This window comes from Bacillus tianshenii (genome assembly GCA_020524525.2).
GTDB lineage: Bacteria > Bacillota > Bacilli > Bacillales > Bacillaceae_N > Bacillus_AV.
In genome coordinates, this window is the sequence record CP129018.1 from 3,420,001 (window position 1) to 3,534,205 (window position 114,205).

Annotated in this window: 119 protein-coding genes, 11 tRNA genes, 7 rRNA genes, 2 pseudogenes and 2 other annotated features (1 of these 141 cut by a window edge); of the genes and pseudogenes, 119 read left to right on the plus strand and 20 right to left on the minus strand. The window is 42.3% G+C overall.

From position 1 onward, the window contains the following. The 73 genes and pseudogenes from LC040_17155 to rpsI all read left to right on the plus strand — a co-directional run. Nucleotides 1-547: ribosomal RNA gene (locus tag LC040_17155) — 23S ribosomal RNA — on the plus strand; it begins 2,387 nt to the left of the window's first position. A gap of 102 nt (nucleotides 548-649) precedes the next feature. Continuing rightward, nucleotides 650-765 (plus strand): 5S ribosomal RNA (rrf, locus tag LC040_17160). 149 nt (nucleotides 766-914) lie between these two features. Next, nucleotides 915-1,625: an MgtC/SapB family protein gene (locus LC040_17165; protein WLR50931.1), complete on the plus strand. Its 711-nt coding sequence runs from the start codon at nucleotides 915-917 to the stop codon at nucleotides 1,623-1,625. 177 nt (nucleotides 1,626-1,802) lie between these two features. Then, complete coding sequence (locus LC040_17170) at nucleotides 1,803-2,267, plus strand: CtsR family transcriptional regulator (GenBank protein ID WLR50932.1); 465 nt, start codon at nucleotides 1,803-1,805, stop codon at nucleotides 2,265-2,267. A 35-nt stretch (nucleotides 2,268-2,302) separates the two neighbouring features. Continuing rightward, the gene (locus tag LC040_17175; protein WLR50933.1) at nucleotides 2,303-2,842 is read left to right on the plus strand and encodes a UvrB/UvrC motif-containing protein; all 540 of its coding nucleotides are present in this window, start codon (nucleotides 2,303-2,305) and stop codon (nucleotides 2,840-2,842) included. 4 nt (nucleotides 2,843-2,846) lie between these two features. After that, the gene (locus LC040_17180; GenBank protein ID WLR50934.1) at nucleotides 2,847-3,935 is read left to right on the plus strand and encodes a protein arginine kinase; all 1,089 of its coding nucleotides are present in this window, start codon (nucleotides 2,847-2,849) and stop codon (nucleotides 3,933-3,935) included. A gap of 3 nt (nucleotides 3,936-3,938) precedes the next feature. Further along, nucleotides 3,939-6,377 (plus strand): ATP-dependent protease ATP-binding subunit ClpC, encoded by a 2,439-nt coding sequence (clpC, locus tag LC040_17185; GenBank protein WLR50935.1) that lies wholly within the window; start codon nucleotides 3,939-3,941, stop codon nucleotides 6,375-6,377. Between the two features lie 160 nt (nucleotides 6,378-6,537). Then, a complete protein-coding gene (gene radA, locus LC040_17190; protein ID WLR50936.1) occupies nucleotides 6,538-7,911 on the plus strand; it encodes a DNA repair protein RadA in 1,374 nt (457 codons plus the stop codon). 2 nt (nucleotides 7,912-7,913) lie between these two features. Beyond that, complete coding sequence (gene disA, locus LC040_17195; protein ID WLR50937.1) at nucleotides 7,914-8,984, plus strand: DNA integrity scanning diadenylate cyclase DisA; 1,071 nt, start codon at nucleotides 7,914-7,916, stop codon at nucleotides 8,982-8,984. A gap of 200 nt (nucleotides 8,985-9,184) precedes the next feature. Beyond that, on the plus strand, nucleotides 9,185-10,279 hold the full coding sequence (locus LC040_17200; GenBank protein ID WLR50938.1) for a PIN/TRAM domain-containing protein: 1,095 nt from the start codon (nucleotides 9,185-9,187) through the stop codon (nucleotides 10,277-10,279). Between the two features lie 38 nt (nucleotides 10,280-10,317). Next, complete coding sequence (gene ispD / locus LC040_17205) at nucleotides 10,318-11,010, plus strand: 2-C-methyl-D-erythritol 4-phosphate cytidylyltransferase (GenBank protein ID WLR50939.1); 693 nt, start codon at nucleotides 10,318-10,320, stop codon at nucleotides 11,008-11,010. A 2-nt stretch (nucleotides 11,011-11,012) separates the two neighbouring features. Next, nucleotides 11,013-11,495, plus strand: a complete 483-nt coding sequence (ispF, locus tag LC040_17210; protein WLR50940.1) for a 2-C-methyl-D-erythritol 2,4-cyclodiphosphate synthase — start codon at nucleotides 11,013-11,015, stop codon at nucleotides 11,493-11,495. 115 nt (nucleotides 11,496-11,610) lie between these two features. Continuing rightward, a complete protein-coding gene (gltX, locus tag LC040_17215; protein ID WLR50941.1) occupies nucleotides 11,611-13,068 on the plus strand; it encodes a glutamate--tRNA ligase in 1,458 nt (485 codons plus the stop codon). Nucleotides 13,069-13,127: 59 nt separating this feature from the next. Further along, nucleotides 13,128-13,351: a binding site (T-box leader), on the plus strand. Between the two features lie 169 nt (nucleotides 13,352-13,520). Further along, entirely contained in the window at nucleotides 13,521-14,156 is a 636-nt protein-coding gene (gene cysE, locus LC040_17220; protein ID WLR53328.1) for a serine O-acetyltransferase, read from the plus strand. Between the two features lie 2 nt (nucleotides 14,157-14,158). Continuing rightward, nucleotides 14,159-14,254, plus strand: a pseudogene (locus tag LC040_17225) (hypothetical protein). Further along, nucleotides 14,255-14,539 (plus strand): annotated as a pseudogene (locus tag LC040_17230) (serine O-acetyltransferase). A 2-nt stretch (nucleotides 14,540-14,541) separates the two neighbouring features. Beyond that, entirely contained in the window at nucleotides 14,542-15,942 is a 1,401-nt protein-coding gene (cysS, locus tag LC040_17235) for a cysteine--tRNA ligase (GenBank protein WLR53329.1), read from the plus strand. Between the two features lie 2 nt (nucleotides 15,943-15,944). Then, nucleotides 15,945-16,343 (plus strand): ribonuclease III domain-containing protein, encoded by a 399-nt coding sequence (locus LC040_17240; GenBank protein ID WLR50942.1) that lies wholly within the window; start codon nucleotides 15,945-15,947, stop codon nucleotides 16,341-16,343. 6 nt (nucleotides 16,344-16,349) lie between these two features. Further along, complete coding sequence (gene rlmB, locus LC040_17245; GenBank protein WLR50943.1) at nucleotides 16,350-17,093, plus strand: 23S rRNA (guanosine(2251)-2'-O)-methyltransferase RlmB; 744 nt, start codon at nucleotides 16,350-16,352, stop codon at nucleotides 17,091-17,093. A 5-nt stretch (nucleotides 17,094-17,098) separates the two neighbouring features. Beyond that, complete coding sequence (locus tag LC040_17250) at nucleotides 17,099-17,608, plus strand: NYN domain-containing protein (protein ID WLR50944.1); 510 nt, start codon at nucleotides 17,099-17,101, stop codon at nucleotides 17,606-17,608. A 79-nt stretch (nucleotides 17,609-17,687) separates the two neighbouring features. Then, a complete protein-coding gene (gene sigH / locus LC040_17255; GenBank protein WLR50945.1) occupies nucleotides 17,688-18,338 on the plus strand; it encodes an RNA polymerase sporulation sigma factor SigH in 651 nt (216 codons plus the stop codon). A gap of 82 nt (nucleotides 18,339-18,420) precedes the next feature. Further along, a complete protein-coding gene (gene rpmG, locus LC040_17260) occupies nucleotides 18,421-18,570 on the plus strand; it encodes a 50S ribosomal protein L33 (GenBank protein WLR50946.1) in 150 nt (49 codons plus the stop codon). A gap of 53 nt (nucleotides 18,571-18,623) precedes the next feature. Continuing rightward, on the plus strand, nucleotides 18,624-18,806 hold the full coding sequence (gene secE, locus LC040_17265; protein WLR50947.1) for a preprotein translocase subunit SecE: 183 nt from the start codon (nucleotides 18,624-18,626) through the stop codon (nucleotides 18,804-18,806). A 223-nt stretch (nucleotides 18,807-19,029) separates the two neighbouring features. Beyond that, nucleotides 19,030-19,563: a transcription termination/antitermination protein NusG gene (gene nusG, locus LC040_17270; GenBank protein WLR53330.1), complete on the plus strand. Its 534-nt coding sequence runs from the start codon at nucleotides 19,030-19,032 to the stop codon at nucleotides 19,561-19,563. Nucleotides 19,564-19,703: 140 nt separating this feature from the next. Continuing rightward, nucleotides 19,704-20,129: a 50S ribosomal protein L11 gene (gene rplK / locus LC040_17275; protein ID WLR50948.1), complete on the plus strand. Its 426-nt coding sequence runs from the start codon at nucleotides 19,704-19,706 to the stop codon at nucleotides 20,127-20,129. 192 nt (nucleotides 20,130-20,321) lie between these two features. Beyond that, complete coding sequence (gene rplA / locus LC040_17280) at nucleotides 20,322-21,023, plus strand: 50S ribosomal protein L1 (GenBank protein ID WLR50949.1); 702 nt, start codon at nucleotides 20,322-20,324, stop codon at nucleotides 21,021-21,023. Between the two features lie 46 nt (nucleotides 21,024-21,069). Beyond that, nucleotides 21,070-21,217: a sequence feature (ribosomal protein L10 leader region), on the plus strand. Nucleotides 21,218-21,257: 40 nt separating this feature from the next. Further along, the gene (gene rplJ, locus LC040_17285) at nucleotides 21,258-21,758 is read left to right on the plus strand and encodes a 50S ribosomal protein L10 (GenBank protein WLR50950.1); all 501 of its coding nucleotides are present in this window, start codon (nucleotides 21,258-21,260) and stop codon (nucleotides 21,756-21,758) included. A gap of 78 nt (nucleotides 21,759-21,836) precedes the next feature. Next, nucleotides 21,837-22,202: a 50S ribosomal protein L7/L12 gene (gene rplL, locus LC040_17290; protein ID WLR50951.1), complete on the plus strand. Its 366-nt coding sequence runs from the start codon at nucleotides 21,837-21,839 to the stop codon at nucleotides 22,200-22,202. Nucleotides 22,203-22,320: 118 nt separating this feature from the next. After that, nucleotides 22,321-22,923, plus strand: a complete 603-nt coding sequence (locus tag LC040_17295) for a class I SAM-dependent methyltransferase (protein ID WLR50952.1) — start codon at nucleotides 22,321-22,323, stop codon at nucleotides 22,921-22,923. A gap of 486 nt (nucleotides 22,924-23,409) precedes the next feature. Then, nucleotides 23,410-26,934, plus strand: coding sequence for a DNA-directed RNA polymerase subunit beta (gene rpoB / locus LC040_17300; protein ID WLR50953.1), 3,525 nt, complete (start codon nucleotides 23,410-23,412; stop codon nucleotides 26,932-26,934). A gap of 36 nt (nucleotides 26,935-26,970) precedes the next feature. Further along, a complete protein-coding gene (gene rpoC / locus LC040_17305; protein WLR50954.1) occupies nucleotides 26,971-30,576 on the plus strand; it encodes a DNA-directed RNA polymerase subunit beta' in 3,606 nt (1,201 codons plus the stop codon). 96 nt (nucleotides 30,577-30,672) lie between these two features. Further along, complete coding sequence (locus LC040_17310; protein ID WLR50955.1) at nucleotides 30,673-30,924, plus strand: 50S ribosomal protein L7ae-like protein; 252 nt, start codon at nucleotides 30,673-30,675, stop codon at nucleotides 30,922-30,924. Nucleotides 30,925-31,034: 110 nt separating this feature from the next. Beyond that, nucleotides 31,035-31,448 carry a 30S ribosomal protein S12 gene (gene rpsL, locus LC040_17315; GenBank protein WLR50956.1) on the plus strand — a complete coding sequence of 138 codons (414 nt, stop codon included), beginning with the start codon at nucleotides 31,035-31,037 and terminating at the stop codon, nucleotides 31,446-31,448. Nucleotides 31,449-31,497: 49 nt separating this feature from the next. Then, nucleotides 31,498-31,968 (plus strand): 30S ribosomal protein S7, encoded by a 471-nt coding sequence (gene rpsG, locus LC040_17320; protein ID WLR50957.1) that lies wholly within the window; start codon nucleotides 31,498-31,500, stop codon nucleotides 31,966-31,968. A gap of 56 nt (nucleotides 31,969-32,024) precedes the next feature. Continuing rightward, entirely contained in the window at nucleotides 32,025-34,097 is a 2,073-nt protein-coding gene (gene fusA / locus LC040_17325; GenBank protein ID WLR50958.1) for an elongation factor G, read from the plus strand. A 122-nt stretch (nucleotides 34,098-34,219) separates the two neighbouring features. Next, nucleotides 34,220-35,410 (plus strand): elongation factor Tu, encoded by a 1,191-nt coding sequence (tuf, locus tag LC040_17330; protein WLR50959.1) that lies wholly within the window; start codon nucleotides 34,220-34,222, stop codon nucleotides 35,408-35,410. A gap of 395 nt (nucleotides 35,411-35,805) precedes the next feature. Beyond that, nucleotides 35,806-36,114: a 30S ribosomal protein S10 gene (gene rpsJ, locus LC040_17335; protein WLR50960.1), complete on the plus strand. Its 309-nt coding sequence runs from the start codon at nucleotides 35,806-35,808 to the stop codon at nucleotides 36,112-36,114. A gap of 30 nt (nucleotides 36,115-36,144) precedes the next feature. Then, on the plus strand, nucleotides 36,145-36,771 hold the full coding sequence (gene rplC / locus LC040_17340) for a 50S ribosomal protein L3 (protein ID WLR50961.1): 627 nt from the start codon (nucleotides 36,145-36,147) through the stop codon (nucleotides 36,769-36,771). A 26-nt stretch (nucleotides 36,772-36,797) separates the two neighbouring features. Next, nucleotides 36,798-37,421, plus strand: coding sequence for a 50S ribosomal protein L4 (gene rplD / locus LC040_17345; GenBank protein ID WLR50962.1), 624 nt, complete (start codon nucleotides 36,798-36,800; stop codon nucleotides 37,419-37,421). Beyond that, nucleotides 37,421-37,711, plus strand: a complete 291-nt coding sequence (rplW, locus tag LC040_17350) for a 50S ribosomal protein L23 (protein WLR50963.1) — start codon at nucleotides 37,421-37,423, stop codon at nucleotides 37,709-37,711. The genes rplD and rplW overlap by 1 nt, the downstream gene beginning before the upstream one ends. 33 nt (nucleotides 37,712-37,744) lie before the next feature. After that, a complete protein-coding gene (gene rplB, locus LC040_17355; GenBank protein WLR50964.1) occupies nucleotides 37,745-38,575 on the plus strand; it encodes a 50S ribosomal protein L2 in 831 nt (276 codons plus the stop codon). A gap of 57 nt (nucleotides 38,576-38,632) precedes the next feature. Then, entirely contained in the window at nucleotides 38,633-38,911 is a 279-nt protein-coding gene (rpsS, locus tag LC040_17360) for a 30S ribosomal protein S19 (protein WLR50965.1), read from the plus strand. A 20-nt stretch (nucleotides 38,912-38,931) separates the two neighbouring features. Next, nucleotides 38,932-39,273 (plus strand): 50S ribosomal protein L22, encoded by a 342-nt coding sequence (gene rplV, locus LC040_17365; GenBank protein ID WLR50966.1) that lies wholly within the window; start codon nucleotides 38,932-38,934, stop codon nucleotides 39,271-39,273. 3 nt (nucleotides 39,274-39,276) lie between these two features. Next, nucleotides 39,277-39,933 (plus strand): 30S ribosomal protein S3, encoded by a 657-nt coding sequence (gene rpsC, locus LC040_17370; GenBank protein ID WLR50967.1) that lies wholly within the window; start codon nucleotides 39,277-39,279, stop codon nucleotides 39,931-39,933. A gap of 2 nt (nucleotides 39,934-39,935) precedes the next feature. Next, entirely contained in the window at nucleotides 39,936-40,370 is a 435-nt protein-coding gene (gene rplP / locus LC040_17375; GenBank protein ID WLR50968.1) for a 50S ribosomal protein L16, read from the plus strand. Next, nucleotides 40,360-40,563, plus strand: coding sequence for a 50S ribosomal protein L29 (gene rpmC / locus LC040_17380; GenBank protein ID WLR50969.1), 204 nt, complete (start codon nucleotides 40,360-40,362; stop codon nucleotides 40,561-40,563). Before rplP ends, rpmC begins: the two co-directional genes overlap by 11 nt. 18 nt (nucleotides 40,564-40,581) lie before the next feature. Beyond that, entirely contained in the window at nucleotides 40,582-40,845 is a 264-nt protein-coding gene (gene rpsQ / locus LC040_17385) for a 30S ribosomal protein S17 (GenBank protein ID WLR50970.1), read from the plus strand. Nucleotides 40,846-40,887: 42 nt separating this feature from the next. Further along, the gene (gene rplN, locus LC040_17390) at nucleotides 40,888-41,256 is read left to right on the plus strand and encodes a 50S ribosomal protein L14 (GenBank protein ID WLR50971.1); all 369 of its coding nucleotides are present in this window, start codon (nucleotides 40,888-40,890) and stop codon (nucleotides 41,254-41,256) included. 34 nt (nucleotides 41,257-41,290) lie between these two features. Then, on the plus strand, nucleotides 41,291-41,602 hold the full coding sequence (gene rplX / locus LC040_17395; GenBank protein ID WLR50972.1) for a 50S ribosomal protein L24: 312 nt from the start codon (nucleotides 41,291-41,293) through the stop codon (nucleotides 41,600-41,602). Nucleotides 41,603-41,628: 26 nt separating this feature from the next. After that, nucleotides 41,629-42,168 carry a 50S ribosomal protein L5 gene (rplE, locus tag LC040_17400; protein ID WLR50973.1) on the plus strand — a complete coding sequence of 180 codons (540 nt, stop codon included), beginning with the start codon at nucleotides 41,629-41,631 and terminating at the stop codon, nucleotides 42,166-42,168. Nucleotides 42,169-42,194: 26 nt separating this feature from the next. Beyond that, nucleotides 42,195-42,380 carry a type Z 30S ribosomal protein S14 gene (locus LC040_17405; protein WLR50974.1) on the plus strand — a complete coding sequence of 62 codons (186 nt, stop codon included), beginning with the start codon at nucleotides 42,195-42,197 and terminating at the stop codon, nucleotides 42,378-42,380. Between the two features lie 29 nt (nucleotides 42,381-42,409). Beyond that, nucleotides 42,410-42,808 (plus strand): 30S ribosomal protein S8, encoded by a 399-nt coding sequence (gene rpsH / locus LC040_17410; protein WLR50975.1) that lies wholly within the window; start codon nucleotides 42,410-42,412, stop codon nucleotides 42,806-42,808. A gap of 29 nt (nucleotides 42,809-42,837) precedes the next feature. After that, entirely contained in the window at nucleotides 42,838-43,377 is a 540-nt protein-coding gene (gene rplF, locus LC040_17415; protein ID WLR50976.1) for a 50S ribosomal protein L6, read from the plus strand. 32 nt (nucleotides 43,378-43,409) lie between these two features. Then, nucleotides 43,410-43,772, plus strand: a complete 363-nt coding sequence (gene rplR, locus LC040_17420) for a 50S ribosomal protein L18 (protein WLR50977.1) — start codon at nucleotides 43,410-43,412, stop codon at nucleotides 43,770-43,772. Between the two features lie 20 nt (nucleotides 43,773-43,792). After that, nucleotides 43,793-44,293 (plus strand): 30S ribosomal protein S5, encoded by a 501-nt coding sequence (gene rpsE, locus LC040_17425; protein ID WLR50978.1) that lies wholly within the window; start codon nucleotides 43,793-43,795, stop codon nucleotides 44,291-44,293. A 13-nt stretch (nucleotides 44,294-44,306) separates the two neighbouring features. Then, nucleotides 44,307-44,489 (plus strand): 50S ribosomal protein L30, encoded by a 183-nt coding sequence (gene rpmD / locus LC040_17430; protein WLR50979.1) that lies wholly within the window; start codon nucleotides 44,307-44,309, stop codon nucleotides 44,487-44,489. A 28-nt stretch (nucleotides 44,490-44,517) separates the two neighbouring features. Continuing rightward, nucleotides 44,518-44,958, plus strand: coding sequence for a 50S ribosomal protein L15 (gene rplO / locus LC040_17435; protein ID WLR50980.1), 441 nt, complete (start codon nucleotides 44,518-44,520; stop codon nucleotides 44,956-44,958). Next, on the plus strand, nucleotides 44,958-46,247 hold the full coding sequence (secY, locus tag LC040_17440; GenBank protein WLR50981.1) for a preprotein translocase subunit SecY: 1,290 nt from the start codon (nucleotides 44,958-44,960) through the stop codon (nucleotides 46,245-46,247). The genes rplO and secY overlap by 1 nt, the downstream gene beginning before the upstream one ends. A gap of 63 nt (nucleotides 46,248-46,310) precedes the next feature. Beyond that, entirely contained in the window at nucleotides 46,311-46,964 is a 654-nt protein-coding gene (locus tag LC040_17445; protein ID WLR50982.1) for an adenylate kinase, read from the plus strand. Further along, nucleotides 46,961-47,707 carry a type I methionyl aminopeptidase gene (gene map, locus LC040_17450; protein ID WLR50983.1) on the plus strand — a complete coding sequence of 249 codons (747 nt, stop codon included), beginning with the start codon at nucleotides 46,961-46,963 and terminating at the stop codon, nucleotides 47,705-47,707. The genes LC040_17445 and map overlap by 4 nt, the downstream gene beginning before the upstream one ends. Nucleotides 47,708-47,723: 16 nt before the next feature. After that, complete coding sequence (locus LC040_17455; GenBank protein ID WLR50984.1) at nucleotides 47,724-48,059, plus strand: KOW domain-containing RNA-binding protein; 336 nt, start codon at nucleotides 47,724-47,726, stop codon at nucleotides 48,057-48,059. Then, nucleotides 48,037-48,255, plus strand: coding sequence for a translation initiation factor IF-1 (infA, locus tag LC040_17460; protein ID WLR50985.1), 219 nt, complete (start codon nucleotides 48,037-48,039; stop codon nucleotides 48,253-48,255). The genes LC040_17455 and infA overlap by 23 nt, the downstream gene beginning before the upstream one ends. 31 nt (nucleotides 48,256-48,286) lie before the next feature. Beyond that, entirely contained in the window at nucleotides 48,287-48,400 is a 114-nt protein-coding gene (gene rpmJ / locus LC040_17465; GenBank protein ID WLR50986.1) for a 50S ribosomal protein L36, read from the plus strand. A gap of 24 nt (nucleotides 48,401-48,424) precedes the next feature. Continuing rightward, nucleotides 48,425-48,790, plus strand: coding sequence for a 30S ribosomal protein S13 (gene rpsM / locus LC040_17470; GenBank protein WLR50987.1), 366 nt, complete (start codon nucleotides 48,425-48,427; stop codon nucleotides 48,788-48,790). Between the two features lie 26 nt (nucleotides 48,791-48,816). Beyond that, nucleotides 48,817-49,209: a 30S ribosomal protein S11 gene (rpsK, locus tag LC040_17475; protein WLR50988.1), complete on the plus strand. Its 393-nt coding sequence runs from the start codon at nucleotides 48,817-48,819 to the stop codon at nucleotides 49,207-49,209. A gap of 170 nt (nucleotides 49,210-49,379) precedes the next feature. After that, a complete protein-coding gene (locus LC040_17480) occupies nucleotides 49,380-50,324 on the plus strand; it encodes a DNA-directed RNA polymerase subunit alpha (protein ID WLR50989.1) in 945 nt (314 codons plus the stop codon). Nucleotides 50,325-50,387: 63 nt separating this feature from the next. Next, complete coding sequence (gene rplQ, locus LC040_17485; protein WLR50990.1) at nucleotides 50,388-50,750, plus strand: 50S ribosomal protein L17; 363 nt, start codon at nucleotides 50,388-50,390, stop codon at nucleotides 50,748-50,750. A gap of 275 nt (nucleotides 50,751-51,025) precedes the next feature. After that, nucleotides 51,026-51,871, plus strand: coding sequence for an energy-coupling factor ABC transporter ATP-binding protein (locus tag LC040_17490; GenBank protein WLR50991.1), 846 nt, complete (start codon nucleotides 51,026-51,028; stop codon nucleotides 51,869-51,871). Continuing rightward, entirely contained in the window at nucleotides 51,847-52,716 is an 870-nt protein-coding gene (locus LC040_17495) for an energy-coupling factor ABC transporter ATP-binding protein (protein ID WLR50992.1), read from the plus strand. The genes LC040_17490 and LC040_17495 overlap by 25 nt, the downstream gene beginning before the upstream one ends. Then, nucleotides 52,713-53,510: an energy-coupling factor transporter transmembrane protein EcfT gene (locus tag LC040_17500; GenBank protein WLR50993.1), complete on the plus strand. Its 798-nt coding sequence runs from the start codon at nucleotides 52,713-52,715 to the stop codon at nucleotides 53,508-53,510. The genes LC040_17495 and LC040_17500 overlap by 4 nt, the downstream gene beginning before the upstream one ends. 12 nt (nucleotides 53,511-53,522) lie before the next feature. Next, nucleotides 53,523-54,266 carry a tRNA pseudouridine(38-40) synthase TruA gene (gene truA / locus LC040_17505; GenBank protein WLR50994.1) on the plus strand — a complete coding sequence of 248 codons (744 nt, stop codon included), beginning with the start codon at nucleotides 53,523-53,525 and terminating at the stop codon, nucleotides 54,264-54,266. A 158-nt stretch (nucleotides 54,267-54,424) separates the two neighbouring features. Next, nucleotides 54,425-54,862 (plus strand): 50S ribosomal protein L13, encoded by a 438-nt coding sequence (gene rplM / locus LC040_17510; protein ID WLR50995.1) that lies wholly within the window; start codon nucleotides 54,425-54,427, stop codon nucleotides 54,860-54,862. Between the two features lie 17 nt (nucleotides 54,863-54,879). Further along, nucleotides 54,880-55,272 (plus strand): 30S ribosomal protein S9, encoded by a 393-nt coding sequence (gene rpsI / locus LC040_17515; protein WLR50996.1) that lies wholly within the window; start codon nucleotides 54,880-54,882, stop codon nucleotides 55,270-55,272. Between the two features lie 143 nt (nucleotides 55,273-55,415). Here rpsI and LC040_17520 read toward each other — a convergent pair whose 3' ends face one another. Continuing rightward, entirely contained in the window at nucleotides 55,416-55,553 is a 138-nt protein-coding gene (locus tag LC040_17520; protein WLR50997.1) for a lmo0937 family membrane protein, read from the minus strand. A 275-nt stretch (nucleotides 55,554-55,828) separates the two neighbouring features. Between LC040_17520 and LC040_17525 the strand changes: the two genes are divergently transcribed. The 3 genes from LC040_17525 (at nucleotide 55,829) to LC040_17535 (ending at nucleotide 58,245) form a co-directional block, all read left to right on the plus strand. Next, nucleotides 55,829-56,275 (plus strand): DUF2521 family protein, encoded by a 447-nt coding sequence (locus tag LC040_17525; GenBank protein ID WLR50998.1) that lies wholly within the window; start codon nucleotides 55,829-55,831, stop codon nucleotides 56,273-56,275. Between the two features lie 62 nt (nucleotides 56,276-56,337). Then, nucleotides 56,338-57,069, plus strand: a complete 732-nt coding sequence (cwlD, locus tag LC040_17530; GenBank protein WLR50999.1) for an N-acetylmuramoyl-L-alanine amidase CwlD — start codon at nucleotides 56,338-56,340, stop codon at nucleotides 57,067-57,069. Between the two features lie 126 nt (nucleotides 57,070-57,195). Then, nucleotides 57,196-58,245: an Mrp/NBP35 family ATP-binding protein gene (locus LC040_17535; protein ID WLR51000.1), complete on the plus strand. Its 1,050-nt coding sequence runs from the start codon at nucleotides 57,196-57,198 to the stop codon at nucleotides 58,243-58,245. Nucleotides 58,246-58,279: 34 nt separating this feature from the next. Here LC040_17535 and gerD read toward each other — a convergent pair whose 3' ends face one another. Continuing rightward, complete coding sequence (gerD, locus tag LC040_17540) at nucleotides 58,280-58,927, minus strand: spore germination lipoprotein GerD (GenBank protein WLR51001.1); 648 nt, start codon at nucleotides 58,925-58,927, stop codon at nucleotides 58,280-58,282. Between the two features lie 152 nt (nucleotides 58,928-59,079). Between gerD and LC040_17545 the strand changes: the two genes are divergently transcribed. Further along, entirely contained in the window at nucleotides 59,080-59,685 is a 606-nt protein-coding gene (locus LC040_17545; GenBank protein ID WLR51002.1) for a KinB-signaling pathway activation protein, read from the plus strand. Between the two features lie 20 nt (nucleotides 59,686-59,705). Here LC040_17545 and pdaB read toward each other — a convergent pair whose 3' ends face one another. Continuing rightward, the gene (gene pdaB / locus LC040_17550) at nucleotides 59,706-60,464 is read right to left on the minus strand and encodes a polysaccharide deacetylase family sporulation protein PdaB (GenBank protein ID WLR51003.1); all 759 of its coding nucleotides are present in this window, start codon (nucleotides 60,462-60,464) and stop codon (nucleotides 59,706-59,708) included. Between the two features lie 371 nt (nucleotides 60,465-60,835). On the opposite strand from pdaB, the gene LC040_17555 reads away from it, so the two are divergent. The 13 genes from LC040_17555 to rocF all read left to right on the plus strand — a co-directional run bounded on the left by LC040_17555 (nucleotide 60,836) and on the right by rocF (nucleotide 67,675). Continuing rightward, nucleotides 60,836-62,381 (plus strand): 16S ribosomal RNA (locus LC040_17555). A 195-nt stretch (nucleotides 62,382-62,576) separates the two neighbouring features. Beyond that, a 23S ribosomal RNA gene (locus tag LC040_17560) occupies nucleotides 62,577-65,505 on the plus strand. A 117-nt stretch (nucleotides 65,506-65,622) separates the two neighbouring features. Then, nucleotides 65,623-65,738: ribosomal RNA gene (gene rrf, locus LC040_17565) — 5S ribosomal RNA — on the plus strand. Together the 16S, 23S and 5S rRNA genes with 9 tRNA genes alongside form the textbook arrangement of a ribosomal RNA operon. A 26-nt stretch (nucleotides 65,739-65,764) precedes the next feature. After that, a tRNA-Asn gene (locus tag LC040_17570) sits at nucleotides 65,765-65,839 on the plus strand. Between the two features lies 1 nt (nucleotide 65,840). Next, nucleotides 65,841-65,916: transfer RNA gene (locus LC040_17575), tRNA-Thr, on the plus strand. Between the two features lie 24 nt (nucleotides 65,917-65,940). Next, nucleotides 65,941-66,012 (plus strand) — tRNA-Glu (locus LC040_17580). A gap of 10 nt (nucleotides 66,013-66,022) precedes the next feature. Continuing rightward, a tRNA-Thr gene (locus LC040_17585) sits at nucleotides 66,023-66,098 on the plus strand. Between the two features lie 41 nt (nucleotides 66,099-66,139). After that, nucleotides 66,140-66,224, plus strand: a tRNA-Tyr gene (locus LC040_17590). A 13-nt stretch (nucleotides 66,225-66,237) separates the two neighbouring features. Next, a tRNA-Gln gene (locus tag LC040_17595) sits at nucleotides 66,238-66,312 on the plus strand. Nucleotides 66,313-66,314: 2 nt separating this feature from the next. Continuing rightward, nucleotides 66,315-66,387: transfer RNA gene (locus LC040_17600), tRNA-Lys, on the plus strand. An 8-nt stretch (nucleotides 66,388-66,395) separates the two neighbouring features. After that, nucleotides 66,396-66,470: transfer RNA gene (locus tag LC040_17605), tRNA-Gly, on the plus strand. 16 nt (nucleotides 66,471-66,486) lie between these two features. Then, nucleotides 66,487-66,562, plus strand: a tRNA-Ala gene (locus tag LC040_17610). 210 nt (nucleotides 66,563-66,772) lie between these two features. Further along, nucleotides 66,773-67,675, plus strand: coding sequence for an arginase (rocF, locus tag LC040_17615; protein WLR51004.1), 903 nt, complete (start codon nucleotides 66,773-66,775; stop codon nucleotides 67,673-67,675). Between the two features lie 50 nt (nucleotides 67,676-67,725). Here the strand turns inward: rocF and LC040_17620 are convergent, their stop codons facing one another. Then, the gene (locus LC040_17620; GenBank protein WLR51005.1) at nucleotides 67,726-67,902 is read right to left on the minus strand and encodes an aspartyl-phosphate phosphatase Spo0E family protein; all 177 of its coding nucleotides are present in this window, start codon (nucleotides 67,900-67,902) and stop codon (nucleotides 67,726-67,728) included. A gap of 195 nt (nucleotides 67,903-68,097) precedes the next feature. On the opposite strand from LC040_17620, the gene sigW reads away from it, so the two are divergent. The 11 genes from sigW (at nucleotide 68,098) to LC040_17675 (ending at nucleotide 79,330) form a co-directional block, all read left to right on the plus strand. Further along, complete coding sequence (sigW, locus tag LC040_17625) at nucleotides 68,098-68,661, plus strand: RNA polymerase sigma factor SigW (protein ID WLR51006.1); 564 nt, start codon at nucleotides 68,098-68,100, stop codon at nucleotides 68,659-68,661. A gap of 74 nt (nucleotides 68,662-68,735) precedes the next feature. Further along, nucleotides 68,736-69,359, plus strand: a complete 624-nt coding sequence (locus tag LC040_17630) for an anti-sigma factor (protein ID WLR53331.1) — start codon at nucleotides 68,736-68,738, stop codon at nucleotides 69,357-69,359. Between the two features lie 225 nt (nucleotides 69,360-69,584). Then, on the plus strand, nucleotides 69,585-70,412 hold the full coding sequence (cdaA, locus tag LC040_17635) for a diadenylate cyclase CdaA (protein WLR51007.1): 828 nt from the start codon (nucleotides 69,585-69,587) through the stop codon (nucleotides 70,410-70,412). Beyond that, a complete protein-coding gene (locus LC040_17640; GenBank protein WLR51008.1) occupies nucleotides 70,399-71,640 on the plus strand; it encodes a CdaR family protein in 1,242 nt (413 codons plus the stop codon). The genes cdaA and LC040_17640 overlap by 14 nt, the downstream gene beginning before the upstream one ends. Nucleotides 71,641-71,677: 37 nt before the next feature. Continuing rightward, on the plus strand, nucleotides 71,678-73,033 hold the full coding sequence (glmM, locus tag LC040_17645) for a phosphoglucosamine mutase (GenBank protein WLR51009.1): 1,356 nt from the start codon (nucleotides 71,678-71,680) through the stop codon (nucleotides 73,031-73,033). Nucleotides 73,034-73,516: 483 nt separating this feature from the next. Next, nucleotides 73,517-75,319: a glutamine--fructose-6-phosphate transaminase (isomerizing) gene (gene glmS / locus LC040_17650; GenBank protein ID WLR51010.1), complete on the plus strand. Its 1,803-nt coding sequence runs from the start codon at nucleotides 73,517-73,519 to the stop codon at nucleotides 75,317-75,319. A gap of 140 nt (nucleotides 75,320-75,459) precedes the next feature. Continuing rightward, nucleotides 75,460-75,744: a GIY-YIG nuclease family protein gene (locus LC040_17655; protein WLR51011.1), complete on the plus strand. Its 285-nt coding sequence runs from the start codon at nucleotides 75,460-75,462 to the stop codon at nucleotides 75,742-75,744. Between the two features lie 72 nt (nucleotides 75,745-75,816). Next, entirely contained in the window at nucleotides 75,817-77,013 is a 1,197-nt protein-coding gene (locus LC040_17660) for a CHAD domain-containing protein (GenBank protein WLR51012.1), read from the plus strand. Between the two features lie 124 nt (nucleotides 77,014-77,137). Then, nucleotides 77,138-77,743, plus strand: coding sequence for a hypothetical protein (locus LC040_17665; protein ID WLR51013.1), 606 nt, complete (start codon nucleotides 77,138-77,140; stop codon nucleotides 77,741-77,743). A gap of 91 nt (nucleotides 77,744-77,834) precedes the next feature. Then, complete coding sequence (locus tag LC040_17670) at nucleotides 77,835-78,746, plus strand: DUF1002 domain-containing protein (GenBank protein ID WLR51014.1); 912 nt, start codon at nucleotides 77,835-77,837, stop codon at nucleotides 78,744-78,746. A 59-nt stretch (nucleotides 78,747-78,805) separates the two neighbouring features. Beyond that, entirely contained in the window at nucleotides 78,806-79,330 is a 525-nt protein-coding gene (locus tag LC040_17675; GenBank protein ID WLR51015.1) for a dihydrofolate reductase family protein, read from the plus strand. 158 nt (nucleotides 79,331-79,488) lie between these two features. Here LC040_17675 and LC040_17680 read toward each other — a convergent pair whose 3' ends face one another. Further along, entirely contained in the window at nucleotides 79,489-80,835 is a 1,347-nt protein-coding gene (locus tag LC040_17680) for an NAD(P)/FAD-dependent oxidoreductase (protein WLR51016.1), read from the minus strand. A 134-nt stretch (nucleotides 80,836-80,969) separates the two neighbouring features. Between LC040_17680 and LC040_17685 the strand changes: the two genes are divergently transcribed. Together LC040_17685 and LC040_17690 are read left to right on the plus strand one after the other, a co-directional pair. Then, nucleotides 80,970-81,851, plus strand: a complete 882-nt coding sequence (locus tag LC040_17685; GenBank protein ID WLR51017.1) for a diacylglycerol kinase family lipid kinase — start codon at nucleotides 80,970-80,972, stop codon at nucleotides 81,849-81,851. A 19-nt stretch (nucleotides 81,852-81,870) separates the two neighbouring features. Beyond that, nucleotides 81,871-82,941 (plus strand): PQQ-dependent sugar dehydrogenase, encoded by a 1,071-nt coding sequence (locus LC040_17690; protein ID WLR51018.1) that lies wholly within the window; start codon nucleotides 81,871-81,873, stop codon nucleotides 82,939-82,941. A gap of 33 nt (nucleotides 82,942-82,974) precedes the next feature. On the opposite strand, the gene LC040_17695 is transcribed toward LC040_17690, so the two are convergent. Next, a complete protein-coding gene (locus tag LC040_17695) occupies nucleotides 82,975-83,256 on the minus strand; it encodes a DUF1232 domain-containing protein (GenBank protein ID WLR51019.1) in 282 nt (93 codons plus the stop codon). Between the two features lie 13 nt (nucleotides 83,257-83,269). Beyond that, nucleotides 83,270-83,428, minus strand: coding sequence for a hypothetical protein (locus tag LC040_17700; protein ID WLR51020.1), 159 nt, complete (start codon nucleotides 83,426-83,428; stop codon nucleotides 83,270-83,272). A gap of 328 nt (nucleotides 83,429-83,756) precedes the next feature. Here LC040_17700 and LC040_17705 point away from each other — a divergent pair, with 328 nt between their 5' ends. Then, nucleotides 83,757-84,116: a DUF488 domain-containing protein gene (locus LC040_17705; GenBank protein WLR51021.1), complete on the plus strand. Its 360-nt coding sequence runs from the start codon at nucleotides 83,757-83,759 to the stop codon at nucleotides 84,114-84,116. 11 nt (nucleotides 84,117-84,127) lie between these two features. After that, nucleotides 84,128-84,253 carry a hypothetical protein gene (locus LC040_17710; GenBank protein WLR51022.1) on the plus strand — a complete coding sequence of 42 codons (126 nt, stop codon included), beginning with the start codon at nucleotides 84,128-84,130 and terminating at the stop codon, nucleotides 84,251-84,253. 16 nt (nucleotides 84,254-84,269) lie between these two features. Here the strand turns inward: LC040_17710 and LC040_17715 are convergent, their stop codons facing one another. Then, nucleotides 84,270-84,734, minus strand: a complete 465-nt coding sequence (locus tag LC040_17715) for a tryptophan-rich sensory protein (GenBank protein ID WLR51023.1) — start codon at nucleotides 84,732-84,734, stop codon at nucleotides 84,270-84,272. Between the two features lie 143 nt (nucleotides 84,735-84,877). On the opposite strand from LC040_17715, the gene LC040_17720 reads away from it, so the two are divergent. Beyond that, nucleotides 84,878-86,461 (plus strand): glycoside hydrolase family 32 protein, encoded by a 1,584-nt coding sequence (locus LC040_17720; GenBank protein ID WLR51024.1) that lies wholly within the window; start codon nucleotides 84,878-84,880, stop codon nucleotides 86,459-86,461. A gap of 35 nt (nucleotides 86,462-86,496) precedes the next feature. On the opposite strand, the gene LC040_17725 is transcribed toward LC040_17720, so the two are convergent. Both LC040_17725 and LC040_17730 read right to left on the minus strand, forming a co-directional pair. Continuing rightward, nucleotides 86,497-86,946: a DinB family protein gene (locus tag LC040_17725; protein ID WLR51025.1), complete on the minus strand. Its 450-nt coding sequence runs from the start codon at nucleotides 86,944-86,946 to the stop codon at nucleotides 86,497-86,499. Nucleotides 86,947-87,024: 78 nt separating this feature from the next. Then, on the minus strand, nucleotides 87,025-87,630 hold the full coding sequence (locus LC040_17730) for a TetR/AcrR family transcriptional regulator (GenBank protein ID WLR51026.1): 606 nt from the start codon (nucleotides 87,628-87,630) through the stop codon (nucleotides 87,025-87,027). Nucleotides 87,631-87,803: 173 nt separating this feature from the next. On the opposite strand from LC040_17730, the gene LC040_17735 reads away from it, so the two are divergent. From LC040_17735 to LC040_17745, 3 genes are all read left to right on the plus strand, one after another. Beyond that, nucleotides 87,804-90,458, plus strand: a complete 2,655-nt coding sequence (locus LC040_17735; GenBank protein WLR51027.1) for a phosphoenolpyruvate synthase — start codon at nucleotides 87,804-87,806, stop codon at nucleotides 90,456-90,458. 87 nt (nucleotides 90,459-90,545) lie between these two features. Further along, a complete protein-coding gene (locus LC040_17740) occupies nucleotides 90,546-91,604 on the plus strand; it encodes a nitronate monooxygenase (protein WLR51028.1) in 1,059 nt (352 codons plus the stop codon). A gap of 116 nt (nucleotides 91,605-91,720) precedes the next feature. Next, nucleotides 91,721-92,368, plus strand: coding sequence for a nitroreductase family protein (locus LC040_17745; GenBank protein ID WLR51029.1), 648 nt, complete (start codon nucleotides 91,721-91,723; stop codon nucleotides 92,366-92,368). A gap of 217 nt (nucleotides 92,369-92,585) precedes the next feature. On the opposite strand, the gene rsgA is transcribed toward LC040_17745, so the two are convergent. Further along, nucleotides 92,586-93,641 (minus strand): ribosome small subunit-dependent GTPase A, encoded by a 1,056-nt coding sequence (gene rsgA, locus LC040_17750; protein ID WLR51030.1) that lies wholly within the window; start codon nucleotides 93,639-93,641, stop codon nucleotides 92,586-92,588. Between the two features lie 244 nt (nucleotides 93,642-93,885). On the opposite strand from rsgA, the gene LC040_17755 reads away from it, so the two are divergent. After that, complete coding sequence (locus LC040_17755) at nucleotides 93,886-94,101, plus strand: hypothetical protein (protein WLR51031.1); 216 nt, start codon at nucleotides 93,886-93,888, stop codon at nucleotides 94,099-94,101. A 25-nt stretch (nucleotides 94,102-94,126) separates the two neighbouring features. Here LC040_17755 and LC040_17760 read toward each other — a convergent pair whose 3' ends face one another. From LC040_17760 to LC040_17785, 6 genes are all read right to left on the minus strand, one after another. After that, a complete protein-coding gene (locus tag LC040_17760) occupies nucleotides 94,127-95,038 on the minus strand; it encodes a DMT family transporter (protein ID WLR51032.1) in 912 nt (303 codons plus the stop codon). A gap of 92 nt (nucleotides 95,039-95,130) precedes the next feature. Further along, nucleotides 95,131-96,336, minus strand: a complete 1,206-nt coding sequence (gene lhgO, locus LC040_17765) for an L-2-hydroxyglutarate oxidase (protein ID WLR51033.1) — start codon at nucleotides 96,334-96,336, stop codon at nucleotides 95,131-95,133. A gap of 12 nt (nucleotides 96,337-96,348) precedes the next feature. Beyond that, nucleotides 96,349-97,281: a glutarate dioxygenase GlaH gene (glaH, locus tag LC040_17770; protein ID WLR51034.1), complete on the minus strand. Its 933-nt coding sequence runs from the start codon at nucleotides 97,279-97,281 to the stop codon at nucleotides 96,349-96,351. A 102-nt stretch (nucleotides 97,282-97,383) separates the two neighbouring features. Continuing rightward, a complete protein-coding gene (locus LC040_17775; protein WLR51035.1) occupies nucleotides 97,384-97,707 on the minus strand; it encodes a DUF4387 domain-containing protein in 324 nt (107 codons plus the stop codon). Nucleotides 97,708-97,720: 13 nt separating this feature from the next. Then, the gene (locus tag LC040_17780) at nucleotides 97,721-99,100 is read right to left on the minus strand and encodes an acyclic terpene utilization AtuA family protein (GenBank protein WLR51036.1); all 1,380 of its coding nucleotides are present in this window, start codon (nucleotides 99,098-99,100) and stop codon (nucleotides 97,721-97,723) included. A 125-nt stretch (nucleotides 99,101-99,225) separates the two neighbouring features. Further along, a complete protein-coding gene (locus tag LC040_17785) occupies nucleotides 99,226-99,972 on the minus strand; it encodes a GntR family transcriptional regulator (GenBank protein WLR51037.1) in 747 nt (248 codons plus the stop codon). A 255-nt stretch (nucleotides 99,973-100,227) separates the two neighbouring features. Between LC040_17785 and LC040_17790 the strand changes: the two genes are divergently transcribed. The 3 genes from LC040_17790 to LC040_17800 are packed head-to-tail and all read left to right on the plus strand — an operon-like array spanning nucleotide 100,228 to nucleotide 102,679. Then, nucleotides 100,228-101,598, plus strand: coding sequence for a TRAP transporter large permease subunit (locus LC040_17790; protein WLR51038.1), 1,371 nt, complete (start codon nucleotides 100,228-100,230; stop codon nucleotides 101,596-101,598). A 15-nt stretch (nucleotides 101,599-101,613) separates the two neighbouring features. Next, nucleotides 101,614-101,928: a hypothetical protein gene (locus LC040_17795; GenBank protein WLR51039.1), complete on the plus strand. Its 315-nt coding sequence runs from the start codon at nucleotides 101,614-101,616 to the stop codon at nucleotides 101,926-101,928. 1 nt (nucleotide 101,929) lies between these two features. Further along, nucleotides 101,930-102,679: a gamma-glutamyl-gamma-aminobutyrate hydrolase family protein gene (locus LC040_17800; protein ID WLR51040.1), complete on the plus strand. Its 750-nt coding sequence runs from the start codon at nucleotides 101,930-101,932 to the stop codon at nucleotides 102,677-102,679. A 38-nt stretch (nucleotides 102,680-102,717) separates the two neighbouring features. Here LC040_17800 and LC040_17805 read toward each other — a convergent pair whose 3' ends face one another. Next, nucleotides 102,718-103,398, minus strand: a complete 681-nt coding sequence (locus LC040_17805; GenBank protein ID WLR51041.1) for a type 1 glutamine amidotransferase domain-containing protein — start codon at nucleotides 103,396-103,398, stop codon at nucleotides 102,718-102,720. 258 nt (nucleotides 103,399-103,656) lie between these two features. Between LC040_17805 and LC040_17810 the strand changes: the two genes are divergently transcribed. Beyond that, nucleotides 103,657-104,982 carry a sodium:alanine symporter family protein gene (locus tag LC040_17810; protein WLR51042.1) on the plus strand — a complete coding sequence of 442 codons (1,326 nt, stop codon included), beginning with the start codon at nucleotides 103,657-103,659 and terminating at the stop codon, nucleotides 104,980-104,982. A 145-nt stretch (nucleotides 104,983-105,127) separates the two neighbouring features. After that, nucleotides 105,128-105,793 carry a haloacid dehalogenase type II gene (locus LC040_17815; GenBank protein WLR51043.1) on the plus strand — a complete coding sequence of 222 codons (666 nt, stop codon included), beginning with the start codon at nucleotides 105,128-105,130 and terminating at the stop codon, nucleotides 105,791-105,793. Nucleotides 105,794-105,948: 155 nt separating this feature from the next. Here the strand turns inward: LC040_17815 and LC040_17820 are convergent, their stop codons facing one another. Then, entirely contained in the window at nucleotides 105,949-106,806 is an 858-nt protein-coding gene (locus LC040_17820) for a HAMP domain-containing sensor histidine kinase (GenBank protein ID WLR51044.1), read from the minus strand. Between the two features lie 714 nt (nucleotides 106,807-107,520). Continuing rightward, nucleotides 107,521-108,693: a beta-aspartyl-peptidase gene (gene iadA, locus LC040_17825; protein ID WLR51045.1), complete on the minus strand. Its 1,173-nt coding sequence runs from the start codon at nucleotides 108,691-108,693 to the stop codon at nucleotides 107,521-107,523. Nucleotides 108,694-109,148: 455 nt separating this feature from the next. On the opposite strand from iadA, the gene LC040_17830 reads away from it, so the two are divergent. From LC040_17830 to LC040_17845, 4 genes are all read left to right on the plus strand, one after another. Further along, a 16S ribosomal RNA gene (locus tag LC040_17830) occupies nucleotides 109,149-110,696 on the plus strand. Between the two features lie 86 nt (nucleotides 110,697-110,782). Further along, nucleotides 110,783-110,859: transfer RNA gene (locus tag LC040_17835), tRNA-Ile, on the plus strand. A 17-nt stretch (nucleotides 110,860-110,876) separates the two neighbouring features. Continuing rightward, nucleotides 110,877-110,952 (plus strand) — tRNA-Ala (locus LC040_17840). 185 nt (nucleotides 110,953-111,137) lie between these two features. Next, nucleotides 111,138-114,075: ribosomal RNA gene (locus tag LC040_17845) — 23S ribosomal RNA — on the plus strand. Nucleotides 114,076-114,205: the final 130 nt, after the last annotated feature.

The following is a 114,205-nucleotide window of genomic DNA, read 5'->3' on the forward strand; positions in this document are numbered from 1 at the left end:
GACCTACAAGTCGAGCAGGGACGAAAGTCGGGCTTAGTGATCCGGTGGTTCCGCATGGAAGGGCCATCGCTCAACGGATAAAAGCTACCCCGGGGATAACAGGCTTATCTCCCCCAAGAGTCCACATCGACGGGGAGGTTTGGCACCTCGATGTCGGCTCATCGCATCCTGGGGCTGTAGTCGGTCCCAAGGGTTGGGCTGTTCGCCCATTAAAGCGGTACGCGAGCTGGGTTCAGAACGTCGTGAGACAGTTCGGTCCCTATCCGTCGTGGGCGCAGGAAATTTGAGAGGAGCTGTCCTTAGTACGAGAGGACCGGGATGGACACACCGCTGGTGTACCAGTTGTTCCGCCAGAGCATCGCTGGGTAGCTACGTGTGGACGGGATAAGTGCTGAAAGCATCTAAGCATGAAGCCCCCCTCAAGATGAGATTTCCCATAGCGTCAAGCTAGTAAGATCCCTCAGAGATGATGAGGTAGATAGGTTCGGGGTGGAAGCGTGGCGACACGTGCAGCTGACGAATACTAATCGATCGAGGACTTAACCAATTTAATTGGAAATGCAAGACAACCAGCGTGCATCACAAGCGCACTGCACACTTCTGTTTCAGGTGTTATCTAGTTTTGAGGGAACAAACCTCAATTAAATAGTCTGGTGGCAACAGCGAAGAGGTCACACCCGTTCCCATACCGAACACGGAAGTTAAGCTCTTCAGCGCCGATGGTAGTTGGGGTTCTTCCCCTGTGAGAGTAGGACGCCGCCAGGCAATTTTAAAGTCGACCGTTTATGGTCGACTTTTTTGATCTTAATTATTATTTCTTTGCATAGAATAAATAGTGTCGATGTTCCTCTAACAGGGAATAATTAGTATTAATATATAATAGAGAAAGAGAAAAAGGGGGGAGATCACCTGCAATGATAAATGAACTGAATGAATTAATAAATCAATATTTAGGTGAATACTTTTTACTTATGTCTTTGAGAATTATTTTGGCAGTCTTTCTTTGTGGCATTATCGGTTTCGAGCGTGAAATTAAGCAACATCCAGCCGGCTTTCGTACTCACTTACTTGTCGGTGTAGGTTCTTGTTTAATGATGTTGCTGTCATTATATGGTTTTGGGCCTTATATGGAAGCTTCGGATAAAATACGGTTTGATCCAGCGAGGATTCCGTCTTATGTTATTAGTGGTATTGGTTTCTTAGGAGCAGGTACCATTATTGTAAGGGGCGCCACGGTACGCGGTCTTACTACTGCTGCTTCTATATGGGTAGTAGCTGGTCTTGGTTTAATTATCGGGGCTGGAATGTATGGGATCGCTGTATTTACCACTATCGTAGTGTTGTTTAGCTTATTATTATTAAATCGTTTTGAAAAACGGTTGGCAAAGGTTCATAAGATCGAAAACATTCATATATTTACAGAAAAGCAAGTGCAGCCTTTGTTAAAAATTGTGGCTGTTTTTGATAAAGAAGAAATTAAAGTTCGTAGCATACAGGTGAAAAAACATCGAACAAAGCCTGTGACAACAGAGTACATTATTGAAGTCGCAAATGTAACGAAAAAACAGAAGATGATATTATTCGAAAAATTAAATACGTTAGAGGGTGTGAATGAAATTTGCTGAATTGAGACTATAATGGTCCATTCAGCTTTTTTTAATTGAAATAATCGTTTGATTTTCTAGGATGTTGGCTATGCTTACAAATAAAAAGGGTAATTAAATATTGAAAAGTAGTTTGTCAAAATTATATAATATAAATAAGGTCAAATATAGTCAAAGTCAATAAAAGGAGGAGGGAGCATGAGGAACATCTCCGATATTATTGAACATTATTTAAAGCAAGTGTTAAAAGTTAGTGATGAGAATATTGTAGAGATTAAGCGTAGTGAAATCGCTGAAAAATTTCAGTGCGTTCCCTCGCAAATTAATTATGTGATTAACACTCGATTTACGATTGAAAAAGGCTATATTGTGGAAAGTAAAAGAGGAGGGGGTGGGTACATCCGTATCACCAAAGTACAAGCGGATGATCACGTCCACCTCATTGAAGAAATTGATAGCCTCATTTCGAATAAAATTCCTCAAGCAACTGCAGAAAATATCATTCTCAGATTATTAGAAGAAGAAGTTATTTCAAAACGTGAAGCTAGAATTATGTTAAGTGCAATTGATCGATCAGTCTTGTATATCGATTTACCCGAACGTGATATTATTCGTGCTCGCGTTTTAAAAGCAATGTTAATCGCTTTGAAATATAAATCATAGAATGAATTGGTGTCTGAAGGAGAGAGGTGATAAAGATGAAATGCGAAGAATGCCAGCAAAACCCTGCCACGTTGCACTTTACAAAAATTATAAACGGCGAGAAAACAGAAATTCATTTATGTGATCAATGTGCAAGAGAAAAAGGGGAAGTTTTTACAGGTGGTAGTGGATTTTCGGTAAATAACTTGCTTTCAGGTTTACTTAACATGGATACTCCATTCAAGGAATCAACAAATCATTCGTTTACAAGTCAGCAGTCCTTACAATGTGAAACATGCGGGATGACCTACGATAAGTTTTCAAAGATCGGGCGTTTTGGGTGTGCTGATTGTTACAAAACTTTCGGAGATAAGCTAGATCCTATTTTAAGACGTGTTCACAGCGGCAATACTGTTCATGCTGGTAAGCTTCCGAAACGAATTGGCGGGGATTTACACGTGAAGAAAGAAATCACCCATTTGAAAGAGGAAATGCAAACATGTATTGCTAATGAAGAGTTTGAGCGAGCTGCTGAACTGCGTGACAAGATTCGTGCTTTAGAGAAGAATCTAATAGGGAAAAGAGAGGGGGATTAAGTTAATGTCGTTGCAACGTTTTATTAATCAGGCAATCAGCCCTTGGATGAATGAAGAAGGGCCTGACAGTGATATCGTCTTAAGCAGTCGGATTCGCTTGGCAAGAAATATGCAGGAGGTTCCTTTTCCGACTGTTGCAAGTACTGAGGCATTAGCGAAGGTCATCTCTCTTTTTCAGGAATACTTTTCTAATCAACACCTTGATGGGGTAGGCAAGCTTGAACTGTTACCGATGAATGAGATGGAACCAATTGAAAAGCGTGTACTAGTTGAAAAGCATTTAATTAGTCCTCACCTTGCCGAAGTCTCAGAAGCAGGTGCTGTTGTTTTATCAGAAAATGAGCAAATCAGTATTATGCTTAACGAAGAGGACCATATTCGGATTCAATGTCTCTATCCAGGCCTTCAATTAACAGAAGCACTGCATGCTGCAACAACTCTTGATGACTGGATTGAATCCAAGGCAGATTATGCATTTGATGAAAAGCGTGGATACTTAACAACATGTCCAACAAATGTTGGTACAGGAATGCGAGCTTCAGTGATGATGCACTTACCCGCACTTGTTTTGACAAATCAAATGAATCGTATTGTACCAGCTATTAATCAACTTGGGCTTGTCGTACGTGGTATCTATGGGGAGGGCAGTGAAGCACAAGGTAATATCTTTCAAATCTCTAACCAAATTACGTTAGGGAAGTCAGAGCAAGACATCGTTGAAGATTTGCAAAGTGTTGTCGCTCAACTTATCGCCCAAGAACGTTCTGCACGTGAGGCATTATTACAATCATCAAGAATTCAGTTGGAAGATCGTGTCTTCCGCTCGTATGGCATCCTTGCCCACAGCCGAATCATTCAATCGAAAGAAGCTTCTCAATGCTTGTCAGATATGCGGTTAGGGATTGATTTAGGATTCATAAAAAACGTTTCTCGGAATATTCTTAATGAATTAATGATTTTAACTCAGCCAGGTTTTTTGCAACAATATGCAGGAAAAGGACTAACACCAAACGAACGTGATATACGTAGGGCTAGTTTAATAAGGGAACGGTTAAAACTCGAATTAGAAGATGGTTCGTTAGGAGGGAAATAAATTATGATGTTTGGACGATTTACAGAGCGAGCTCAAAAAGTATTAGCATTAGCGCAAGAGGAAGCAGTACGCTTAGGGCACAACAATATCGGTACTGAACACATTTTATTAGGACTTGTACGTGAAGGGGAAGGGATTGCAGCGAAAGCGCTGAATGCACTAGGGTTGAGCCCTGAAAAGATTCAAGAAGAAGTAGAATCCTTAATCGGCCGAGGCCAAGAGGTTTCGCAAACGATTCATTACACCCCAAGAGCTAAGAAGGTAATTGAGCTTTCTATGGATGAAGCGCGTAAGCTTGGTCATTCATATGTCGGTACAGAGCATATTCTATTAGGACTTATTCGTGAAGGTGAAGGCGTGGCAGCACGTGTTCTTAACAACTTAGGGGTAAGCTTAAATAAAGCGCGTCAACAAGTGCTTCAATTGCTAGGAAGCAATGAATCATCTTCAGCTAATCAACATAGCAATGCTTCTGCAAACGCAAATACACCAACATTAGACAGCTTAGCACGTGACTTAACAGCTGTGGCACGGGAAGGAAGCTTAGACCCGGTTATCGGACGAAGCAAAGAAATCCAACGTGTAATTGAAGTGTTAAGCCGCCGTACAAAGAATAACCCAGTTTTAATTGGGGAGCCAGGTGTAGGTAAGACAGCAATTGCTGAAGGTTTGGCACAACAAATCATTAACAATGAAGTACCAGAGATTTTACGTAATAAACGTGTGATGACACTTGATATGGGTACAGTTGTTGCAGGTACAAAATATCGTGGTGAATTTGAGGACCGCTTGAAAAAAGTAATGGATGAAATTCGTCAAGCTGGTAATGTTATTCTATTCATTGATGAGTTGCATACACTTATTGGCGCTGGTGGTGCAGAAGGAGCAATTGACGCTTCAAATATCTTAAAACCATCTCTTGCTCGTGGGGAGCTCCAATGTATTGGTGCGACGACAATTGATGAATATCGTAAATATATTGAAAAGGACGCTGCACTTGAGCGCCGCTTCCAGCCGATCCAAGTTAATGAACCGACAGTTGACGAATCGGTACAGATTTTACAAGGGTTGCGCGATCGTTATGAAGCCCATCATCGTGTGACAATTCCAGATGAAAGCATTAAGGAAGCTGTGAAATTGTCTGATCGCTACATATCTGACCGCTTCCTACCGGATAAAGCTATTGATTTGATTGATGAAGCAGGTTCAAAGGTTCGTCTTCGTTCTTACACAGCGCCGCCTAACTTAAAAGAGCTAGAACAGAAGCTTGAAGAAGTGCGCAAAGAAAAAGATGCAGCAGTACAAAGTCAAGAGTTTGAAAAAGCTGCTTCACTTCGCGACAATGAACAACGTTTACGCGAGGAGCTTGAAGGCCTTAAGAAAGAGTGGAAAGAAAAGCAAGGGCAAGAAAATAGCGAAGTCACAACAGAAGATATTGCGATGGTTGTATCCAGTTGGACTGGTATTCCTGTTAACAAACTGGCACAAGAGGAATCAGACCGTCTGTTAAATATGGAAAGCGTCCTGCATAATCGTGTAATTGGTCAAGATGAAGCTGTTAAAGCTGTTTCGAAAGCGATTCGTCGTGCTCGTGCAGGTCTTAAAGATCCAAAGCGCCCGATTGGTTCATTCATCTTCCTTGGTCCTACAGGTGTAGGTAAGACAGAGCTTGCTCGAGCATTAGCCGAGTCTATCTTCGGTGATGAAGAGGCAATGATTCGAATTGATATGTCAGAATATATGGAGAAGCACGCCACATCTCGTCTTGTTGGTTCACCTCCAGGCTATGTAGGCCATGATGAAGGTGGTCAATTAACGGAAAAAGTACGCCGCAAGCCATACTCAGTTGTATTGTTGGATGAAGTTGAGAAGGCGCATCCAGAAGTATTTAATATTCTTCTGCAAGTACTTGAAGACGGCCGCCTAACTGATTCCAAGGGACGTACTGTTGATTTTCGAAATACAATCTTAATCATGACTTCTAATGTTGGTGCAAGTGAATTGAAGCGTAATAAATATGTCGGCTTCAATGTACAGGATGAAAATCAAGATTACAATGATATGAGATCCAAAGTAATGACAGAGCTTAAACGTGCTTTCCGTCCAGAGTTCTTGAACCGTATTGACGAAATCATTGTGTTCCATTCTCTTGAAAAGCGTCATATTCAAGAAATCGTATCACTTATGTCTCAAGAGCTTAGCAAGCGCCTGAAAGAGCAAGATATTGAGCTTACTTTAACGGATAAAGCATTAGAAAAAATTGCAGATGAAGGGTTTGACCCTGAATATGGTGCACGTCCATTGCGCCGCGCTCTTCAAAAGCATATCGAAGACCGCCTATCTGAGGAGCTTCTAAAAGGCAATATTCAAAAAGGACAAAAAATTGTTATTGATATTAAAGACAATGATTTTGTCGTAGAGACAAAAGTATTAACAAAATAGGTAACAGGAAGGCAGCTTAACTTTGCTGCCTTCTGTTTTTTTGAGAAGAAAACGTCCATTTATTTACTAATTAACTTGTTGCAGGAAGAGAAGAGTCGAGCAAGAATTTTATATAGTATTCAATACGGATATTCATACAAATCAAGTTAGGAGTCATAGAATGGCAAAAAAAACGACCAAATTCATTTGTCAAAGCTGTGGATATGAATCAGCAAAATGGATGGGGAAATGTCCTGGCTGTGGTCAGTGGAATACGATGACAGAAGAAATGATGGAAACGAAACGTGGACGAAAACAAACATTTGTCACCTCGTCGCAAACTGTTTCAAAGCCACAGAAAATTAGTTCCATTGAGTCGATTAGTGAACCGCGAGTTCATACTGATATTGGGGAGTTTAATCGTGTACTTGGGGGAGGGATTGTTCCAGGATCGCTCGTTTTAATAGGTGGGGACCCTGGTATTGGAAAGTCAACAATTCTTCTGCAAGTATCAGCTCAATTGGCTAATCGTATGAAGGTACTCTATATCTCAGGCGAAGAATCTGTTAAACAAACAAAGCTTCGCGCAGATCGTCTCGATATTAAAGCTGATCAGCTCTATGTACATGCCGAGACGGATATTGATTATATTTCAAAGGCAATAGATGAGCAAAATCCATCATTTGTCGTCATTGACTCAATACAAACGGTTTATCATCCTGATGTTACCTCAGCACCCGGAAGTGTATCCCAAGTACGAGAATGTACGACTGAGTTCATGCGGATTGCTAAAACGAAAGGAATTGCAATTTTTATCGTAGGGCATGTTACAAAGGAAGGCTCTATTGCAGGCCCTAGATTACTTGAGCACATGGTAGATGCCGTTCTTTATTTTGAAGGGGAACGTCATCATACATACCGTATTTTGCGTGCTGTAAAAAATCGTTTTGGTTCTACAAATGAAATGGGTATTTTTGAGATGAAGGAACGAGGGCTTGAGGAAGTATTAAATCCTTCTGAAATATTTCTTGAAGAACGTTCCCAAGGTGCTTCTGGTTCAGTTGTTGTAGCATCCATGGAAGGAACGCGCCCTGTATTAGTTGAAATTCAAGCGCTTATTTCGCCGACAAGCTTCGGTAATCCGCGTAGAATGGCTACAGGTATTGACCATAACCGAGTCTCATTACTGATGGCAGTGTTAGAGAAGCGGATGGGTATGCTGCTGCAAAATCAAGATGCCTACTTGAAGGTAGCGGGGGGAGTGAAATTAGATGAGCCGGCAATTGACTTAGCGGTAGCTGTTAGTATTGCCTCCAGCTTCCGAGACCGCCCTTCAAAACCAACAGATGTAGTAATTGGAGAGGTAGGGTTAACGGGAGAGATTCGCCGTGTATCTCGTGTTGAACAACGTGTACTTGAAGCACAAAAGCTTGGATTTCAGCGTGTTATTCTGCCAGATAAAAATCTTGGAGGGTGGACCGTTCCTAAAGGAATTGAAGTGATTGGTGTTTCCACAGTTAGTGAAGCATTAGAACATACATTAGGAGGCGGATGATAATGGATGAACAATACTACAGCAAGGTGATTGGTGGAATACTCCAATTCGTCGCTCCCGGGAGTCCTGTACGTGATGGTATTGATAATGTTCTTCGGGCAAAGACAGGTGGTTTGATCGTAGTCGGGTACAATGAAAAAATCAAAGAAATTATCGACGGTGGTTTTTGTATTAATTGTTCCTTTTCACCTGCCCATCTGTATGAGCTAGCTAAGATGGATGGTGCCATTATTTTAAATGATGGCGGTAGTAAGATTTTATATGCAAATACACAACTAATTCCATACTCAACTATTCCATCTTCTGAAACAGGTATGCGTCACAGGACGGCAGAACGTGTCGCAAAACAGACAGGCTGTCTTGTAATTGCGATTTCCCAACGCCGAAATGTTATTACCTTATATAAAGGGAATTTCCGATATGCCCTTAAAGAAATAGGTGTTATTCTTACAAAAGCAAATCAAGCAATCCAAACCTTAGAAAAGTATAAAGTTGTCTTGGACCAATCTATTACTAACTTAGGCGCACTTGAAATGGAGGAGCTTGTTAACTTCCAAGAGGTTATTCAAGTTTTCCATCGAATTGAAATGGTCTTAAGGATCAAAAATGAAATTTTGAATTATGTAAATGAATTAGGTACAGAAGGTCGGTTAATACGCCTGCAAATGACCGAGCTCGTTTCGAATATTGAAGAAGAGGCTGCTTTATTAATTAAAGATTACAGTAAAAAAGAAGAAGTCGAACCATATCATCTATTAAAGAAGCTACAAACGAAATCAAATGCTGAACTTTTAGATGATGTGAGTGTATTAAAGATGTTAGGATATAGTGCCACAGTGAGTGAAGAAGAAGCTGTCGTTCCTCGAGGTTATCGGCTTCTCCATAAAATACCACGTATGCCTGCATTAATAATCAGAAATTTAGTGAATCAATTCAATAACCTCAATCGTATAATAAAGGCAACACCTGAAGAATTAGTAACAGTAGAGGGGGTTGGGGAAGTAAGAGCAAAGAAAATAAAAGATGGAATAAACCGTATTCAAGAACAACTTTTTATTGACCGCCATATGTAATAGGATGATTGACATATTATGTTTAGTATGGTACGATTTATTATTTGATTAAATTGACATAAATTTACTGATGTGCTATGCTGATGGTGTTATTTTCTGTTATTCTCCCTTTTCGAATAACAGGAAGAAGAGAAGGATCATTTACATTTAGAGGTTTTAATTTAAAAAAATTGTAAATAATGATAGGAGGAGGTGAAAGTATGCTGACGCGAATTGTACAGGTGTTTTTTGTAATCGTCGGCGGAATGCTTGGTTTTATATACATTCCTGATTTAATGGATTTGATGAAGGCTGGAGATATTATTTGGTTAGCTTCACCTTATTCAGGGGCAGTATTAGGAGCATTCATATTATATTTTGGTTCATTATGGTGGACAGAACATGTAGTAGGGTTTATCCGTAAGATAGAAGAGCGCTTGGTGAAGGCACCAGTTACGGACTTACTATTTGGAAGCTTAGGCTTAATTGTTGGACTTATTCTTGCTTTTTTAATTGTTATTCCTTTCAAAGATACCGGGATTCAAATTCTAGATTCACTTCTGCCGATTTTTGCAACGTTCCTTCTCGGATATCTTGGGTTTCAAGTAGGGTTTAAGAAGCGTGATGAGCTGATTAACTTATTTTCAGCTTCTGGTCGATTAGGCTCTAAGAAGAAACAGGATGATGAGGAAGACCAATTGTCAGGTGCAAAAGTGAAGATTTTAGATACCAGTGTTATTATTGATGGCCGCATTGCGGACATTTGTCAAACTGGCTTTCTAGAAGGCACAATTGTAATTCCACATTTCGTATTGGAGGAACTTCAGCACATTGCAGACTCTTCAGATGTATTGAAACGAAACCGCGGAAGAAGAGGCTTGGATATTTTAAATAAAATCCGTAAAGAGCTACCTGTAAATGTTGAAATCTATGAAGGGGATTTTGAAGATATTCAAGAAGTAGACAGTAAGCTTGTGAAGCTTGGGAAGCTGCTTTCTGGAATTGTTGTTACAAATGACTTTAACTTAAATAAAGTTTGTGAGCTGCAAAATGTAGCAGTTTTAAATATTAATGACCTTGCCAATGCCGTAAAGCCTGTTGTGCTTCCAGGCGAGGAACTAAATGTTCAAGTTATCAAGGATGGTAAAGAGCAAAATCAAGGTGTTGCATATCTTGATGACGGTACGATGATTGTCGTAGAAGAAGGCCGTGACTATATCGGGAAACGAATTGATGTACTTGTAACAAGTGTTCTGCAAACTTCAGCAGGGCGGATGATTTTTGCCAAGCCAAAGCTACTTGAAAAAGCCTTATGAAAGAACCAAGGTAAGAAGAAGTAAAGGGAGATACGTAGATGATGTATGATGTTGTAATCCCTGCCGCAGGTCAAGGAAAACGAATGCAGGCAGGGCGAAACAAGCAATTAATTGATTTAATGGGGAAACCAATTATTGCTCATACCCTCGAAGTCTTTCAGAATGATGCCTGGTGCCGGGCCATTGTTCTTGTTGTGCAGCCAGATGAACTGGATGCCATGCAGGACATTGTAAGTCGATTTAATATAACGAAAGTGAAGCACATTACGCCTGGGGGAAATGAACGGCAGCAAAGCGTATATGAAGGATTAAAGCTTCTTGAAGGAGAAGATATCGTCCTCATTCATGACGGTGCACGTCCGTTTATTCCTCAGGAAATTATTCGCCAAACGGTACAACGAGCTGAAGAAGTACAAGCTGCCATTGTGGCTGTACCGGTGAAAGATACAATCAAACAAGCGGCTGATGGTATCGTGCAAAATACAGTAGAACGTTCAAGCTTGTGGGCTGTTCAAACACCACAAGCTTTTCGTCTGCCGCTAATTAAGAAGGCACATAGGCTAGCTGAAGAAGAAGGGTACTTGGGTACAGATGATGCAAGCTTAGTTGAGCGTCTCGAACATGAGGTTGCAATTGTGAGCGGTACATATGAAAATATAAAATTAACTACACCAGATGATTTAATGATTGCAAAAGCGATTATTGAAAATGCGAAGATGGGGAGGGAGTAAGTGTGATTCGAGTTGGACAAGGGTTTGATGTTCATCAATTCGCAGAAGGCCGACCATTGATTCTTGGAGGGATCACAATTCCTTATGAAAAAGGGTTGCTAGGTCATTCAGATGCAGATGTGTTGTTACATACGATTGCAGATGCTGCGTTAGGCGCCTTAGGGTTGGGGGACATTGGAAAGCACTTCCCAGATACAGACCCGGCATTTAAGGATGCAGATTCTGCAAAGCTGTTAACACATGTATGGAATTTAATAAAAGAAAAAGGCTATCAGCTTGGGAATATTGATTGTACGATTATAGCTCAAAAACCAAAAATGGCACCGCATATTCCGGCAATGCGAAGCCGAATTGCAGAGTTGCTTGAAGCGGATGAATCACAGATTAATGTGAAAGCGACGACGACTGAGAAGCTAGGGTTTACAGGCCGCGGGGAAGGTATTGCCGCTCAGGCTGTAATTCTAGTCCAAAAGCTTGACCAATAAACACACATTGGTGATAAAATAAGGTAGATATAAGATAGAGTAAATGTAAGTTGCACTAATCCATTTTTCGGTGGATATCAGCATACTTAGACTAACTAATGGAAGGTGTCGAGATATGGCAAACGAAGTACGCGTGCGTTATGCCCCGAGTCCGACAGGGCATTTGCATATTGGAAATGCACGGACAGCATTATTTAATTATTTATTTGCAAGAAGTCAAAATGGTAAATTCATTATTCGTGTCGAGGATACGGACCAGAAGCGTAATATTGAAGGTGGCGAAGAAAGCCAGCTGAAATATTTGAAATGGTTAGGGATTGACTGGGATGAGAGCATTGATATCGGTGGTGAATATGGTCCATACCGTCAATCTGAACGAAATGAAATTTATAAGAAATATTATGATGAATTGCTTGAAAAAGGCCTAGCTTATAAGTGTTATTGTACTGAAGAAGAGCTGGAAGCAGAACGTGAAGAGATGAGAGCAAGTGGACAGATGCCGCGTTACTCAGGCAAATGCCGCCACTTAAGTGCTGAAGACATTAAGCAACGTGAAGCGGAAGGTCGTCAACCGAGCATCCGTTTTGCTGTACCTCAAGATAAAGAATACAAGTTCAATGATATCGTGAAAGAAGAAGTCACGTTCGATTCGAACGGTATCGGTGACTTCGTAATCGTTAAGAAGGACGGTACACCTACTTACAATTTCGCGGTAGCAGTAGATGACCATTTAATGGAGATCTCTCACATTTTACGTGGGGAAGATCATATTTCAAATACACCGAAGCAAATGATGATCTATGAAGCGTTTGGTTGGGAAACACCTGTATTTGGACATATGACGTTAATTGTAAATGAAAATCGTAAGAAACTAAGTAAGCGTGATGAGTCAATTATTCAATTTATTGAGCAGTACGCTGAGCTAGGATATCTTCCTGAAGCCTTGTTTAACTTTATCGCGATGCTTGGCTGGTCTCCAGTTGGGGAAGAAGAAATCTTTACGCGTGATCAATTTATTGAAATCTTCGATGCGAATCGTCTTTCAACTTCACCGGCAGTATTTGATACGAAGAAGCTTGAATGGATGAACAATCAGTATATGAAGAATAAGTCTTTAGACGAGGTTGTAAAGCTTTCTCTGCCACACCTTGTGGCTGCAGGACGTCTACCTGTAAGTATGAGTGAAGAGCAGACACAATGGGCACGTGAGCTTGTCGGCCTCTATCAAGAGCAAATGAGCTATGGTGCTGAAATTGTTCAACTCTCAGAAATGTTCTTTAAAGAAGAATTAACTTATGAAGAAGAAGCAAAGGAAGTCCTTGCTGGCGAAACAGTTCCAGAAGTGCTTCGTGAATTCGCGTCTCAACTTGAACAATTGGAAGTGTATGAGGCTTCCGAAATCAAAAAAGCAATTAAAGCAACACAAAAAGCAACAGGGCAAAAAGGAAAAAATCTTTTCATGCCTATTCGTGTAGCTGTTACAGGTCAAACACATGGCCCTGAGCTTCCTCAAGCCATTCAATTGCTTGGTAAAGAAACTGTCATTGCACGTTTGCAGGACGCTTCAAAATAGTTATTTATTGAACATTTTCTGTAACTTGTTAATATAGTATTTATATCTATGATAATGATAAGAAAGTGTTGACGAGGAGAGTAAAGGTGTAGCTGAGCTTTTTAGAGAGAACCACCATTAGGCTGAAAGTGGTTTAAGCGAAGCCGTCTTGAAATGCACCTCTGAGCCTCTTGCTGAAGTGGAGTAGGCAAGAGCGGCATACATCTGCCGTTACCCGATAAAAGCTGGGCTGTTTCATTACAGCCAAGCAGAGTGGAACCGCGCTGTCCAAAGCGTCTCTGTGTATGTCAACACAGGGGCGCTTTTTTGTGGTTTTTAAGAAGAGGCTCACCGCCCGCCCCGCGGATAGCGTGTGCCTGCAGCGGAAATCAACCACAACGTTTAACAGAGCATAAGAGAAAGATTTACTACATGTGAAAACACAAGCAGGGGGTTGGAGTGAGTTGCTTAAAATGATGAAGGAAGATATTGATGTTGTATTTGACCAAGACCCGGCAGCAAGAAGTTATTTGGAGGTAATTTTAACTTACTCTGGACTACATGCCATTTGGTCGCACCGTTTTGCACATGCTTTATATAAACGAAAATTCTTCTTCCTAGCACGGATTATTTCGCAAGTTAGCCGCTTCTTTACAGGAGTTGAAATTCATCCAGGTGCAACGATTGGTCGTCGTTTCTTTATTGATCACGGCATGGGTGTGGTCATTGGGGAGACATGTGAAATTGGCGACAATGTTACGATTTATCAAGGCGTCACATTAGGCGGTACAGGAAAAGAGAAGGGGAAACGTCACCCTACATTACAAGACAATACACTCGTTGCGACAGGGGCAAAGATCCTCGGTTCGATTACAATTGGCGAAAATTCAAAAGTAGGGGGCGGTTCGGTGGTCCTGCATGATGTTCCGCCTAATTCGACGGTAGTCGGTATACCGGGCAAAGTCGTCATTCGAGATGGCGTGAAAGTACGCCGTGACTTAAATCATCAAGACCTACCAGACCCAGTAGCAGATAAACTAAAAGAAATGGAAAACGAAATTAAATCATTACAAGAAGCAATACAGCATTTAACAAAGGAGCGTGATTGATGATGGCAATTAAGATGTATAATACATTAACTCGTCAAAAAGAGTTATTTGAACCGATGGAAGAAGGAAAAGTAAAGATGTATGTGTGTGGTCCTACTCAAGACAATACACTCGTTGCGACAGGGGCAAAGATCCTCGGTTCGATTACAATTGGCGAAAATTCAAAAGTAGGGGGCGGTTCGGTGGTCCTGCATGATGTTCCGCCTAATTCGACGGTAGTCGGTATACCGGGCAAAGTCGTCATTCGAGATGGCGTGAAAGTACGCCGTGACTTAAATCATCAAGACCTACCAGACCCAGTAGCAGATAAACTAAAAGAAATGGAAAACGAAATTAAATCATTACAAGAAGCAATACAGCATTTAACAAAGGAGCGTGATTGATGATGGCAATTAAGATGTATAATACATTAACTCGTCAAAAAGAGTTATTTGAACCGATGGAAGAAGGAAAAGTAAAGATGTATGTGTGTGGTCCTACTGTTTATAACTACATTCATATTGGTAATGCTCGTCCTGCAATCGTCTTTGATACAGTGCGTCGTTATTTAGAGTATCGCGGTTACGATGTTCGTTTTGTTTCGAACTTTACTGATGTAGACGACAAGCTTATTAAAGCGTCGAAAGAATTAGGAGAAGATGTTCCAACAATTGCTGAACGTTTTATCCAAGCGTATCACGAAGATGTAGGCGCTTTGGGTGTGAAGAAAGCTGATGAACATCCGCGTGTTATGGATAATATGAATGAGATTATTTCTTTTATCCAAGGGCTAATCGACAAAGGTTATGCGTATGAAGCAGGTGGAGATGTCTACTTCCGAACACGGTCATTTGATGACTATGGTAAGTTATCTCATCAGTCAGTTGACGAGCTTCGTGTGGGTGCACGCATTGATGTTGGGGAGAAGAAGGAAGACCCGCTTGACTTTACGCTTTGGAAGGCAGCTAAAGAAGGTGAAATCTCCTGGGAAAGTCCGTGGGGAGAAGGTCGCCCTGGCTGGCATATTGAATGCTCTGCGATGTGCCGCAAATATTTAGGAGAAACAATCGATATCCATGCCGGTGGTCAAGATCTCGCATTTCCACATCATGAAAATGAAATTGCTCAATCAGAAAGCTTAACTGGAAAGTCTTTTGCGAATTATTGGCTTCATAATGGCTATATCCAAATTAACAATGAAAAAATGTCAAAGTCATTAGGGAACTTTGTACTTGTACATGACATTATTAAACAACATGATCCGCAAGTGATTCGTTTCTTCATGCTTTCTGTGCACTATCGTCATCCAATTAATTTTAGCGAAGAGTTACTACAAAGTGCGAAGAGCGGCTTAGATAGAATTCGTACGGCGTATGATAATGTCCAGCATCGTATGCAGGAGAGCAGCGGCATAACAGATAACGACAAACAGTGGTTAGCTCAGCTGTCTGAAATGAAAGAGACATTTATGAATGAAATGGACGATGATTTCAATACAGCTAATGCTATTTCAACTTTATTTGAGCTTGCGAAACAAGCCAATATTTATCTACAAGAAAAGCATACATCAAAAGACGTGCTCCAAGCTTTTGTTGTACAATTTGATGATTTTGCTAGTGTTCTTGGCTTAACATTGCAAGAAGAGGAAGAACTGCTTGATGAGGAGATCGATAAGCTGATTGCTCAACGTATTCAAGCACGCAAAGATCGTGATTTTGCTTTGGCAGATAAAATTCGTGACGAATTGAAAGAGCGGAATATCATTCTAGAAGATACACCGCAAGGGACAAGATGGAAAAGAGGGTAACGATGGTTGACGCAAAACAATTAAATGCATTGGCGCTTGCTTATATGGGTGATGCGGTATACGAGCAATTCATTCGTTATCAGTTGTTGCAATCAGGTCAAGTGAGACCAAATCAGCTTCATCGCGAAGCAACGAAATTTGTTTCAGCAAAGGCGCAGGCGGCGATTATTCACCGCCTGCTTGAAGATAATCAATTATCAGAAGAAGAGACAGCGGTTGTCCGTAGAGGGAGAAACGCTAAATCTGGCACAATTCCTAAGAATACAGATGTGCAAACATATCGGTACAGTACAGCTTTTGAATCGTTAATTGGATTTCACTACTTGTCTGAACATGAGGAACGGTTAGAAGAGCTGCTGAGACTAGCTTATGAAATTGCGAAGGAAAGACAGAAGGGGTGAGTGTAGATGGATAAAGAATGGATTGCTGGAAAGAACCCTGTCTTAGAAGCGCTGCGGGCAGGACGGGATATCAATAAGGTTTGGATTGCTGAAGGGATACAACGTTCAGCGGCTCAACAAATTCAAAAGCTCGCTAAAGAATCCAACACAATTGTTCAGCAAGTGCCGAAGAAAAAACTCGACCAAGTTGTCGGTGGAAATCATCAAGGCGTTGCGGCGTCAGTAGCTGCTTATCAATATGCTGAGGTCGAGGATATGTTTCAATTGGCAGCTGAGCGAAACGAAGTTCCGTTTATTCTATTGTTGGACGAGATTGAAGACCCGCATAACCTTGGTTCCATTCTTCGTACTGCAGATGCGGTGGGCGTACACGGGGTAATTATTCCAAAGCGCCGGGCAGTAGGCTTAACAGGTGTTGTAGCAAAAGTATCAACAGGGGCTATTGAGCATATTCCAGTCGCTCGTGTTACGAATATGGCCCGCACAATTGATGAACTAAAAGAAAAAGGTTTCTGGATAGCAGGAACAGACGCATCTGCTAAAGAGGACTTTCGTCAAATGAGTGTGGACATGCCGCTCGGAGTTGTAATTGGGAGTGAAGGTAAAGGGATGAATCGCTTAGTTCGAGATAAATGCGATTTTCTCTTATCAATCCCAATGGCTGGAAAGGTGACTTCGCTAAACGCATCTGTCTCAGCAGGGTTGCTTATGTATGAGGTTTATCGTAAACGCCATCCACTCGGAGAGTAAAAGCTATGAATGTATTAATCGTTGATGGCTATAACATCATCGGTGCTTGGCCAGCGCTTAGAAAGTTAAAGCAATATGACTTGGCGGCAGCTCGGGATAAGTTAATCGAGGAATTAGTGGAGTACCAAGCTTTTACCGGAGAGAGAGTTATCGTAATTTTTGACGCACACCTTGTTCCTGGGATCGAAAAGAAATTGCGTACCGGAAAAGTTGAAGTAGTCTATACTCGAGAAAAAGAAACAGCTGATGAACGGATTGAAAAGCTTTCACACAAGCTTCAGAAAGATATACGTTTAAATGTTTATGTAGCCACGTCTGATTATACAGAGCAGCGAGTTACTTTTGGGCAAGGTGCCTTGCGTATACCAGCAATGGAATTACTACGAGAGGTAGAAAGTTCTAAGAAAAATATTAATGAGCGAGTTCGTGAGCAAAATGAACGTAAGCCGTCAGGAAAGGTATTATTTGATGCAGAAACGTTGGCGAAACTTGACAAATGGCGAAGAAGGAAATAATGTATAGTTGACTAGGTAGAAACTTTCACTGTATAATATTTCTATATTTATCGCAAGTGTGGTCGGGGGGATTGCAAAAGTGAGCGTACGCCTCGAGGAGGATCTTCAAAAACGTTTTGAAAGACTAGAGGATGAAGTCATTGTTGAAAAGGTCCATGAAGGAGAGCCAGACGCGCTAGAATACTTGATTAACAAGTATAAGAATTTTGTGCGCGCCAAAGCCCGTTCGTATTTCTTGATTGGAGCGGATCGTGAAGACATCGTTCAAGAAGGAATGATTGGACTTTATAAAGCGATTCGTGACTTTAAAGAGGACAAGCTGTCTTCCTTTAAAGCGTTTGCAGAACTATGTATAACTCGTCAAATGATTACGGCTATTAAGACAGCAACACGTCAGAAGCATATTCCGCTAAATTCTTATGTTTCTTTGGACAAGCCTATTTACGATGAAGAGTCAGATCGGACATTGCTTGATGTTATTTCGGGCGCCAAAGTATTAGACCCTGAGGAAGTTATCATTAATCAAGAGAAGTTTGATGACATCGAATTGAAGATGGCTGAATTATTGAGTGACCTTGAACGTAAAGTGCTGGCACTGTATTTGGATGGGCGTTCGTACCAAGAAATTTCAGCTCAACTAAACCGTCACGTCAAGTCAATTGATAATGCGTTGCAGCGTGTAAAGAGAAAGCTAGAGCGCTACTTAGAGCTAAGAGAAATTACTTTCTAAGCTCTAAGTTGCGTTGACATGCTGTTTTTAGCTATGATACATTGTTCTAAGTGAGGATTTATATTTACAGGATGGTGCGTCCATGCGTAAAAAAGTAACGTTAGCTTGTGGTGTTTGCCACAATCGTAACTACTCAACTATGAAGAATTCAACACAAACCGCAGAACGTCTTATGATGAAGAAGTTTTGCAAACACTGTAATGCTCATACCGACCACCGTGAAACGAAATAAATGCACGTATTAGGGTGAAGGGGTTCATCCACTTGCTTTTGGAGGTAACGTCGATGCAACGGATTACACAATTTTTACGAGACGTTGGCCGAGAGATGAAGAAGGTTAGTTGGCCGAAGAAGAAAGAATTGACACGCTATACCATTACGGTTGTTACAACAGTGGCATTTGTAGCGGTCTACTTTGCGGTTGTTGACCTTGGAATTTCAGAGTTAATTCGATTGATTCTTGAATAATCATCTCAGTTTTTGGCATAATAGAAAAATATATTTCAGGAATAGTTTGGTAAAAAGCCTGTGAGATGGCTTTTTTTACTGTGGGTTTCTTTACTTATGAAATGACGGACGAACTAGACACATAGCAGAACATTGAAAGCGCGAGAATGATGGTTTCTGTTTAGCAATAAATATTCCTGATGATACACCGTTGAGGAGGGAAGGGACGCGATTGTCCTATGTTATGGAAAAGAATTGGTATGTAGTTCATACGTATTCCGGTTACGAAAACAAAGTAAAGGCCAATCTTGAAAAACGTGTCGAATCAATGGGGATGCAGGATAAGATTTTCCGCATTGTTGTGCCGGAAGAAGAAGAAACAGAAGTGAAAAACGGTAAACGCAAGGTTGTTAAACGTAAAGTGTTTCCGGGCTATGTGCTAGCTGAATTAGTCATGACGGACGATTCTTGGTATGTAGTTCGTAATACACCAGGGGTAACAGGATTCGTTGGCTCAACTGGATCTGGGTCAAAACCGATTCCGCTTCAACCAGATGAGGTTGATGTTATTCTTAAGCGCATGGGTATGGAACACAAGTCGACAGAAGTTGATTTCGAGTTGAAAGAGACTGTTAAAGTAACAGAAGGTCCTTTCGCTGATTTCACAGGTTCGATTGAAGAAATAGATGTGGACAAGCAAAAAGTAAAAGTTCACGTCAGCATGTTTGGGCGCGAAACGCCTGTAGAGCTTGACTTCACGCAAATCGAAAAGATTTAATAGAAGTTCTTGCATTCATCATTAAATGATGATAAAATTTTGATGTTTCGTAAAAAGTCTCAAATTAAGAGGCTGATCATAGATAAGAGTGGGAGGGCAAAGCCCTATTACCACATCACGGACTTAAGGAGGTGTGTCTCGTGGCTAAAAAAGTAATCAAGGTTGTAAAACTACAAATTCCTGCTGGTAAAGCCAATCCAGCTCCACCGGTAGGTCCTGCACTTGGTCAAGCTGGTGTTAACATCATGGGATTCTGTAAGGAGTTCAATGCTCGCACAGCTGATGAAGCAGGTATGATTATCCCGGTTGAAATTACGGTATTTGAAGACCGTTCATTTACATTCATCACTAAAACCCCGCCTGCTGCAGTGCTTCTTAAGAAAGAAGCTGGCATCGAGTCAGGTTCTGGTGAGCCTAACCGCAACAAAGTAGCGACTGTTAAACGCGACCAAGTTCGCAAAATCGCTGAAACTAAGATGCCTGACCTTAACGCTGCTGACGTTGAAGCAGCTATGCGTATGGTTGAAGGTACTGCCCGCAGCATGGGTATCATCGTGGAAGACTAATATATTTAAGATATTAGATGAAGCGAATAAGAGGTTGCGAATGAGCTGAATCGCTATTTCGCAACCTTTATATATGAACAGAACATTTTCCCTATAAGTGAGACACCCTAAGAGGTGTTTGCATGTCGCTTTCATTGCGACTTGTACGTGGGAGGTCAATCCGTTAAAACCACAATTGAGGAGGAAATAATAATGGCTAAAAAAGGTAAACGCTTTGCTGAGTTAACAAAATTAGTTGACCGTTCAAAAGCTTATCCAGTAGAAGAAGCAGTAGAGCTTGTTAAGAAGACAGCGACTGCTAAGTTTGATGAATCAGTTGAAACAGCTTTCCGTTTGGGAGTAGACCCTAAGAAAGCAGATCAACAAATCCGCGGTGCGATGGTATTGCCACATGGTACAGGTAAAACACAACGTGTTCTTGTATTCGCTAAAGGTGAAAAAGCAAAAGAAGCAGAAGCTGCTGGCGCTGACTATGTTGGCGATGCAGAGTACATCAACAAAATCAACCAAGGTTGGTTCGACTTTGATGTAGTTGTAGCAACTCCTGACATGATGGCTGAAGTTGGTAAGCTTGGTCGCGTATTAGGTCCAAAAGGTCTAATGCCTAACCCTAAGACTGGAACAGTTACGTTCGAAGTCGAAAAAGCAATCAACGACATCAAAGCTGGTAAAGTTGAATACCGTGTAGACAAAGCTGGTAACATCCATGTTCCAATCGGTAAAGTTTCTTTCGATAACGAAAAGCTTGCTGAGAACTTCAAAGCGATTGTTGAGACAATCCAAAAAGCAAAACCAGCTGCTTCAAAAGGTACTTACATGCGTAACGTATCAATCGCATCTACAATGGGCCCTGGTATCAAAGTTGATGTTTCTTCTGTAGTTTCTGCAAACTAACGTTGACTTTACTATAAATTATAAGTATAATAAGAGTCGTTGTGTGAAAACGAATAGCTTTATACCGTAGACAGCAGGTGCAACTTTGCTTAATTTCCTGCCGAGGTGTATATCATAGAACGTTAGCTTGTTAAGCTGATGTGTCCTTGATGCCTCCATGTCTACGAAAACATGGAGGCTTTTTATATACACACTGAAACGGTATCGTAATTTTTAAAACCAGGAGGTGTAAGGATGAGCAGCATTATCGAACAAAAGAAAACTCTAGTTGGCGAAATCGCTGAAAAACTTCGTGATAGCAAAACAACTATCTTTGTAGACTACCGTGGCCTAGACGTTGCAGAAGTTACTGAACTTCGTAAGCAACTTCGTGAAGCTGGCGTTGAGTTCAAAGTATACAAGAACACAATGCTTCGCCGCGCTGCAGATGAAGTTGAACTATCAGACTTGAATGGGCACCTTGTCGGTCCTACAGCTGTTGCATTTGGCACAGAGGATGTTGTAGCACCTGCAAAAGTGTTAAACAACTTCGCAAAAGACCATGAGGCACTTGAATTCAAGGTTGGTGTTATGGAAGGTAAAATCATGTCTGTAGAAGAGGTTAAAGCTCTTGCAGAACTTCCATCACGCGAAGGTCTACTTTCTATGTTGCTTAGCGTGCTTCAAGCACCTATGCGTAACTTTGCCCTTGCTACAAAAGCAGTGGCAGACCAAAAAGAAGAACAAGGCGCATAAGCGTATACTTCTTCAAACAATCGAAAACATTGCTTTCGGATAAATACTAAACACCATTTTATTAAGGAGGATTTTAAAATGTCAAAAGAGCAAATCATTGAAGCGATTAAAGAAATGTCAGTTTTAGATCTTAACGATCTTGTAAAAGCAATCGAGGAAGAATTCGGCGTAACTGCTGCTGCTCCAGTAGCGGTTGCAGGTGGCGCTGCAGGCGGAGAAGCTGCTGCAGAGCAAACTGAATTCGACGTTGTTCTTGAAAATGCAGGAAGCTCAAAAATCAAAGTTATCAAAGTTGTTCGTGAAATCACAGGCCTTGGTCTTAAAGAAGCGAAAGAACTTGTTGATAACGCTCCAAAAGCAATCAAAGAAGGCGTTGCTAAAGAAGAAGCTGAAGAGCTTAAAGGCAAGCTAGAAGAAGTTGGAGCTTCTGTAGAAGTTAAGTAATTGTTGTTGGTATAGAAAAAAGCTCGCTGAATCAGCGGGCTTTTTCTTTACTTGTTGTTTTTATGAAAGAATCAATTTCAGCTACACCACTACTCATAGTTACCAGAAGGTGAATTGAATGACGGAACACTATTTTTCTAATCGTCCCTCATCTGCTCGTGAGCCATTCTCTTTTTCCTATCAACTAAGAGGTTTCACGTTTACCTTCCATTCTGATCGAGGAGTTTTTTCTAAGCAAGAAGTGGATTTCGGATCGCGTTTATTAATTGAGTTGTTCGAGGAGCCGAGCATTTCAGGTGAATTGTTGGATATCGGTTGCGGGTATGGACCTGTAGGTTTAGCATTAGCCAAATCGTTTCCAGCGAGAAATATTGTTATGAGTGATATTAATGAACGTGCGATTGAGTTAGCGAAGCAAAATGCTGAAGAGAATCAAGTAAGTAATGTGGAAGTGTTTCCGAGCGATGTCTTTTCAGAAATGCAAGGCAGAAAATTCGCAGCCATTCTAACGAATCCTCCTATTCGTGCTGGGAAACAAGTTGTTCATCAAATATTTGAAGAGGCATTTGGATATTTAGAAGAACAAGGTGAACTCTGGGTTGTTATTCAGAAGAAACAAGGAGCACCATCGGCCCTTGAAAAGTTAGAGAAGATTTATTCAGAAGTGGAAGTCCTCAAAAAGAAAAAAGGCTACTATATTATTCGTGCAATAAAATCTTGATCTGAATTTTTATATATGGTAATATTATAAAATGCCAATGAAGCAATGCTTCTTAAGTTATATTTTTAATGTATAAAATATAACGGAATTGGGTATCATGGTAAAATCACCAAAAATATCTATTTATGAGGCGTTATTTGCCTTTAGCAACAAGTTTTTTTAATTTAGAAACATCATATTTTTGCCCGTTAACTACATTGAATAATAGCCCGAAAATGAGTGTCTAAAACAAAACTCATTGCGACGTTATTTTTGCTACAACCCTATTATACCTTTTTATAAGAAATTAATGAAGGATGTCTTCAAAACTTACCAATTATTTTGAGACAATGATAGGTGGTTGTACAAGAGTGTCAAAGGGAAAGAGTGTAATAGCAAACTCTATAATTTGTTCATCATGTCAACGGGCTGTAATCTTGGGAAAGTGCCCTTTCTGGTAAATTGGGTTTTTCCCTTTAATAATGCTTTACTTGAGGGGTGAATCAGTTGACAGGTCAACTAGTTCAGTACGGACGCCACCGCCAACGTAGAAGTTATGCACGAATCAGTGAAGTATTGGAACTTCCAAATCTAATTGAAATTCAAACTGCATCTTATCAATGGTTTCTTGATGAGGGTTTACGGGAAATGTTTCAGGATATTTCTCCGGTTGAGGACTTTACAGGCAACCTCTCATTAGAGTTTATCGATTACAGCTTGGGAGAGCCAAAGTACTCAGTGGCGGAGGCGAAACAACGCGACGTAACTTACTCTGCACCATTGCGTGTCAAGGTGCGGTTGATCAATAAAGAGACAGGCGAAGTGAAGGAACAGGAAGTATTCATGGGTGACTTCCCACTGATGACTGAAACAGGTACGTTCATTATTAATGGTGCAGAGCGTGTAATTGTTTCGCAGCTTGTTCGTTCACCGAGCGTCTATTACAGCAGTAAGGTCGATAAAAACGGTAAAAAAGGTTTTACAGCTACCGTTATTCCAAACCGTGGTGCGTGGCTTGAATACGAAACAGATGCCAAAGATGTTGTATATGTCCGCATTGATCGTACTCGGAAATTGCCGATTACGGTACTTTTGCGTGCACTTGGGTTTGGGTCTGATCAAGAAATCATCGATCTAATTGGCGAGAATGAATACTTAAAGAACACACTAGAAAAAGACAACACAGAGAACTCTGACAAAGCACTTCTTGAAATCTACGAGCGTCTACGTCCAGGGGAACCTCCTACAGTGGACAACGCAAAAAGTTTGCTTGAATCACGCTTCTTTGACCCGAAGCGCTATGATTTAGCAAATGTTGGACGTTATAAGATTAATAAGAAGCTTCATATTAAGAATCGCTTATTTAACCAACGTCTTGCTGAGTCATTAGTTGATCCTGAAACAGGTGAGATTATTGCTGAAGCAGGTACATTGCTTGAGCGTCGAGCATTAGATCGAATTCTTGAACACCTGGAAAACGGGGTAGGTTTCCGTCGTGTCGCTCCACATGGTGGTGTTGTGGAAGAGGAAATCGACATTCAATCGATCAAAACGTATGCTCCAAACGACCAAGAAGGCGAGCAAACAATCAATATTATCGGTAACGGTAATATCGAAAAAGGTATTAAAAACATTACGCCAGCTGATATTATTTCATCAATTAGTTATTTCTTTAACTTATTGCATGGAGTAGGCGGAACAGATGATATTGACCATCTTGGTAACCGTCGCTTACGTTCAGTAGGGGAGTTGCTTCAAAACCAATTCCGCATCGGGTTATCTCGTATGGAACGTGTTATCCGTGAGCGTATGTCAATTCAAGATACCAATGCAATTACGCCGCAAGCGCTTATCAACATTCGTCCAGTAATTGCTTCAATTAAAGAGTTCTTCGGAAGCTCTCAGTTGTCTCAGTTCATGGACCAAACGAATCCACTTGCGGAATTAACACATAAACGTCGTTTATCAGCACTAGGACCTGGTGGTTTAACTCGTGAGCGTGCAGGCTTCGAAGTTCGTGACGTTCACTATTCTCACTACGGTCGTATGTGCCCGATTGAAACACCTGAGGGTCCAAACATTGGGTTGATTAACTCACTTTCATCTTATGCGAAAGTAAACAAATTTGGTTTTATTGAAACACCATATCGTAGAGTTGACCCTGAAACAGGTAAAGTTACAGCTCAAATCGATTACTTAACAGCAGATGAAGAAGACCATTATGTAGTAGCCCAAGCGAATGCGCGCTTAGGTGAGGATGGTTCATTTATCGACGAAGAAGTCGTTGCTCGTTTCCGTGGTGAAAACACACTTGTAAAACGAGAAAACCTTGATTACATGGACGTATCGCCAAAGCAGGTTGTTTCTGCAGCGACTGCGTGTATTCCTTTCTTGGAAAACGATGACTCCAACCGTGCATTGATGGGTGCGAACATGCAGCGTCAAGCTGTTCCACTTATGCGTCCGGAAGCGCCAATCGTTGGTACAGGTATGGAATATGTATCAGGTAAAGACTCTGGTGCTGCTGTTATTTGTAAGCATGAAGGTATCGTTGAGCGCGTTGAAGCTCGTAACGTATATGTTCGTGAAATCAAAGAGATTGATGGACAGGAAGTACGTGGTGACCTTCACAAGTATGAATTACAAAAATACATCCGTTCGAACCAAGGTACATGCTATAACCAACGCCCAATCGTAAGCACAGGAAACCGTGTAACAAAAGGAGAAATCCTTGCAGATGGTCCTTCAATGGAGGACGGGGAATTAGCACTTGGACGTAACGTACTTGTAGGTTTCATGACATGGGATGGCTACAACTACGAGGATGCAATCATCATGAGTGAACGTCTTGTGAAAGATGATGTGTATACATCTATTCATATTGAAGAATATGAATCTGAAGCTCGTGATACAAAGCTTGGACCAGAAGAAATTACACGTGATATTCCAAACGTTGGTGAGGATGCATTACGCAACCTAGATGAACGTGGAATTATCCGTGTTGGTGCAGAAGTTTCTGATGGTGATTTGCTTGTTGGTAAAGTAACGCCAAAAGGTGTAACAGAACTAACAGCAGAAGAGCGTTTACTACATGCAATCTTCGGTGAAAAAGCTCGTGAAGTGCGTGATACTTCTCTACGTGTACCACACGGTGGTGGCGGTATTGTACTTGATGTTAAGATTTTCAACCGCGAAGATGGCGATGAATTACCACCAGGTGTGAACCAGCTTGTCCGTGTTTATATCGTTCAGAAGCGTAAGATTTCTGAAGGGGATAAAATGGCCGGACGACATGGTAACAAAGGTGTTATCTCACGTATTCTTCCAGAAGAAGATATGCCTTATCTTCCAGACGGTACGCCAATCGACATCATGTTGAACCCACTTGGGGTACCATCACGTATGAACATCGGTCAGGTACTTGAGCTTCATCTTGGTATGGCTGCTCGTCAACTAGGAATTCATGTTGCTTCACCAGTATTTGATGGTGCGCGTGAAGAAGATGTTTGGGAAACATTAGAAGAAGCTGGCATGTCACGTGACGCGAAGACGGTCCTTTACAATGGCCGTACTGGAGAGCCATTTGATAACCGTGTATCTGTCGGTGTCATGTACATGATTAAACTTGCACACATGGTAGATGATAAACTTCATGCTCGTTCAACAGGTCCTTACTCACTTGTTACGCAACAGCCGCTCGGTGGTAAAGCACAGTTCGGTGGACAGCGTTTTGGTGAGATGGAGGTATGGGCACTTGAAGCATATGGTGCAGCATATACATTGCAGGAAATTCTCACTGTTAAGTCTGACGACGTCGTCGGCCGCGTGAAAACATATGAATCAATTGTAAAAGGCGAAAACGTCCCAGAGCCAGGCGTTCCTGAGTCCTTCAAAGTATTAATTAAAGAACTTCAGAGTCTTGGTATGGATGTTAAGATGCTTTCTAGCGATGAAGAAGAAATTGAAATGCGTGAACTAGATGAAGACGACCAACAGTCAGCGGATAAGTTGAATTTGACAAATCAGCAATAAGGGTAAAACCTGGAGACTAAAAGGGAGGTAGGCCCCTTGCTAGATGTAAATAACTTCGAATATATGAAAATCGGTCTTGCTTCACCGGACAAAATCCGGTCATGGTCCTATGGCGAAGTGAAAAAACCTGAAACGATCAACTATCGTACGCTGAAACCAGAAAAAGATGGTTTGTTCTGTGAACGGATTTTCGGTCCTACAAAAGACTGGGAATGTCACTGCGGTAAGTACAAACGTGTCCGTTATAAAGGTGTTGTTTGTGACCGTTGTGGCGTAGAAGTAACGAAATCAAAAGTACGTCGAGACCGTATGGGGCACATTGAGCTTGCTGCCCCTGTGTCTCATATCTGGTATTTCAAAGGTATTCCAAGCCGTATGGGTCTTGCGTTAGACATGTCCCCGCGTGCATTGGAAGAAGTTATCTACTTTGCTTCATATGTAGTAACTGAACCTGGAGATACGCCGCTTGAGAAGAAGCAATTGTTGTCTGAAAAAGAATTTCGCACATACCGTGATAAATATGGTCAAACATTCCAAGCTCAAATGGGTGCAGAAGCTATTCGTAAGCTTCTAAAGGATACAGACCTTGATAAAGAAGTAGACATGCTTAAAGAAGAACTGAAAACAGCACAAGGGCAACGTCGTACTCGTGCGATTAAACGTTTGGAAGTTCTTGAAGCATTCCGTAACTCAGGAAATGATCCATCATGGATGATCCTTGATGTACTTCCGGTTATTCCACCAGAATTACGTCCAATGGTTCAGTTAGATGGTGGCCGTTTTGCAACTTCTGACTTGAATGATTTATACCGTCGTGTTATTAACCGTAACAACCGTTTGAAGCGTTTATTAGACTTGGGAGCGCCAAGCATTATCGTTCAAAACGAAAAGCGTATGCTCCAAGAAGCTGTAGATGCATTAATTGATAACGGTCGTCGCGGTCGTCCGGTAACTGGTCCTGGTAATAGACCTCTTAAATCACTATCTCACATGCTAAAAGGTAAGCAAGGGCGCTTCCGTCAGAACTTACTTGGTAAGCGTGTTGACTATTCAGGACGTTCGGTAATCGTAGTAGGCCCTAACTTGAAGATGTACCAATGTGGTCTTCCGAAAGAAATGGCGCTTGAACTATTCAAGCCATTCGTAATGAAAGAACTTGTTGAAAGAGGGCAAGCACATAACATTAAGAGTGCGAAACGAAAAATCGAGCGCATCCATCCAGAAGTTTGGGATGTTCTTGAAGAAGTAATCAAGGAACACCCGGTTCTTCTTAACCGTGCACCAACGTTGCACCGTCTTGGTATTCAAGCATTTGAACCTACACTAGTAGAAGGCCGCGCAATCCGTCTTCACCCACTAGTTTGTACGGCATATAATGCGGACTTTGATGGAGACCAAATGGCGGTTCACGTGCCACTTTCAGCAGAAGCTCAAGCAGAAGCGCGTCTTCTTATGCTTGCAGCTCAAAACATCTTGAACCCGAAAGATGGTAAGCCAGTTGTTACGCCATCACAGGATATGGTGTTAGGTAACTACTATTTGACACTTGAACGTAAAGATGCAGTTGGCGAAGGTATGATTTTCAAAGATATTAATGAAGCTTTACTTGCTTATCAAAACGGTTATGCTCACTTGCATACACGTGTTGCAGTTGATGCTGGCTCCCTTAATAATCCAACATTTACGGATGAACAGAACAAGCAGCTGCTGTTAACAACAGTGGGTAAACTTATCTTTAACGAAATCTTGCCGTCTTCATTCCCATACATTAATGAACCGACAAGAGAAAACTTAGAACAAAGCACGCCATCTAAATACTTTGTTGCTAGAGATGTTAACGTTAAAGAAGAGTTCAAAAACCGCGAAGAAGTGAAGCCATTTAAGAAAGGTATCTTAGGAGACATCATTGCAGAGGTCTTTAAACGCTTCAAAATCATTGAAACATCTAAGATGCTTGACCGTATGAAAGATCTTGGCTTTAAGTATTCTACGAAAGCAGGTATCACAATTGGTGTATCTGACATCGTAGTACTAGGTGAAAAACAAGAGATCCTTGATGAAGCTGAGACAAAAGTAACGAGAGTAATGAAACAATTTAAGCGTGGTCTTATTACGGAAGATGAGCGTTATAATCGCGTTATTTCTATCTGGACAGACGCAAAAGACGTTATCCAAGGTAAGCTAATGAAATCCTTGGATAAAACGAACCCGATCTTTATGATGAGTGACTCTGGTGCCCGTGGTAACGCATCAAACTTTACACAGCTTGCAGGTATGCGTGGTTTGATGGCCAATCCATCTGGTCGAATCATTGAGTTACCAATCAAATCAAGTTTCCGAGAAGGCTTAACTGTGTTGGAATACTTTATTTCTACACATGGTGCACGTAAAGGTCTTGCCGATACTGCACTTAAGACAGCTGACTCTGGTTATCTTACTCGTCGTCTTGTTGACGTTGCCCAAGATGTTATTGTCCGTGAAGAAGATTGCGGAACAGACCGTGGCTTACCTGTTAAATCTCTTAAAGATGGTACAGAAGTCATCGAAAGTCTACTGGAACGTCTATTAGGTCGCTATTCATTCGAAACAGTTCGTCATCCTGAAACGAATGAAATTTTAATAAAACGAAATGACCTTATCACTGAAGAAATAGCTGAACAAATTGTTGAGGCTGGCATCGAGGAAATGGTCATCCGCTCTGCATTTAGTTGTGACACTCGTCACGGCGTATGTAAAAAGTGTTACGGCCGTAACCTAGCTACTGGTTCAGAAGTAGAGGTAGGAGAAGCTGTCGGTATTATCGCAGCACAATCCATCGGGGAACCAGGTACACAGTTAACAATGCGTACATTCCATACCGGCGGGGTTGCTGGTGACGATATTACGCAAGGTTTACCGCGTATCCAAGAGCTATTCGAGGCTCGTAACCCGAAAGGTCAGGCTGTTATCAGTGAAATTGACGGTGAAGTAACGGCTGTTAGTGAAGTGAAAGAAAAACAAGAAATCATCGTAAAAGGTGAAGTTGAATCACGCACATACACTGCGCCATACGGTTCCCGTGTTAAAGTTGCGGAAGGTGAACAAGTTGAAGCAGGACAAGAGCTTACAGAAGGTTCAGTTGATCCGAAAGAACTAATTAAAGTTCAAGGTATCGACGGCGTTCAAAGATACTTGCTTCGTGAGGTTCAAAAAGTATACCGTATGCAAGGTGTAGAAATTGGTGATAAGCACGTTGAAGTAATGGTTCGCCAAATGCTTCGTAAGATTCGCGTTGTGGATGCAGGTGATACGGAAGTATTACCAGGCTCACTTCTTGAAATTCATCAATTTAAAGAAGCAAATCGAGAAGTATTGGCTAAAGGTGGCCAACCAGCAAGTGGACGTCCAGTGTTGTTAGGTATTACAAAAGCATCTCTTGAAACAGACTCCTTCTTGTCTGCTGCATCCTTCCAAGAAACAACTCGTGTCCTTACTGATTCTGCAATCAAAGGAAAACGCGATGAATTGCTTGGATTGAAAGAGAATGTTATCATTGGTAAGCTTGTTCCTGCTGGTACAGGGATGAACCGTTATCGTAAGATTGATGTTGTAAAACAGCATGAAGAAGAGACAATTTCTTCTGATGAAATTACTGTAGAATAACAAAAAAATCTTACGAAATGAAGTTGACATTGCTGTTTTAAGAGTGTTATTATATTCAAGGTGCTTCAAAACCTGGTGCTTTGGAGGATGTACTGAATGTCTTATGAAAAAGTATCACAGGCAAACAGCCAGTTGATTATTGGTACGAAGCAAACATTGAAAGCTTTACGCAACAATGAAGTATCTGAAGTCATCATCGCCGAAGATGCCGATCGGCATGTGACAGATAAAGTGAAAACTGCAGCAGATGAAAAGGAAGTACCGGTTATTATCGTCAAATCTATGAAGAAGCTTGGAAAAGCCTGTGGGATTGACGTCGGTGCGGCAGCAGTTGCAATAAAAGAGTAGATACGTTTTTGTAAGGCGGAACTCCGCCTTACAAAAACTTTGTTTTTACTCTATTATGAACCACCTGGATGTGTGGGCTTAAATATAAAAGATGAAGGGAGGACAATTTAATGCCTACTATTAATCAGCTTGTACGCAAAGGTCGTACTAGCAAGTCAAAGAAATCTGACTCACCAGCCCTAAATAAAGGGTACAACAGCATGAAGAAGGTTCAAACAAACCTTTCTTCTCCACAAAAACGTGGTGTATGTACACGTGTAGGTACTATGACGCCAAAGAAGCCGAACTCAGCGCTTCGTAAATATGCTCGTGTACGTTTGACTAACAGTATCGAGGTAACTGCTTACATCCCTGGTATCGGACACAACCTACAAGAACATAGCGTTGTACTTATCCGTGGCGGACGTGTAAAGGACTTACCGGGTGTACGTTATCATATCGTTCGTGGTGCGCTTGACACTGCAGGCGTAGAAGGTCGTATGCAAGGCCGTTCTAAATATGGTACAAAACGACCTAAAAAATAATGCGGCATAATTTTATATTAATTAATGAGATTTGAGAGGAGGGAATTTTATGCCACGTAAAGGACCAGTCGCACGCAGAGATGTTCTGCCTGACCCGATTTACAATTCAAAACTTATCACTCGCTTAATCAATCAGGTTATGATTGATGGTAAGAGAGGTACAGCACAAACTATTCTTTACAATGCATTTAACCTAGTGCAAGAACGTACTGGAAATGAACCGATGGAAGTGTTCGAACAAGCTATGAAGAACATTATGCCACTACTTGAGGTACGCGCACGTCGTGTTGGTGGTGCAAACTACCAAGTACCGGTAGAAGTTCGTCCAGAACGTCGTACAACACTTGGTCTTCGTTGGTTAGTTCAATATTCACGTTCTCGCGGAGAGAAAACGATGGAAGAGCGTCTTGCTAACGAAATCATGGATGCTGCTAACAATACAGGCGCAGCTGTTAAGAAACGCGAAGATACTCATAAGATGGCTGAAGCAAACAAAGCATTTGCTCACTATCGTTGGTAATCTTAGATTAGAAATAAAAACACGAATTCATTTTCACAGAGGAAGGAGAAAGACGAATGCCTAGAGAGTTCTCCTTAGAAAAGACTCGTAACATTGGTATCATGGCACACATTGATGCTGGAAAAACAACGTGTACTGAGCGTATTCTTTTCTACACAGGACGTATCCACAAAATTGGTGAAACACATGAAGGTGCATCTCAAATGGACTGGATGGAGCAGGAACAAGAGCGCGGAATCACAATCACTTCCGCTGCAACAACTGCTCAATGGAAAGATCACCGAGTTAACATTATCGATACTCCTGGACACGTAGACTTCACAGTTGAAGTTGAACGTTCATTGCGTGTATTAGATGGTGCGGTAGCAGTACTTGACGCTCAGTCAGGTGTTGAGCCACAGACTGAAACAGTATGGCGCCAAGCAACAACATACGGGGTACCACGTATTGTGTTCGTTAACAAAATGGACAAAATCGGTGCTGACTTCTTGTACTCAGTAGGTACAATGAAAGACCGCCTAGGTGCAAATGCACATCCTGTTCAACTTCCGATTGGTGCGGAAGATGAATTTGAAGGCATCATTGACTTAGTAGAAATGAAAGCATTCTACTATGAAGATGACCTAGGAACTCGCGCGAAAGCTGTTGAAATTCCTGAAGAACACAAAGAGCTAGCTGATGAGTACCGTTCAAGCCTAATTGAAGCAGTAGCTGAGCTTGACGAAGAACTTATGATGCGCTATTTAGAAGGAGAAGAGCTTACGAACGAAGAGCTTAAAGCTGCAATTCGTAAAGCTACTCTTACAGTAGACTTCTATCCAGTACTTTGTGGTTCTGCATTCAAAAACAAAGGTGTTCAGCTTCTAATTGATGCTGTTATCGAATATCTTCCTGCTCCAACTGACGTACCTCCAATTGAAGGTATCGTTCCTGGAACAGACGAAGAAGTCATTCGTAAATCTAGCGATGAGGAGCCATTCTCAGCGTTAGCATTTAAAGTTATGACTGACCCTTATGTTGGTAAACTTACATTCTTCCGCGTATACTCTGGTACAATTGATGCTGGTTCATACGTGAAGAACTCTACGAAAGATAAGCGTGAGCGTATGGGACGTATCCTACAAATGCACGCTAACTCTCGTGAAGAGATTGCGACAGTTTATGCAGGTGACATCGCTGCTGGTGTTGGTTTGAAGGATACTTCTACAGGGGACACTCTTTGTGATGAAAAGAATCTTGTAATTCTTGAGTCAATGGAATTCCCTGAGCCAGTAATCTCAGTAGCAATTGAGCCGAAGTCGAAAGCAGACCAAGACAAGATGTCAGTTGCACTTGCTAAGCTTGCTGAAGAGGATCCAACATTTAGAACTGAAACAAACGTTGAGACTGGCCAAACAATTATTTCTGGTATGGGTGAGCTTCACCTTGACATCATTGTTGACCGTCTAAGACGTGAATTTAAAGTAGAAGCTAACGTAGGTGCTCCTCAAGTTGCTTATCGTGAAACTTTCCGTAAAGGTGCACAAGTTGAAGGTAAGTTCGTACGCCAATCCGGTGGTCGTGGTCAGTACGGTCACGTTTGGATTCGTTTCGAGCCTAACGAAGAGGGCGCAGGCTTTGAATTTAAAAATGAAATCGTCGGTGGTGTAGTACCTCGTGAATACATCCCATCTGTACAAGCAGGTCTTGAAGATGCGATGCAAACAGGTCCACTAGCAGGCTATCCGCTAATCGACGTAAAAGCTGCACTTTATGATGGTTCTTACCATGATGTCGACTCAAATGAGATGGCATTTAAAGTAGCTGCTTCTCTTGCACTTAAAAACGCAAAAACAAAATGTGATCCTGTAATTCTTGAACCTATGATGAAGGTTGAAGTTGTTATCCCTGAAGAATACATGGGTGACATTATGGGTGATATCACATCTCGTCGTGGCCGTGTAGAAGGTATGGAAGCTCGCGGTAACGCACAAGTAGTTCGTGGATTCGTACCTCTTGCTGAAATGTTTGGTTATGCAACAGCGTTGCGTTCAAACACTCAAGGCCGTGGTACTTATACAATGCACTTCGACCATTATGAAGAACTACCAAAGAGCTTAATGGAAGATGTTATTGCTAAAAATAGCTAATAATAATTCGAGTGAATTATTGTTCCAATAAGCAATTTATTGTAAGCTAAGGAAGTGGGGAAAACCCTGCTTCCTGACTATAAAAAACAAATTACTTTATGATATTTAAGGAGGAAATACACATGGCTAAAGAAAAATTTGATCGTTCCAAAACCCATGCGAATATCGGTACAATTGGACACGTTGACCATGGTAAAACAACTCTAACTGCTGCAATCACTACAGTGCTACATAAGCGCTCTGGTTCAGGTACTGCGATGGCTTATGACCAAATCGACGGTGCTCCAGAAGAGCGTGAGCGTGGAATCACAATCTCAACTGCACACGTTGAGTATGAAACTGAATCTCGTCACTATGCACACGTTGACTGCCCAGGCCATGCTGACTATGTTAAAAACATGATCACTGGTGCTGCACAAATGGACGGTGCTATCCTAGTAGTATCTGCTGCTGATGGTCCAATGCCACAAACTCGTGAGCACATTCTACTTTCTCGTCAAGTAGGTGTACCTTACATCGTAGTATTCCTAAACAAATGTGACATGGTAGACGACGAAGAACTTCTTGAACTAGTAGAAATGGAAGTTCGCGACCTTCTTTCTGAGTATGACTTCCCTGGTGATGATGTACCAGTAATCAAAGGTTCAGCTCTTAAAGCACTTGAAGGTGACGATGATTACGAAGCAAAAATTTATGAGCTTATGGACGCTGTAGATGAGTACATCCCAACTCCAGAGCGTGACAAAGATAAGCCATTCATGATGCCTGTTGAGGACGTATTCTCAATCACTGGTCGTGGTACAGTTGCTACTGGTCGTGTTGAGCGTGGCGTACTTAACGTTGGTGACGAAATTGAAATCGTTGGTCTTGCTGAAGAAGCTAAGAAAACAACTGTTACTGGTGTAGAAATGTTCCGTAAGCTTCTTGACTATGCAGAAGCTGGTGACAACATCGGTGCACTTCTTCGTGGTGTATCTCGTGATGATATCAACCGTGGTCAAGTACTTGCTAAGCCAGGTACAATCACTCCACACCAAAACTTCAAAGCTGAAGTTTATGTTCTTTCAAAAGAAGAAGGTGGACGTCATACTCCATTCTTCTCAAACTATCGCCCTCAGTTCTACTTCCGTACAACTGACGTAACTGGTGTAATCAACCTTCCTGAAGGTGTAGAAATGGTTATGCCTGGCGATAACGTTGAAATGACTGTAGAACTTATTTCTCCAATCGCGATTGAAGAAGGTACTAAATTCTCAATCCGTGAAGGTGGACGTACAGTAGGCGCTGGCGTTGTAGCTACAATCACTGATTAATCTTTGATTATTCTTTATAAAAGAGAGGGCAGCCATATAGGCTGTCCTTTTTTTATTACCTACATTTTGTTTTGAACAGCTGGCTTTTCTTATTAATATGAAGAAAAGAGAATTTACATGAGAGTAAAAGTCAGAAAAGTTTGCCTTTTTAAGAATACTTGCATCAATTTGTTCACGTATGTATAATGAAAAAAGTGTGCAAGTGACGCACTTTTAATATATTTTTATTTTTACTTGCATTGTTCTATTAGATTTAATATAATAGACAATGTTGGTCATTAAAGGCGATGAAGTGGAAGGTTGCTGACACACCCGGCCCCTTTGCCATGGCGAGTGTGTGGGAAATTTCTACGGAGTATGTCTGTTTAGAAAATGGACAAAAAGGAGGGAAAGTAATGGCAAAAGAGAAAATTCGTATTCGTTTGAAGGCTTATGATCATCGAATTCTTGATCAATCTGCTGAGAAGATTGTTGAAACTGCAAAGCGTTCTGGTGCAAACGTATCGGGTCCAATCCCGTTGCCGACTGAACGTTCTGTGTACACAATCCTTCGTGCGGTGCACAAATATAAGGATTCTCGTGAGCAGTTTGAAATGCGTACACATAAACGCTTAATCGATATCGTCAATCCTACTCCTCAGACAGTTGATTCACTAATGCGTTTAGATCTTCCGTCTGGTGTAGATATTGAAATCAAGCTTTAATAAGAACCCTGAAACTAGGAGGTGTAAGTTATGAGCAAAGGAATCTTAGGAAAAAAGATCGGAATGACTCAAGTATTCGCAGAAAACGGCGATTTAATCCCAGTTACTGTGATTGAAGCAGGTCCGAACGTTGTTCTTCAAAAGAAAACAATGGAATCTGACGGCTACGAAGCGATTCAACTTGGTTTTGCAGATAAAAAAGAATCTCGCATGAACAAGCCGGAGAAAGGTCACGCAGCTAAAGCGGATACTACTCCTAAGCGCTTCATCCGTGAACTTCGCGGCGTATCTGCCGATTACGAAGTAGGTCAAGAATTGAAAGCTGATGTATTCGCTGAAGGAGACATCATCGACGTAACAGGTACTGGTAAAGGTAAAGGTTTTGCTGGTGCTATCAAGCGTCACAATCAATCTCGCGGCCCTATGAGTCACGGTTCTCGTTATCACCGTCGTCCAGGTTCAATGGGTGCAGTTGATCCAATGCACGTATTTAAAGGTAAAAAGCTTCCAGGTCGCATGGGTGGCAACACAGTAACAATCCAAAACCTTGAGGTTGTTAAAGTTGACACAGAGCGTAACCTTCTTCTTGTAAAAGGTAACGTCCCTGGTGCGAAGAAAAGCTTTGTGCAAATTACAAGTGCGGTTAAAGGTAACTAACCACAATAAGAAAGGAGGAAAACGTGATGCCTAAAGTAGCACTTTATAATAAAAGCGGCTCACAAGTTGGCGACATCGAGTTAAACGATGCTGTATTTGGTATTGAACCAAACAAACATGTACTTTATGAAGCTGTTATCATGCAACGTGCTTCTGAACGTCAAGGTACTCATGACGTAAAGAACCGTTCTGAAGTACGTGGTGGTGGTCGTAAGCCATGGCGTCAAAAGGGAACAGGTCGTGCCCGTCAAGGCTCAATCCGTTCACCTCAATGGGTAGGCGGTGGAACTGTATTCGGTCCTACTCCACGTAGCTATAGCTATAAATTACCGAAGAAAGTACGTCGTTTAGCTGTTCGTTCAGCACTTTCTTCAAAAGTATTAGATGAAAACCTTCTAGTTCTTGAAGAGCTAGCATTTGCTGCTCCAAAGACTAAAGAAATGGCTGGTGTGCTAAGTGCACTTTCAGCTGAAAAGAAAACTCTTATCGTAACAGCTAACAAAGAGGACAATGTATTCCTTTCTGCACGTAACATCCCTAACGTGAAAGTTGTTACAACTGAAGGAGTTAATGTTTACGACGTTTTAAATCATGATAAACTGATCATGACAAAAGAAGCGGCGGAAAAAGCAGGGGAGGTGCTTGCATAATGAAGGATCCTCGTGATATTATTAAGCGCCCTGTAATTACTGAACGTTCTACAGACTTAATGACTGAAAAGAAATATACGTTCGAAGTTGATGTAAGAGCTAATAAAACCGAAGTGAAAGATGCAATCGAAAGCATTTTCGGTGTTAACGTTGAAAAAGTTAACGTGATGAACTATAAAGGTAAGTTCAAGCGCATGGGTCGTTACGGCGGGTATACTGCTAAACGTAAAAAAGCGGTTGTAAAACTTACTGAAGACAGTAAAGAATTAGAATTCTTCGAGGGAGTTTAATTCCTACTTTTATAGTGAAGGAGGGAAACCACAATGGCATTGAAAAAGTATAAACCGACCACTAATGGTCGTCGTGGCATGTCTGTATCAGATTTCGCTGAAATCACTACAGACCAACCGGAAAAATCATTGCTTGCACCACTTCATAAGAAGGGTGGACGTAACAACCAAGGTAAATTGACTGTACGTCACCAAGGTGGTGGACACAAGCGTAAATATCGTATCATCGATTTCAAACGTGATAAAGATGGAATACCAGGACGCGTTGCTACTATCGAGTATGATCCAAACCGTACTGCAAACATCGCACTTATCAACTACGTTGATGGTGAAAAGCGCTACATCCTAGCTCCAAAAGGTCTTGAAGTTGGTATGGAAATCGTCTCTGGTTCTGAAGCGGATATCAAAATTGGTAACGCTCTTCAACTTAAAGACATTCCAGTGGGTACAGTTATCCACAATATCGAACTTAAGCCAGGACGCGGTGGACAATTAGCACGCTCAGCTGGTGCAAGTGCACAAGTTCTAGGTAAAGAAGGTAAATACGTACTTGTACGTTTAACTTCTGGTGAAGTTCGCCTTATCCTTGCAACTTGCCGCGCTACAATCGGTCAAGTAGGTAACCTTGAGCAGGAACTAATTAACATTGGTAAAGCAGGTCGTTCTCGCTGGTTAGGCAAGCGCCCTACAGTTCGTGGTTCTGTAATGAACCCTAACGATCACCCTCACGGTGGTGGTGAAGGTCGTGCACCAATCGGACGTAAATCACCAATGTCTCCTTGGGGCAAACCTACACTTGGCTTCAAAACGCGCAAACGCAACAAAGCATCTGATAAATATATTGTACGTCGTCGTAAAAAATAACGGGGTTGAAGTGCGGTTCATTCGAACCGTACGACAATCACGAAGGGAGGTTAACTCATGGGTCGCAGTTTGAAAAAAGGACCTTTCGTGGATGATCATTTAATGAACAAGGTCGAAAAACTTAACGAAGAGGATGGCAAACAAGTAATCAAAACTTGGTCTCGCCGTTCAACAATCTTCCCTGAGTTCATCGGTCACACAATCGCTGTTTACGATGGTCGCAAGCATGTGCCAGTGTACGTAACAGAAGACATGGTAGGACACAAACTAGGTGAATTTGCTCCTACACGTACATTTAAAGGCCATATTGGTGACGATAAGAAAACAAGACGTTAAGGATGAGAGGAGGTACCCCGATGCAAGCTAAAGCAATCGCAAAAACTGTTCGCATTGCTCCTCGTAAAGCTCGTTTGGTTATTGATCTAATTCGAGGAAAGCAAGTAGGTGAAGCAATCGCAATTCTTCGCCACACGCCAAAAGCAGCTTCTCCAGTTGTTGAAAAACTATTGAAGTCTGCTATTGCTAACGCTGAACATAACTATGAAATGGACGCTGACAGCTTATTGGTTACAGAAGCATACGTAAACGAAGGACCAACGTTGAAACGTTTCCGTCCTCGCGCTATGGGACGTGCTAGCCAAATCAACAAGCGTACTAGCCACATTACAGTGGTTCTAACAGAGAAGAAGGAGGGATAATCAGTGGGTCAAAAAGTTAATCCGGTCGGTCTGCGTGTCGGTGTAATTCGCGACTGGGAGTCTAAGTGGTATGCTGGTAAAGACTATGCAGATCTTTTACACGAAGATATCAAAATTCGCGAATACCTTTCAAAACGTCTTCAAGACGCATCTGTTTCAAAGATTGAAATCGAACGCGCTGCAAACCGCGTAAATATTGCTATCCACACTGCGAAGCCTGGTATGGTAATCGGTAAAGGCGGTTCTGAAGTTGAAGCACTTCGTAAAGCTCTTAACGAACTTACAGGCAAACGTGTTCATATCAACATTTTAGAAGTTAAACGAGCTGACCTTGATGCAGTTCTTGTAGCTGAAAATATCGCTCGTCAATTAGAAAATCGTATCTCATTCCGTCGTGCACAGAAACAAGCAATTCAACGTGCTATGCGTGCAGGAGCGAAAGGTGTACGTACAATGGTTTCTGGTCGTCTTGGCGGTGCAGATATCGCTCGTTCAGAACATTACAGTGAAGGTACTGTTCCACTTCATACACTTCGTGCTGACATCGATTATGGTACAGCTGAAGCAGACACAACTTACGGTAAGTTGGGCGTAAAAGTATGGATCTATCGTGGAGAAGTCCTTCCAACGAAAAAGAGAGCTGAGGAAGGAGGAAATTAATCATGTTGATGCCTAAACGTGTAAAATACCGCAGACAACATCGTACTAGCCTTAGCGGTAAAGCAAAAGGCGGTACTAAAGTTTCTTTCGGTGAGTACGGTCTTCAAGCTCTTGAAGGTGCTTGGATTACAAACCGTCAAATCGAAGCTGCTCGTATTGCGATGACTCGTTACATGAAACGTGGCGGTAAAGTTTGGATTAAAATCTTCCCTGACAAACCATATACTGCGAAACCACTTGAAGTACGTATGGGTTCCGGTAAAGGTGCGCCAGAAGGTTGGCATGCGGTAGTAAAACAAGGAAAAATCATGTTTGAAATCTCAGGTGTATCTGAAGAGGTAGCAAGAGAAGCGTTACGCCTTGCATCTCACAAGCTGCCAATCAAAACTAAATTCGTAAAACGCGAAGAAATTGGTGGTGAGACTGATGAAAGCTAATGAAATCCGTGAACTAACCACTGCCGAAATTGAACAAAAAGTAAAGTCTCTTAAAGAAGAGCTTTTCAACTTGCGCTTCCAATTGGCTACAGGTCAACTTGAAAACACCGCTCGTGTACGTGAAGTACGTAAGGGTATTGCTCGCTTCAAGACAATTATTCGTGAGCGCGAACTTGGTGTTAACAATAGATAATGAGAGGAGGTTTGCATAATGACTGAACGCAACCAACGCAAGGTTTATACAGGTCGCGTTGTTTCTGACGGTATGGATAAGACAGTTACTGTACTTGTTGAAACATACAAGATGCATTCACTATACGGCAAGCGCGTTAAATATTCTAAGAAATTTAAAGCGCATGACGAAAATAATCAAGCTAAAATGGGCGATATCGTGAAAATCATGGAAACTCGTCCTCTATCAAAAACAAAACGCTTCCGCCTTGTAGAAATCGTAGAAGAATCTGTCATTATCTAACGATTCAGAGACTCGGCTCTTACCGAAGGGAGGTAACAGAACATGATCCAACAAGAATCTCGTTTAAAAGTAGCAGACAATTCTGGTGCTCGTGAAATTCTTACAATTAAAGTTCTAGGCGGTTCTGGACGTAAAACTGCTAACATCGGCGACGTAATCGTGGCAACTGTCAAGCAAGCAACACCAGGAGGCGTTGTTAAAAAAGGCGACGTTGTAAAAGCTGTTATCGTACGTTCTAAAAGTGGTGTTCGCCGCACTGACGGTTCTTACATTCGTTTCGATGAAAACGCAGCTGTAATCATCCGTGATGATAAAGGCCCGCGTGGAACTCGTATTTTTGGACCGGTAGCGCGTGAACTTCGTGAAAGAGATTTCATGAAAATCGTATCACTTGCTCCAGAAGTACTTTAATTGAATATGAGCCTTGTAAGGAGGTGCGCAGACGATGCATGTTAAAAAAGGTGATAAAGTACAAGTAATCTCAGGCAAAGATAAAGGCAAACAAGGCGTTATCCTTGAAGCCTACCCTAAAAAAGCTCGCGTGCTTGTAGAGGGCGTTAACGTTGTGAAAAAGCACGCGAAACCTTCCCAAGCTAATCCGCAAGGCGGAATCTTAAGTCAAGAGGCGCCAATTCACGTTTCAAACGTTATGCCACTTGACCCTAAAACAAACGAACCTACACGTGTGGGTTACAATGTTGTTGACGGTAAAAAAGTGCGTATCGCTAAAAAATCTGGCGAACCTTTAGATAAATAATGTCACGCTGAAAGGAGGTCTACGCTATGAACCGATTAAAAGAGAAGTACCAATCAGAAGTTGTTCCATCACTTGTGGAAAAGTTCAACTACAGTTCAGTAATGCAAGCACCTAAACTTGAAAAGATCGTTATCAACATGGGTGTAGGTGACGCTGTTCAAAACGCAAAGGCTCTTGATACTGCTGTTGAGGAGCTTACACAAATTGCTGGTCAAAAGCCAGTTGTAACTCGTGCTAAAAAATCAATCGCTGGTTTCCGTCTTCGTGAAGGAATGCCTATCGGCGCAAAAGTAACACTTCGCGGCGAGCGTATGTATGATTTCTTAGACAAACTTATTTCAGTTTCACTTCCGCGTGTACGTGACTTCCGCGGTGTATCTAAGAAAGCATTCGACGGTCGTGGAAACTACACACTTGGTGTGAAAGAACAATTGATTTTCCCTGAAATCGAATATGATAAAGTAAATAAAGTTCGTGGTATGGATATCGTTATCGTAACGACTGCGAATTCAGATGAGGAAGCTAGTGAGCTATTAACTCAATTCGGCATGCCATTTAAAAAATAACCCTTAAACAAAAAGGAGGGAAAAACGTGGCAAAGAAATCTATGATTGCAAAGCAAAAACGAACTCCAAAGTATAAAGTACGTGACTACACTCGTTGTGAGCGCTGCGGCCGTCCACACTCAGTGTTACGTAAATTTAAACTTTGCCGTATTTGCTTCCGTGAACTTGCTTATAAAGGTCAAATTCCTGGCGTCAAAAAAGCTAGCTGGTAAACCCGAAATTGGGAAGGAGGTAAACAATTATGGTAATGACAGATCCAGTTGCAGATATGCTAACTCGCATCCGTAATGCGAACTTAGTCCGTCACGACAGACTAGAAATCCCTGCATCAAACATCAAAAAAGAAATCGCTGAAATTCTTAAGCGTGAAGGTTTTGTCCGTGACGTTGAAGTCATTGATGACAACAAACAAGGTATCATCCGCATCTTCCTTAAATACGGTGCAAATAACGAACGTGTAATCACTGGTCTTAAGCGTATCAGTAAGCCGGGGCTTCGCGTTTACGCAAAAGCTAACGAAGTACCTCGCGTACTTAACGGATTAGGTGTTGCAATCGTATCAACATCTAACGGCGTTTTAACTGATAAAGAAGCTCGTCAAAAACAAGTTGGCGGCGAAGTACTAGCTTACGTTTGGTAATTCATATATAGACGATTGGAGGTGTCATTATGTCACGTGTCGGTAAGAAATTATTAGAAATCCCTGAAGGCGTAACAATTAACATCACTGATGATAACACTGTTACTGTTAAAGGTCCTAAAGGTGAATTGACTCGTCAATTCCACGCAGACATGACTATTAAAATCGAAGATAACGTTCTTACAGTTGAACGTCCTTCTGACAATAAAGAACATCGTGCACTTCATGGAACGACTCGCAGCCTAATTGGAAACATGGTTGAAGGCGTAACAAAAGGTTATGAAAGAGCACTAGAAATCATTGGTGTAGGTTACCGTGCTCAAAAGTCTGGTAACAAGCTTATCCTTAACGCTGGTTACTCTCATCCAGTTGAAATCGTACCTGAAGACGGAGTGGAAGTAGAAGTTCCTGCTAACACAAAAGTTATTGTTAAAGGTATCGACAAAGAGCGCGTAGGTGCATTAGCTGCAAACATTCGTGCTGTACGTCCACCTGAACCATACAAAGGTAAAGGTATTCGTTACGAAGGCGAATATGTACGTCGTAAAGAAGGTAAAACTGCGAAGTAATACCGTGTAGGTAAAGGAAAGGAGTGACACAGATGATCACTAAGGCTGATAAAAATAAGGTGCGTAAAAAACGTCATGCACGTGTACGTAGCAAAATCACAGGGACACCTGAACGTCCACGTCTTAACATTTTTCGTTCCAACAAGCATATCTATGCACAACTTATCGATGATCTAAATGGTGTAACAGTAGCAAGTGCTTCTAGCCAAGATAAAGACTTCAATGCTGAAGGCACTGCAAATGTTGACGCTGCGAAAGAAGTTGGCACATTGATCGCGAAGCGTGCTGTAGAAAATGGTCATAAGGTAGTAGTATTTGACCGTGGCGGTTATCTATATCATGGACGTGTAAAAGCACTAGCTGACGCTGCTCGCGAAGCTGGTCTTGAATTTTAATCGAAAAAGGAGGGACATACATGCGACGCATTGACCCAAATAAACTTGAGCTTGAAGAACGCGTAGTTACGGTAAACCGTGTAGCTAAAGTTGTAAAAGGTGGACGCCGTTTCCGCTTTGCTGCACTAGTAGTTGTTGGTGATAAGAATGGTCATGTAGGTTTCGGTACTGGTAAAGCACAAGAAGTACCAGAAGCAATCCGTAAAGCTATCGAAGACGCAAAGAAAAACCTTATCAGCGTACCAACTGCAGGTACTACAATTCCGCATGAGATTGTCGGTGAATTTGGTGCGGGTAACGTACTTTTAAAGCCTGCTTCTGAAGGTACAGGAATCATCGCTGGTGGACCTGTACGTGCGGTACTTGAATTAGCAGGTATTGGCGACATTTTGTCTAAATCACTAGGTTCAAATACTCCAATTAACATGGTTCGCGCAACACTTAATGGCCTTGATAGCCTTAAGCGCCCTGAAGAGGTTGCAAAATTGCGCGGTAAATCTGTAGAAGAACTGTTAGGATAGGGAGGGAAACACATTGGCTAAAAAATTGGAAATTACCCTCAAGCGCAGCCTAATTGGTCGTACGCAAGACCAACGTGTAACTGTGAAAACTCTTGGTCTGCGCAAAATGCACCAAACAGTTGAACATGAAGATAACCCGGCTATCCGCGGGATGATTAATAAAGTATCTCATCTTGTAGAAGTGAAAGAAAAGTAAACACCCTTAAAAAGAGGAGGTGCACGAAATGAAACTTCATGAATTGAAACCAGCTGAGGGTTCACGCAAAACTCGTAACCGTGTAGGTCGTGGAATGGCATCAGGTAACGGTAAGACGTCTGGTAAAGGTCATAAAGGTCAAAAAGCACGTTCTGGTGGCGGCGTACGTCCAGGCTTCGAAGGTGGACAAATGCCTTTATTCCAACGTTTACCTAAACGCGGCTTCACGAACATCAGCCGTAAAGAGTATGCCGTTGTGAACCTTGAGACGCTAAACCGTTTTGAAGATGGTACTGAGGTAACACCAGGACTACTTCTTGAAACTGGCGTTGTCAGCAAACTAAAAGCTGGTGTTAAAGTTCTTGGAAAAGGTAAGCTAGAGAAGAAGCTTACGGTTAAAGCTCATAAGTTTTCTTCATCAGCGAAGGAAGCGATTGAGGCTGCTGGCGGTACAACTGAGGTGGTTTAATGTTTCAGACAATCTCCAATATGATGCGTGTGGCTGATATACGCCGCAAAATTGTCTTTACATTACTGATGCTCATTGTTTTCCGTATCGGCAGTTTCATCCCCGTTCCCAATGTGAACGTGGATGCAATCAATTTCCAAGACCAAAACAATGTGTTTGGTTTGGTAAATACATTTGCCGGTGGAGCGCTACAGCGTTTTTCAATATTCGCTATGGGCATCATGCCATATATTACAGCATCAATTATCATTCAGTTATTACAAATGGATGTTGTTCCTAAGTTTGCTGAATGGTCAAAACAGGGAGAAGTTGGTCGCCGTAAACTAGCTCAATTTACTCGTTATGGAACAATTGTGCTTGGATTTATCCAAGCTATTGGTATGTCTATTGGGTTTAACAATCTTTTTCCAGGATTGATTACAAACCCAGGCATTCCAACATACTTGTTTATCGCGCTAGTTTTAACAGCGGGTACAGCTTTCTTACTGTGGTTAGGTGAACAAATTACGGCAAAAGGTGTAGGGAACGGTATTTCGATCCTCATCTTTGCTGGTATCGTTGCTGCAATTCCTAATGCAGTCAACCAAATGTATGCGCAACAAATCGAAGATGCTGGCGAACAGCTTTTCATTCGAATCGTAATCGTAGCTCTTGTCTTACTCGCGATTCTAGCTGTAATTGTCGGTGTAATCTTCATTCAACAAGCACTACGTAAAATTCCAATCCAATATGCGAAGCGTTTGGTAGGTCGCAGTCCTGTTGGTGGGCAGTCCACACATTTACCGATTAAGGTTAATGCGGCAGGTGTAATTCCGGTAATCTTTGCGATTTCCTTCTTAATTACACCTCCAACAATTGCCGGATTTTTCGGAGATAATGAAGTGACTCGATGGATTCAAACGAATTTCAACTACACCGCTCCGGTCGGAATGGTTGTTTACGTAGCACTTATTATCGCATTCTCGTATTTCTATACATTTGTTCAAGTAAACCCTGAGCAAATGGCAGAAAACTTGAAGAAACAAGGTGGATATATTCCAGGTATTCGTCCGGGTAAAAATACGGAAAAATATTTAAATAAGATTCTTTATCGCCTTACATTTGTAGGCTCAATCTTTCTTGCACTTATTGCAGCACTTCCAGTATTCTTTATCCAGCTTGCTCAGTTGCCACCTTCCGTTCAAATCGGTGGTACAAGTTTGTTAATCGTTGTAGGTGTAGCTTTAGAGACAATGAAACAGCTAGAAAGCCAGCTAGTTAAACGCCATTACAAAGGTTTTTTGAAATAAAGAATTGAGGAATGGGAATTACACCTTCCCATTACCTCATAAGAAATTAGGGGGAGAATTAGTATGAATCTAGTATTGATGGGGCTCCCGGGTGCTGGCAAAGGTACTCAAGCCGAGCAGATTGTAGAAAAGTACGATATTCCTCATATTTCAACTGGGGATATGTTTCGCGCTGCAATGAAGGAAGGTACACAGCTGGGATTAAAAGCGAAAGAATATATCGATAAGGGCGAATTAGTACCTGATGAAGTTACAATTGGTATTGTTCGTGAACGTTTAGGCAAAGATGATTGCAAGAAAGGTTTCTTGCTTGATGGCTTCCCACGAACTGTGGCGCAAGCTGAAGCATTAGAAGAGATTACGGGTGAATTAGACCGTAAAATCGACTATGTATTATATATCGACGTTGAAAAAGACAGCCTTATGGCGCGCCTTACTGGCCGACGTATTTGTAAAGATTGTGGCGCAACCTATCATGTTATTTTTAACCCTCCTGCACAAGAAGGAGTATGTGATAAGTGTGGCGGTGAACTTTACCAACGTGAAGATGATAATGAAGAAACTGTTTCGAATCGTCTTGAAGTCAACATCAAACAAACACAACCATTGCTTGATTTCTATGAAGAAAAGGGCTACCTTCGTAAGGTAGATGGCAACCAAGAAATCAACCAAGTGTTTGTAGACGTTGACAAATTGCTTGGAGGCTTAAGTGGATGATCATTTGCAAAACGCAACGAGAAATTGATATCATGCGTGAAGCAGGTAAAATCGTTGCACTGACACACCAAGAACTGCAAAAACACATCAAACCAGGTATAACGACGAAAGAATTGGATTCGATTGCTGAAAAGTTTATTCGTAAACATGATGCAATTCCTTCTTTTAAAGGTTATAATGGTTTCCGCGGAAGTATTTGTGCTTCTGTAAATGAAGAGTTAGTTCATGGTATCCCTGGTGACCGAGAACTTCGCGATGGTGATATCATTAGCATTGATATCGGCGCGAAATATAATGGTTACCACGGTGACTCTGCTTGGACCTATGGTGTGGGAGAAATTTCGGAAGAAGCGCAGCGTCTGTTAGATGTAACAGAAGAATCGCTATACAAAGGTTTAGCGGAAGCAAAGCCAAGCGAACGTCTTTCAAATATTTCTCACGCAATTCAAACGTATGTAGAGGCAAACGACTTTTCGATTGTCAGAGAGTACGTTGGCCATGGTGTCGGGCAAGAACTCCATGAAGACCCGCAAATTCCGCATTATGGTCCTCCTAACAAAGGACCTAGATTAAAGCCAGGTATGGTTCTTGCAATTGAACCTATGGTGAATGCGGGAGCTCGTCATGTTCGAACTTTACCTGATAACTGGACAGTTGTTACGGTTGATGGGAAGTTATGTGCGCATTTTGAGCATACAATTGCAATAACCGAAGAAGGTTATGAAATTTTGACAAAAGCCTAAGTGAAGGTGATAATGGGTGAACGAATCAGAATCGAGTCCTCGAATAGGTCAGTTAGTTCAAGTACTGCAAGGGAAAGAAGCTGGTACTTATTCGGTAGTTATCAGCATGCTCGATGATCGTTTTGTGCTGATTGCAGATGGAGATCGCAGAAAGTTCGACCGTCCCAAGAAGAAAAACGTAAATCACCTGAAATGGTTTGATTACATTTCTCCTGAAGTTCAGAACAGTATCGAAGAAACAGGTCGAGTGACAAACGGGAAACTGAGGTTTGCAGTCACAAAGTTTGTAAATGAACAAGTTACTGAATTCGAGAAGGGAGAGCAGCTTGATGGCGAAAGACGATGTAATTGAAGTTGAAGGTACCATCGTAGAGACATTGCCAAATGCAATGTTTAAGGTGGAACTAGATAATGGCCATACGGTTTTAGCACATGTTTCAGGTAAAATTCGTATGCATTTCATTCGCATTTTACCTGGCGATAAGGTGACAGTTGAACTTTCACCTTATGATCTAACACGTGGTCGTATCACTTATCGTTATAAATAAAAGCACTCCGCAGTACAAGGAGGTTTGAAGAATGAAAGTAAGACCATCAGTGAAACCAATTTGCGAAAAGTGCAAAGTTATCCGTCGTAAAGGTAAAGTAATGGTTATTTGTGAAAACCCTAAGCATAAACAAAAACAAGGTTAATCCCAAGGAGGTGCAGCTCTTACTATGGCTCGTATTGCAGGTGTAGATATTCCTCGTGAAAAGCGCGTGGTTATCTCTTTAACTTACGTATATGGTATCGGCCAATCTACTGCTAAACAAGTTCTAGCTGAAGCTGGAGTTTCTGAGGACACGCGCGTGCGTGATCTTACAGAAGATGAACTAGGTAAAATCCGTGAAATCGTTGACCGTCTAAAAGTAGAAGGTGACCTTCGCCGCGAAATTTCATTAAACATCAAACGTCTTATTGAAATTGGCTCTTATCGTGGTATCCGTCATCGTCGTGGACTCCCTGTACGTGGACAACATTCTAAGAACAATGCTCGTACGCGCAAAGGCCCTCGCCGTACAGTAGCAAACAAAAAGAAATAATTCGTTGAAAAGGAGGTAAGCGTACAATGGCTCGCAAGAAAACAAACACACGTAAGCGTCGTGTGAAAAAGAATATTGAAACTGGAATGGCTCACATTCGTTCAACATTCAACAACACAATCGTAACAATTACTGATGTTCATGGTAATGCAGTATCATGGTCAAGTGCTGGAGCGCTAGGATTTAAAGGTTCTCGTAAATCTACTCCTTTCGCTGCACAAATGGCTGCAGAAGCTGCTGCGAAAACTTCTATGGAACATGGTATGAAGTCTTTGGAAGTAACTGTAAAAGGCCCTGGTGCAGGTCGTGAAGCTGCTATCCGTGCACTGCAATCTGCAGGTCTTGAAGTAACTGCAATTCGTGACGTTACTCCAGTACCTCATAATGGTTGCCGCCCACCAAAACGTCGTCGTGTATAAAAAACGCGTATAGATTTCAGATCCCTGTCTATAATGGGATATGATAGTGTCTTTGCAAGTTCCATGTAGACTGGTTTGTTGTGCACAGTTGGGAACTGCTATTGGGGAATTTCGGTTAGCGTTCTCCCACGCTGACCGGGGTTTCGACGTTTTGAAGGAGGGTTTAATGAATGATTGAAATTGAAAAACCGAAAATCGAAACGGTTGAAATCAGCGATGATGCCACATTTGGAAAATTTGTCGTCGAACCGCTGGAACGTGGATATGGAACAACATTAGGAAACTCCTTGCGTCGTATTCTATTATCCTCTCTCCCAGGTGCTGCTGTAACATCTGTTAAGATTGATGGTGTTCAACATGAGTTCTCTACAGTTGACGGAGTGGTAGAGGACGTTACGACGATTATCTTACATCTTAAAAAGTTGGCCCTTAAAATCTATTCAGATGAAGAGAAAACACTTGAAGTTGATGTACAAGGTGACGGTGTCGTTACAGCTGCGGATATCACGCACGATAGTGATGTTGAAATCCTAAATCCAGATCTTCATATTGCAACGCTTGACAAAAATGCGCATCTCCGTATGCGTTTAACTGCTAAGCGTGGTCGTGGCTATACGCCAGCAGACTCAAACAAAGATGATGATCAACCAATCGGAGTTGTGCCGATTGATTCCATATATACGCCTGTCTCTCGTGTAACTTACCAAGTGGAGAATACTCGTGTAGGTCAGGTAACAAACTTTGATAAATTAACCCTCGATGTTTGGACAGATGGAAGTATTCGACCTGAGGAAGCTGTTTCTTTGGGCGCGAAGATTCTGACTGAACACTTAAACATCTTTGTTGGTTTAACTGACGAAGCGCAAAAAGCTGAAATTATGGTCGAAAAAGAAGAGGACCAGAAAGAAAAGGTTCTTGAGATGACAATCGAGGAACTCGATTTATCAGTTCGTTCATATAACTGCTTGAAGCGTGCGGGCATCAATACAGTACAAGAATTAGCAAACAAGACTGAAGAAGATATGATGAAAGTCCGTAACTTAGGCCGCAAATCACTTGAAGAAGTGAAGAATAAACTAAATGATCTTGGTTTAGGTCTTCGTAAAGACGAATAGTCAATCATAACTGAACGGTTTTAAATAAATAACACGAACATTCAACAAAGGAGGGAACCTCTCATGGCATACTCAAAATTAGGTCGTACATCTTCACAACGTAAAGCTCTTTTACGTGATCTAACTGCAGATCTTTTCATTAATGAGCGCATCGAAACTACAGAGGCTAAAGCGAAAGAGCTTCGTTCAATCGCTGAGAAAATGATCACTTTTGGTAAGCGTGGTGATCTTCACGCACGTCGCCAAGCTGCACAGTTCATCCGTAATGAAGTTGCGAATGAAGAAACTGGTGAAGACGTTCTTCAAAAGCTTTTCAGTGACATCGCACCACGTTATGAAGACCGTCAAGGCGGATACACTCGTATTATGAAAGTAGGTCCTCGCCGCGGTGATGGTGCACCAATGGTAATCATCGAGCTTGTGTAATTGATACACTTTTTTAAAAGGGCGGGACAGAATCGTTAAGAATCTGATTCTAGGCCCTTTTTTTGTAGTGTTTGATTTTACCAGGAAAATAATACGTGTAAAACTAGAGGCTGTGGTGTTCGCATTGTATCGGAATAGAAACGTGAATACCGGGCTTTCTTTGTTTCGGTAGCATTCTAAATGGAGGCTCTGTTGTACTCCGCAACAGAGCCTTCATTGTATATATACGATATTTCCGAGGAAATTGTCGAAATTGCTCCAGTTGAGAGGGACTGATGGTAGTGGAGAACTTAGTTTCAGTGAAAAATTTATATTATCGTTATCCGAACGCAGAGAGCTGGACATTAGAAGATGTGAACTTAACGCTAAACCGTGGAGAATGGACGGCGGTAGTCGGTCACAACGGTTCAGGTAAATCGACCTTAGCAAAGCTGCTTAATGGTCTGTTGTTACCTGAAAAGGGTGAGATTTTAATTGATGACCAACTAAGCGTTAACCAAGAAAACATTTGGGAAGTTCGCAAACGAATAGGAATGGTCTTTCAAAATCCAGATAATCAATTTGTAGGGGCAACGGTTAGAGATGATGTGGCTTTTGGTTTGGAAAACATCGGAATCCCTCGTGAGGAAATGGTTAAGCGTATTGACCACGCTCTAGCAGAAGTCAACATGACCGACTTTCTCAATCAAGAGCCGCACCATCTATCAGGGGGACAGAAGCAGCGAGTTGCAATTGCAGGAATTATTGCATTAGAACCCTCATTAATGATTTTGGATGAATCAACATCGATGCTAGACCCTTCTGGTAGGAAAGAAGTTGTCGAGACTGTTCGAGAGCTCCAGCAGAAGAAAGGTATTACGGTTCTCTCTATTACCCACGAGTTAGAAGAAATTGTAGAGGCAGACCGCGTGATTGTGATGAACCGAGGGAAAATTTATAAAGAAGGAACACCACAAGAGCTTTTCAAGCACGCAGATGAGCTTGCAGAGATTGGTCTAGACCTTCCATTTACCATTCAACTAAGCCGTGCGTTAGAGAAGCATGGTGTTCGAAACAGCGAAGTTTATCTTACCCATGAGGAATTGGTGAACAGTCTATGGAAATTGTATTCAAAGACGTAGAACATCGATATCAGGTTAATACACCATTTGAACGTGTCGCTCTTTATGAGATGAATATTTCAATTCCTGATCATGCTTATTATGCTGTCATTGGTCACACGGGCTCAGGAAAGTCCACGCTTGTCCAGCATTTAAATGCTTTACTGAAACCGACAAAAGGGGAAATTAAGGCAGGAGACTTTCAAATCTCTTCAAATAAGAAGGCGAAGGAATTGAAGGCTTTACGGAAGCGTGTAGGAATGGTCTTTCAATACCCAGAACATCAGTTGTTCGATGAAACAGTTGAGAAAGACATTTGCTTTGCTCCTCTAAACTATGGGGTGAGTGAAGAGAAAGCGAAAGTTATTGCAAGAGAATCCTTGAAAACGGTTGGATTGCCGGAAGAAGTATTAGAGCGTTCTCCATTTGATTTAAGCGGTGGTCAGATGAGGCGTGTAGCAATTGCTGGTGTGCTCGCAATGGAGCCGGAGGTCTTAGTGTTAGATGAGCCTACAGCAGGGCTTGACCCGAAAGGCCGGAAAGAGATGATGGCTCTCTTTAAGCATTTGCATGAAGAGAAGGGTTTGTCGATTATTTTAGTTACTCATAATATGGATGACGCGGCAAAATACGCAGAACATATCTTTGTAATGGATAAAGGCACGTTATACATGCAGGGAGCACCGAGAGAGGTCTTTGCACAGGCAGACAAGCTTCGTAACGTTGGCTTGGATGTACCTGAGTCTATTCGTTTTCTACAAAAGGTAGAGGAAAAGTTCAATGTTAGCTTACCTTATGACGCCTTTACACCAGAAGAGATTGCTGTCCAGCTTTCAAAGGTGCTGAAAAGAGGTGGCTCAGCATGATGAAAAACTTTATCATAGGGCAATATGTACCTGGAGAATCTGTTATTCATCAGATGGACCCACGGTCAAAGCTATCGGCAATTTTCCTTTTCGTATTTGTTGTTTTTTTAGCAAATAATACTCTTACGTATGGAATACTTGGTTTATTCACGATAGCAGTTGTACTTCTATCGAAAATTCCATTCTCTTTTCTGATTAGAGGCTTGAAGCCAATTCTATGGATTATCCTCTTCACGGTTTTCTTGCATTTATTTATGACGAAAGAGGGTAGTGTTCTTGTTGACCTCGGATGGCTTAAAATCTATGAGGGTGGCGTTGAGCAAGGTGTATTTATTTCATTGCGGTTATTATTCTTAATTATGGTTACGACATTACTGACGTTAACGACAACACCGATTGAAATTACAGATGGAATGGAAAGCCTGTTATCACCTTTTAAACGCATTGGTCTTCCTGCGCATGAATTAGCACTTATGATGTCTATTTCACTTCGATTTATTCCAACGTTAATGCAGGAGACAGAAAAGATTATGAAAGCCCAGACAGCTAGAGGTGTGGACTTCAGTGGCGGTCCATTGAAAGAGCGGTTGAAAGCGATTGTGCCAATGCTTGTCCCATTGTTTATCAGCGCCTTTCGTCGTGCAGAAGATTTGGCACTAGCAATGGAAGCACGAGGATATCGCGGTGATGCTGGCCGCACAAAGTTAAGAGAGCTGTCGTGGGGAGCGAAAGATTCCTTAGCATTTATTTTTCTAGCAGTCTTAGCCATTATTCTATTTTATTTTCGAGGTTAAAAGGGTGATAGCATGGTAAGAATGAAGTGTATAATCGCCTACGACGGAACTCGCTTTAGTGGTTATCAAGTCCAGCCTAACAAACGAACTGTTCAGGAAGAGATTGAGGCAGCACTCAAACGGATACATAAAGGGCAACATATTCGTATTCATGCGTCAGGAAGAACAGATGCAGGGGTGCATGCGCAAGGACAAGTGATTCACTTCGACACACTACTAGCGATTCCGCCAGATAGATGGAAGGTGGCATTGAATGCTAATCTTCCAGAAGACATTGTGATCAAGCATGCTGAACAAGTAGAGGACAGCTTTCACGCGCGGTTCGATGCAGTAAAGAAGGAGTATCGCTATGTCGTTCATTTGAGCAGAGAGCGGGACGTGTTTCAACGCAACTATGCTTACCACTTTCCAAGACAGTTAGATTTAGAAGTAATGAGGCAAGCTGCTGGGTATTTTATCGGAACGCATGATTTTACATCGTTTTGTTCAGCGAAGACTGAAGTTGAGGATAAAGTGCGCACGATCTATGAGCTGGATTGCCATATACACGGTGAAACGCTTGTGTTTCGCTACATAGGCAATGGCTTCCTATATAATATGGTGCGCATCTTAACAGGAACATTGTTAAAAGTCGGTGAAAATAAAATACCTGCCGAAAAAATTCCAGAACTTCTAAAACAGCGAAATCGCGAGCATATTGGGGATACAGTGCCTGGACACGGTTTATTTTTGTGGAAAGTTCACTATAACAACTAAACCAGGCGTAACATTTTCTTGACATTGGGTCAAGAAGTGTTATATTATATCCCTTGGTACTATTTCTGAATCCACGGTTAGCCCCGGAACTTAATCGTGTTGATAATATAGTGTCAGAAATGAAAAATGAATCGATTGAATTATTAGGAGGGAAAACGATGCGTACGACTTTCATGGCAAAGCATAATGAAGTTGAACGTAAGTGGTTTGTAGTTGACGCTGAAGGCAAGACTCTAGGTCGCCTTTCAACAGAAGTTGCTTCAATCCTTCGCGGTAAACATAAACCAACATATACGCCACACGTTGATACTGGTGATAACGTAATCATCATTAATGCAGAGAAAATTGAGCTTACTGGTAAAAAACTAAGCGACAAGATTTATTACCGTCATTCTAACCACCCAGGCGGTCTTAAGTCACGTACAGCTAATGAAATGCGAACTAAGTATCCTGAAAGAATGCTTGAGATTGCAATCAAAGGCATGCTTCCAAAAGGACCACTTGGACGTCAAATGGTTAAGAAATTGCACGTATATGCGGGCAATGAGCATCCACATACAGCACAAAAACCAGAAGTTTACGAACTTCGAGGATAATTTAAGGAGGGTTTACTTTGGCACAGGTACAATACTACGGTACAGGACGTCGTAAAAAATCAGTTGCACGTGTACGCTTAGTTCCTGGCGAAGGCCGCGTACTGGTTAACGGACGTGACGCGGAAGAATTCTTCCCACTAGAAACTTTGCGTGTTATTCTTAAGCAACCGCTTGTAGCTACTGAAACACAAGGAAGCTACGATGTACATGTTAATGTGAACGGTGGCGGTTATACAGGTCAAGCTGGCGCAATTCGTCACGGCATCGCTCGTGCGTTGTTACAAGCTGATCCAGAATATCGTCTAACACTTAAGCGTGGCGGTTTCTTAACTCGTGATTCACGTGCGAAAGAGCGTAAGAAATACGGTCTTAAAGGCGCTCGTCGTGCACCACAGTTCTCAAAACGTTAATATTCGCTTACTCAAAACATCTCGACTTTCAAAGTCGGGATGTTTTTTTATGTTTAGCTTTATTAAACGAGGCTACTGATTCCCCCCGCAGGAGTCGGTTAAAAACGTGAAAAAGGCAGCCCATCTAAATAGGCTGCCTTTATCTAAGCACGTTTGATTAATTTTACGACAAGTACGATTAGCGCGATGACGAGAAGAAGATGAATTAAGCCGCCACCAATTTGGAAAGAGAAACCTAATAGCCATAAAATAATTAGAATTCCGATAATTAACCACAACATCTTCTGTTCACCCTCTCATATCTTTTTAGTATTTATTTTGTGTTGTTAGTAAAATTCCCGAAATCTCAGATCTAAAACTTGTTAAGCTCCTTTAGAGGGTATTTCGGGAGTTTTGGCGCATTTTTTTGTAGTTAACACGGGGTTGAAAGAATGATCATAGTATAGACAAAGCCTTAATGGTTAGTTCTCCCTTTTTTCTTCCACAGAAAAGACAAACAAACCCTGTATGAACGACAGCGAGGCTGCACACAACTATATAAAAAGGCGTGAACAACATGAATGTGATTACTTCTTTAGATGAACGCCGAAGGAAAAGAACGGCGTTGTTTGAGCGTAAGATGTTGCGGGAGATTTCCTTGAAAGAGCTCCAAAAGCGCACGAATGAATATTTTTCTACTTTTTTCTCTTCTCAAAATGTCTATGGAACAGCGATTGAGAGTTCAGCGGTTGATATGGCAGTAGAAGCGTATTTATTAGGAGCGGAAATGAGTCGCTTTGGTTATTATGGTGAAGAAAGGAATGAGGTTCGCAATCGCTCTTCACTACACGAAAAGAAATTAGCAGACACATTGTTTGACTACATTTCGTATTGGCATGTGGCAACTGAGAACAATCTTGTTGAGGAATCCATTTATATTGCCTGTGAGCACTTCGTTTATACGTGGTGGGTAGAAGGATTCGAAAATGGCGTTAGGCGTTATCGATTACGTCTGCATCATTAATTTCATAAAATCTTATCTTGTCCCATATAGTTGTTAAGAGGAAACTATCGGAGGGGACAGGGATGAATAAGATAAGGAAACGAATTATCTTGCTAAGTGTAGGGTTGATTGGCTTAATTGCACTTATTGTAAGTACTTGGCCGACTCAAAACGTTTGGAAGACATGGAACTTACCACTGTCGGGTCAGGTGATTGTTCTTGATGCAGGACATGGCGGTCCGGATAGCGGGGCTGTAGGAAGCAATGATTTGCTTGAAAAGGATGTTGCCCTGAATGTAACACTTTACTTACGGGACTACTTACAGGAAGCAGGTGCTCTTGTCTACTTAACAAGGGAAGAAGATGAAGACTTAGCTGCCAAGTCAACAAAAGGCTATAGCAAAAGAAAAAGTGAGGACTTAAAGAAAAGAGTAGAGGTTGTGAACAATAGTGATGCTGATTTATTTTTATCAATCCATTTGAACGCGATTCCTTCCTCACGATGGCACGGGGCACAGACTTTTTATTACCCACACTTTGAAGAGAGTGAAGTACTGTCTAGGTTTGTACAAGATGAAATAAAACGAAACTTAGAGAATACAAATCGTTATGCGAAAGCGATTAATCATGTTTACTTATTAAAGCATGCGAAAGTACCTGGAGCACTGGTAGAAGTAGGCTTTCTTTCAAATCCTCATGAACGAGATTTACTAGCAAAGGAAGAGTACCAAGATAAGTTAGCTGCATCCATCTATAAAGGTGTCCTTCGATTCTATACAGATGAAAAACCACCTGAACAGCCGCCTATTGATTAATGGGCGGTTGTTTCTATATATAGAGCACATTAAATGGAGTGTTTTTCACATTGTTTTGTGTATGTTATGCTATACTAATACATGAAATTTCGGAATACATTAACATTTAAAGGCGGTGTACTCATTATGCTAACAGTCGAACAAGTACATGAATTACTTGGACAACTTGAAGACCCATTTTTACATAAATCTTTTTCGGAAACAAATGCGGTAGAAGAAGTGAAGATTAAAGAAGAGAAGGCACATGTAAGCGTTAAGGTCGCTCTTGCGAAGACAGGAACTGGCGAACAAATGCAGCTACAACAACAAATCGTGCAAATCTTGAAAGAAGCGGGTGCTGAGACAGTAGGCTTACGTTTCACAGAGCTTTCGGAAGAAGAAATTGCAAAGCATCAGCCAGAGGGTACAGAGGAAGAGCAACCAAACATTCTTAACTCAAAAGATACAACCTTTATTGCTGTAGCAAGCGGAAAAGGCGGGGTTGGGAAATCTACAGTTTCCGTAAACCTTGCTGTATCCCTAGCACGATTAGGCAAAAAAGTAGGAATTGTTGATGCAGATATTTATGGCTTCAGTGTACCAGATATGATGGGGATTACGGAGCGTCCGAAAGTGAGAGGCGAACGGATCATCCCGGTTGATCGATATGGCGTGAAAGTCATTTCGATGGGCTTCTTCGTGGAAGATAATTCTCCAGTAATTTGGCGTGGGCCGATGCTTGGCAAGATGTTAAATAACTTCTTTGCTGAAGTAGAGTGGGGAGATCTAGATTATCTATTCCTTGACTTACCGCCTGGAACAGGAGATGTAGCGCTTGACGTTCATACGATGCTTCCAGCAAGTAAGGAAATTATTGTGACAACACCACATGCTACAGCAGCATTTGTAGCGGCTCGTGCTGGGGCAATGGCATTGCGTACAGAGCATGAACTTCTTGGTGTTGTAGAAAACATGTCTTATTTCCAAAGCAAAGCAACTGGTGAAAAGGAATATGTCTTCGGTAAAGGCGGAGGAGAAAAGCTTTCAGAAGAACTTCGTACAGAGCTGCTTGGACAGCTGCCGCTTGGACAACCAGATTGGGATGAAGATGATTTTGCCCCTTCGATTTATGGAGAAGACCATGAAATCGGTAAGGTATATACGAAAATCGCAGAACGTATTATTGAATTAACGTAAGCAAAAACCCGCCTTATTGGCGGGTTTTATCTCTTTATGAGGAGGAATCTTCGTCTGAGCTTTCATCAGAGCCTTCTTCTTGTTCTTTATCTTTCCCTTCGCCTTCATCCTTAGAAGGCTTCTTTTCTTCTTCTTCTTTCTTCATATCTTCTGCACCCTTCATAAGCAGTTCTTGCATTTTTGCTTTGAAAAGAGGACTTTCCATCGTTTCGGTCATTAATTTTTTGACCTCTTCACGGTATTCAGGTGTCGACATTAAGTCAGTAAATTGCTTTTGCATTTCTGGTGATTTGTATATATCCATCATCATTTTTTGATATTCGGGGTCTTTCATTAATTTTTTTATTAGTTTTTCGTGTTCTTCTTGTATGCTTTTAGCAAAAGCTTCGCTAAATTTAGGGTCTTTGAATTGTTTATTCCAGAACTCTTTTGCTTCCTTAGATGTGAGTTCTTTCTTAATGGCATCTTGGACGACTTTATCTTCCATTACGAAGGTTTCTTTCATTTTGTCATCTTTCATAATTTCTTGCATTGCTTTCTTACCTTCGTCTGTTTTAAGTATATCCACTACCATCTTCTTTGTAGCGTCGTAATCAGGCTGGCTGCTCCCTTGCGCTTCATTTCCTGAACAGCCGGAAAGAAGGATGATAAAGAGTGCAAGGAGCGGTGCGATTAATTTCATGATGTGTAGCTCCTTTCAAACGATTTCTTTATTACTTAATATGAAATTCTGTGACAAAAATATACACATCTTTCTCAAATGTAGAGGTAGCAATTTCTGAAAGCCATTGATACAATCAATAGAGAAATTCACCTTGTTTGGAGGAAACGTCCTTGAAAAGTCGTAATTTGGTGCGCTTATTCATATCAACCCTCCTAATCGGCGGTATTAGTACGGTTATCGTGGGTTTTATGGTTAAGTGGCAAGAATATGCGGCGCTTTTTAGCGCTTTACATATTGGGGAAATTTTAGGGGCTGCTTTTTGGTTTTTGGGAGTAGGCTTCATCTTTAGTTTAATCAGTCAAATGGGCTTCTTTGCATATTTGACAGTTCATCGTTTTGGATTAGGTATCTTTCGTTCAGCATCGTTATGGAATGCTATTCAACTTGTACTGATTGCATTTGTATTCTTTGATTTAATTTATTTCCGTTATCAAACGTTCGGACAGCCTAGTCAATCACTCATGCCTTATATTGTGCCACCTGTTCTGATGTTAATCTTTGCACTCTTAGTTGCATACAAAAAAATGAAGGAAACAAACCGGGGCGCATTCATTCCGGCAGTCTTCTTCATTTTCGTTATTTCAACAATCGAATGGTTCCCAGCACTGCGTGTTAATGAAGCAGACTGGTTATGGTTGATGATCTATCCATTATTAATCTGTAATGCGTGGCAGCTTCTGCTTCTTCATCGGTTAACAGAGCAGAGTTCCAATTAAATTAAGTATGAAGCGGCGAGTTATTTTACTTCTTTACTTGAAGCTTCCGTATTAGCGATTAATTCGCTTATCGGAATGTTTGAGTAGCCACTTTTCTTCATTCCTTTTATAATAAGAGGAAGGGCTTTTGCTGTTTGTTTGGCAGAGTCGGAAGCGTGAAGAAGGATAACATCGCCGCCTTTTAATTCGATAAGTGTTTTATTTACAATTTCTTTTACCCCTGGATTGGTCTCATCTTTCGAATCGATACTCCAATGGACAAGTGTATAATCATATGAATCCACTGCCTTTAATATCTCCTTATTGAAACCTCCCGTAGGCGTGCGCATCAGCTCAATATCTCGAACCTCCATTTTTTCAAACACTTCTTTCGCTTTAGATAAATCCCTTTTAATTTTCGCGACATCGTAATCTGTGTAGTTCTGATAGGTGTAACCGAGTGTGCCGATCTCATGGCCGTCTTCTTTAATACGCTTCACTATGTCAGGGTGTCTTTCTGCCCAAGAAGCTGAAAGAAAGAATGTGGCATTATCAATTTCAGCAGCCTTAAGGATATCCAGAATAGGTAGGGCCTTCTCATCTCCCCAGTTCAAATTAAACGTTAAAGCTACATGCTTGCTTTTCTCTTCTCCTCTATAGAAAACTTGAGGTTCTTCGCCAGATGAGAAAACAGCAAGGTGAAGGTTATTCATATATAAGAAAGTGGCGGTAAATAACGCTGTTAAAAGCAGGATCAATGAGCGCTTTATTTTTCTTCCGTTTAATACATAAAATTTCATATTGATTCCCTCCTCATCACTGCTATACATTTATATGTAGGTAAGGACAAGATATGCCCTAAAAAGATGTTTAGCAGAAGGGGTGTATAGAGAAAAGAAATAATGGGTACACTGTTTTTTGGGTATTTAATAAAAAAGTTATTAAAAGTTGTTGACACCTGCTTTGTGAGTTGGTATATTTATATACGTCGCCGAGAGAGACAGCGAAATAACAGCGACAAATTAGAAATAAAATAAAAAAGTGTTGACAAACACTTTTGAAGTTGCTAGAATTTAAAAGCAACGTTAAGAAATGCTCTTTGAAAACTGAACAAAATGAACATGCTTAACGAGCAAGTTTCAAATTTTTTCGAACTTCCATTTGGAAGCATTTATCGGAGAGTTTGATCCTGGCTCAGGACGAACGCTGGCGGCGTGCCTAATACATGCAAGTCGAGCGGATGAAGGGGAGCTTGCTCCCTGGATTCAGCGGCGGACGGGTGAGTAACACGTGGGCAACCTGCCTGTAAGACTGGGATAACTCCGGGAAACCGGGGCTAATACCGGATAATCAAGTGAACCGCATGGTTCGCTTGTAAAAGACGGTTTTGCTGTCACTTACAGATGGGCCCGCGGCGCATTAGTTAGTTGGTGGGGTAACGGCCTACCAAGACGACGATGCGTAGCCGACCTGAGAGGGTGATCGGCCACACTGGGACTGAGACACGGCCCAGACTCCTACGGGAGGCAGCAGTAGGGAATCATCCGCAATGGACGAAAGTCTGACGGTGCAACGCCGCGTGAACGATGAAGGCCTTCGGGTCGTAAAGTTCTGTTGTTAGGGAAGAACAAGTGCCGGAGTAACTGCCGGCACCTTGACGGTACCTAACCAGAAAGCCACGGCTAACTACGTGCCAGCAGCCGCGGTAATACGTAGGTGGCAAGCGTTGTCCGGAATTATTGGGCGTAAAGCGCGCGCAGGCGGTTTCTTAAGTCTGATGTGAAAGCCCGTGGCTCAACCACGGAGGGTCATTGGAAACTGGGGAACTTGAGTGCAGAAGAGGAGAGTGGAATTCCACGTGTAGCGGTGAAATGCGTAGATATGTGGAGGAACACCAGTGGCGAAGGCGACTCTCTGGTCTGTAACTGACGCTGAGGCGCGAAAGCGTGGGGAGCAAACAGGATTAGATACCCTGGTAGTCCACGCCGTAAACGATGAGTGCTAAGTGTTAGGGGGTTTCCGCCCCTTAGTGCTGAAGTTAACGCATTAAGCACTCCGCCTGGGGAGTACGACCGCAAGGTTGAAACTCAAAGGAATTGACGGGGGCCCGCACAAGCGGTGGAGCATGTGGTTTAATTCGAAGCAACGCGAAGAACCTTACCAGGTCTTGACATCCTCTGACCACCCTGGAGACAGGGCTTCCCCTTCGGGGGCAGAGTGACAGGTGGTGCATGGTTGTCGTCAGCTCGTGTCGTGAGATGTTGGGTTAAGTCCCGCAACGAGCGCAACCCTTGTCCTTAGTTGCCAGCATTTAGTTGGGCACTCTAAGGAGACTGCCGGTGACAAACCGGAGGAAGGTGGGGATGACGTCAAATCATCATGCCCCTTATGACCTGGGCTACACACGTGCTACAATGGATGGTACAAAGGGAAGCAAGACCGCGAGGTGGAGCCAATCCCATAAAGCCATTCTCAGTTCGGATTGCAGGCTGCAACTCGCCTGCATGAAGCCGGAATCGCTAGTAATCGCGGATCAGCATGCCGCGGTGAATACGTTCCCGGGCCTTGTACACACCGCCCGTCACACCACGAGAGTTTGTAACACCCGAAGTCGGTGGGGTAACCTTTGGAGCCAGCCGCCGAAGGTGGGACAAATGATTGGGGTGAAGTCGTAACAAGGTAGCCGTATCGGAAGGTGCGGCTGGATCACCTCCTTTCTAAGGATTTTATATGCACCAACGGTGCAAAACGATTAAGCATGTTTCATTTTGTTCAGTTTTGAGAGAGCATTCTCTCAATCAATGTTTGTTCCTTGAAAACTAGATAACCGAAACAGAAGTAAAGATTCCTTTTTAAATTAAACCGATTTAAAGGGTATGTGCAAATGCGTTTTATGTATGATGCTCATCAATGGTTAAGTTAGAAAGGGCGCACGGTGGATGCCTTGGCACTAGGAGCCGATGAAGGACGAGACTAACATCGATATGCTTCGGCGAGCTGTAAGTAAGCGTTGACCCGGAGATTTCCGAATGGGGAAACCCACTGTCCGTAATGGGGCAGTATCATCATCTGAATCCATAGGGTGATGAAGGCAGACCCGGGGAACTGAAACATCTAAGTACCCGGAGGAAGAGAAAGCAAACGCGATTTCCCGAGTAGCGGCGAGCGAAACGGAAACAGCCCAAACCAAGAGGCTTGCCTCTTGGGGTTGTAGGACGTTCCACATGGAGTTACAAAGGAACAGGATAAGTGAAGCGGCCTGGAAAGGCCGGCCACAGAAGGTAACAGCCCTGTAGCTGAAATCCTGTTCCCTCCGGAGCGGATCCTGAGTACGGCGGAACACGTGAAATTCCGTCGGAAGCAGGGAGGACCATCTCCCAAGGCTAAATACTCCCTAGTGACCGATAGTGAACCAGTACCGTGAGGGAAAGGTGAAAAGCACCCCTGACGGGGAGTGAAAAGATCCTGAAACCGTGTGCCTACAAGTAGTCGGAGCCCATTAACGGGTGACGGCGTGCCTTTTGTAGAATGAACCGGCGAGTTACGATCTCGTGCAAGGTTAAGTCGGAAAGACGGAGCCGCAGCGAAAGCGAGTCTGAATAGGGCGATATAGTACGTGGTCGTAGACCCGAAACCGAGTGATCTACCCATGTCCAGGGTGAAGTTCAGGTAACACTGAATGGAGGCCCGAACCCACGCACGTTGAAAAGTGCGGGGATGAGGTGTGGGTAGGGGTGAAATGCCAATCGAACTCGGAGATAGCTGGTTCTCCCCGAAATAGCTTTAGGGCTAGCCTCAAGGGAAGAGTCTTGGAGGTAGAGCACTGATTGGATGAGGGGCCCCCAACGGGTTACCGAGTTCAGTCAAACTCCGAATGCCAATGACTTATCCTTGGGAGTCAGACGCGAGTGATAAGGTCCGTAGTCGAGAGGGAAACAGCCCAGACCACCAGCTAAGGTCCCTAAGTATACGTTAAGTGGAAAAGGATGTGGAGTTGCCCAGACAACCAGGATGTTGGCTCAGAAGCAGCCACCATTTAAAGAGTGCGTAATAGCTCACTGGTCGAGTGACTCTGCGCCGAAAATATACCGGGGCTAAACGTATCACCGAAGCTGTGGATGTTCCGCATGGAACATGGTAGGGGAGCGTTCTAAGCGCTTTGAAGCCAGACCGTAAGGACTGGTGGAGTACTTAGAAGTGAGAATGCCGGTATGAGTAGCGAAAAGACAAGTGAGAATCTTGTCCATCGAAAGCCTAAGGTTTCCTGAGGAAGGCTCGTCCGCTCAGGGTTAGTCGGGACCTAAGCCGAGGCCGAAAGGCGTAGGCGATGGCCAACAGGTTGAAATTCCTGTACCACCTCCTCACCATTTGAGCAATGGGGGACGCAGGAAGGTAGGGTGAGCACGCCACTGGATGTGCGCGTCCAAGCCGTTAGGCTGACAACGAGGCAAATCCCGTTGTCATAAGGCTGAGCGGTGATGGCGAGGGAAATTTTAGTACCGAAGTCCCTGATCCTACACTGCCAAGAAAAGCCTCTAGCGAGGTGAGAGGTGCCCGTACCGCAAACCGACACAGGTAGGCGAGGAGAGAATCCTAAGATGAGCGGGAAAACTCTGGTTAAGGAACTCGGCAAAATGACCCCGTAACTTCGGGAGAAGGGGTGCTCTTTGGGGTTTATAGCCCCGAAGAGCCGCAGTGAATAGGCCCAAGCGACTGTTTAGCAAAAACACAGGTCTCTGCGAAGCCGCAAGGCGAAGTATAGGGGCTGACACCTGCCCGGTGCTGGAAGGTTAAGAGGAGGGGTTATCCTCACGGAGAAGCTCTGAATCGAAGCCCCAGTAAACGGCGGCCGTAACTATAACGGTCCTAAGGTAGCGAAATTCCTTGTCGGGTAAGTTCCGACCGCACGAAAGGTGCAACGACTTGGGCACTGTCTCAACCAGAGACCCGGTGAAATTATACTATGCGTGAAGATGCGCATTACCCGCGACAGGACGGAAAGACCCCGTGGAGCTTTACTGCAGCCTGATATTGAATTTTGGTACAGCTTGTACAGGATAGGCAGGAGCCTTGGAAGCGTGAGCGCCAGCTTACGTGGAGGCGCTGGTGGGATACTGCCCTTGCTGTATTGAAATTCTAACCCTGAGCCGTTATCCGGCTCGGAGACAGTGTCAGGTAGGCAGTTTGACTGGGGCGGTCGCCTCCCAAAAGGTAACGGAGGCGCCCAAAGGTTCCCTCAGAATGGTTGGAAATCATTCGCAGAGTGTAAAGGCACAAGGGAGCTTGACTGCGAGACCTACAAGTCGAGCAGGGACGAAAGTCGGGCTTAGTGATCCGGTGGTTCCGCATGGAAGGGCCATCGCTCAACGGATAAAAGCTACCCCGGGGATAACAGGCTTATCTCCCCCAAGAGTCCACATCGACGGGGAGGTTTGGCACCTCGATGTCGGCTCATCGCATCCTGGGGCTGTAGTCGGTCCCAAGGGTTGGGCTGTTCGCCCATTAAAGCGGTACGCGAGCTGGGTTCAGAACGTCGTGAGACAGTTCGGTCCCTATCCGTCGTGGGCGCAGGAAATTTGAGAGGAGCTGTCCTTAGTACGAGAGGACCGGGATGGACACACCGCTGGTGTACCAGTTGTTCCGCCAGGAGCATCGCTGGGTAGCTACGTGTGGACGGGATAAGTGCTGAAAGCATCTAAGCATGAAGCCCCCCTCAAGATGAGATTTCCCATAGCGTCAAGCTAGTAAGATCCCTCAGAGATGATGAGGTAGATAGGTTCGGGGTGGAAGCGTGGCGACACGTGCAGCTGACGAATACTAATCGATCGAGGACTTAACCAATTTAATTGGAAATGCAAGACAACCAGCGTGCATCACACATGCACTGCACACTTCTGTTTCAGGTGTTATCTAGTTTTGAAGGAATAAATATTTCCTTACATGAAATTAAATAGATAGTCCGGTAACAACAGCGAAGAGGTCACACCCGTTCCCATACCGAACACGGAAGTTAAGCTCTTCAGCGCCGATGGTAGTTGGGGTTCTTCCCCTGTGAGAGTAGGACGTTGCCGGGCTCTCTTTATTGTGATTTCATAATTATTCCACAGTAGCTCAGTGGTAGAGCTATCGGCTGTTAACCGATCGGTCGTAGGTTCGAATCCTACCTGTGGAGCCATGCTTCCATAGCTCAGTTGGTAGAGCACTTCCATGGTAAGGAAGAGGTCACCGGTTCGAGCCCGGTTGGAAGCTCCATGCAGCGCAGTTTTTTAATAAACTGGCCCGTTGGTCAAGTGGTTAAGACACCGCCCTTTCACGGCGGTAACACGGGTTCGAATCCCGTACGGGTCATCATAAATGTGCCGGTCTAGCTCAATTGGTAGAGCAACTGACTTGTAATCAGTAGGTTGGGGGTTCAAGTCCTCTGGCCGGCACCATTCTTTTATACATAAGATTGCTTATTAGTGAGCATACTAATGGAGGGGTAGCGAAGTGGCTAAACGCGGCGGACTGTAAATCCGCTCCCTCAGGGTTCGGCGGTTCGAATCCGTCCCCCTCCACCATTTTATAATTTGTTGGGCTATAGCCAAGCGGTAAGGCAACGGACTTTGACTCCGTCATGCGCTGGTTCGAATCCAGCTAGCCCAGCCAATGAGCCATTAGCTCAGTTGGTAGAGCATCTGACTTTTAATCAGAGGGTCGAAGGTTCGAATCCTTCATGGCTCATCCTAATCGCGGAAGTAGTTCAGTGGTAGAACACCACCTTGCCAAGGTGGGGGTCGCGGGTTCGAATCCCGTCTTCCGCTCCAAACTTTCTTATACAGAGGGGCCTTAGCTCAGCTGGGAGAGCGCCTGCCTTGCACGCAGGAGGTCAGCGGTTCGATCCCGCTAGGCTCCACCAAATACATAAATCCAAGCTTAAACCTAAATTGGTTTAAGCTTTTTTATTTCCCAGTTTTTATATAATAGGAAGCTTAACGGTCTTCTCTTCTGTTACGTACCTATTAAAAGAAAATGAAAGCGCATATATATACACATTTTTGTCGAGTTGAGTCATTGTTCTGAAAATGGCTACAATAGAGGTAGAGTAGAAATTTGAGGAGGTACTAGCTTGAACAAAAATGTTTCGATTATCGGAGTGCCAATGGATCTTGGACAAATGCGCCGCGGAGTAGATATGGGACCGAGTGCCATCCGTTATGCTGGCGTAGTGGAAAGACTAGAAGCACTGAATTATGATATTCAAGATTTAGGTGATATTGAAATCGGTAGACCACAGCGCCCACGGGTGGAACAGGAAGGCAGCTTAAAGAATCTTAAAGAAGTTAGTGAAGCAAATACAAAGCTAGCGGAAAAAGTAAATGACATAATAGAAGAAAAGCGCTTTCCGCTTGTGCTAGGTGGAGATCATAGTATTGCGATTGGGACATTAGCAGGTGTTTCAAAGCACTATAACAACTTAGGAGTTATTTGGTATGATGCCCATGGTGATTTGAACTCTGCAGATACATCACCTTCTGGCAATATCCATGGTATGCCTTTGGCGGTGAGCTTAGGTATTGGTCATAAGGACTTAACAGAAATTGGTGGTTATTCACCGAAAGTAAAACCAGAGAATATCGTGATTATTGGAGCTCGCTCTTTAGATGAGGGTGAGAGAGAGTTAATTCGTGAAAAGGGAATGCGCGTCTATACGATGCATGAAATTGACCGTATTGGTATGACGGCAGTGATGGAAGAGGCAATCAGCTATCTTTCGGCCAAAGCGGACGGCGTTCACTTGAGCCTTGACTTAGATGGTCTAGACCCAAATGATGCTCCAGGGGTAGGAACACCTGTAATTGGGGGAATTAGTTACCGAGAAAGTCACTTAGCGATGGAAATGCTTGCTGAATCTAATATCATTACATCAGCAGAGTTTGTAGAAGTTAACCCAATCTTAGATGAAAAAAATAAAACAGCGACTGTCGCTGTAGCATTGCTGGGGTCACTGTTTGGTGAAAAGTTAAAGTAGTACCATTCTTTTGAGGAAGCAGTAACACTTTGTTACTGTTTCTTTTGATTTTAGACGGAAACTACCTTTGTATATTTTAATTCTTCATAGTCATTTAATAACTTGTCCAATTCTTTGCTAATTAAAATCACCGCTTCTGAGTTCAACGAATGTGTAGTAGAAAGCTTGTGCATCTTATTTCTGCATTCTTCGATTTCATTAAGTAATTTACTTTCGTTAGCACACATAAGTCATTGCCTCACTTTCAAACAAAATAATTTAGAAAAAACTGTCTATTCTATTCATACCACATTCGAAGCGTAAGATAAACATTCTTTGCAAATTTTTGTTAAAATAAATATGTTAATTTTTTAAGCATAAGTGAAACTTAAACCTTTTTAAAACGTACATAAACTATAGCCGCAATGAGCGGAGGTAGCAAAATGGAAGCGATTGTAAAAAAACGAATTAAACAAGTGAAAAAAGGAGACCAAGATGCGTTCGCTGAGATAGTTGAACTTTACAAGGATAAAGTGTATCAGCTTTGCTATCGAATGCTTGGTAACGCCCACGAAGCAGAGGATGTTGCACAAGAAGCGTTCATTCGTGCATATGTGAACATTCAAAGTTATGATTTGAATCGTAAGTTCTCTACGTGGTTATTTCGGATTGCGACGAACCTTTCGATTGACCGGATTCGGAAGAAGAAACCTGATTATTTTCTTGATCAAGAAATTGCTGGGGCAGAAGGGTTAACGTTGTATTCACAAATTGCTGATAAAGGTCCTCTTCCTGAAGAGGATGTGGAGAGCTTAGAGTTACAGGAATGGATTCAGAACGAGATTTCAGCCCTTCCGCCGAAGTATCGGTCGGCAATCGTCTTGAAGTATATTGAAGAGCTTTCCTTAAAAGAAATAAGCGAAGTTCTTGACCTGCCTGTAAATACGGTTAAAACGCGAATCCATCGCGGACGAGAAGCATTGCGGAAGCGGCTAAGAGGATTGTAGACGGAACTGTACCGTTTCATCATCTTAAGCCATACATCTCTTACAGATGTAAAATGTAAAGAAGGTGATTAATGATGAAATGTCCACAAGAAGTGGTTGAGTTGATGCATAAATATTTGGACGAAGAAGCCACCGTACAGGAAGAGAGTAGTTTGCGGGAACATTTACATCAGTGCGATGAGTGCCGCTTGCACTTTCATGAATTGAAAAAGGCGATTGCTATTGTTCAAAGTACGACCCATATCGAAGCGCCGAGTAACTTCACGAAGAGTGTCATGCAAAATTTACCGAAAGAAAAGAAAACGGTTGGTTATCGCAGGTGGTTTAGAGCGCATCCGTTAGTAACAGCAGCTGCATTATTTGCGTTCCTAATGATGGGAAGCTTATTGTCATTGTGGGATAACGGTGACCAATTATCTGTATCAAAACAACCAAATTTAAAGATTGAAGACCATCTTGTCATTGTTCCGAAAGGGGAAGTTGTCGAAGGAGATGTCATTGTCCGAAATGGTGACATTAAAATCGAAGGCGAAGTCAGGGGAGATGTCGTCGTCATTAATGGCGAGAAGTTCTTGGCTTCAGCAGGTCAAGTTACAGGCGATCTTGAAGAGATCAATGCAGTCTTTGATTGGATTTGGTACAATATAAAGGATACAACAAAAGAAATATTTAATTTCAATAAAGAAAAAAGTGAGTAAGCCGTCTTCTTATAAGATGGCTCTTTTTTGCTTGTGACTTTTTGCGGATAGGCAACTAGCTCGTTTTATTATATAAAGGTAACGGACCGTATTTAATGTTACGAGCGTTGTATAAAAACGAAAGAGGACGATGAGAGAAGAATATTTCATATTAAATATGATATAATGAATTAGTTTAATAAACACGCGCAAGAGCTTGAATTCAAGTGAGAAGGAAGTGTCAAAATGCCTGTCGGAGATTTCTCAATTCTGAATTATCTTGGAGCAATCATTGACATTCTCCTCGTTTCATTTGTTATTTACAAACTGATCATGATCATTCGCGGTACAAAAGCCGTGCAGCTCTTAAAAGGCATTTTCGTAATAATAGGCGTGTGGTTTTTAAGCAGCTTCTTTGGGCTGACAACGCTGCAGTGGCTAATGAATCAAGCGTTAACATGGGGTTTTCTTGCGATCATTATCATTTTCCAGCCTGAATTGCGCCGTGCATTGGAACAGTTGGGCAGAGGAAGGATTTTCGCCAGGAGTGCAGTAATTGATGAAGAAGATACTGTTAATTCGATTGATGAAATATTGAAAGCAGTCGATTATATGGCGAAACGCAGGATTGGGGCTCTGTTAACAATTGAGCGCGCGACAGGTATGGGGGATTACATTGAAACGGGGATACCGTTGCATGCCAAGATTTCATCACAGTTATTAATTAATATTTTCATTCCGAATACACCCCTGCATGATGGTGCTGTTATTTTGAAGCAGAATCAAATTAAAGCAGCGGCTTGTTATTTACCATTATCGGAGAGCCCGTTTATCTCAAAGGAACTAGGTACACGCCATAGAGCGGCTCTAGGGATCAGCGAGGTAACAGACGGCATTACAATCGTTGTCTCAGAAGAAACTGGGCACGTATCGTTAACGAAGAATGGTGAATTACACCGAGGCTTAGATAAAAAGATGCTCAAAGAATTCCTTGAAACAGAGTTATCAAATGCATCGAAGTCTGCTTCCTCATCACTCTGGTACTGGAGGGGGAAGAAAAATGAAGATGGATAAGCTGTTAAACAGCCCTTGGTTTGTAAAAATCGTGGCATTGTTTCTCGGCTTGCTGTTGTATGCGGCGGTAAACATGGAAACAACTGCTCCACAGCAAACAACGCCAACGCTATTGCCGGTTGGGGAAAATCAACAAGAGGCACTTTCAAATGTACCATTAAATGTCTATTATGATTCAGAATCCTATTATGTTTCTGAGCTTCCCCAAAGTGTCACAGTCTACTTAGAAGGTCCCAGCAGTGCAATAGCGAAAGCGAAGGTTCAAGATGAATTCGAGGTGTTTGTCGATTTACGTGATGAAAAGCCAGGCACACATCGCGTATATCTTGAACATAAAGGCTTTCCAAATAAGCTGAAAGTACAAATCGAACCTTTTGTCACAACAGTTACCATTAAGGAAAAGGTCGACCAAATTATGCCGGTAGAAGTAGAGTTTATGAATAAAACAAAAATTGCTGATGGCTACAAGGCGGAGGAACCAATCGTATTGCCAAATAACGTGAAAGTCTCCGGGCCGAAAGAACAGATGCAGCAAATTTCTACCGTGAAAGCATATGTTGACTTGAAAGGTGCAGATAAAACAATTGAAAAGAATGTACCTGTCAAAGCATTCGATAGCAATGGGGAACAGCTTGACTTAGAAGTTGAGCCATCCGTCGTAGAAGTAAGGGTGCCAATTACTGCACCAAATAAGACAGTTCCGCTTAAGCTGAACCGCAAAGGCGAGCTGGCAGACGACTTGAGCATTAAATCTCTTGAGCTCATTCCAAATGAGGTGACCATCTTTGGTCCGAAGAAAGAGCTAGAGAAAATTGATTTAATCGATAACCTAACGGTGGACTTAGCTGAAATAAAAGAAAATACAACGAAAGAGCTTGAAGTACCTGTACCAAAAGGTGCCATCAACGTAAACCCTGCAAAAGTGAAGTTAAAGGTTGAGGTTGAACAGAAAGATAAGAAAGTATTGAAGGATATACCGATTAAAGTAAGCGGGGCAAGTGACCAAGATATATCCTTTGTGACACCAGACAGCGGGAAAGTTGATGTAACGGTACTAGGAGCTCCTAGTGTATTGAAAAGCATAAATGAAGAAGACTTGAGTGTTGTACTCTACTTAAATGAATCAATGCGGGGGGAACAAAAGATAGATTTAGAAGTTTCAGGCCCGCAAAATGTTGAATGGAAACTAAGCGATTCAAATGCAACCGTTAAAATCGCAAGAAACTAAGTAAAGCAAATGCGTATGCAGTGAAGGAGCGATTCAAATGGGTAAATATTTTGGGACAGACGGTGTCAGGGGAGTTGCCAATCAAGAACTGACTCCTGAATTAGCTTTTAAACTTGGACGTTTTGGCGGTTATGTTTTAACGAAGGATGCTGAAGAGAAGAAGGTATTAATCGGCCGTGATACACGTATTTCAGGAGAAATGCTTGAGAGTGCGTTAATTGCTGGACTTCTTTCAGTAGGTATTGAAGTCATGCGTCTAGGTGTTATTTCAACACCTGGGGTTGCCTATTTAACGAAAGCATTGGGGGCACAGGCGGGTATTATGATTTCCGCCTCACATAACCCTGTTGAAGATAACGGGATTAAGTTCTTCGGCGCAGATGGTTTCAAGCTAAATGATGAGCAAGAAGGAGCGATTGAAGACCTTCTTAATGCTGAAGAGGATAATGCACCGCGTCCAACTGGAGCTGGTGTTGGGCAAGTAAATGACTACTTTGAAGTTGGTCAGAAGTACCTTCAGTATATGAAGCAAACAATTGAAGAAGATTTCTCAGGCTTGAAGGTGGCACTTGATTGTGCGAATGGAGCAACTTCTTCACTTGCACCTCATTTATTTGCTGACCTTGAAGCGGATATTTGTACGATGGGAAATTCACCAGATGGCTTGAACATTAATGAAGGCGTTGGCTCAACACATCCAGAGACACTTGCGAAATTCGTAGTTGAAGAAGGTGCAGACCTTGGGCTTGCATTTGATGGGGACGGCGATCGCTTAATTGCGGTAGATGAAAAAGGAAACATCGTTGACGGCGACCAGATTATGTTCATTTGTGCGAAGTACTTGAAGAAGAACAATCGTTTAAACAATGATACACTCGTTACAACTGTCATGAGTAACTTAGGTCTGTATAAAGCAGCAGAAGCGGAAGGTATCCTCAGCAAGAAAACAGCTGTCGGCGACCGTTACGTGATGGAGGAAATGCGTAAGGGTGATTATAACCTTGGTGGAGAGCAATCAGGGCATATCATATTCCTTGAGTATACAACAACAGGTGACGGGATGCTTTCTGCGATTCAGCTTGTTAATATTATTAAAGCTGAAGGAAAGCCGCTGTCAGAGCTTGCTTCTGAGATGGAAATCTTCCCGCAAGTTCTTAAGAATGTAAAAGTCATTGATAAAAATAGTGCGCAAACGAACGAGCGAATTCTCGAAACTATTCGTCTTGTTGAAGAAGAAATGAATGGCCAGGGGCGCATCTTAGTCCGTCCTTCTGGTACAGAGCCGCTTGTGCGTGTAATGGCGGAAGCACCGACGAAGGAATTATGTGAGACGTACGTTGACAAAGTTGTAGCTGTTATTCAAGATGAGCTAGGAATGAAAGAAGAAGCTTAATTTTATTAGTAAAGTTTATGCATAAGTGGTACAGAACAGTCCACTTATGCATATTTTTATATTAGCAGGGAAATTAGAATAGAGATCTTCCTAAGCAAAAGGAAAATTTTTTCTCGTGTATACGGACAAAACAAATTATTCCCTGCCGAAAAAGTAAATGTCGTTGAAATATCAATTGACGCTAATTTAGCAACTAATGTAAAATGTTAATATTGAGTAAAAAATGGGAAGGAGGAAAGTGTAAGCTTTTCCAACTAAAGCGCCTGGGCTATTCTTCGAACGGAAGAAGAGTAGTTGACGAGGAGGAGGTTTATCGAGTCTCGGCGGATACCTCCCGGCTGCACAATCACAGCCGTAAGTTCCTGCTTAAAACAAAGGGGCAACTCTTTGCACAAAGGCAGGGACATGGTGACTAATTATATATTCACGGGGCAAAGAAGGCCCCGGCTTTCTTGCCCCGTACATTAGGAGGAAGAAAGAATTATGTGCGGAATTGTAGGATATATTGGTCATCAAGATACGAAAGAAATTTTACTTCGTGGTTTGGAAAAATTAGAATACCGCGGATATGATTCAGCAGGAATCGCGTTACATGCTGACCACGGTGTTGAGGTTTATAAAGAAAAGGGACGAATTGCAGATCTACGCGCAATTGTAGACGACAATGTTGCTTCTACGCATGGAATCGGACACACGCGTTGGGCAACACATGGTGCGCCAAGCCAAGGAAACGCGCATCCACATCAAAGTGATTCAGCTCGTTTTACAATTGTTCATAACGGTGTAATCGAAAACTATCGCAGACTTCGTGCTGACTACTTATCACACGTAAGCCTTGCTAGTGAAACAGATACAGAGATTGTCGTACAACTCATCGAGACGTTCGTGAACGAGGGTAATAGTGTTGAAGAAGCGTTCCGAAAAACATTGAAAGAGCTGAAAGGTTCTTATGCAATTGCATTATTGGACGCTGAGAACCCTGATACAATCTATGCGGCTAAGAATAAGAGCCCATTGCTAGCAGGGAAAGGCGACAAATTCAATGTTGTAGCAAGTGATTCAATGGCAATGCTTCAAGTAACAGACCAGTTCATTGAACTAATGGATGAAGAAATGCTAACCGTTACACGCGATAGTATCACAATTCAAAACCTTGATGGTGAAGTCATGGAACGTGCACCATTTACTTGTGAATTGGACGAAAATGATATCGAAAAAGGCACATACGACCACTTTATGCTAAAAGAAATCGATGAGCAGCCACTTGTTATGCGTAAGATTATTCAAGAATACCAGGATGACAATGGCAACTTAAAGCTTTCTCAAGATGTCCGTGATGCAATGCAGGACGCAGACCGTATCTACATTATTGCGTGCGGAACGAGCTACCATGCCGGATTAATTGGAAAGCAGTTCATCGAAAAGTTTGCAAAAGTACCAGTTGAAGTGCATGTGGCAAGCGAATTCTCATACAACATGCCGTTGCTTTCTGAAAAGCCACTATTTGTCTATATTTCTCAAAGTGGTGAAACAGCAGACAGCCGCAGCGTACTTGTACAGACGAAGAAGCTTGGTCATAAGGCACTAACGATTACAAACGTGCCAGGTTCAACTCTTTCACGTGAAGCGGATTGCACGCTGCCACTTCATGCAGGCCCTGAGATTGCTGTTGCTTCTACGAAAGCATACACTGCACAGCTTGCAGTTCTTGCAATCCTTGCAGTGGATACAGCACGTGCAAAAGGCCTTGAACTTGATTTCGATCCAATCCAAGAACTCAGCATCGTTGCAAATGCGATGGAAGCTCTTTGTGACCAAAAAGATGAAATGGAATTCATCGCCCGTGAATATTTATCAACAACAAGAAACTGCTTCTTCATCGGCCGCGGAATCGACTATTATGTCGGCCTTGAAGGTGCGTTAAAGCTTAAAGAAATTTCCTATATCCAAGCGGAAGGCTTCGCTGGCGGTGAACTAAAGCACGGCACAATCGCCCTAATCGAAAAAGGCACGCCAGTCATCGCCCTTGCCACACAAGAAAGCGTCAACCTAAGCATCCGCGGCAACGTCAAAGAAGTCGAAGCCCGCGGCGCAAGCGCATGCGTCATCAGCATGAAAGGCTTAGAAGACGAAAGCGACCGCTTCGTAATCCCGAAAGTCCACGACGTCCTGACACCACTACTGTCAGTCGTACCATTCCAGCTTATCTCTTACTATGCAGCCCTGCATCGTAATTGTGACGTGGATAAGCCGCGTAATTTGGCTAAGAGTGTGACGGTGGAGTAGGATTATAAAGAATAGGCTTTTGTACACAACTTAAAAACATTTAAAACACCCACGTTAATTACATTTGTTGTAACTAACGTGGGTGTTTTTTAGAAATTATTTGACCTTTAAAGGTAATATCAGGAGGCTACAATAAACAGATGAAAGTAATATATAAAATTACTTATCCAAACGGTAAGATTTATATTGGAAAAGATTCAACAGATAGTATAAATTATTTTGGAAGTGCAAGCAGTAAGTTGATAGAACAGGATTTTTCAAGGGAAGAAAGAAACAGTTTTACTATTACTAAAGAAATCCTGTGGGAGTCAGAAACAGCTACTGATAAAGAAGTTAATCTTAAAGAAGTAGAGTACATAAAGCATTATAATTCTAATAATCCTGCTATTGGTTACAATCAATGGCCGAGGTTTAAACCAAATTAAATTCATTCCCACATGTTAACAACCCCCAAATCCAGGGAAAACCCTACTAAAACCTCAAATGGAGTGACTTATATGAGCAGTGAACCAATAAGGCAGTTGGAGGATACGGGAAGGGTTGTTATTCCGAAAGAAGTACGGGAAGTGTTAGGGCTTGATGGGAAATCTCTTGCAATTGAGCGGGAGGATGATGGAAAGGGAATCGGTGTTTTTGTAGCTAAGGATAATGGTTCTTATGAGTATGAGAAGGTATTGGATGATGAAGGGCGGTTTATCATTCCGGCGGAGCTTCGTAAGCAGCTTGGTTGGGAGGATGTGAATCAGGTTGAATTTGTCGTGAAGAATAAGCGTGTGATTATACGTGAGCATCTTCCTCAGTGTGCGATTTGCGGGGCAAGGGAGATGTTGCTTGGTGTGAAGCAAGGCTATGTTTGTGAAGAGTGCTTAGGGCTAGGGAATGATAGGACCGTCGATGAGTGGGCTTTGCTTCTAGATAAAGTGATGAACCAATATACAACGTATTGCGAGCAAAGCTTGTCGTTTGAGGATATGGAAGATGTGCATCAGGCGAGGGTGAAAGGACGTCGGATGTCGGCACTCTTGAAGTTCTTACGTGTACCAGCAAGTCATCCAGTATTAGAACGAATCAAGCAGGCACATAAGCAGCTCGGTAAAGTACGGGAGCTGGATGTATTTATTCACGAATTTTCGAAAGCAGCGGAACGAGAAAAGAACGGACATGCTTATCAATCTTTTGCGGAAGCGGCACAAAAGCAACGTAAGAAACCTCGGAAGAAGCTTGCAAAGAACTTGCCGGGCATCATTAATGAAGAGTTTTCTACTGACTGGGAGCGGTTTTTGCAGGAGGAATTGCGAGGCTATGTGCTAGCAATTGATATCGGTGAGCGGCTGGATGAATACGAACAGGTCTTTGAGTCGCTTGTGAAAGAATATGAGAAGGTTATTGAGAAGGAAGGTCGTCATACAAAGCGTGCAATGAAAGCACTGCATGCGGTTCGGATCGAATCAAAGAAATTGCGTTATACCTATCATTATTTGAACAAGTTGAAAGATAAAAATTATAAGAAAAAAGCAAAATATTATAAGCGCTTCCAACGTAAATTTGGCAAAATTAACGATTTAAGAGACTGGCTGAAGCAATTGGATAACCTCCAGAAAGAAGTGGACCTTTCTAAGAAGGAGATAAAGAAAGTTCGAAAGCAATTGCAGAAGGACATGAACGAGCAGGTAGAGCAAGTTGAGTTAGGATAAAGCATAAGAAGGAAGCTTTCCTCTTTGTATTTTAAAGGTGAAAGCTTCTTTTGGTTGTTCTTAATTGCCATCCACCTTATAATATGGTAAAAAATGAATAATTAATGGCGGAGTAGGTGGATGGATGGAAAACAATAACGCGCATTTCTCTCTTTCAATCAATGAACTAAGACAGCATCGCAAGTACCAGGAGATTGACCTATACCGGATGTATAAGACAGAGAACATTTATCGGGATTATCGAGGCTATTATATGTTTGAGATTCATGCGGTTGGGGTGGAACAGAAGTTTTATTTCGAAGAAAGCTATCAATACATGGAACGTAAGCTTCTCCACTTTTATAACCAAGCCAATCAATTATATACGCGAATGCTTCAAATGAAAGATCTATCGGAAAAGCATCTATTTATGGATTTCATGAAAGTCGATTATCAGTTGTATTTGTTGCTTTCCTTTTATACTGGGCAAGAATATCATCCGTTTATGTCTCCGAAGCAGATTAATAGATGGTTAGGCGATCAGCTTCACTTGAATATCTATTGTGAAATTCTATCAAATAAAGAGGAAACACCGCTTGATTCGATTAAGAAAATCAAAGTGCTAACGGGGAAAGCGAACCCTTGCAAGGAATTTGTGCATAAATATAAGGATTTTCAAACGACGAAGCACCAAGGGAATCGCTTGTTTCAGTTGTTGCCATATCGGATGAGCAGCCGAAAAGAGAAATAAATGCTGCCAATTTCAAAAACAAGCTATAATAGAGATGTTGCTTTCGAAATATGTTAGTAGTGAAGTTCTACAACAAAGGAGAAGAAAAAACATGTTTAAGCGAATAAGCAAGTTACTGTTCGTTGCAGTGTTAATCGTAGGCTTTGGTATGACAAGAATTGGGCAAGCTGCTAGCGGGGAAGAAGAAGTAATCAATGAAAAGTTCGGCCCGCCGATTGTCGTCTATGGCGGTAACTTAACGGCTGAGCAGAAAGAAGAAGTACAAAGAATCCTTGAAATAAATGGGGACAATAACATCAAAGAAATTACGGTAACAGGAACTGATGCGGCGACTTATATTGATGGAGACGCTAATTCACGAATGTTCTCCTCAGCAAAGATTACGAGAAAAGATAAGAGCGAAGGGTTGGTAATTAACCAAGTAACCCCTGAGAATATAACAGAAGTAACAAATGAAATGTACAAGAACGCGTTGTTAACTGCGGGAATTGAAGGGGCTCAAGTCGATGTCGTTTCACCTGTTAAGGTAACTGGGCATTCGGCACTGACAGGAATCTACAAAGCATATGAAGCAAGCGGCGGCGAGGAACTGAACAAAGATCGCCTAGAAGTTGCGAATGAAGAATTGAATGTTGTAACAGACTTAGCAAAGAAGGAAGGCCTCGATAAGGAAAAGGCGAGTGAGCTGATTACGGCCATTAAGTCGGAGATGGCTGACCAACAGCCTGTTACAAAAGAAGAGGTTCAAAAGATTGTTGAAGAAGAACTGAAGGCATTCAATATTGAACTAAGCCCGGAAGACCGTCAGCTTCTCATTGATTTATTTGATAAAATGCGTGAGTTGGATATTGACTTTAATAAAGTGAAGACACAGCTTGAAGACCTTTCTTCAGATATTAAGAAGAAGATTGAAGAAGTAGCAGGAGATGAAGGTTTCTGGCAAGGAATTCTTGATTTCATTAATGGTGTGATTGAAGGAATTAGCAATATCTTTAAGAAATAAAGAACACGAACACCGTTCGAATGATTCGGACGGTGTTCTGTTTTGAAGGAGTTGGTGACATGACACGGCAGGTTGTACTATTCATTGCCACAAGCTTGGACGGTTATATTGCACGCCCCAATGGTGATATTAGTTGGCTGGAAGCAGTACAAGGCGAAGGGGATAACGGGTTTGCAGCCTTTTATGAGACGATTGATACCCTCATCATGGGAAGAAAAACATATGATCATCTATTGGAGCTAACGAACAATCAATATCCGCACGCTGATAAGGAAAGCTATGTTTTCTCTTACACAGAGCAGCGGGTCGACTCGAATGTAACGTTTACGAATGAAAATGTGGCGTTGTTTATGGAGAAGCTGAAACAGAAGCAAGGAAAGAATATTTGGCTAGTAGGTGGAGCGGGAATTGTGGAAGCATTTATGGCGGACGATTTAGTTGATGAATTAATCTTGACGACTGCCCCGGTGATTCTTGGAAATGGAATTCCACTGTTCCGTGAATGCATTCCAGAAGGGAAATGGTCATTGGTTGAAAGCAAACGGTTAGGGGAATTTGTGCAAAGTCATTATGTACGTGGATAAGGAATGGGGAATAGAACCTTCATTCTGTTTTTCTTTTTCTTGGCTCCAATCTTCTTAGTAAGCCCGCAGCGTGCAATTGAAAGAAAAGCAATGTCAAAATCATATTATGAAGAAAATCGTTGAAAAACCCAGCGTGAGTCCGTCACACTGGGCTCCATTTACAACATATAACCTAAATCTGATGCAGATGTTGGATAGACGTAGAGGTTTTTCTTTACGTCACTTGTTGTCAGGTTGCATTGCATAGCGGCAGCAAAATGATTAATAAGTTCATCTGCTTCATCACTTAGTAAGTGTGCGCCTAAAATTTTGCCTGTTCCTTCTTCAATTAAGATTTTTGCTGCCGTATTTTTTTGGTTCGTTTGTCGGTACGTAAACCACTTACTTGTGTCGTAGTTATTAGTTTTAAACTTATAGCCTTGCTTTGTTGCTTCTTCTTCTGAGAGTCCGACAGAAGCAAGCTTTGGCAGAGTAAAGGTGCAGGACGGAACAATTTCTTCGGTTGGTGTGCGGTTGTTACCTTCTAATAAGTTCGAAATCACTGAGTATGATTCCATCGCGGCAACGGGAGTTAATGCTCCGCCTTCAGTAGCTGTCACATCACCTGCACCATATACACGTGAATTGCTTATACTCTGCATATACTGGTTCACTTCAATGCCTTTCTTGTCATACTTCACATTTGCTGCTTCGAGGTTCAATCTTTCAATATTCGGCGTTCGCCCAGCACCATGCACAACGAGGTCACAAGAAAGCTCAGACTGCTTTTCGTCTTTTTCTGTTGAAACAAGGTAGCGGCCTGAATCTTCTTTAATTGCTTGTACTTCTGTTGAAAGGTGAATCTTAATTCCAAGCTCTTCGGAATGTTCAATAAGCTTCTCGACCATTTCCTGTTCAAATTGTTTCAAAGGTCGGTCGTTGCGATGAATGATGTGAACATTCGCTCCAGCACGAGCAGCAATATGGGCAAATTCAAAGGAAATATAACCCCCGCCAATGAATACAATCTCGTTTGGGAGTCCATCAAGTTCTAGAAATTGGTCACTGTACGTTAAGTATTCAACTCCGTCAATTGGCAGCTTTGTCGGGCTTGCACCTGTGGCGATTAAAATATGCTTTCCAGTTAATGTTTCATCATTCACTGCCACACTGTCTTCGCTTATAAACTGTGCAGTTCCGTGGAAGGTTGTAATGCCTTTTTTGTTGAAGCTTTGTTCTTTCTTCTCAGGGACATCGTCTGTAAATGTTTTTTTGAACTTCATTAAGTCCTGCCAATTTATCTTAATATCCCCTTCAATTCCGAGCCCTTTCAACCGATTAACACCTTCAATAAATTCCGTCACATGAACTAATACTTTCTTAGGGATACAGCCTCGTAGCGCACATGTACCTCCGTATTCACGTTCTTCAATGATCGCGACGTCCCAGCCTGCTTTTGCACACTTATTTGCAGCGAGTGTCCCAGCAGGACCGGTTCCGATTACGATTAGGTCAAAATTTTCCACCTTATCAACTCCTTTTCCTTCTAGAGAGATTATTCCATTAACGGGGAACGGGTAAACTAACCGCATGAGATTTGTTTCAGGTCTAACAAGAATTGGGTAAAGTTACTTAGACCTATTAATAGGAGTGTGGCGTTATGCAGAGAGCGATGATTATTGTGAACCCTTCTTCTGGTAAAGAGCAAGCAGGAGAATATGTAGAACAAATTGAAGAAGTACTATGGTCGAATGGCTATCAAGTCAATACATTTGAAACAGCACAAGAGTTAGATGCTACGAAATTTTGCCAAGAAGCATGCTTGGAGAAATATGATGTCGTTGTTTCAATGGGAGGAGATGGCACATTAAATGAAACGATTAATGGAATGGCAGGGCAAGAACATCGGCCAACCCTTGGGATTATCCCTATGGGTACGATGAATGATATTGCTCGAGCATTGCATATTCCATTCGAACCTGAAGCGGCAATTGAACTGTTACAAGGTCATCGTACGAAGAAAATCGACCTTGGCAAAGTGAACGATCACTATTTTATGAATATTGTCGCATCAGGGGCAATTGCACAAGCGACATCTCAAGTAACGGTTGAACAGAAGACAAAGCTTGGCCCGTTTGCTTATTTTGCCGAAGGGGTGAAAGCCTTTACGAAAAGAGATTTATATGATTTTAACATTCAGTATGATGATGGTGAGTGGGTTGGGGAAGCATGGCATTTTATCGCCGTATTGACGAACTCAGTAGGTGGGTTCGAGGAATTATCACCAGATGCAGAAGTGAACGATGGAAAGCTGCATTGCTTTGTGATTAAAAATATTACAGTGGCAAATGTTCCACTCCTTGCAGCAGCGCTTGTAAGAGGAGAATTGAAAAACCAGAAAGATGTTGATTACTTCACGACATCTTCAGTTAAAATTTCCTCAACAAATGACTTAGTTGCAAATGTTGATGGGGAAATTGGTGATAGAATGCCACTTACCTTAGATGTGTTACCCCGTCGAATAGAAGTTTTTGTACCATAAAGTGAAATGAGGGAATGAAGTGCCGCGAGTTCTTTTTATTATCGGAATGTGTATGGTTGTGTTGGCTGCTTGCGGGAATGAACAACAGAAAGAAGCTCCAAATGAGGAAACATTCAAGCAAACGGAATCAACAACTGATGTTGAAGTTGTCGCAGAAAATTTACGTATTCCGTGGGAAATAGTCCATATCGATGACACGTTTTATATTAGTGAGCGAGTCGGTTCCATTGTGTCTGTAAAAGACGGAAAGATGAACCGAAAGGATGTAAAGCTTGAAAAATCACTATCTGATCAGCCGGAAGCAGGCTTACTTGGCTTAGCTCTGCCGCCTGACTTCGTAGAAACGAAAGAAGCATTTGCTTATTATTCTTACCGTGAGAATAGCGATGTCTTTCAACGGATTGTGAAAATCAAAGAAAGTGAAGAGGCTTGGGTAGAGACAGGTGTGATCATTGATCAGATTCCTGGTGGGCAATTTCACCAAGGAGGTCGTCTTGAAATCGGACCGGATGGGAAGCTGTATGCGACGACAGGAGATGCTACCGTACCGGAATCAGCTCAAGATTTGGATAGCCTTTCTGGAAAAGTATTACGAATTAATCTGGATGGTTCGATTCCGAATGATAATCCGTTCCCAGAATCATATGTCTTTACATATGGTCATCGCAATCCGCAAGGCCTTGCGTGGAATGAAGATGGTGAATTATACGCGACTGAGCATGGCCCAAGTGGATATGACGAAATTAATTTACTGCAGCCAGGTAAAAATTATGGTTGGCCGGTTATCCAAGGTGATGAAACAGCTCCTGATATGGAAAGCCCGCTTATTCATTCAGGTAAACCATCTTGGGCGCCTTCTGGTATGACGTATCAGAAAGGGAATTTTTATTTTGCAAGTCTGCGAGGTGAAGCATTACGTCGCTTCGATCCGCAAGAAAAGAAGCAGGCGGTCGTTGTAGATGGCTTTGGTCGAATTCGTGATGCACTTGCCACGGAATCAGGGGTTTACTTTATAACGAATAATACTGATGGACGCGGTACACCTGATGAAACAGATGATAAGCTCTTGAAGCTAAAGGAAGCAGAGTAGCCGTATCACAGATTCGTGACACGGCTTCTTTCGTTAATCTTCTAATAATCCATGCTTTTCTCTTAATTCTATCGGAGCCAGCTTAATGATTTGCTGCAGAACGAGCATAAGGATCGTCACATCATCAAGAATACCAAGGACTGCTAAGAAGTCTGGAATAATATCAAATGGCAGCCAAAAGTACCCGACAATGAACAAGATCGATACTGCTTTTTTCGATAGGCTTACCTTCTTTGAAACGAAGAATTCAAATAGAAATGGTAGAAACTTTTTAATATTGAAGATTAAGCGAATTCGTTTAAAAAGACGAATCATCGTTTTTTCCTCCTTATTTTTGAAAGGACATGTTATTAGTAGTTTGCACAGAAACCGCACCTGCTGAAACCTGAATGCGAGGCGGGTTATTCAGTTCAGCTGTCATGATTGTTTGATAATGGTTTTGGATTGTGACCATAAAAGCAATAGCAAAGAAAAGCTTTCTTAACAACGAAAATCGTTTCTCCTTAAAATTAAATTTTTTTAATTATTAAGAAACGATTCATTCTACAACACCGATCACTCGCTTTCTAGAAATAAAAAATGACCTCTACCGATTGGTAAAGGTCATGTTGGACATATAAAAAACCCTTACCAGCAGTAAAGGTCTCGCAAACAACTTGTATCGTTGCCAACAAAGCCGAGGAATTTCTTCCCGAAATGACGACTTTGCTGTAGAGCTACTCCCCTTTATAAAAAGGATGAAGTATGAAATTAATTATAGTATAGAGTTAGGTGAACAAGCAGTCAAGAATTATTTTTTATTAAGGAGGATGGATATGCCGCAAGTACGAGTTCGCCGAATTTATGAGGAGAAAGCGAATGCTGATGGGAAACGTATTTTAGTAGATGGGATTTGGCCGCGCGGTGTTTCGAAGGAAGATGCGCACTTAGACCAATGGATGAAAGAGCTCGCCCCAAGCAGTGAATTAAGAAAATGGTTTGGACATGACCAAGATAAGTTTGATGAGTTCAAACAAAAGTATTTAGACGAATTACAAGAAGACGAAAAACATGAAAAGTTAGAGGAACTGCTTCAAATGAGTAAGGAAGAGCGGGTTACATTACTATATGCAGCGAAAGACCGCGAGCATAACCAAGCGGTTGTTTTGCAAGAGTGGTTAAATAATCAGCAATAGGAGGGATAGATTTGCGCGAATTAGTAGGGAAGTGTGAACAATGTGGGAAAGAAATCTTTTGTTTAGATGGTTTTTTAAATGGAGTCAAAGAAGACGGCAAGCTTCTTTGCTTTGAATGTGATGAGAAAGATGAATAATTGACCTTGTATCGGCTCAATTATTCATCGTATAGATTAGATAAGATAGAACAGTTGCAAAAGACGCCCAAAGAAAATATGGAACAAATAAGAATGATGCCACTCTCGAATGTTTCTTAGCGAGAAAGATTAACAGCAGGGCACTTAGCGCAACAAGAACGCAGTCAATGGTTGCTAGAAGCAAGTCTTTCATCTCAAATTGAAAGAAGATGAATAATTGATTAACGATATAGTTGAAAGAAAGAACGGCCCAAAATGTCTGCACTTGCTTGCTGAACTTTTCTTTCTGGTAGACAAGTGCCCCAGCAAGTGCGATACATGCAAAGAGAATGCCCCAAATGATGCCAATTGTGCTTCCAGATGGTGTCCATGCAGGCTTATTCAGCGCATCATACCAATCACGGTCGACTGGAAACAGAAAGCCGCTAATTGTATACAACCCGTAAATGACTACAAATAAAAGAATTAAGCGAAGCTTCATGATGTCTACCTCATTTCAATACAAAGTTATAGAAATTTTCCCCTTTTTCTTTTTTAAATAAACCACTGAGCTTTCAGTTTGACTTGTTATCTGTATGGGTAGCAATATGGTGGAAGAATGAAAGAGTGGAGGAAAAGAACATCATGAAGAAGCAAACAATTATTCTACTCGCTATTAGCAGTGTACTGATAATGGCAGTGGTCCTTTATCAGCTTATAAATAGCAAGTCTGAGGAGAAGGCAAAACCTAATCAAAAGGAAGAAAAGGTTCAAGTTATTCCTGCAGATTATAATCAATCATCACGTCCGCAATTTCACTACACACCAAGAAAGAATTGGATGAATGACCCAAATGGTATGGTTTATTACAAAGGTAAATATCATTTGTTTTATCAGCATAATCCAAAGGGCAATGAATTTGGGAATATGAGCTGGGGTCACGCGGTGAGTGAGGATCTCGTGCATTGGAAGGAACAGCCTGTTGCCCTCAAGCCAGACGAGCATGGAATGATTTTTTCCGGAAGTGTCGTCGTTGATAAGAAGAATGCAAGTGGGCTGTTTCCGGAAGAAGGGGAAGGGCTGATTGCGTTTTATACAAGTGCAGGAGATACGCAGGATCAGCGAATTGCTTATAGTACTGATGAAGGGAAGACATGGAAGAAGCATGAAGGCAATCCAGTTATCCCGAATCCAGGTATTAAGGATTTCCGCGATCCAAAAGTTGTATGGCATGAGGAGTCAAAGCAATGGGTCATGCTGCTTGCGGCTGGTAAAAAAATCATGTTCTATGGCTCCAAGAACCTTGTTGATTGGAATTATTTAAGCGAGTTTGGCGAAGGAAAAGGAGCTCAAGGAGGCGTGTGGGAAACACCTGAGCTGTTTCACCTTCCTGTAGATGGGAACGAGAACGATAAGAAGTGGATTCTGCAGGTTGATATGAACCCAGGCAGTGTTGCAGGAGGCTCTGGTGGTCAATATTTCATTGGTGAATTCAATGGTAAAGAATTCATATCTGAACAAGAGAATGACGAAATTAATTGGGTCGATTACGGCAAAGACTTCTATGCTGCCCAATCATTCAATAATAAAGAAGGGAATCCGATTTGGCTCGCATGGATGAGCAATTGGCAATATGCTGCTGATTTACCTGTCCAGCCTTGGAAAGGAGCAATGTCCATTCCGAGGGAGGTTTCCTTGAAAGATACAAATGGGAAGGTACAATTAGTACAGCAGCCTGTTGAAGAAATGAAGAAGCTTCGCGGCGAGCTTGTCTACGAAACGAAGAACAAACAGTTAAATGAAAAAATGCCAATGTCAGACTTCAATGAAGAAACGTATGAAATCGTAGCGGAATTTGAGCTTGGGGATGCGAAGGAGTTTGGCTTTCGTATACACCAAGGAAAGAGTGAGGAAACGATTGTAGGGTATGACAACCGGAATCAATTAATTTTCACTGATCGAGTTCGGTCAGGGAAAACGGATTTTCACCCTGAGTTTGCAGGTGTGTACCGGGCACCTGCCCCGCCAATGGAAGGGAACACAGTGAAGCTTCATTTATATGTTGACCGTTCTTCTGTAGAGCTGTTTGCAAATAACGGCCAGAAGGTGATGACAAATCGAATCTTCCCTTCTGATAAGAGCAATGGACTTGAAATCTATGCATTAGAGGGCAGTGTGAAGATAAAATCACTGCAAATCTATAAAATGAAATCGATGTGGAAGAAATAAAGGAGCGGTTCAAGGCCGCTCCTTTTCTAATGGTCTTATTTCGTAAGCCCTAAGTATGTTTTCATTGTTGTAAAGTGCATGCCTTCATGGAAGGAAAGGAAAGCTAGTACATCATTTAACTTCGTAAAGCTTGTTCCGCGAATTTCAAATGGTTTTGTAAGTTCTGTTTGTTCTTTTAGTAATTCTTGAATGGATTGAAGCTGTTTGGTCGAAACTTCTTCAATTTCTTCTACAGTTGGCGGGTCATATTTCCAATCAGCAGGGGAAGTTCCCATACCGAAGTATTCTCTGAATTGTTCTGGCATCACCTTGTTGTATGCCTCTGAATGAGATAACACACTTTCTGCGATAACAATTACATGCCCGGCATTCCAGCGAATCGAGTTGTTAAACCCTTCTGGAACTTGGTCCACTTGTTCTTCTTTAGCTGCATTCAATACTTGGAGAACTGCACCTCTTGCAAAGGAAAAGCCTGATAAAGCCATGTACGAAAATCCCCTTTCAAATAAATTCTGATAATTTCATTTTACGTGATCGCTTATCGAAAAAGCGAACAAAACGAATCACATAATACCTGCTGCTTTAAGAGGACCGAGTGTTGTTAATCGTGTAATTTGCCTCGCCATATATGTTGGAGAATAAGGCATGTCTTGCTTCAGCCAAGATTCCAACAATCCCAAATTCGCAGAAGAAACGTAGTACAGAAGAATATCTTTCGGAATGTCGAGAGCATCTTCGGTCATTTCAAGTGATGCTAGAACTTTGTTTAAATTTGAACGGATTAACAGCAGCAACTTATTTCGGAAAGCAGGGATTCCTCTGTCTCCGAGCATGACTTTATAGAAGTCTGCGTGTTCAGCTACATACGTAAACAAACGCTCAAATAATCGTTCAAGTGACTGCATATTCATAAAGATTTCTTCAAATGACTCTGGTAAAACCGTTTCGACAAGTGCTTCGATAATTTCATCCATGCTCTGCTCCAGCAAATCATATTTATCCTTGTAATGCTGATAAAATGTGGCTCGGTTAATCTCTGCTCGCTCTGTAAGGTCCTTCACTGTAATCCCTTCAAAGCCTTTTTCATTTATTAGTTCAATCAAAGCCTTTCTTAAATAACCGCGTGTTCGTTTGATTCTCGGGTCTAAGGATTTTTCCAACAGATTCACCTGCTTTGTTTGTTTTGTTTAGGAAGAGCAACAAAATTTCCTTCTGTGTTGTTTTGCCAACAGAATAATGATTTTTGTTGGTTGTATTTGTAAATGAGCTTGCTATAATTTTATACAACATAGTGTTGCTTTTTCAACAGAAAGTTGTCTAAATAAATCGTGAGGTGAAAGAAATGAAGACAAAACGATATACTCTTTCTTTCAATGAGATTTCAAAAGATGATTTGGCGATTGTAGGTGGGAAGGGGGCAAACCTAGGTGAGATGGCGCGAGCAGGTTTCCCAATTCCAACAGGCTTCTGTATTACAACGAGAGCGTTCAAAGCTTTCATTCAAACGAGTGACAAAATGGATGACTACTTTGCACAGTTAAACGCGCTTCAAAGCGACGACTATACAGCACTTCAAACAATCGGACGTGAAATAAGAGAGCATTTAACGTCATTACGTATTCCAGAACAATTGCGGGAACAGATTGTTTCAACTTGGTATGAAGCAGGTGAGCAATACACATATGCCGTACGTTCTAGTGCAACTGCTGAAGATTTGCCAACCGCTTCATTTGCTGGACAGCAAGATACCTACTTGAATATAAAAGGAGAAGAAAGCTTGCTTATGCATGTTCGAAAGTGCTGGGCATCGCTTTTTACAGACCGGGCCATTTCGTACCGTACGAAGAATGGTTTCAATCATAAGGATGTTTATCTGTCTGTCGTTGTGCAGCGAATGGTTAAGCCAGAAATATCAGGTATCCTGTTCAGTTCCGACCCTGTTACAGGTAATCGTAAAGTTACTTCCATTGATGCAAGCTTTGGTTTAGGGGAAGCGATTGTATCCGGACAAGTGACAGCTGATTTATATAAAGTAAAAGACGGTGAAATCATAACAAAACAAATTGGCAGAAAAGAGATCGCTATTTATTCTTTGCCAGAAGGCGGAACAAAAACGAGAAGGTTATCACTTGAGCAGCAAGGACAACAAGTGATGACACATGAACAAATTATAAATGCGGCTAAGTTAGGACGAGAGATTGAGAAGCATTTTGGAAAGCCGCAGGATATTGAATTTTGTCTAGAAAAGGGAACGTTGTACATTGTGCAAAGCAGACCGATTACATCGCTCTTTCCACTTCCTGACGTTGCAATGGACCCCTTGAAAGTGTTCTTTTCATTTGGGCATCCGCAAATGATGACACATGCGATGAAGCCGCTAGCCCTGTCTGTATGGCGGACGGTCTTTCCATTTGGGAAAGAGGAACCTCAGCTTGAAAGCAAGGTGATGTTAATTGCAGGAGGAAGGTTATACATCGACCCATCTGAGCTGCTTCGCCTTAAAGGACCACGACAAGTATTTCCGAAGATTATAAGAAATGCGGATGACCGTATTGCTCGAGCGCTAGCGGAAGTAACAAATCGACCTGATTTCAAGAAAAAGCATGCTAATCCGCAAACATTTAAGAAAGTAAGCAAGCTATTACCAGTTGGAACAAAAATCATTCGTAATCTTTGGTTCAAAGATTTAGATACAGCTGTGTCCGAAATTAATGACGCCATGAAAGAACGACTGGCAGCTAGTAAGCAAGCTCTCTCAGAAGTAAACGGAGCTGCACGTATTCGGTTCATTCAACAGGACCTTGGCCATACCTTTACATTTCTTTTTCATCATGTTGTTCATTATTTATATGCAGGGTTTATTTCAGGATTTGTTGTTAAGAAGCGGGCGAAGGAATGGCTGGGCAATGAAGAGATTTATCATACGATCAGCAAAGGCTTACGAGGAAATGTAACAAGTGAGATGGGAATGCAGATTGGCGATTTAGCAGATATTGCCCGGGAAAACAAAGCATTGATTGCCTACCTTGAACAAGCGAAAGATGACAGCTTCTACGAGCAGGTAGCTGAGGTTGAAGGTTCGGAACGATTTGCGGCTGCTTTTCATGAATTTATGGAGCGGTATGGAATGCGTTGTGCTGGTGAAATTGATTTGACATTACCTCGCTGGAGGGAGAAGCCGACATTAATTGTTTCTTCTATCTTAGGTCATATCAAATCTGTAGAGCCTGGCGAGCACCGAAGGCGGTTGAAGGCAAATCAGCAAGAAGCGGAAGAAGCGGCTGAATCGTTTATCACCGAAGTTCGTAGTATGAGAGGCGGAAAGCATAAAGCAAAATCATTAAAGCGATGGATTCAAATGTATATGGATTTAGGTGGTTTGCGTGAGCATCCGAAGTTCCTGCTGATTCAGCTGTTCGACCTTTATAAGGAAGCAATTAAAGAAGAAGCAGATAAGCTTGTAGCGAAGGGAATTATCTCTCAGTGTGATGAAGTGTATTACTTTAATTTGGAAGAGCTGGCCCAGCTTATTGAAGGAAGCTTGCAAAAGCCACAGCAACTAATTCAAGAACGAAGAGAGCAGCATAAATGGAATCAGAAGCTAATTCCCCCTCGTGTGATGACAAGTGAAGGTGAAGTGGTGACGGGAGATCGAAAAGATATTGAAGCGCCACCAGGGTCATACGTTGGGACGCCTGTTTCAGCTGGTATTGTTGAAGGAAGAGCACGTATTGTACTTCGGGCTGAAGAAGCGAGCTTAGAAAAGGGAGATATTCTAGTAGCTCCACATACAGATCCTGGTTGGACGCCACTGTTTCAATCTGCAAAAGCACTAGTGACAGAGGTTGGCGGTATGATGACACACGGAGCAGTCGTTGCAAGGGAATATGGGATTCCAGCAGTTGTTGGAGTAGAAGGAGCAACGAAAGAGATTAAAGAAGGGCAGCGAATTCGTGTAAATGGAAGTAAAGGATATATCGAAATTCTTGAAGATTAACATAATCAATCAGGTTCTACATCTGTAGAGCCTGATTTTTTGCTGGAAATTCAGTATGATAGAGGGAAAGGCAAAGGGGTGTGTGCTGTGGAAAAGAATCAGTTAGTAGAGAAGCTTGGTGTAAATTATCCGATTATTCAGGCACCGATGGCTGGAGGCATGACGACATCAGAATTAGTCGCAGCTGTCTCTAATGCAGGTGGACTTGGTAATATTGGTGCAGGCTATATGAGCGCCGATGCGATTCGTGAACAGATTCGAGATGTGAAGAAGCTGACAGACAAGCCATTTGGCATTAATTTATTTATTGCTGAAACACCAGAGGTAATCGATCAAGAGGTTGAAACTGTATTTGAGTATATGAAGCCTCTCCGTGACGAATTAAATATGCAAGAGAACGTGCCAAAGATCGATGTAGCATCGAAGTTTGAACAGCAGCTTCAAGTGTTGTTAGATGAGGGGATCGCTGTATGTTCATTTACATTCGGGTTACCACCGAAAGAAGCTGTTGACCAATTAAAGGAGCAAGGCACGTATGTCATTGGGACGGCAACAACTGTAGAAGAAGCGATTCAAGTCGAAAGATTAGGACTCGATGCAGTAGTTGTGCAAGGCAGTGAAGCTGGTGGACACCGAGGAAATTTCCTAAGAAGTACGTCAGAAAGTCTAGTCGGATTAATGTCATTAGTACCACAGGTTGCCGATGCCGTGAGTATTCCTGTAATTGCAGCAGGCGGTATTATGGACGGAAGAGGGGTTAGCGCCGCGCTTTGCTTAGGAGCAAAAGGTGCGCAATTAGGTACCGCATTTCTAACATGTAAGGAAAGCGGTGCAAAGCCGGTTCACAAGCAGGCTATCTTAGAAGCAGAAGAAGTGGAGCCAGTCTTAACAACTGCTTTTTCTGGAAAGCATGCTCGCGGCATTCAAAATCGCTTTATTACATATATGGAGGACTTTGCAGGGAATGTTCCGCCATATCCAATCCAAAATACGCTTACAAAAGGGATTCGCAAAGAATCAGGTAGTCAATCGAACAAAGAATACATGTCGCTTTGGTCTGGACAAAGTCCAAGGCTGGCAAAAGATGTGACAGCAAGCGAGCTTATCGCTGAAATTATGAAGGAAGTAGAAAAAATAATAAAATAGTAAAAAAGTTGAAGGCTGCCAAACGAGTGGCCTTCAATTTTCATTCGAAATGATAAAAAATATGATATAGTCAAACAAGATGAGAAATGGAATGACATTCGCAGGAGGAAAGTACAGTGGATTATAATGCTTTTAAAGAGATTGTATTAGGAAGAAGAAGTATTCGAAACTATCAAGATAAAGAAGTAAGTAACGAGGATATACTTGAATTAATTGATTGCGCTCGATATGCACCAAGTGATACAAACTCCCAAACGTGGGAATTTGTCGTGGTGAAAAATAAGCAAAAAATAAAAGAGATTGAAGAGATGACATGGGATGCTCTTCATAAGAGAGCTGAAATTGCGATGGAACAAGGACATAAGAAGCCAGCAAGACTGCTGACGAAATCATTTGGTCCGTATGCTACGGCGTTCTCCAATGCGCCTGCTTTGGTTATCTGCTTAGCAACTCCATATACATCAAAGTTCAGAGAGAAGATCTTTGAACCAATTCAATTCGTATCTGAAGAAGTATGGCGTGAAGAAGGCATCAAAAGCAGTTGTTTAGCTGTGCAAAACCTTATGCTAGCAGCACACGCAAAGGGTTTAGGTACATGTCCGATGACTGGGCCTGTCCTGCTTGCCGAACAGCAGTTGAAAGAGTATTTGAATATTGATGAAGGTAAAACAGTCAATATGGTTGTTGCCCTGGGATATCCAGAAGAAACGCCAAGACAACTGCCACGAAATGATGTTGCACATATAACGACAATTGTGGAATAAAGAAGAGGAGGCTGCACATTGATGCGGCCTTTTAGAATATTTTTTGTAAAATTACTAAATTTAGGTTTAAAGAAGGGTGAAATGGAGAAAATACTTAATACCCCCCCTAATTTTGAATATAGTATAAATTGAGGTCACCAATCTTTTGGTGATTTTTTCTTTTACGTACAAGAAGGCTGGTACATTTTCTGTACCAGCCTTCTTGTAGGTTAGGGAGTTAGTTCTTCTTTCGAATTTCTTTAGCTATTTGTCTATATTTCTTTCCTAAAGCAGCTTTTCTACGATTATACTGTTCAGGGTCGGCGAGATAGGCAAGTTCCTTTTGCAGCTTGATATAGCTTTGGAATCTTTCTTCCGTTAAGTCACCATTCTGTATGGCTTGCTTTACAGCACATTTTGGTTCGTTCTGATGTTGACAATCACGAAAATGGCATGCTTCAGCAAGCTCTTCAATGTCTTGGAATGTGCCAGAAAGTGATGATTCACTGCCCCAAAGCTGAAGCTCGCGCATGCCAGGTGTATCAATGATCATGCCGTGCTCAAGCAGAATAAGGTCTCGGGAAGTTGTTGTATGCCGGCCTTTATCATCCTGGCCACGAATTGTATTAACCATTTGCTGAGCATTGCCGAGCAGTCGGTTTGTTAAGGTAGACTTTCCGACTCCTGATGAACCGAGCAATGCAACAGTTTGCCCTGTTGTAAAATATTGTTGAATTTCATCAAAGCCGTTTCCTATCGTACTGCTAATCACATGAGTGGGAACTCCTAAAGCAATACTCTCAACGCTTTGCAGCTTTTCTTCAATTTCATCGCACAAATCAGCTTTATTTAAAATAATGACTGGGTTCGCACCACTTTCCCATGTCAAAGTCAAATAACGTTCTATTCTTCGTAAGTTGAAGTCTTTGTTCAAAGCATTAACAAGAAAAACAGTATCAATATTGGCAGCAACAATTTGTTCTTCATGTACTTTTCCAGGAACTTTGCGAGAAAAACAGCTTTTGCGAGCCAGAAGTTCATGGATGACGATAGAATCGTTCGGGTCACCCTTTGCAATAACCCAATCGCCAACAGCAGGCAATTCACTTTTCACGAAAGTATTATAATAGAACTTTCCAGAAAGCTTCGCTGTTGTTTCACCATGCTCCGTATAAAGCTTATAAATATCCGTACCTTGTCCGATAACTCTTGCAGGATAGCAAGCGTCATCTTGTTTCTTTAATTGATAGTCTTCTTCGAAAGTAGAAGACCAGCCGAGTTCAGTGATGTTCAATTTGATTCCTCCTAGTATGATAATCAATCGAATAGCGGAGGAATCCTCAATCACATGATGAAATTCATTAAGAGCGAGAATTCCTCCAAGTGTTTGGGATGACAATTTGAGCTACATTCATAAAACACCACTCCTTTTGTAAGATAACCTTAGTTTAATCGGATAAGAGAGCAAAAGCAATTTTGATTTTTTTGTACCTTGTATTAAAATGGGAATATACGACCTTTATGTTTGGAGCGATCAAATGAAAAATATTATCGCATTTATTTTTGTCGGATTAATTCTCGTGTCGATCATTCTGTTCTTTATGGGCAATTATAATGCCGCGTTTGGAGTTGGATTTGTTGTAATGCTAGCAGCGTTAGCGATCGGGAACTTTTTTCAATTTGAAACACGTGAGTTCTTGCACAGAGAATATGATCATAAACGATTTGTTGATCGGTTTAACCGGAAACGATAAGAACGCATGCCTTGGTGGCATGCGTTTATTTTTTTACCATACTAAATCCAGCTGTAGATGTTAGAACGAGAATTCCAAGCAGGGTGGAGAGTGATAGCTCCAGACGTACATCGAATAGTTGAAAGAAGAAGGTGAATACAGGAACAAAGCATATACTCATAATGACAACTAGCGGCTCGCAATATTGAATGCCAAGCTGTAACAAGTAGAGCGGAATAATGACGCCGGCAATACTTACTAGAAGCATCCATTGAAAGTTATTGAGAATGGAGGTAGGAAGAGTGGTAATGCCCCATATACCTGATAAAACGACAATGGCATAAAAGCGATGCGCCATAATCTTTGTTGCATTCCAGCCAGAATTGCTTAGTCGTTTCGAATAAATAGCTGCAAGTACTGCACCTGCTCCGCAGCATACAGCTGCAGCGATCCCTTTTGTAATGTCCTCAAAGGGTAAGTGTCCAAGCCCCGAATGCCCGCTTATAGTTGTCCAATATAAGAATAAACTGCCTATTAATGTAACCGTGCTCAATATGTATTCTTGTATACTAGAACGTTTGCTTGGGTAAAGCCATATCGAAAAGATAAGAGTGAAAAGCGGTCCTAACCCCATCTCGAGAGCACTGACAATTGCAGGTTCGATATATTTAAGGGCAGTATAGAAGCTCATAAATGCAAGCGCAGTGCTTAAGTTCAAGTAGACGAGGTCTTTGTGCAAAAGAGACACTCGCTTTTTTGAGCGAAGGTTAATAGCTTGAAAGGTTATCATACAGAGAAAGAAGCTAAAAAACGTAAAATGAAGCGGCTCAACTTGTTGAACTTTCTTCGCATAGTACACTTGGTTTGCACCCGTAAGAAGAGCAGATGTGATTAAGAAAAGGACACCTAGCTTATGAGTATTTGTGATTGATATTTTGTTTTGGATGTGTTGCTCCATCGTACTGCCCCTCCTTGCTATAATTTTCCGAATTATAACATAGAACTTGATAAAACAAAAAAAGCCGCTATGATAGCGACTTTTTGTTCCGGTTAACGGGTAGAAACAGGGTCCTTCGCCGGGATACGGTCAACAATTGCTTTCCCGATCTCAATTGATGCTGTAGCAGCAGGGGAAGGTGCGTTACATACATGAAGGGAACGCTTCCCTGGGATCATCATGAAATCATCGAGCAGCTTTCCATCACTCATGAGCGCTTGTGCCCGTACGCCTGCTTCAGAAGGAACGATATCTTTTTCTTCAACTTCAGGAATAAGCTGCTGCAGGTTCTTTACGAACAAAGACTTATTGAAGGAGCGGGCCATTTCATTTAAGCCTTCTTTCATATTGCTTCCAGCAAGCTTCCAAAAGGCGGGGTAACTGAGTGTTTCAGCAAGATCGCGCAGGTTAAATTGAGTTTTCTTATAGCCTTCCCGCTTCATACTAAGTACCGCATTTGGACCAACATGAATGTTCCCATCAATCATTCTTGTGAAGTGAACCCCTAAGAATGGGAAGTCAGGGTTTGGAACAGGGTAGATTAAATTTTTCACAAGGTATCTTTTTTCAGGTGTTAATTCGTAATACTCGCCACGGAAAGGAACGATCTTTACATTTGTATGGATCCCGGCAAGCTTAGTAATCCGATCACTGTGAAGCCCGGCACAATTAATTAGAAAGTTACCTTGGAATGTTCCATTTGATGTTTCAACAATAACGCGATCACTGCGTTCATCAATGTTTTTCACTTCTGAGTTGGTGAATATTTCGTTATCATTTTCTTGAATAATTTCAGCGAATTTCTCAGTTACCTCTTTATAATCAACAATCCCTGTGCTTGGTACTTTAATTCCAGCTAGACCATTCACATGGGGTTCAATTTCATGAAGCTCCTCTTGGTTAATCTTCGTAATATCAAGCCCATTTTGCAGTCCACGTTCATAGAGGTTATCTAAGCGTTCGATTTCGTCTTGGTTGGTTGCGACAATCACTTTCCCACAGATGTCATGGGTAATATCATGTTTCTTACAAAATTCAGCCATAGAACGGCTTCCGGCCTTAGCGAACTTTGCCTTGAAGCTCCCGGGCTTATAGTAGATACCAGAGTGGATTACACCACTGTTTCGGCCTGTTTGGTGGGCGGCAAGCCCTTTTTCTTTTTCAATAATTGCAATTCTTGCATTCGGATAACGACGTGTTAAGGCCATTCCAGTTGAAAGCCCAACAATTCCGCCTCCAATAATTAAATAATCGTACATGGGGAATCCTCCTTACTTGGCGAAGCTTCCTCTCTGGCGCAGTAATTCGCGGTGCAAGTTCGGATTTCGTTCAAATGCTTCTCTTCCATGCATCCAAAAGGTATTATTCAGCATAACGAGATCGCCAGGAGGAAGTTCAAGTCCAATGGTTGATGAATCATTTTCGAGAGAGTCAGACATCTCTTGTAAGTATTTTGCTTGTTCAATTGTTTCTGGAAAAGCGAACTGATCAATAAAGCACATACATGGTGCGTTATTTTGTTCGAAGAATGTTTGGCGATACACGGTTTTGGAAACATTCTTACTTGGCGGTGCTTGATATTTAAACTTATATTTCGCTAGGGGGTGTTTGTAAAACTTATTAAGCTCTTCCCAGTCATCAAGGTGAAGTAACCTTGATCTTCCGCCAACTGCATTTTCTTCGGCAAATTTCATCATTAGCAGCCAATCTGTTTGCTGTTCTACAAACGTGCCATCTGTATGAAGAGTGAATAAACGGTATGCTTGACGAAGGTAAGAATCACTGTCATCCGTATGTTTGACAGTAAAGCGAGCATAGAAGGTCCCTGTCATCGCATCAAAGTTTGGTGTGCCGATAAGGTGGGTTAGGGCTGTAGATAATTTAATGTAATCCTCAGGATCTTCCGTAATGTCTTGCACACCAGTTGTAAACCCGCCTGTTGCTCGATCATTCAGAATACTGCGTAATGTGTTCTGCAGCTCTGGACCTGTTGCTTTCAATAATTGTTCAGCAACGAGAAAGCGTGTATATGGGACATATTCAAGGCTTTCGCTGCTATAGTTTTGTGTTCCTTCAATGAAAGCTTGAATGGCTTCTTTCTGAAACTCAATTTGATACAGACGGTCATGCTCAGGGTGTTCTTTCACTTCAAAGCCATTGTATTTTTGAAGATGGTCTTTCTTTAACTCTACGACATTATTCATCGTAATCCCTCCAAAAAATGTTTTGTTTACATAAAAGATAGTAGTAAAGCCAGTTAAATCAAGTGATGACGTAACTGGCCTAGTAAGAAGGTTAGTGCTTTTCTACTGAACTGGTACTTCGATATCAAGAAGAGGTGGGTATTGCTGGGACCCGAAGATATCACCTTCTCCTGGGTCGCCACTTGGAGCAAAGCGACGAATTGTAAATTTAATCGCGTTGGCTGGATCAAATTCAACAAAATCTGTAATGAGTTCTTCTTCTATATTGTAAAGGGCGGCTATTGACTCTCGGTTAATTGAGCTGCTGTTCTTCACCATTTCGTATGTTTCTTTTTCTTTGAAGATAATATCAAACGTAATTTTATCGGTCCCGGCATTTTTACTTCGTATCGTTTTTGCTAGTTCATTTAGCGTTTTTGTTTTCATTTTGAGTCCTCCTTTATACTTTTGCTGGCTCTCCGACTGTTGTAATTCTTACATCAAATAATTCAAGAGGGTCTTTTACTGGAATAGTATGATTTAGTGTCCAAGAGTAGGAAGCTGTTGCTGGTAAGACATCATCAACAACAAATGCTGCAGTTCCAGCTGTTCCTTTGACCTCTGGAAGACGAGCATAGAAAATTTGGCGTGTTCCGAAAAGGGTAAGGGCTTCGGCTTCTTCTGCTGTTTCTGCAATACCTTCTACAATAATGCATAACTCATGAGATTTAATTTCTTTAACAGGCTCCAATTCGCCCATGACACCGTTTTTGCCAAATACTCTGAAGCTGATTTGGTAGTCTTGGTCTTTGAATTCTTCGGCAACTTGCTCTTCGGCCATTTCGATTACTTTATCAATGTTTTGAATGGTGTATGGGTCGCGGACGCCGGCAATTCCGATATATTTATCTCCGTTCTTTCCAGACCCTTCAAGCTTAACTTTCACATCGCCCTCCACAGGGACAAACTCCATACCTGTAATTCTTGTTGTTTTCTCGTCGTATTGTTCATATTTGCAATTGGTCATATCAAGCATGCCACCGGCAACGTATTCGTAATAAGGGTTTGCGCGCTCATACATGGCATGACCTGCAACAGATGCAATCGTACAGCGTTGGTCTGGATGCATGGCTGTCACTTTGACATCTTCATGTGTAATCGTCCCCATTACACTTTCTTTTGCCCCGTACGGTTCCGCACAGAAGGATGCACATTCTAATACTTTACCAAGATAGTATGACTGCGCTTCCGGAAATCCTTCTCGAATAGCAGGGGCTGCAAAGATTGCGCAATCACTAGAGCGCCCGCCGATAACGACATCTGCTCCCATATCGAGTGCCTCAATAAATGGATGAACCCCAGCAACCGCTACGATACGTTCAGTTTTATCGACTTCCTCTTGTGTCAGGTTAGGGCGTTCATCTAATCCTTCAATGACGATGTTTTGGTCCATTCTTTCTTTTAAGTCTTCCTTATCTACTTCAGAGTAGAAGTAAGCTATTTTGAATGGAGGAAGGTTATGTTCACGGGCAATTTCTTTTATAAGCTCAACATACATGTCGACACGGCTGTTTGAACCAGAGTCACCTGCTGAACCAACAAGCATTGGGACATGTTGTTCTCTTGCTGCAAGGAGCATAAGCTCTAAATCATGTTTCTGCCATTTGCGCATGCTAACTGAACGGTCAGCGCCAAGTGCAGTAGCACCGATATCATCACTACCAGAATCACAGCAGTAGTAATCAGGCTTTGTTGCAGCAGCTATCTTAAAGCTTTCTTCTTTTGTAGGTGCAAATCCTAAGTGGCCATTGGGGCACACAATGCGAAGTTCTTTTTTCATAACAAGTTCCCCTTTCAAATCTGTTTTGAACATAACATGTTATAACCAGTTGAGATGAGTATAAGACAATTTATTTTGATTGTCAATTCTGAAAATTAAAAAAGTTGAGCTCTTTTATTCAGAGCTCAACTCATTGTTCTTGTAATAAAGAATTTATATTTGTCGCCTTTATAGTAGGAAGTACGGTATTCAATCGGCCTTTTATCTGCATAGATGAGCGAAGTGACTTTGAAGATAGAGGTTACCTCATCTAACTTTAAAACTTTTGAAATTCGCTCATCAGAGAGAATAGCTTCAAATGTTTGTTCACTATGTGTAGGGGAGATGTCTAGAATCTTTTGATACAAGTCTAATGTTGAAAAAGGCTGATTTGCTGCCTTTTCTTTCTTCGCTGCATCAATTAATAACTCCCCAATATCGAGCGGAAAGAAACTATCATAGAAGACAATTGGTAACTTGTCGCCATAACCGACTAGTTGTAAATTTGCTAGCTTGTTCATCATTGGAACATTTAATAGGGTAGATAGTTGAAAATCTGTCACAATCGTGTCTGCTTTTACAATATCAGTGGAAGCGACAAGACCTTGCTGGGAAAGAGTAGATTGAAAGCTGTTGACCTTGCTCAGCTCTTGTTTAATCGTTGGGCTTGCCACAAATGTTCCTTTGCCGTGTGTGCGGTATAACAGGCCTTCATTCACTGCTAGGTTAATGGCTTGTCTCACCGTAATCCTACTGATGCCGTAATCTTGTCCAAGTTCTCTCTCTGAGGGAATTTGCTGTTCAGGCTTTAATTCTCCTTTCTTGATCTTATCTGCTAGTAAGTCCTTCAATTGTATGTAAAGTGCGGTTGAACTATCACGATTCAAGCTCATCGATCATCACCAACTATTCTTTAAGATTTCGAAGTTATTATAACAATATTTGGTTATTGCTTCATGGTACCATAAAATACTATAAATATATTATAAATAATTATTTGATAATTTAAAAAAATCTGATATAATTCATTGTAACATAACATGATATAACCAGTTAATCGGAAGTAGTTACTCGTCTCTATGGCCTATTTTACGCGAATATCTTTTTATTCTCAACAGATATGAAAACGCTTTAATGGAGGTGTGCAAATGGGAATCCCTTTGCCAATGTTCTACTTAGCAGGATTAATTGTGTTTGTTGCCGTTTTGTTTGTTGGATTTAAGAGACCGATGTATGAGGTGATGTCGTTAGCGTTTTTCTTCATTATTATCATCTCGGGGCAATTTGATTTAATGTGGTCGTCCTTGCTTTATCCATCAACAAGTAGTTTATTCTATGCCATATTTGCCTTCATGGTAGTGGCAGTGTTGTTTGACGCAACAAAGGTTGTGCAACGAATTATTAATTTAATGTTAGCGGTTGTTGGTAAGTTTAGGGGAGGAGCAGGCTATGTTTCTCTTCTAGGAAGTACATTTATGGCCTCGCTTTCTGGGACTGGCCCAGGAAACGTAGCGGCAACAGGTGTATTTACGATTCCAACGATGAAGAAAGCTGGGTATCCTGCACCGTTAGCTGCGACAACAGAAATGTCAGCAAGTATGCTTGGTAATATTATCCCACCGTCAGGCATTGTTCTTCTCACTTTCGGTATTTTAAATGAAGTTCAACCTGGAAGCATTACACTAAGTCAGTGGATCGTAGCTGCTTATGGAATTGGTTTATGGTTTTTTGTACAACGTTGGCTTACACTATGGGCATTTTGTAAGTATTACAAAGTAAAGCCAATTGCAAAGACCGACATTCCAAGCTTCCAAAAAAGTCTCCGAATTGGTTGGCCGGCATTGATTTTACCTGCCTTAATTTTCGTTCCGTTGCTTGCAGATGCTCAATTTAAAGATTTCATTACTGCACGAATAGGTTCTGGTGGAGCAGAAGCATTTTCCTCATCTGTCTTAATGTTCACCCCTGGTATAGCTGGAGCTTATGCCATTGGTATCGGGAAAAAGTCTTTTTTCACATCTTCCCGTTCTCACCTTAATCAAATTGTTACGGTATTTAAAGAGTCCCTTCCGAAGGTTGTGCCAATCGGTGTAACGATTTATATGGCATATGCAACATCAAAAGTTTTCGCTGGTATGCAGATGGAACAAGTAGTCCGTGATTGGTTCGTTTCAATGGGAATGACAGTTCCGATGATGATCGTATTGTTACCATTATTTTTCATGGTTTTAGGTATGGTTCTACCAGGCTCAGCCCAAATTGCAATCTTAGGAGGAGCGATGATTGCTGCATTTGGAGCGTTAGGTGGAGATCCTGTCCTATTTGCGATTATGCTTCCTGCTATGACAGGAGCACTTGAAGGAATGACGCCGCCTCTTGCCTTAGGGCTGTTCGTCGCCATGGGTATTGCTGGTTCAGGCTTTAAGGAAACGTCTAAGCTTGCGGTTATTTGGATATTACTGCATGTCATTTTAAGCATTATCTTGTTAACAGGCTTATTGCCGATTTTTGGACTATAATCTGGAGGTGTTTCGATGAAAAAAGAACTTACAAATGTATTGGAAAATCTGTATGGATGGGTTGCATTTTTAACGATGGCGCTTGGTGTGCTGACAGCAGGATTGTTTGCTGTATCCTTTGTTATTGGAGGGGGAAGTGGTGAAACGATTGCTGTGTATGCAGGCCAAATCATGAGTTGGGGTATCCGCCTCGCTGCGGTTGCAATGATTATCGGGCTAGTCAATACGTATGTGAAGAAAGAGCACAGCTTAACACTTGGGTCAGAGTCAAAGTCTGCTGCAAGTGAAGAGATTGATGAGGCATATTCTGATATGGAGGAAGCATTGTAAGATGAAGCCATGGATTGGTGTAACTATGCATGTGGATAACGGAACAGAAGAGGACTTATACCCAGGTCACTCCTTGATGTATGTAGAGCGTGATTATATTCAGACATTAGAAGAGCATGGAATGCATCCGATTCTTCTTCCTGTTCTCAAAGACCCTAGTGAAGTACAAGCTTACCTTTCGAAGCTAGATGGATTATTAATGAGTGGAGGCGGCTACTTAAACCTTCACAAAAAGCTTTCACCGACGTCTAGGTTAAGTGAAACAGGAAATGAGCGTTTTGCATTTGAAATGACCTTACTTAAAGAGGCATTAAAGCTAGATATGCCAGTGCTTGGTGTGTGCCGTGGTATGCAAATGTTAAATGAAGCGTTTGCTGGTACCCTGCGAAACTTAACCAGCGCAGACCATCATCAAGAAATAAAAGGATTAGATGGCGCTGTCTTAATGCATGAAATTGTCCTTGAAGAGCAAAGTAAATTAGCACGAATCATTGGACGGGAAGTAATTGGTGTAAATTCAAGGCATCGTCAGGTTATCGATCAATTAGGAGAAGGGTTAAAGGCAGTCGGCCACTCTGTTCCTGAATACTATATTGAAGCAATTGAGAGCGAACAACACTCTTGGGTATTTGGCACACAGTTCCATCCCGAGCAAATTTATTCTCGAGAGCAACGCTGGTCCTATTTGTTTCAGGAAATGCGAGAGGCTGCAATACAATACAAATCAAATGTAGTGGTGGATGTAAATTAGAAAAGCGCAGAGGCAATTTGAGCCTCTGCGCTTTTTCTTTAGGATGCTTCTTGTCGAATAATGACTTCAACTAATTGTCTAGCAACGCTTGCGCTGGACATTGGGTTTTGACCTGTGACAAGCAAGCCGTCTGTAACGGCAAAGTCTGTCCAATCATCACCACGAACAAATTGGCCGCCTTTTTCTTTCAACTTGCTTTCAAGTAAGAATGGCATTTCATCTGTTAATTTCATGCCTTCTTCTTCTGAATTCGTGAAGCCGTTGATTTGCTTGCCTGAAACGATTGATGCACCATCTTCAAGTGTTGCATTCACTAAGCCTGATGGGCCGTGGCAAACAGCTCCGATCGGCTTGTTCTTACGGGCGAAGTCTGAGACAACCTCTGTTAATGTTTCGCTTTGTGGAAAATCAAACATTGTGCCGTGACCGCCTGGAAGATAGATTGCATCATAATCATTTAGGTTCTCGACTTTAAGTTTTGGTGTATTTTTTAGTTGTTCTTTTGCTTCATTGAATTCCGGCTGTTCTTCTTCTGGAAGACTGTTCGGATCCAATGGAACTTTCCCGCCAGAAATGCTGACAACATCTACATCAAGACCAGCATTTTTGAATTCATTATAAGGTACGGCAAATTCTTCAAGCCAAAGACCTGTATTTTTGTCGGCTTTGCCGTTAATTTTACTTTCACTTGTTGTTACGATAAGAACACGCTTAGACATATTGAAATTCCTCCTTAATAGTTGGAACTCTAATTACAGTGAATAGGATACTATGTGGATATAATTGTTTCAAAAAATGTGCTCAGCAGTTTTGAAGGTGTAACAGTACGTTCTATTCCTTTTTCTCTGCACTTTTAAACGGAAAGTAAGCGCTTTTAAAACGGAAAAATCTGAATAAGGTTAATTCTATTGGTCGAAAGGAGGAGATCGTTTAAGATGATAAATTATGCAGATATTTAGGAAAGGTGGGAAAGAGGAATGTCACTTATTTCCTCTATTGAAAAGATAAATGAAATCCTCTGGGGGCCAATTATGCTGCTTCTTTTATTAGGAACAGGTGTCTGGTATACCTTTCAGTTGGGATTTCCACAATTAACAAAGCTTTCGACAGGCTTTAAAGAAGTGTTTGCGCCAATCTTTCGGAGCGAAGGGAAGCAGTCGGAAAGCGGGATTTCTTCCTTTCAAGCTTTGGCTACGTCAATTGCTGCCCAAGTAGGGACCGGAAACCTTGCGGGTGTGGCAACTGCAATTGCGGCCGGTGGACCTGGAGCGATCTTCTGGATGTGGGTTAGTTCGTTCTTTGGAATGGCTACAATCTTTGCTGAAGCTGTCCTTGCTCAAGTGTATCGCGAAAAGCGTGACGGTAAGTGGAAGGGCGGACCTGCTTATTACATACGAAATGGTCTCGGTAACCGTTTTTTAGCAGGTTTTTTTGCTGTTTCGATTATTTTAGCACTTGGCTTTATTGGGAATATGGTGCAATCAAATTCGATTGCAGCGGCATTTGACCAAGCTTTTTCCGTTCCACGATGGTTAATTGGAATAATTGTGGCGATGTTTGTAGCGTTTATTATCTTTGGTGGAATTGAACGAATTGCTTCATTTGCAGAGAAGGTTGTGCCGCTAATGGCTGTCCTCTATATGGGAGGAAGTGTTGTCATTGCTGTTCTTTATGCTGATCAGCTGGCAGCAGCATTTTCATTAATTGTAAGTGCTGCTTTTCAAACAGAATCAGTTGCAGGTGGGGTGTTAGGTGCCACAATTAAGGAAGCGATCCGCTATGGGGTTGCTCGTGGCTTATTTTCCAATGAAGCTGGAATGGGCTCGACACCACATGCTCATGCGGCTGCTGATGTCTCGCACCCGGCAAAGCAAGGCTTCGTAGCAATGATTGCAGTTTTCATTGATACAGTGATTATTTGTACATTAACAGCACTTGTTATTCTTGTGACAGATGCCTATCAAACGGATCTTACAGGCATCGCGTTAACGCAAGAGGGTTTTACACGTGCGTTTGGTTCATTTGGTTATCCGTTCATTGCAATTTGCTTATTATTCTTTTCATTTACAACCATTCTCGGTTGGGCTTATTTTGGCGAGAATAATGCAGTATACTTATTTGGTGAGCGGAGTCTGCCGTTATATCGTTCAATTGTATTAGTTTTTATCGTCCTCGGAACATTAATTGAAGTTCCAGTTGTATGGCAGCTTGCTGATACATTCAATGCGTTAATGGTACTTCCTAACTTAATTGCATTACTTCTTTTAAGTAAAGTTGTAAAAAGTGTGTTTCGCGAACTTTAAGATGAACGCCGCTTAATCCGATGGGTTAAGCGGTTTTTTTATAGAGGATTTGGGGTGAGTGATATGGAATGTTATGAGGAGAAAGTTTGTTTGCTAAAGAGAGAAGGGAATAGAAGAGGCGAAATGAAAAAAAGGAGGACACAGCATGAAACCACACATCCAAGCTTTTGTATTTGATGCCTATGGTACACTTTTTGACGTTTATTCAGTATTTGAAGAGCTAGAGAAAATCTTCCCGAAAAAAGGCCAACAAATTAGTGAAACTTGGCGGCAAAAGCAAATCGAATATTCTTTCTTACGTGAAATGATGGGCCGTTATCGTCCTTTCTCAGGGGTCACAAGGGATGCACTCCGCTTTGCGTGTGAACAAGCAGGAGAAGAATTGAATAATGAGATAGAAGATAAACTGTTGCAGCGTTATTTAGAGCTGGATATTTACCCTGAAGTGACAGAGGTTCTTTCACAGTTAAGTGCGAAGCGGAAAGCGATTTTTTCAAATGGTTCGCCTGATATGTTGAATCCGCTTGTAGTGAAGTATCAATTAGACGAAGTATTAGATTCTATTATTACAGTGGATGACAAGAAACGTTTCAAGCCTGTGCCAGCTTCTTATACCTCAGTGTTAGAGAATCTTAGTGTTAAGCGTGATGAAGTATTATTTATGTCGTCAAATCCGTGGGATATTGCTGGAGCGAAAAGCTTTGGCTTCAATACAGCCTGGATTAATCGTGCAGGTAAAGTAATGGATAAGCTCGGACTTGACCCTGACTATGAGTATGGAAGCTTAGAAGGTATTTTAGAACATATTTAAACGAACAGCGCCGTTTAGGAATATAAAGCGGCGCTGTTAATTTATCAAAAGGTGGGAAAGCGTGTGGATTTTGTAATGAACGTATTAATGGTAATCGGCATCTTTTATTTTTCGATTTTCGCCATCTATATCCTCTCCCGCTTTCGGAAATAAGCTTATACACGATGGGTGTACTGTGGTAAGGTAATTCGGAAATGGGTACCGTTTTTACTACTAGAGATAATTTCGATATCTCCTCGGTGTTCAAATAATACCTTCTTGCAAAAAGAAAGACCGATGCCCATTCCTCTAGACTTAGAGGAGATAAAAGGTGTAAATATTTCATTCCATTTATGCCGGGGAATACCGTTTCCTGAATCGATAAAGTCTACAAGTATCATTTCCTGTTGATTTCGAACACGAATTTTTAATTTTTTCAGCTTACAATTTGGCTGAGTTGCTTCTATACTGTTTTTAATCAAGTTAACAAATACTTGGTGCATGTACGTATCGTTCATGAATCCCCAAATTTTCTCCCGTTGATTGAACTCTACTGTGTAGCCGTTTTCTTCTATTTCGTGCTTCGTGAGCTGAAGTGCTGTATGAATAACTTTGTGTACTTCACATATCTTCATTTCAATTTCCTTGCTTGTAAGAAAAGAGGAATAACTGTTAACGAGATTTTGGAGCTGATGATGGCCGAGTTCCAAGAAGTCCATCCACTCCGTCCCTTTCGAATCAAAGGTCTGCGTCTTTTTCAATAGCTTCGAATAGCCTTGAAGCATTGTTAACGAATTTTTCAGCTCATGAATAAGTGTCGATGTTAAAGTCCCCATATAGTCAAGACGTTGCTGTCGTTCAACGAATTTTTGATAATCATTCAAAATATGGTGTTGCATCTTCAAGAAAGAGAAAATAACAATAACAGAAAATAAAATCACACCAAAACTGCTAATAAGAAGCCCTGTTTCTGGAATAAAGTTAAGTGAACCTGTTACAAAAAGAATAAACGTACTTCCCGAAAACCGTTTCATGAATTTCCTTAAGTGAGGATGGTAAACGTGAGCGGCTCTGATACATAAACCTATATTCATAACTAAAAACATAAAAACCTGTATCTTAAAAATGAATGCTAAGCTTCCGTACTCTGGGAAATAAAAAGAAAGCCCTCCTGAAGAAGACCCTATTGTATGGAGCGTTAAGCTTCTGATATCATACGGCGTCCAATTAATGACGTAAACAAACAAACTCCAAATAAATATGACGACAAGTGTCGTCCTGCTCATGAAAAAGTCAGTAATTCGAATAAAAAAAGGTGCTCTTTCTTGATGTTCTACTCGGTCTTGGAGTGAGCAGGTGTAGGCAATATAAAATAACAAAGGAACAATCATTATTGGTCCTATACGGAGAATCTTAAATAGTCTTTCTATTAATTCAGCTGAAAAGAAATCACCCATATAAAGAACTGCAATTCCTACTTGCCAAAGGGTGGTAGCCCCTAAAAACAATAAAATTGCAATAGATATTCTTGAATATGGAAAAAGGCGCCACATCCCAGCGGCTAAAATAATTGGCAAAAGCCCTATCATAACAAGTAATATTGCTACCAAGCCCATAAACTCACCCTTTACAAGTACTCCCACTTATTATAGTGGTTATACTATGAGTATGCATAGCTTTGTTTATTAATAATTATTTGCCTATTTTTCAAAGGTGAAAACCCCTCGCTTTTGACGGCTAGGGCTGCGTTAATCTTCGAATGTTCCCCGAATCACTGCTTTTCCCTCAGCGACCATTGTTTTGCCTAAAGCGATGACAGTATCAATCTCAAGTGATTCACGATCAAGTAGAACGAGATCAGCATCATTGCCCTTGATGATTTGACCTTTCGTCTTAAGCTTCAAAATTCGTGCTGGATTTGATGTAACAGCTTGTAATGCAGTAGCAATCGGAACACCTTCCTTTAAGACTGCTTCACGAAATGCTTCATATAATGAACGTACTTTTCCAATTTGCATACCGATAAGTTCACCATTTGAATCAAAATCTGGCAGGCTCGCTTGTCCATCTGATGTAAACGTTATTTGTTCAATTGGAACGCCTTCTTCAAGCATAATCCTTAATGCTTTGCTGCTTTTGACTTCGCCTTCCTCCAGAAACTTCGGTATTGTGCTTGTCGTAAAATCAACAAATCCTCCTTTTTTTGCAAAAGCAATGCCAGCCTCGAACAAATAAGGATTGCGATTGATATGCGTAGGGTGGAACTGCTTAATGGGGATGTCTGTTTCTTCTACGACCTTTTCAAGCAGAGAGAGGGTATCTTTACTGTCTCCAACATGAACATTCACAATACCAGCCTTGCCTGACAGCATTCCTCCGACTCGTGCTGCTGCGGCCATCTTCGCGAATTCTTCTAAAGTAGGCTGTGAGGAGCGGTGGTCTGAGATAGCAATTTCACCAACACCGATAATTTTATCAATTAGAATAAGGTCATCTTCGATTTTTCCTGTTACGGTGCGAATTGGTAGTTGATAAGATCCTGTGTGTACAAAACAACTAATACCTTCTTCTTCAAGGGCACGTGCTTTTGCAATTAAGTCAGGCATTGTACGAGTCGTTCCGTCAGTTCCGATTACTCCGACAAGCGTTGTTACCCCGCTTAATGTTGCATCTGTCAGCTTGATTTCGGGTGTTCGCGTTTTAAAGCCACCTTCTCCGCCGCCGCCAATAATATGAACGTGTGAATCAATTAGGCCTGGAACTAAAACCTTTCCAGCTCCGTCAATTATGTTTATTTCAAATTGTGTAGGAGGTTCAATTTTATCTTCAATTGCTGCAATCCGTTTGTCTGCAAGTAAAATATCTTTTTTGCCTAAGTAGTGTGGAGTATAGACTTCGGCATCTTTAATAAGAGTAAGCATTGGTGAAACTCCTTTCATTTAAAGCATATAATCCTTGCTTTATTGTAATTCAATATAAATATGACACTGATAATACCTTCTGATAGATCTGTTGTAAAGAACTGGCTCAAGTGAAAGGAATGAAGGTTATTCCTCTTAAACGATACTTGCTTTTTTTCTGTTAATAAGTAAGATAGTAAAGGCGGTCAATAAAACCTTAAGTAAGCCTTTGAAATATTTTTAATAAAAGCTATTGACTTCTTGCTTGGTTGTCCGTATAATTCTAAATTGTCGCCAACAAAAAAACGGTGGCAAATAAGAACGGCTTCAAAAAAATAAAAAAGTTGTTGACGTGATTAAGCAACTTTGTTATTATAAAGAGGTCGCTTTGAGACAGAATGTTCTTTGAAAACTGGACAAAATAAACATGCTTTACGAGCAAGTTTCAAATTTTTTTCGAACTTCCATTTGGAAGCTTATCGGAGAGTTTGATCCTGGCTCAGGACGAACGCTGGCGGCGTGCCTAATACATGCAAGTCGAGCGGATGAAGGGGAGCTTGCTCCCTGGATTCAGCGGCGGACGGGTGAGTAACACGTGGGCAACCTGCCTGTAAGACTGGGATAACTCCGGGAAACCGGGGCTAATACCGGATAATCAAGTGAACCGCATGGTTCGCTTGTAAAAGACGGTTTTGCTGTCACTTACAGATGGGCCCGCGGCGCATTAGTTAGTTGGTGGGGTAACGGCCTACCAAGACGACGATGCGTAGCCGACCTGAGAGGGTGATCGGCCACACTGGGACTGAGACACGGCCCAGACTCCTACGGGAGGCAGCAGTAGGGAATCATCCGCAATGGACGAAAGTCTGACGGTGCAACGCCGCGTGAACGATGAAGGCCTTCGGGTCGTAAAGTTCTGTTGTTAGGGAAGAAGAACAAGTGCCGGAGTAACTGCCGGCACCTTGACGGTACCTAACCAGAAAGCCACGGCTAACTACGTGCCAGCAGCCGCGGTAATACGTAGGTGGCAAGCGTTGTCCGGAATTATTGGGCGTAAAGCGCGCGCAGGCGGTTTCTTAAGTCTGATGTGAAAGCCCGTGGCTCAACCACGGAGGGTCATTGAAACTGGGGAACTTGAGTGCAGAAGAGGAGAGTGGAATTCCACGTGTAGCGGTGAAATGCGTAGATATGTGGAGGAACACCAGTGGCGAAGGCGACTCTCTGGTCTGTAACTGACGCTGAGGCGCGAAAGCGTGGGGAGCAAACAGGATTAGATACCCTGGTAGTCCACGCCGTAAACGATGAGTGCTAAGTGTTAGGGGGTTTCCGCCCCTTAGTGCTGAAGTTAACGCATTAAGCACTCCGCCTGGGGAGTACGACCGCAAGGTTGAAACTCAAAGGAATTGACGGGGGCCCGCACAAGCGGGTAGCATGTGGTTTAATTCGAAGCAACGCGAAGAACCTTACCAGGTCTTGACATCCTCTGACCACCCTGGAGACAGGGCTTCCCCTTCGGGGGCAGAGTGACAGGTGGTGCATGGTTGTCGTCAGCTCGTGTCGTGAGATGTTGGGTTAAGTCCCGCAACGAGCGCAACCCTTGTCCTTAGTTGCCAGCATTCAGTTGGGCACTCTAAGGAGACTGCCGGTGACAAACCGGAGGAAGGTGGGGATGACGTCAAATCATCATGCCCCTTATGACCTGGGCTACACACGTGCTACAATGGATGGTACAAAGGGAAGCAAGACCGCGAGGTGGAGCCAATCCCATAAAGCCATTCTCAGTTCGGATTGCAGGCTGCAACTCGCCTGCATGAAGCCGGAATCGCTAGTAATCGCGGATCAGCATGCCGCGGTGAATACGTTCCCGGGCCTTGTACACACCGCCCGTCACACCACGAGAGTTTGTAACACCCGAAGTCGGTGGGGTAACCTTTTGGAGCCAGCCGCCGAAGGTGGGACAAATGATTGGGGTGAAGTCGTAACAAGGTAGCCGTATCGGAAGGTGCGGCTGGATCACCTCCTTTCTAAGGATTTTATATGCACCAACGGTGCAAAAACGAGTAAGCATGCTTTATTTTGTCCAGTTTTGAATGAATATTCAACATTTTATGGGCCTGTAGCTCAGCTGGTTAGAGCGCACGCCTGATAAGCGTGAGGTCGGTGGTTCGAGTCCACTCAGGCCCACCATAAAATGATTATATCCCGGGGCCTTAGCTCAGCTGGGAGAGCGCCTGCCTTGCACGCAGGAGGTCAGCGGTTCGATCCCGCTAGGCTCCACCAATTGAACCTGCAAAGTTGAACTTCTGATGAAGGAAGTCGCATGTCGCGATTTATCCAGAAGTTGTTCAGTCTGCAAATTTGTTCCTTGAAAACTAGATAACCGAAACAGAAGTAAAGATTCCTTTTTAAATTAAACCGATTTAAAGGGTATGTGCAAATGCGTTTTATGTATGATGCTCATCAATGGTTAAGTTAGAAAGGGCGCACGGTGGATGCCTTGGCACTAGGAGCCGATGAAGGACGAGACTAACATCGATATGCTTCGGCGAGCTGTAAGTAAGCGTTGACCCGGAGATTTCCGAATGGGGAAACCCACTGTCCGTAATGGGGCAGTATCATCATCTGAATCCATAGGGTGATGAAGGCAGACCCGGGGAACTGAAACATCTAAGTACCCGGAGGAAGAGAAAGCAAACGCGATTTCCCGAGTAGCGGCGAGCGAAACGGAAACAGCCCAAACCAAGAGGCTTGCCTCTTGGGGTTGTAGGACGTTCCACATGGAGTTACAAAGGAACAGGATAAGTGAAGCGGCCTGGAAAGGCCGGCCACAGAAGGTAACAGCCCTGTAGCTGAAATCCTGTTCTCTCCGGAGCGGATCCTGAGTACGGCGGAACACGTGAAATTCCGTCGGAAGCAGGGAGGACCATCTCCCAAGGCTAAATACTCCCTAGTGACCGATAGTGAACCAGTACCGTGAGGGAAAGGTGAAAAGCACCCCTGACGGGGAGTGAAAAAGATCCTGAAACCGTGTGCCTACAAGTAGTCGGAGCCCATTAACGGGTGACGGCGTGCCTTTTTGTAGAATGAACCGGCGAGTTACGATCTCGTGCAAGGTTAAGTCGGAAAGACGGAGCCGCAGCGAAAGCGAGTCTGAACAGGGCGATATAGTACGTGGTCGTAGACCCGAAACCGAGTGATCTACCCATGTCCAGGGTGAAGTTCAGGTAACACTGAATGGAGGCCCGAACCCACGCACGTTGAAAAGTGCGGGGATGAGGTGTGGGTAGGGGTGAAATGCCAATCGAACTCGGAGATAGCTGGTTCTCCCCGAAATAGCTTTAGGGCTAGCCTCAAGGGAAGAGTCTTGGAGGTAGAGCACTGATTGGATGAGGGCCCCCAACGGGTTACCGAGTTCAGTCAAACTCCGAATGCCTCCGAATGCCATGACTTATCCTTGGGAGTCAGACTGCGAGTGATAAGGTCCGTAGTCGAGAGGGAAACAGCCCAGACCACCAGCTAAGGTCCCTAAGTATACGTTAAGTGGAAAAGGATGTGGAGTTGCCCAGACAACCAGGATGTTGGCTTAGAAGCAGCCACCATTTAAAGAGTGCGTAATAGCTCACTGGTCGAGTGACTCTGCGCCGAAAATATACCGGGGCTAAACGTATCACCGAAGCTGTGGATGTTCCGTTGGAACATGGTAGGGGAGCGTTCTAAGCGCTTTGAAGCCAGACCGTAAGGACTGGTGGAGTACTTAGAAGTGAGAATGCCGGTATGAGTAGCGAAAAGACAAGTGAGAATCTTGTCCATCGAAAGCCTAAGGTTTCCTGAGGAAGGCTCGTCCGCTCAGGGTTAGTCGGGACCTAAGCCGAGGCCGAAAGGCGTAGGCGATGGCCAACAGGTTGAAATTCCTGTACCACCTCCTCACCATTTGAGCAATGGGGGGACGCAGGAAGGTAGGGTGAGCACGCCACTGGATGTGCGTGTCCAAGCCGTTAGGCTGACAACGAGGCAAATCCCGTTGTCATAAGGCTGAGCGGTGATGGCGAGGGAAATTTTAGTACCGAAGTCCCTGATCCTACACTGCCAAGAAAAGCCTCTAGCGAGGTGAGAGGTGCCCGTACCGCAAACCGACACAGGTAGGCGAGGAGAGAATCCTAAGATGAGCGGGAAAACTCTGGTTAAGGAACTCGGCAAAATGACCCCGTAACTTCGGGAGAAGGGGTGCTCTTTGGGGTTTATAGCCCCGAAGAGCCGCAGTGAATAGGCCCAAGCGACTGTTTAGCAAAAACACAGGTCTCTGCGAAGCCGCAAGGCGAAGTATAGGGGCTGACACCTGCCCGGTGCTGGAAGGTTAAGAGGAGGGGTTATCCTCACGGAGAAGCTCTGAATCGAAGCCCCAGTAAACGGCGGCCGTAACTATAACGGTCCTAAGGTAGCGAAATTCCTTGTCGGGTAAGTTCCGACCCGCACGAAAGGTGCAACGACTTGGGCACTGTCTCAACCAGAGACCCGGTGAAATTATACTATGCGTGAAGATGCGCATTACCCGCGACAGGACGGAAAGACCCCGTGGAGCTTTACTGCAGCCTGATATTGAATTTTGGTACAGCTTGTACAGGATAGGCAGAAGCCTTGGAAGCGTGAGCGCCAGCTTACGTGGAGGCGCTGGTGGGATACTGCCCTTGCTGTATTGAAATTCTAACCCTGAGCCGTTATCCGGCTCGGAGACAGTGTCAGGTAGGCAGTTTGACTGGGGCGGTCGCCTCCCAAAAGGTAACGGAGGCGCCCAAAGGTTCCCTCAGAATGGTTGGAAATCATTCGCAGAGTGTAAAGGCACAAGGGAGCTTGACTGCGAGACCTACAAGTCGAGCAGGGACGAAAGTCGGGCTTAGTGATCCGGTGGTTCCGCATGGAAGGGCCATCGCTCAACGGATAAAAGCTCCCGGGGATAACAGGCTTATCTCCCCAAGAGTCCACATCGACGGGGAGGTTTGGCACCTCGATGTCGGCTCATCGCATCCTGGGGCTGTAGTCGGTCCCAAGGGTTGGGCTGTTCGCCCATTAAAGCGGTACGCGAGCTGGGTTCAGAACGTCGTGAGACAGTTCGGTCCCTATCCGTCGTGGGCGCAGGAAATTTGAGAGGAGCTGTCCTTAGTACGAGAGGACCGGGATGGACACACCGCTGGTGTACCAGTTGTTCCGCCAGGAGCATCGCTGGGTAGCTACGTGTGGACGGGATAAGTGCTGAAAGCATCTAAGCATGAAGCCCCCCTCAAGATGAGATTTCCCATAGCGTCAAGCTAGTAAGATCCCTCAGAGATGATGAGGTAGATAGGTTCGGGGTGGAAGCGTGGCGACACGTGCAGCTGACGAATACTAATCGATCGAGGACTTAACCAATTTAATTGGAAATGCAAGACAACCAGCGTGCATCATCACAAACGCACTGCACACTTCTGTTTCATGTGTTATCTAGTTTTGAAGGAATAAATATTTTCTTCAAACAAACTATTGCATTTCTTTGTGAAAT

Excerpts from the sequence above, each read along its gene's own strand:
- LC040_17800 (WLR51040.1), top strand. The coding sequence starts at position 101,930 with ATGAAGCCATGGATTGGTGTAACTATGCATGTGGATAACGGAACAGAA.
- LC040_17310 (WLR50955.1), top strand. The coding sequence starts at position 30,673 with ATGTCTTATGAAAAAGTATCACAGGCAAACAGCCAGTTGATTATTGGT.
- LC040_17620 (WLR51005.1), bottom strand. The coding sequence starts at position 67,902 with ATGTGTGCTAACGAAAGTAAATTACTTAATGAAATCGAAGAATGCAGA.
- LC040_17250 (WLR50944.1), top strand. The coding sequence starts at position 17,099 with ATGAATGTATTAATCGTTGATGGCTATAACATCATCGGTGCTTGGCCA.
- rplF (WLR50976.1), top strand. The coding sequence starts at position 42,838 with ATGTCACGTGTCGGTAAGAAATTATTAGAAATCCCTGAAGGCGTAACA.
- LC040_17500 (WLR50993.1), top strand. The coding sequence starts at position 52,713 with ATGATGAAAAACTTTATCATAGGGCAATATGTACCTGGAGAATCTGTT.
- LC040_17780 (WLR51036.1), bottom strand. The coding sequence starts at position 99,100 with ATGAAAAAAGAACTTCGCATTGTGTGCCCCAATGGCCACTTAGGATTT.
- secE (WLR50947.1), top strand. The coding sequence starts at position 18,624 with ATGCAACGGATTACACAATTTTTACGAGACGTTGGCCGAGAGATGAAG.
- pdaB (WLR51003.1), bottom strand. The coding sequence starts at position 60,464 with ATGAAATTTTATGTATTAAACGGAAGAAAAATAAAGCGCTCATTGATC.
- glaH (WLR51034.1), bottom strand. The coding sequence starts at position 97,281 with ATGAATAATGTCGTAGAGTTAAAGAAAGACCATCTTCAAAAATACAAT.
- LC040_17670 (WLR51014.1), top strand. The coding sequence starts at position 77,835 with ATGTTTAAGCGAATAAGCAAGTTACTGTTCGTTGCAGTGTTAATCGTA.
- rplA (WLR50949.1), top strand. The coding sequence starts at position 20,322 with ATGGCTAAAAAAGGTAAACGCTTTGCTGAGTTAACAAAATTAGTTGAC.
- LC040_17535 (WLR51000.1), top strand. The coding sequence starts at position 57,196 with ATGCTAACAGTCGAACAAGTACATGAATTACTTGGACAACTTGAAGAC.
- LC040_17755 (WLR51031.1), top strand. The coding sequence starts at position 93,886 with ATGAAAAATATTATCGCATTTATTTTTGTCGGATTAATTCTCGTGTCG.
- LC040_17815 (WLR51043.1), top strand. The coding sequence starts at position 105,128 with ATGAAACCACACATCCAAGCTTTTGTATTTGATGCCTATGGTACACTT.
- LC040_17820 (WLR51044.1), bottom strand. The coding sequence starts at position 106,806 with ATGAAACGGTTTTCGGGAAGTACGTTTATTCTTTTTGTAACAGGTTCA.
- rplE (WLR50973.1), top strand. The coding sequence starts at position 41,629 with ATGAACCGATTAAAAGAGAAGTACCAATCAGAAGTTGTTCCATCACTT.
- LC040_17805 (WLR51041.1), bottom strand. The coding sequence starts at position 103,398 with ATGTCTAAGCGTGTTCTTATCGTAACAACAAGTGAAAGTAAAATTAAC.
- rplQ (WLR50990.1), top strand. The coding sequence starts at position 50,388 with ATGGCATACTCAAAATTAGGTCGTACATCTTCACAACGTAAAGCTCTT.
- radA (WLR50936.1), top strand. The coding sequence starts at position 6,538 with ATGGCAAAAAAAACGACCAAATTCATTTGTCAAAGCTGTGGATATGAA.
- LC040_17445 (WLR50982.1), top strand. The coding sequence starts at position 46,311 with ATGAATCTAGTATTGATGGGGCTCCCGGGTGCTGGCAAAGGTACTCAA.
- rpsJ (WLR50960.1), top strand. The coding sequence starts at position 35,806 with ATGGCAAAAGAGAAAATTCGTATTCGTTTGAAGGCTTATGATCATCGA.
- glmM (WLR51009.1), top strand. The coding sequence starts at position 71,678 with ATGGGTAAATATTTTGGGACAGACGGTGTCAGGGGAGTTGCCAATCAA.
- LC040_17295 (WLR50952.1), top strand. The coding sequence starts at position 22,321 with ATGACGGAACACTATTTTTCTAATCGTCCCTCATCTGCTCGTGAGCCA.
- LC040_17520 (WLR50997.1), bottom strand. The coding sequence starts at position 55,553 with ATGTTGTGGTTAATTATCGGAATTCTAATTATTTTATGGCTATTAGGT.
- rplW (WLR50963.1), top strand. The coding sequence starts at position 37,421 with ATGAAGGATCCTCGTGATATTATTAAGCGCCCTGTAATTACTGAACGT.
- LC040_17200 (WLR50938.1), top strand. The coding sequence starts at position 9,185 with ATGCTGACGCGAATTGTACAGGTGTTTTTTGTAATCGTCGGCGGAATG.
- rpmJ (WLR50986.1), top strand. The coding sequence starts at position 48,287 with ATGAAAGTAAGACCATCAGTGAAACCAATTTGCGAAAAGTGCAAAGTT.
- gerD (WLR51001.1), bottom strand. The coding sequence starts at position 58,927 with ATGAAATTAATCGCACCGCTCCTTGCACTCTTTATCATCCTTCTTTCC.
- rpsG (WLR50957.1), top strand. The coding sequence starts at position 31,498 with ATGCCACGTAAAGGACCAGTCGCACGCAGAGATGTTCTGCCTGACCCG.
- clpC (WLR50935.1), top strand. The coding sequence starts at position 3,939 with ATGATGTTTGGACGATTTACAGAGCGAGCTCAAAAAGTATTAGCATTA.
- glmS (WLR51010.1), top strand. The coding sequence starts at position 73,517 with ATGTGCGGAATTGTAGGATATATTGGTCATCAAGATACGAAAGAAATT.
- fusA (WLR50958.1), top strand. The coding sequence starts at position 32,025 with ATGCCTAGAGAGTTCTCCTTAGAAAAGACTCGTAACATTGGTATCATG.
- rplL (WLR50951.1), top strand. The coding sequence starts at position 21,837 with ATGTCAAAAGAGCAAATCATTGAAGCGATTAAAGAAATGTCAGTTTTA.
- map (WLR50983.1), top strand. The coding sequence starts at position 46,961 with ATGATCATTTGCAAAACGCAACGAGAAATTGATATCATGCGTGAAGCA.
- rpsH (WLR50975.1), top strand. The coding sequence starts at position 42,410 with ATGGTAATGACAGATCCAGTTGCAGATATGCTAACTCGCATCCGTAAT.
- LC040_17655 (WLR51011.1), top strand. The coding sequence starts at position 75,460 with ATGAAAGTAATATATAAAATTACTTATCCAAACGGTAAGATTTATATT.
- rplC (WLR50961.1), top strand. The coding sequence starts at position 36,145 with ATGAGCAAAGGAATCTTAGGAAAAAAGATCGGAATGACTCAAGTATTC.
- ispD (WLR50939.1), top strand. The coding sequence starts at position 10,318 with ATGATGTATGATGTTGTAATCCCTGCCGCAGGTCAAGGAAAACGAATG.
- LC040_17725 (WLR51025.1), bottom strand. The coding sequence starts at position 86,946 with ATGGCTTTATCAGGCTTTTCCTTTGCAAGAGGTGCAGTTCTCCAAGTA.
- LC040_17795 (WLR51039.1), top strand. The coding sequence starts at position 101,614 with ATGAAAAAAGAACTTACAAATGTATTGGAAAATCTGTATGGATGGGTT.
- cysE (WLR53328.1), top strand. The coding sequence starts at position 13,521 with ATGATGAAGGAAGATATTGATGTTGTATTTGACCAAGACCCGGCAGCA.
- rplN (WLR50971.1), top strand. The coding sequence starts at position 40,888 with ATGATCCAACAAGAATCTCGTTTAAAAGTAGCAGACAATTCTGGTGCT.
- tuf (WLR50959.1), top strand. The coding sequence starts at position 34,220 with ATGGCTAAAGAAAAATTTGATCGTTCCAAAACCCATGCGAATATCGGT.
- LC040_17715 (WLR51023.1), bottom strand. The coding sequence starts at position 84,734 with ATGAAGCTTCGCTTAATTCTTTTATTTGTAGTCATTTACGGGTTGTAT.
- lhgO (WLR51033.1), bottom strand. The coding sequence starts at position 96,336 with ATGTACGATTATTTAATTATTGGAGGCGGAATTGTTGGGCTTTCAACT.
- LC040_17170 (WLR50932.1), top strand. The coding sequence starts at position 1,803 with ATGAGGAACATCTCCGATATTATTGAACATTATTTAAAGCAAGTGTTA.
- rpsM (WLR50987.1), top strand. The coding sequence starts at position 48,425 with ATGGCTCGTATTGCAGGTGTAGATATTCCTCGTGAAAAGCGCGTGGTT.
- LC040_17810 (WLR51042.1), top strand. The coding sequence starts at position 103,657 with ATGTCACTTATTTCCTCTATTGAAAAGATAAATGAAATCCTCTGGGGG.
- LC040_17640 (WLR51008.1), top strand. The coding sequence starts at position 70,399 with ATGAAGATGGATAAGCTGTTAAACAGCCCTTGGTTTGTAAAAATCGTG.
- rpsL (WLR50956.1), top strand. The coding sequence starts at position 31,035 with ATGCCTACTATTAATCAGCTTGTACGCAAAGGTCGTACTAGCAAGTCA.
- LC040_17665 (WLR51013.1), top strand. The coding sequence starts at position 77,138 with ATGGAAAACAATAACGCGCATTTCTCTCTTTCAATCAATGAACTAAGA.
- cwlD (WLR50999.1), top strand. The coding sequence starts at position 56,338 with ATGAATAAGATAAGGAAACGAATTATCTTGCTAAGTGTAGGGTTGATT.
- LC040_17480 (WLR50989.1), top strand. The coding sequence starts at position 49,380 with ATGATTGAAATTGAAAAACCGAAAATCGAAACGGTTGAAATCAGCGAT.
- rplV (WLR50966.1), top strand. The coding sequence starts at position 38,932 with ATGCAAGCTAAAGCAATCGCAAAAACTGTTCGCATTGCTCCTCGTAAA.
- LC040_17790 (WLR51038.1), top strand. The coding sequence starts at position 100,228 with ATGGGAATCCCTTTGCCAATGTTCTACTTAGCAGGATTAATTGTGTTT.
- cysS (WLR53329.1), top strand. The coding sequence starts at position 14,542 with ATGGCAATTAAGATGTATAATACATTAACTCGTCAAAAAGAGTTATTT.
- rpmG (WLR50946.1), top strand. The coding sequence starts at position 18,421 with ATGCGTAAAAAAGTAACGTTAGCTTGTGGTGTTTGCCACAATCGTAAC.
- LC040_17705 (WLR51021.1), top strand. The coding sequence starts at position 83,757 with ATGCCGCAAGTACGAGTTCGCCGAATTTATGAGGAGAAAGCGAATGCT.
- infA (WLR50985.1), top strand. The coding sequence starts at position 48,037 with ATGGCGAAAGACGATGTAATTGAAGTTGAAGGTACCATCGTAGAGACA.
- rplX (WLR50972.1), top strand. The coding sequence starts at position 41,291 with ATGCATGTTAAAAAAGGTGATAAAGTACAAGTAATCTCAGGCAAAGAT.
- rplM (WLR50995.1), top strand. The coding sequence starts at position 54,425 with ATGCGTACGACTTTCATGGCAAAGCATAATGAAGTTGAACGTAAGTGG.
- LC040_17695 (WLR51019.1), bottom strand. The coding sequence starts at position 83,256 with ATGATTCGTCTTTTTAAACGAATTCGCTTAATCTTCAATATTAAAAAG.
- LC040_17525 (WLR50998.1), top strand. The coding sequence starts at position 55,829 with ATGAATGTGATTACTTCTTTAGATGAACGCCGAAGGAAAAGAACGGCG.
- sigW (WLR51006.1), top strand. The coding sequence starts at position 68,098 with ATGGAAGCGATTGTAAAAAAACGAATTAAACAAGTGAAAAAAGGAGAC.
- LC040_17720 (WLR51024.1), top strand. The coding sequence starts at position 84,878 with ATGAAGAAGCAAACAATTATTCTACTCGCTATTAGCAGTGTACTGATA.
- rlmB (WLR50943.1), top strand. The coding sequence starts at position 16,350 with ATGGATAAAGAATGGATTGCTGGAAAGAACCCTGTCTTAGAAGCGCTG.
- gltX (WLR50941.1), top strand. The coding sequence starts at position 11,611 with ATGGCAAACGAAGTACGCGTGCGTTATGCCCCGAGTCCGACAGGGCAT.
- rpsK (WLR50988.1), top strand. The coding sequence starts at position 48,817 with ATGGCTCGCAAGAAAACAAACACACGTAAGCGTCGTGTGAAAAAGAAT.
- LC040_17775 (WLR51035.1), bottom strand. The coding sequence starts at position 97,707 with ATGAAAACAAAAACGCTAAATGAACTAGCAAAAACGATACGAAGTAAA.
- LC040_17760 (WLR51032.1), bottom strand. The coding sequence starts at position 95,038 with ATGGAGCAACACATCCAAAACAAAATATCAATCACAAATACTCATAAG.
- LC040_17165 (WLR50931.1), top strand. The coding sequence starts at position 915 with ATGATAAATGAACTGAATGAATTAATAAATCAATATTTAGGTGAATAC.
- disA (WLR50937.1), top strand. The coding sequence starts at position 7,914 with ATGGATGAACAATACTACAGCAAGGTGATTGGTGGAATACTCCAATTC.
- LC040_17660 (WLR51012.1), top strand. The coding sequence starts at position 75,817 with ATGAGCAGTGAACCAATAAGGCAGTTGGAGGATACGGGAAGGGTTGTT.
- nusG (WLR53330.1), top strand. The coding sequence starts at position 19,030 with ATGGAAAAGAATTGGTATGTAGTTCATACGTATTCCGGTTACGAAAAC.
- rplR (WLR50977.1), top strand. The coding sequence starts at position 43,410 with ATGATCACTAAGGCTGATAAAAATAAGGTGCGTAAAAAACGTCATGCA.
- rplB (WLR50964.1), top strand. The coding sequence starts at position 37,745 with ATGGCATTGAAAAAGTATAAACCGACCACTAATGGTCGTCGTGGCATG.
- LC040_17175 (WLR50933.1), top strand. The coding sequence starts at position 2,303 with ATGAAATGCGAAGAATGCCAGCAAAACCCTGCCACGTTGCACTTTACA.
- LC040_17785 (WLR51037.1), bottom strand. The coding sequence starts at position 99,972 with ATGAGCTTGAATCGTGATAGTTCAACCGCACTTTACATACAATTGAAG.
- rpsE (WLR50978.1), top strand. The coding sequence starts at position 43,793 with ATGCGACGCATTGACCCAAATAAACTTGAGCTTGAAGAACGCGTAGTT.
- truA (WLR50994.1), top strand. The coding sequence starts at position 53,523 with ATGGTAAGAATGAAGTGTATAATCGCCTACGACGGAACTCGCTTTAGT.
- cdaA (WLR51007.1), top strand. The coding sequence starts at position 69,585 with ATGCCTGTCGGAGATTTCTCAATTCTGAATTATCTTGGAGCAATCATT.
- LC040_17685 (WLR51017.1), top strand. The coding sequence starts at position 80,970 with ATGCAGAGAGCGATGATTATTGTGAACCCTTCTTCTGGTAAAGAGCAA.
- LC040_17675 (WLR51015.1), top strand. The coding sequence starts at position 78,806 with ATGACACGGCAGGTTGTACTATTCATTGCCACAAGCTTGGACGGTTAT.
- LC040_17630 (WLR53331.1), top strand. The coding sequence starts at position 68,736 with ATGAAATGTCCACAAGAAGTGGTTGAGTTGATGCATAAATATTTGGAC.
- LC040_17240 (WLR50942.1), top strand. The coding sequence starts at position 15,945 with ATGGTTGACGCAAAACAATTAAATGCATTGGCGCTTGCTTATATGGGT.
- LC040_17495 (WLR50992.1), top strand. The coding sequence starts at position 51,847 with ATGGAAATTGTATTCAAAGACGTAGAACATCGATATCAGGTTAATACA.
- rplJ (WLR50950.1), top strand. The coding sequence starts at position 21,258 with ATGAGCAGCATTATCGAACAAAAGAAAACTCTAGTTGGCGAAATCGCT.
- secY (WLR50981.1), top strand. The coding sequence starts at position 44,958 with ATGTTTCAGACAATCTCCAATATGATGCGTGTGGCTGATATACGCCGC.
- LC040_17735 (WLR51027.1), top strand. The coding sequence starts at position 87,804 with ATGAAGACAAAACGATATACTCTTTCTTTCAATGAGATTTCAAAAGAT.
- iadA (WLR51045.1), bottom strand. The coding sequence starts at position 108,693 with ATGCTTACTCTTATTAAAGATGCCGAAGTCTATACTCCACACTACTTA.
- rpsQ (WLR50970.1), top strand. The coding sequence starts at position 40,582 with ATGACTGAACGCAACCAACGCAAGGTTTATACAGGTCGCGTTGTTTCT.
- rplD (WLR50962.1), top strand. The coding sequence starts at position 36,798 with ATGCCTAAAGTAGCACTTTATAATAAAAGCGGCTCACAAGTTGGCGAC.
- LC040_17180 (WLR50934.1), top strand. The coding sequence starts at position 2,847 with ATGTCGTTGCAACGTTTTATTAATCAGGCAATCAGCCCTTGGATGAAT.
- rplP (WLR50968.1), top strand. The coding sequence starts at position 39,936 with ATGTTGATGCCTAAACGTGTAAAATACCGCAGACAACATCGTACTAGC.
- LC040_17490 (WLR50991.1), top strand. The coding sequence starts at position 51,026 with ATGGTAGTGGAGAACTTAGTTTCAGTGAAAAATTTATATTATCGTTAT.
- rplO (WLR50980.1), top strand. The coding sequence starts at position 44,518 with ATGAAACTTCATGAATTGAAACCAGCTGAGGGTTCACGCAAAACTCGT.
- rpmC (WLR50969.1), top strand. The coding sequence starts at position 40,360 with ATGAAAGCTAATGAAATCCGTGAACTAACCACTGCCGAAATTGAACAA.
- rpsS (WLR50965.1), top strand. The coding sequence starts at position 38,633 with ATGGGTCGCAGTTTGAAAAAAGGACCTTTCGTGGATGATCATTTAATG.